At 58.3% G+C, this 111,571-nt stretch carries 115 protein-coding genes, 2 tRNA genes and 2 pseudogenes (2 of these 119 only partly in view); 40 read left to right on the forward strand and 79 right to left on the reverse strand.

All coding sequences use genetic code 11. The features are described from left to right. The 11 genes and pseudogenes from NDJ10_RS00545 to ccoG (NDJ10_RS00595) form a co-directional block, all read right to left on the reverse strand. On the reverse strand, positions 1-473 hold the 5' portion of the coding sequence (locus tag NDJ10_RS00545) for a shikimate dehydrogenase (RefSeq protein ID WP_296159091.1). Its footprint begins 349 nt before the window's first position; 473 of the gene's 822 nt are visible here — the first part of the coding sequence; the start codon lies at positions 471-473; its stop codon lies off the left edge, out of view. A gap of 3 nt (positions 474-476) precedes the next feature. Then, the gene (locus NDJ10_RS00550; protein ID WP_296159405.1) at positions 477-1,910 is read right to left on the reverse strand and encodes an aldehyde dehydrogenase family protein; all 1,434 of its coding nucleotides are present in this window, start codon (positions 1,908-1,910) and stop codon (positions 477-479) included. 44 nt (positions 1,911-1,954) lie between these two features. Beyond that, positions 1,955-2,728: an SDR family NAD(P)-dependent oxidoreductase gene (locus tag NDJ10_RS00555; protein WP_296159406.1), complete on the reverse strand. Its 774-nt coding sequence runs from the start codon at positions 2,726-2,728 to the stop codon at positions 1,955-1,957. A gap of 25 nt (positions 2,729-2,753) precedes the next feature. Further along, positions 2,754-3,458, reverse strand: coding sequence for an ABC transporter ATP-binding protein (locus NDJ10_RS00560; protein WP_296159092.1), 705 nt, complete (start codon positions 3,456-3,458; stop codon positions 2,754-2,756). Continuing rightward, the gene (locus NDJ10_RS00565) at positions 3,442-5,226 is read right to left on the reverse strand and encodes a branched-chain amino acid ABC transporter ATP-binding protein/permease (protein ID WP_296159093.1); all 1,785 of its coding nucleotides are present in this window, start codon (positions 5,224-5,226) and stop codon (positions 3,442-3,444) included. Before NDJ10_RS00565 ends, NDJ10_RS00560 begins: the two co-directional genes overlap by 17 nt. An 11-nt stretch (positions 5,227-5,237) precedes the next feature. Further along, the gene (locus tag NDJ10_RS00570) at positions 5,238-6,110 is read right to left on the reverse strand and encodes a branched-chain amino acid ABC transporter permease (protein WP_296159407.1); all 873 of its coding nucleotides are present in this window, start codon (positions 6,108-6,110) and stop codon (positions 5,238-5,240) included. Positions 6,111-6,182: 72 nt separating this feature from the next. Then, entirely contained in the window at positions 6,183-7,391 is a 1,209-nt protein-coding gene (locus NDJ10_RS00575) for an ABC transporter substrate-binding protein (RefSeq protein WP_296159094.1), read from the reverse strand. A gap of 193 nt (positions 7,392-7,584) precedes the next feature. Continuing rightward, a pseudogene (locus NDJ10_RS00580) lies at positions 7,585-8,445 on the reverse strand (IS5 family transposase). 59 nt (positions 8,446-8,504) lie between these two features. Next, positions 8,505-9,698 (reverse strand): NnrS family protein, encoded by a 1,194-nt coding sequence (locus tag NDJ10_RS00585; RefSeq protein WP_296159095.1) that lies wholly within the window; start codon positions 9,696-9,698, stop codon positions 8,505-8,507. Between the two features lie 2 nt (positions 9,699-9,700). Further along, the gene (locus NDJ10_RS00590; RefSeq protein WP_296159097.1) at positions 9,701-9,922 is read right to left on the reverse strand and encodes a DUF3079 domain-containing protein; all 222 of its coding nucleotides are present in this window, start codon (positions 9,920-9,922) and stop codon (positions 9,701-9,703) included. A 20-nt stretch (positions 9,923-9,942) separates the two neighbouring features. Continuing rightward, the gene (ccoG, locus tag NDJ10_RS00595) at positions 9,943-11,397 is read right to left on the reverse strand and encodes a cytochrome c oxidase accessory protein CcoG (protein WP_296159098.1); all 1,455 of its coding nucleotides are present in this window, start codon (positions 11,395-11,397) and stop codon (positions 9,943-9,945) included. A 132-nt stretch (positions 11,398-11,529) separates the two neighbouring features. Between ccoG (NDJ10_RS00595) and NDJ10_RS00600 the strand changes: the two genes are divergently transcribed. Beyond that, positions 11,530-12,009, forward strand: coding sequence for an Rrf2 family transcriptional regulator (locus NDJ10_RS00600; RefSeq protein ID WP_296159099.1), 480 nt, complete (start codon positions 11,530-11,532; stop codon positions 12,007-12,009). 18 nt (positions 12,010-12,027) lie between these two features. Here the strand turns inward: NDJ10_RS00600 and NDJ10_RS00605 are convergent, their stop codons facing one another. From NDJ10_RS00605 to NDJ10_RS00625, 5 genes are all read right to left on the reverse strand, one after another. Beyond that, on the reverse strand, positions 12,028-12,747 hold the full coding sequence (locus tag NDJ10_RS00605) for a response regulator (protein ID WP_296159100.1): 720 nt from the start codon (positions 12,745-12,747) through the stop codon (positions 12,028-12,030). A 2-nt stretch (positions 12,748-12,749) separates the two neighbouring features. Continuing rightward, the gene (locus NDJ10_RS00610) at positions 12,750-14,684 is read right to left on the reverse strand and encodes a type IV pili methyl-accepting chemotaxis transducer N-terminal domain-containing protein (RefSeq protein ID WP_296159101.1); all 1,935 of its coding nucleotides are present in this window, start codon (positions 14,682-14,684) and stop codon (positions 12,750-12,752) included. A gap of 4 nt (positions 14,685-14,688) precedes the next feature. Beyond that, complete coding sequence (locus NDJ10_RS00615) at positions 14,689-15,894, reverse strand: NnrS family protein (protein WP_296159102.1); 1,206 nt, start codon at positions 15,892-15,894, stop codon at positions 14,689-14,691. A 112-nt stretch (positions 15,895-16,006) separates the two neighbouring features. Next, on the reverse strand, positions 16,007-17,194 hold the full coding sequence (bktB, locus tag NDJ10_RS00620) for a beta-ketothiolase BktB (protein WP_296159103.1): 1,188 nt from the start codon (positions 17,192-17,194) through the stop codon (positions 16,007-16,009). Between the two features lie 98 nt (positions 17,195-17,292). After that, entirely contained in the window at positions 17,293-18,054 is a 762-nt protein-coding gene (locus NDJ10_RS00625) for an SDR family NAD(P)-dependent oxidoreductase (RefSeq protein WP_296159104.1), read from the reverse strand. A 95-nt stretch (positions 18,055-18,149) separates the two neighbouring features. Here NDJ10_RS00625 and NDJ10_RS00630 point away from each other — a divergent pair, with 95 nt between their 5' ends. Then, positions 18,150-18,467 carry an HPF/RaiA family ribosome-associated protein gene (locus NDJ10_RS00630; protein WP_296159106.1) on the forward strand — a complete coding sequence of 106 codons (318 nt, stop codon included), beginning with the start codon at positions 18,150-18,152 and terminating at the stop codon, positions 18,465-18,467. Positions 18,468-18,471: 4 nt separating this feature from the next. Here the strand turns inward: NDJ10_RS00630 and NDJ10_RS00635 are convergent, their stop codons facing one another. After that, positions 18,472-19,110, reverse strand: a complete 639-nt coding sequence (locus NDJ10_RS00635; RefSeq protein ID WP_296159107.1) for an RluA family pseudouridine synthase — start codon at positions 19,108-19,110, stop codon at positions 18,472-18,474. Between the two features lie 20 nt (positions 19,111-19,130). After that, positions 19,131-19,280, reverse strand: coding sequence for a hypothetical protein (locus NDJ10_RS00640; protein ID WP_296159108.1), 150 nt, complete (start codon positions 19,278-19,280; stop codon positions 19,131-19,133). A gap of 635 nt (positions 19,281-19,915) precedes the next feature. On the opposite strand from NDJ10_RS00640, the gene ccoG (NDJ10_RS00645) reads away from it, so the two are divergent. Further along, positions 19,916-21,352 carry a cytochrome c oxidase accessory protein CcoG gene (gene ccoG / locus NDJ10_RS00645; protein WP_296159109.1) on the forward strand — a complete coding sequence of 479 codons (1,437 nt, stop codon included), beginning with the start codon at positions 19,916-19,918 and terminating at the stop codon, positions 21,350-21,352. Positions 21,353-21,425: 73 nt separating this feature from the next. On the opposite strand, the gene NDJ10_RS00650 is transcribed toward ccoG (NDJ10_RS00645), so the two are convergent. From NDJ10_RS00650 to NDJ10_RS00660, 3 genes are read right to left on the reverse strand one after another with little or no spacing between them, the layout of a single operon-like run. Continuing rightward, positions 21,426-21,671, reverse strand: coding sequence for a hypothetical protein (locus NDJ10_RS00650; RefSeq protein WP_296159111.1), 246 nt, complete (start codon positions 21,669-21,671; stop codon positions 21,426-21,428). Between the two features lie 52 nt (positions 21,672-21,723). Next, on the reverse strand, positions 21,724-22,632 hold the full coding sequence (locus tag NDJ10_RS00655) for a hypothetical protein (protein ID WP_296159112.1): 909 nt from the start codon (positions 22,630-22,632) through the stop codon (positions 21,724-21,726). Positions 22,633-22,636: 4 nt separating this feature from the next. Further along, entirely contained in the window at positions 22,637-23,203 is a 567-nt protein-coding gene (locus NDJ10_RS00660; RefSeq protein WP_296159113.1) for a LemA family protein, read from the reverse strand. A 115-nt stretch (positions 23,204-23,318) separates the two neighbouring features. On the opposite strand from NDJ10_RS00660, the gene surE reads away from it, so the two are divergent. The 4 genes from surE (at position 23,319) to rlmD (ending at position 27,243) form a co-directional block, all read left to right on the forward strand. Then, positions 23,319-24,086, forward strand: a complete 768-nt coding sequence (gene surE / locus NDJ10_RS00665; RefSeq protein WP_296159409.1) for a 5'/3'-nucleotidase SurE — start codon at positions 23,319-23,321, stop codon at positions 24,084-24,086. 95 nt (positions 24,087-24,181) lie between these two features. Next, a complete protein-coding gene (locus NDJ10_RS00670; RefSeq protein WP_296159410.1) occupies positions 24,182-24,895 on the forward strand; it encodes a protein-L-isoaspartate(D-aspartate) O-methyltransferase in 714 nt (237 codons plus the stop codon). Between the two features lie 11 nt (positions 24,896-24,906). Beyond that, positions 24,907-25,746, forward strand: coding sequence for a peptidoglycan DD-metalloendopeptidase family protein (locus NDJ10_RS00675; RefSeq protein WP_296159114.1), 840 nt, complete (start codon positions 24,907-24,909; stop codon positions 25,744-25,746). Between the two features lie 54 nt (positions 25,747-25,800). Then, complete coding sequence (gene rlmD / locus NDJ10_RS00680; protein WP_296159115.1) at positions 25,801-27,243, forward strand: 23S rRNA (uracil(1939)-C(5))-methyltransferase RlmD; 1,443 nt, start codon at positions 25,801-25,803, stop codon at positions 27,241-27,243. A gap of 68 nt (positions 27,244-27,311) precedes the next feature. Here rlmD and NDJ10_RS00685 read toward each other — a convergent pair whose 3' ends face one another. Continuing rightward, on the reverse strand, positions 27,312-28,007 hold the full coding sequence (locus NDJ10_RS00685) for a Bax inhibitor-1/YccA family protein (protein WP_296159116.1): 696 nt from the start codon (positions 28,005-28,007) through the stop codon (positions 27,312-27,314). A gap of 185 nt (positions 28,008-28,192) precedes the next feature. Between NDJ10_RS00685 and NDJ10_RS00690 the strand changes: the two genes are divergently transcribed. After that, positions 28,193-28,603, forward strand: coding sequence for a heme-binding protein (locus NDJ10_RS00690; RefSeq protein ID WP_296159117.1), 411 nt, complete (start codon positions 28,193-28,195; stop codon positions 28,601-28,603). Here the strand turns inward: NDJ10_RS00690 and NDJ10_RS00695 are convergent. Together NDJ10_RS00695 and NDJ10_RS00700 are read right to left on the reverse strand one after the other, a co-directional pair. Beyond that, positions 28,600-28,875 (reverse strand): annotated as a pseudogene (locus tag NDJ10_RS00695) (energy transducer TonB); the annotation flags it as partial. The gene NDJ10_RS00690 and the pseudogene NDJ10_RS00695 sit on opposite strands and share 4 nt — an antisense overlap. Positions 28,876-29,313: 438 nt before the next feature. After that, positions 29,314-30,135 (reverse strand): pyruvate, water dikinase regulatory protein, encoded by an 822-nt coding sequence (locus tag NDJ10_RS00700; protein WP_296159119.1) that lies wholly within the window; start codon positions 30,133-30,135, stop codon positions 29,314-29,316. A gap of 179 nt (positions 30,136-30,314) precedes the next feature. On the opposite strand from NDJ10_RS00700, the gene ppsA reads away from it, so the two are divergent. From ppsA to rplI, 6 genes are all read left to right on the forward strand, one after another. Further along, positions 30,315-32,711, forward strand: a complete 2,397-nt coding sequence (gene ppsA, locus NDJ10_RS00705) for a phosphoenolpyruvate synthase (protein ID WP_296159120.1) — start codon at positions 30,315-30,317, stop codon at positions 32,709-32,711. A gap of 43 nt (positions 32,712-32,754) precedes the next feature. Further along, positions 32,755-35,058, forward strand: a complete 2,304-nt coding sequence (locus NDJ10_RS00710; protein ID WP_296159121.1) for a VC_2705 family sodium/solute symporter — start codon at positions 32,755-32,757, stop codon at positions 35,056-35,058. A 109-nt stretch (positions 35,059-35,167) separates the two neighbouring features. After that, positions 35,168-35,533: a 30S ribosomal protein S6 gene (rpsF, locus tag NDJ10_RS00715; protein WP_296159122.1), complete on the forward strand. Its 366-nt coding sequence runs from the start codon at positions 35,168-35,170 to the stop codon at positions 35,531-35,533. 9 nt (positions 35,534-35,542) lie between these two features. Next, positions 35,543-35,857, forward strand: coding sequence for a primosomal replication protein N (gene priB, locus NDJ10_RS00720; RefSeq protein WP_296159123.1), 315 nt, complete (start codon positions 35,543-35,545; stop codon positions 35,855-35,857). A 27-nt stretch (positions 35,858-35,884) separates the two neighbouring features. Continuing rightward, the gene (gene rpsR / locus NDJ10_RS00725; RefSeq protein ID WP_011464487.1) at positions 35,885-36,169 is read left to right on the forward strand and encodes a 30S ribosomal protein S18; all 285 of its coding nucleotides are present in this window, start codon (positions 35,885-35,887) and stop codon (positions 36,167-36,169) included. An 11-nt stretch (positions 36,170-36,180) separates the two neighbouring features. Further along, positions 36,181-36,633, forward strand: coding sequence for a 50S ribosomal protein L9 (gene rplI, locus NDJ10_RS00730; protein WP_296159125.1), 453 nt, complete (start codon positions 36,181-36,183; stop codon positions 36,631-36,633). Positions 36,634-36,714: 81 nt separating this feature from the next. Here rplI and NDJ10_RS00735 read toward each other — a convergent pair whose 3' ends face one another. The 5 genes from NDJ10_RS00735 to NDJ10_RS00755 all read right to left on the reverse strand — a co-directional run bounded on the left by NDJ10_RS00735 (position 36,715) and on the right by NDJ10_RS00755 (position 41,943). After that, positions 36,715-37,536, reverse strand: a complete 822-nt coding sequence (locus NDJ10_RS00735; protein WP_296159127.1) for a sulfite exporter TauE/SafE family protein — start codon at positions 37,534-37,536, stop codon at positions 36,715-36,717. A 256-nt stretch (positions 37,537-37,792) separates the two neighbouring features. Further along, positions 37,793-38,071, reverse strand: a complete 279-nt coding sequence (locus NDJ10_RS00740) for a septum formation initiator family protein (protein ID WP_296159128.1) — start codon at positions 38,069-38,071, stop codon at positions 37,793-37,795. An 8-nt stretch (positions 38,072-38,079) separates the two neighbouring features. Then, on the reverse strand, positions 38,080-39,363 hold the full coding sequence (gene eno, locus NDJ10_RS00745; RefSeq protein WP_296159129.1) for a phosphopyruvate hydratase: 1,284 nt from the start codon (positions 39,361-39,363) through the stop codon (positions 38,080-38,082). A 55-nt stretch (positions 39,364-39,418) separates the two neighbouring features. After that, complete coding sequence (kdsA, locus tag NDJ10_RS00750) at positions 39,419-40,276, reverse strand: 3-deoxy-8-phosphooctulonate synthase (RefSeq protein ID WP_296159130.1); 858 nt, start codon at positions 40,274-40,276, stop codon at positions 39,419-39,421. Next, the gene (locus NDJ10_RS00755) at positions 40,276-41,943 is read right to left on the reverse strand and encodes a CTP synthase (protein ID WP_296159131.1); all 1,668 of its coding nucleotides are present in this window, start codon (positions 41,941-41,943) and stop codon (positions 40,276-40,278) included. The genes kdsA and NDJ10_RS00755 overlap by 1 nt, the downstream gene beginning before the upstream one ends. Positions 41,944-42,034: 91 nt before the next feature. Between NDJ10_RS00755 and coaBC the strand changes: the two genes are divergently transcribed. Further along, positions 42,035-43,261 carry a bifunctional phosphopantothenoylcysteine decarboxylase/phosphopantothenate--cysteine ligase CoaBC gene (coaBC, locus tag NDJ10_RS00760; RefSeq protein WP_296159132.1) on the forward strand — a complete coding sequence of 409 codons (1,227 nt, stop codon included), beginning with the start codon at positions 42,035-42,037 and terminating at the stop codon, positions 43,259-43,261. Next, the gene (gene dut, locus NDJ10_RS00765; RefSeq protein ID WP_296159411.1) at positions 43,261-43,707 is read left to right on the forward strand and encodes a dUTP diphosphatase; all 447 of its coding nucleotides are present in this window, start codon (positions 43,261-43,263) and stop codon (positions 43,705-43,707) included. Before coaBC ends, dut begins: the two co-directional genes overlap by 1 nt. 14 nt (positions 43,708-43,721) lie before the next feature. On the opposite strand, the gene NDJ10_RS00770 is transcribed toward dut, so the two are convergent. Then, a complete protein-coding gene (locus tag NDJ10_RS00770) occupies positions 43,722-44,255 on the reverse strand; it encodes an FKBP-type peptidyl-prolyl cis-trans isomerase (protein ID WP_296159134.1) in 534 nt (177 codons plus the stop codon). Positions 44,256-44,294: 39 nt separating this feature from the next. Between NDJ10_RS00770 and NDJ10_RS00775 the strand changes: the two genes are divergently transcribed. Next, positions 44,295-45,461 carry a cupin domain-containing protein gene (locus NDJ10_RS00775; protein WP_296159135.1) on the forward strand — a complete coding sequence of 389 codons (1,167 nt, stop codon included), beginning with the start codon at positions 44,295-44,297 and terminating at the stop codon, positions 45,459-45,461. A gap of 81 nt (positions 45,462-45,542) precedes the next feature. Beyond that, a complete protein-coding gene (locus NDJ10_RS00780; RefSeq protein WP_296159136.1) occupies positions 45,543-45,836 on the forward strand; it encodes a hypothetical protein in 294 nt (97 codons plus the stop codon). Positions 45,837-45,954: 118 nt separating this feature from the next. Here NDJ10_RS00780 and NDJ10_RS00785 read toward each other — a convergent pair whose 3' ends face one another. Genes NDJ10_RS00785 through NDJ10_RS00830 form a run of 10 tightly spaced genes read right to left on the reverse strand, consistent with a single transcriptional unit; the run spans position 45,955 to position 53,432 of the window. Continuing rightward, on the reverse strand, positions 45,955-47,640 hold the full coding sequence (locus tag NDJ10_RS00785) for a Na(+)/H(+) antiporter subunit D (protein WP_296159137.1): 1,686 nt from the start codon (positions 47,638-47,640) through the stop codon (positions 45,955-45,957). Next, positions 47,633-47,887: a hypothetical protein gene (locus NDJ10_RS00790; RefSeq protein WP_296159138.1), complete on the reverse strand. Its 255-nt coding sequence runs from the start codon at positions 47,885-47,887 to the stop codon at positions 47,633-47,635. Before NDJ10_RS00790 ends, NDJ10_RS00785 begins: the two co-directional genes overlap by 8 nt. 11 nt (positions 47,888-47,898) lie before the next feature. After that, on the reverse strand, positions 47,899-49,365 hold the full coding sequence (locus NDJ10_RS00795; RefSeq protein ID WP_296159139.1) for a monovalent cation/H+ antiporter subunit D family protein: 1,467 nt from the start codon (positions 49,363-49,365) through the stop codon (positions 47,899-47,901). Next, on the reverse strand, positions 49,365-50,849 hold the full coding sequence (locus tag NDJ10_RS00800; RefSeq protein WP_296159140.1) for a monovalent cation/H+ antiporter subunit D family protein: 1,485 nt from the start codon (positions 50,847-50,849) through the stop codon (positions 49,365-49,367). Before NDJ10_RS00800 ends, NDJ10_RS00795 begins: the two co-directional genes overlap by 1 nt. After that, positions 50,846-51,241: a cation:proton antiporter subunit C gene (locus NDJ10_RS00805; protein ID WP_296159141.1), complete on the reverse strand. Its 396-nt coding sequence runs from the start codon at positions 51,239-51,241 to the stop codon at positions 50,846-50,848. The genes NDJ10_RS00800 and NDJ10_RS00805 overlap by 4 nt, the downstream gene beginning before the upstream one ends. Next, on the reverse strand, positions 51,238-51,666 hold the full coding sequence (locus tag NDJ10_RS00810; protein ID WP_296159143.1) for a Na(+)/H(+) antiporter subunit B: 429 nt from the start codon (positions 51,664-51,666) through the stop codon (positions 51,238-51,240). The genes NDJ10_RS00805 and NDJ10_RS00810 overlap by 4 nt, the downstream gene beginning before the upstream one ends. Next, entirely contained in the window at positions 51,663-52,172 is a 510-nt protein-coding gene (locus NDJ10_RS00815) for a DUF4040 domain-containing protein (protein WP_296159412.1), read from the reverse strand. Before NDJ10_RS00815 ends, NDJ10_RS00810 begins: the two co-directional genes overlap by 4 nt. Before the next feature lie 14 nt (positions 52,173-52,186). Then, positions 52,187-52,516: a monovalent cation/H(+) antiporter subunit G gene (gene mnhG, locus NDJ10_RS00820; protein WP_296159144.1), complete on the reverse strand. Its 330-nt coding sequence runs from the start codon at positions 52,514-52,516 to the stop codon at positions 52,187-52,189. Next, on the reverse strand, positions 52,513-52,818 hold the full coding sequence (locus NDJ10_RS00825) for a monovalent cation/H+ antiporter complex subunit F (protein ID WP_296159145.1): 306 nt from the start codon (positions 52,816-52,818) through the stop codon (positions 52,513-52,515). The genes mnhG and NDJ10_RS00825 overlap by 4 nt, the downstream gene beginning before the upstream one ends. Then, positions 52,818-53,432: a Na+/H+ antiporter subunit E gene (locus NDJ10_RS00830; RefSeq protein WP_296159146.1), complete on the reverse strand. Its 615-nt coding sequence runs from the start codon at positions 53,430-53,432 to the stop codon at positions 52,818-52,820. Before NDJ10_RS00830 ends, NDJ10_RS00825 begins: the two co-directional genes overlap by 1 nt. Before the next feature lie 67 nt (positions 53,433-53,499). Here NDJ10_RS00830 and NDJ10_RS00835 point away from each other — a divergent pair, with 67 nt between their 5' ends. The 3 genes from NDJ10_RS00835 (at position 53,500) to NDJ10_RS00845 (ending at position 57,066) form a co-directional block, all read left to right on the forward strand. Beyond that, complete coding sequence (locus NDJ10_RS00835; RefSeq protein WP_296159147.1) at positions 53,500-54,480, forward strand: D-glycerate dehydrogenase; 981 nt, start codon at positions 53,500-53,502, stop codon at positions 54,478-54,480. 43 nt (positions 54,481-54,523) lie between these two features. Continuing rightward, on the forward strand, positions 54,524-55,894 hold the full coding sequence (gene rmuC / locus NDJ10_RS00840) for a DNA recombination protein RmuC (RefSeq protein WP_296159148.1): 1,371 nt from the start codon (positions 54,524-54,526) through the stop codon (positions 55,892-55,894). An 83-nt stretch (positions 55,895-55,977) separates the two neighbouring features. Next, positions 55,978-57,066, forward strand: coding sequence for an MFS transporter (locus NDJ10_RS00845; RefSeq protein WP_363318681.1), 1,089 nt, complete (start codon positions 55,978-55,980; stop codon positions 57,064-57,066). On the opposite strand, the gene NDJ10_RS00850 is transcribed toward NDJ10_RS00845, so the two are convergent. The 5 genes from NDJ10_RS00850 to earP form a co-directional block, all read right to left on the reverse strand. Continuing rightward, complete coding sequence (locus NDJ10_RS00850) at positions 57,054-57,929, reverse strand: TIGR00730 family Rossman fold protein (RefSeq protein WP_296159149.1); 876 nt, start codon at positions 57,927-57,929, stop codon at positions 57,054-57,056. The genes NDJ10_RS00845 and NDJ10_RS00850 overlap by 13 nt on opposite strands. A gap of 11 nt (positions 57,930-57,940) precedes the next feature. Further along, positions 57,941-58,858: a ribose-phosphate diphosphokinase gene (locus NDJ10_RS00855; RefSeq protein ID WP_296159151.1), complete on the reverse strand. Its 918-nt coding sequence runs from the start codon at positions 58,856-58,858 to the stop codon at positions 57,941-57,943. Continuing rightward, complete coding sequence (locus NDJ10_RS00860; protein ID WP_296159152.1) at positions 58,839-60,437, reverse strand: thymidine phosphorylase family protein; 1,599 nt, start codon at positions 60,435-60,437, stop codon at positions 58,839-58,841. The genes NDJ10_RS00855 and NDJ10_RS00860 overlap by 20 nt, the downstream gene beginning before the upstream one ends. A gap of 83 nt (positions 60,438-60,520) precedes the next feature. Beyond that, a complete protein-coding gene (gene efp / locus NDJ10_RS00865; protein ID WP_296159153.1) occupies positions 60,521-61,075 on the reverse strand; it encodes an elongation factor P in 555 nt (184 codons plus the stop codon). Positions 61,076-61,174: 99 nt separating this feature from the next. After that, the gene (gene earP / locus NDJ10_RS00870; RefSeq protein WP_296159154.1) at positions 61,175-62,296 is read right to left on the reverse strand and encodes an elongation factor P maturation arginine rhamnosyltransferase EarP; all 1,122 of its coding nucleotides are present in this window, start codon (positions 62,294-62,296) and stop codon (positions 61,175-61,177) included. A 26-nt stretch (positions 62,297-62,322) separates the two neighbouring features. Between earP and uvrC the strand changes: the two genes are divergently transcribed. From uvrC to NDJ10_RS00910, 8 genes are all read left to right on the forward strand, one after another. Further along, positions 62,323-64,305 (forward strand): excinuclease ABC subunit UvrC, encoded by a 1,983-nt coding sequence (uvrC, locus tag NDJ10_RS00875; RefSeq protein ID WP_296159155.1) that lies wholly within the window; start codon positions 62,323-62,325, stop codon positions 64,303-64,305. A 42-nt stretch (positions 64,306-64,347) separates the two neighbouring features. Then, positions 64,348-64,914 carry a CDP-diacylglycerol--glycerol-3-phosphate 3-phosphatidyltransferase gene (pgsA, locus tag NDJ10_RS00880; RefSeq protein ID WP_296159156.1) on the forward strand — a complete coding sequence of 189 codons (567 nt, stop codon included), beginning with the start codon at positions 64,348-64,350 and terminating at the stop codon, positions 64,912-64,914. Between the two features lie 32 nt (positions 64,915-64,946). Then, positions 64,947-65,795 carry a DMT family transporter gene (locus NDJ10_RS00885; protein WP_296159415.1) on the forward strand — a complete coding sequence of 283 codons (849 nt, stop codon included), beginning with the start codon at positions 64,947-64,949 and terminating at the stop codon, positions 65,793-65,795. Between the two features lie 231 nt (positions 65,796-66,026). Continuing rightward, positions 66,027-66,299 (forward strand): HU family DNA-binding protein, encoded by a 273-nt coding sequence (locus NDJ10_RS00890; protein ID WP_296159157.1) that lies wholly within the window; start codon positions 66,027-66,029, stop codon positions 66,297-66,299. Positions 66,300-66,312: 13 nt separating this feature from the next. Further along, positions 66,313-66,388: transfer RNA gene (locus tag NDJ10_RS00895), tRNA-Val, on the forward strand. A 64-nt stretch (positions 66,389-66,452) separates the two neighbouring features. Then, a complete protein-coding gene (locus tag NDJ10_RS00900) occupies positions 66,453-68,375 on the forward strand; it encodes a SurA N-terminal domain-containing protein (protein WP_296159158.1) in 1,923 nt (640 codons plus the stop codon). Positions 68,376-68,443: 68 nt separating this feature from the next. Continuing rightward, positions 68,444-68,519: transfer RNA gene (locus NDJ10_RS00905), tRNA-His, on the forward strand. A 105-nt stretch (positions 68,520-68,624) separates the two neighbouring features. Further along, positions 68,625-69,017 (forward strand): DoxX family protein, encoded by a 393-nt coding sequence (locus tag NDJ10_RS00910; RefSeq protein WP_296159160.1) that lies wholly within the window; start codon positions 68,625-68,627, stop codon positions 69,015-69,017. Positions 69,018-69,056: 39 nt separating this feature from the next. Here NDJ10_RS00910 and NDJ10_RS00915 read toward each other — a convergent pair whose 3' ends face one another. Genes NDJ10_RS00915 through NDJ10_RS00935 form a run of 5 tightly spaced genes read right to left on the reverse strand, consistent with a single transcriptional unit; the run spans position 69,057 to position 72,379 of the window. Further along, positions 69,057-70,064: an LLM class flavin-dependent oxidoreductase gene (locus NDJ10_RS00915; protein WP_296159161.1), complete on the reverse strand. Its 1,008-nt coding sequence runs from the start codon at positions 70,062-70,064 to the stop codon at positions 69,057-69,059. 20 nt (positions 70,065-70,084) lie between these two features. Next, positions 70,085-70,783, reverse strand: coding sequence for a dienelactone hydrolase family protein (locus NDJ10_RS00920; protein ID WP_296159162.1), 699 nt, complete (start codon positions 70,781-70,783; stop codon positions 70,085-70,087). Positions 70,784-70,809: 26 nt separating this feature from the next. After that, positions 70,810-71,355 carry an NUDIX hydrolase gene (locus NDJ10_RS00925; protein WP_296159164.1) on the reverse strand — a complete coding sequence of 182 codons (546 nt, stop codon included), beginning with the start codon at positions 71,353-71,355 and terminating at the stop codon, positions 70,810-70,812. A gap of 4 nt (positions 71,356-71,359) precedes the next feature. Further along, on the reverse strand, positions 71,360-72,055 hold the full coding sequence (locus NDJ10_RS00930; protein ID WP_296159165.1) for a fumarylacetoacetate hydrolase family protein: 696 nt from the start codon (positions 72,053-72,055) through the stop codon (positions 71,360-71,362). 21 nt (positions 72,056-72,076) lie between these two features. Continuing rightward, positions 72,077-72,379 (reverse strand): antibiotic biosynthesis monooxygenase, encoded by a 303-nt coding sequence (locus NDJ10_RS00935; protein WP_296159166.1) that lies wholly within the window; start codon positions 72,377-72,379, stop codon positions 72,077-72,079. Positions 72,380-72,482: 103 nt separating this feature from the next. On the opposite strand from NDJ10_RS00935, the gene ycaO reads away from it, so the two are divergent. Further along, complete coding sequence (gene ycaO, locus NDJ10_RS00940) at positions 72,483-74,210, forward strand: 30S ribosomal protein S12 methylthiotransferase accessory factor YcaO (RefSeq protein WP_296159167.1); 1,728 nt, start codon at positions 72,483-72,485, stop codon at positions 74,208-74,210. A gap of 93 nt (positions 74,211-74,303) precedes the next feature. Continuing rightward, positions 74,304-75,044, forward strand: coding sequence for a peptidoglycan editing factor PgeF (pgeF, locus tag NDJ10_RS00945; RefSeq protein ID WP_296159169.1), 741 nt, complete (start codon positions 74,304-74,306; stop codon positions 75,042-75,044). Here the strand turns inward: pgeF and NDJ10_RS00950 are convergent. Further along, positions 74,973-75,260: a hypothetical protein gene (locus NDJ10_RS00950; RefSeq protein ID WP_296159170.1), complete on the reverse strand. Its 288-nt coding sequence runs from the start codon at positions 75,258-75,260 to the stop codon at positions 74,973-74,975. The two genes, pgeF and NDJ10_RS00950, sit on opposite strands and share 72 nt — an antisense overlap. A 109-nt stretch (positions 75,261-75,369) precedes the next feature. Between NDJ10_RS00950 and phaC the strand changes: the two genes are divergently transcribed. From phaC to NDJ10_RS00970, 4 genes are all read left to right on the forward strand, one after another. Continuing rightward, the gene (gene phaC / locus NDJ10_RS00955; RefSeq protein WP_296159171.1) at positions 75,370-77,094 is read left to right on the forward strand and encodes a class I poly(R)-hydroxyalkanoic acid synthase; all 1,725 of its coding nucleotides are present in this window, start codon (positions 75,370-75,372) and stop codon (positions 77,092-77,094) included. Between the two features lie 38 nt (positions 77,095-77,132). Next, a complete protein-coding gene (locus NDJ10_RS00960; protein WP_296159172.1) occupies positions 77,133-78,311 on the forward strand; it encodes an acetyl-CoA C-acetyltransferase in 1,179 nt (392 codons plus the stop codon). Between the two features lie 99 nt (positions 78,312-78,410). Continuing rightward, positions 78,411-79,148, forward strand: coding sequence for an acetoacetyl-CoA reductase (phbB, locus tag NDJ10_RS00965; RefSeq protein ID WP_296159173.1), 738 nt, complete (start codon positions 78,411-78,413; stop codon positions 79,146-79,148). Between the two features lie 99 nt (positions 79,149-79,247). Next, complete coding sequence (locus NDJ10_RS00970; protein WP_296159175.1) at positions 79,248-79,883, forward strand: DUF6806 family protein; 636 nt, start codon at positions 79,248-79,250, stop codon at positions 79,881-79,883. Here the strand turns inward: NDJ10_RS00970 and NDJ10_RS00975 are convergent. The 3 genes from NDJ10_RS00975 to lexA all read right to left on the reverse strand — a co-directional run bounded on the left by NDJ10_RS00975 (position 79,880) and on the right by lexA (position 81,936). After that, the gene (locus tag NDJ10_RS00975; RefSeq protein WP_296159176.1) at positions 79,880-80,887 is read right to left on the reverse strand and encodes a D-2-hydroxyacid dehydrogenase family protein; all 1,008 of its coding nucleotides are present in this window, start codon (positions 80,885-80,887) and stop codon (positions 79,880-79,882) included. The two genes, NDJ10_RS00970 and NDJ10_RS00975, sit on opposite strands and share 4 nt — an antisense overlap. Before the next feature lie 62 nt (positions 80,888-80,949). Further along, a complete protein-coding gene (locus NDJ10_RS00980) occupies positions 80,950-81,207 on the reverse strand; it encodes a hypothetical protein (RefSeq protein WP_296159178.1) in 258 nt (85 codons plus the stop codon). Between the two features lie 51 nt (positions 81,208-81,258). Further along, entirely contained in the window at positions 81,259-81,936 is a 678-nt protein-coding gene (gene lexA / locus NDJ10_RS00985; RefSeq protein WP_296159179.1) for a transcriptional repressor LexA, read from the reverse strand. A 90-nt stretch (positions 81,937-82,026) separates the two neighbouring features. Here lexA and NDJ10_RS00990 point away from each other — a divergent pair, with 90 nt between their 5' ends. Continuing rightward, positions 82,027-83,007 carry an asparaginase gene (locus NDJ10_RS00990; RefSeq protein ID WP_296159180.1) on the forward strand — a complete coding sequence of 327 codons (981 nt, stop codon included), beginning with the start codon at positions 82,027-82,029 and terminating at the stop codon, positions 83,005-83,007. A 101-nt stretch (positions 83,008-83,108) separates the two neighbouring features. Here the strand turns inward: NDJ10_RS00990 and adk are convergent, their stop codons facing one another. The 11 genes from adk to NDJ10_RS01045 all read right to left on the reverse strand — a co-directional run bounded on the left by adk (position 83,109) and on the right by NDJ10_RS01045 (position 91,718). Next, positions 83,109-83,765 carry an adenylate kinase gene (gene adk / locus NDJ10_RS00995; protein ID WP_296159181.1) on the reverse strand — a complete coding sequence of 219 codons (657 nt, stop codon included), beginning with the start codon at positions 83,763-83,765 and terminating at the stop codon, positions 83,109-83,111. Between the two features lie 97 nt (positions 83,766-83,862). Continuing rightward, positions 83,863-84,606, reverse strand: a complete 744-nt coding sequence (gene kdsB, locus NDJ10_RS01000; RefSeq protein ID WP_296159182.1) for a 3-deoxy-manno-octulosonate cytidylyltransferase — start codon at positions 84,604-84,606, stop codon at positions 83,863-83,865. Then, positions 84,603-84,797, reverse strand: coding sequence for a Trm112 family protein (locus NDJ10_RS01005; protein WP_296159183.1), 195 nt, complete (start codon positions 84,795-84,797; stop codon positions 84,603-84,605). Before NDJ10_RS01005 ends, kdsB begins: the two co-directional genes overlap by 4 nt. A gap of 34 nt (positions 84,798-84,831) precedes the next feature. Beyond that, positions 84,832-85,833, reverse strand: a complete 1,002-nt coding sequence (lpxK, locus tag NDJ10_RS01010) for a tetraacyldisaccharide 4'-kinase (RefSeq protein ID WP_296159184.1) — start codon at positions 85,831-85,833, stop codon at positions 84,832-84,834. A 3-nt stretch (positions 85,834-85,836) separates the two neighbouring features. Next, positions 85,837-86,265 (reverse strand): biopolymer transporter ExbD, encoded by a 429-nt coding sequence (locus tag NDJ10_RS01015; RefSeq protein ID WP_296159185.1) that lies wholly within the window; start codon positions 86,263-86,265, stop codon positions 85,837-85,839. A gap of 11 nt (positions 86,266-86,276) precedes the next feature. Next, positions 86,277-86,897: a MotA/TolQ/ExbB proton channel family protein gene (locus tag NDJ10_RS01020; protein WP_296159187.1), complete on the reverse strand. Its 621-nt coding sequence runs from the start codon at positions 86,895-86,897 to the stop codon at positions 86,277-86,279. Between the two features lie 33 nt (positions 86,898-86,930). After that, positions 86,931-87,797 carry a pseudouridine synthase gene (locus tag NDJ10_RS01025; RefSeq protein ID WP_363318678.1) on the reverse strand — a complete coding sequence of 289 codons (867 nt, stop codon included), beginning with the start codon at positions 87,795-87,797 and terminating at the stop codon, positions 86,931-86,933. A 34-nt stretch (positions 87,798-87,831) separates the two neighbouring features. Beyond that, positions 87,832-88,578, reverse strand: a complete 747-nt coding sequence (trmB, locus tag NDJ10_RS01030) for a tRNA (guanosine(46)-N7)-methyltransferase TrmB (protein WP_296159417.1) — start codon at positions 88,576-88,578, stop codon at positions 87,832-87,834. Positions 88,579-88,631: 53 nt separating this feature from the next. Further along, entirely contained in the window at positions 88,632-89,615 is a 984-nt protein-coding gene (gluQRS, locus tag NDJ10_RS01035) for a tRNA glutamyl-Q(34) synthetase GluQRS (RefSeq protein WP_296159189.1), read from the reverse strand. Positions 89,616-89,658: 43 nt separating this feature from the next. Continuing rightward, positions 89,659-90,714 (reverse strand): FAD-dependent oxidoreductase, encoded by a 1,056-nt coding sequence (locus NDJ10_RS01040; RefSeq protein ID WP_296159190.1) that lies wholly within the window; start codon positions 90,712-90,714, stop codon positions 89,659-89,661. A gap of 68 nt (positions 90,715-90,782) precedes the next feature. Further along, entirely contained in the window at positions 90,783-91,718 is a 936-nt protein-coding gene (locus NDJ10_RS01045; protein WP_296159191.1) for a LysR family transcriptional regulator, read from the reverse strand. A 105-nt stretch (positions 91,719-91,823) separates the two neighbouring features. On the opposite strand from NDJ10_RS01045, the gene NDJ10_RS01050 reads away from it, so the two are divergent. The 3 genes from NDJ10_RS01050 (at position 91,824) to rlmB (ending at position 94,059) form a co-directional block, all read left to right on the forward strand. After that, positions 91,824-92,525: a pirin family protein gene (locus NDJ10_RS01050; protein WP_296159192.1), complete on the forward strand. Its 702-nt coding sequence runs from the start codon at positions 91,824-91,826 to the stop codon at positions 92,523-92,525. Positions 92,526-92,632: 107 nt separating this feature from the next. Beyond that, entirely contained in the window at positions 92,633-93,187 is a 555-nt protein-coding gene (locus NDJ10_RS01055) for a flavodoxin family protein (protein WP_296159193.1), read from the forward strand. 101 nt (positions 93,188-93,288) lie between these two features. Further along, positions 93,289-94,059, forward strand: a complete 771-nt coding sequence (gene rlmB / locus NDJ10_RS01060) for a 23S rRNA (guanosine(2251)-2'-O)-methyltransferase RlmB (protein WP_296159194.1) — start codon at positions 93,289-93,291, stop codon at positions 94,057-94,059. A 69-nt stretch (positions 94,060-94,128) separates the two neighbouring features. Here rlmB and rfbC read toward each other — a convergent pair whose 3' ends face one another. From rfbC to NDJ10_RS01130, 14 genes are all read right to left on the reverse strand, one after another. Beyond that, a complete protein-coding gene (gene rfbC / locus NDJ10_RS01065; protein WP_296159195.1) occupies positions 94,129-94,680 on the reverse strand; it encodes a dTDP-4-dehydrorhamnose 3,5-epimerase in 552 nt (183 codons plus the stop codon). 3 nt (positions 94,681-94,683) lie between these two features. Next, positions 94,684-95,556 (reverse strand): glucose-1-phosphate thymidylyltransferase RfbA, encoded by an 873-nt coding sequence (gene rfbA, locus NDJ10_RS01070; protein WP_296159197.1) that lies wholly within the window; start codon positions 95,554-95,556, stop codon positions 94,684-94,686. Positions 95,557-95,575: 19 nt separating this feature from the next. Further along, positions 95,576-96,484 carry a dTDP-4-dehydrorhamnose reductase gene (rfbD, locus tag NDJ10_RS01075; protein ID WP_296159198.1) on the reverse strand — a complete coding sequence of 303 codons (909 nt, stop codon included), beginning with the start codon at positions 96,482-96,484 and terminating at the stop codon, positions 95,576-95,578. Continuing rightward, complete coding sequence (gene rfbB, locus NDJ10_RS01080; protein WP_296159199.1) at positions 96,481-97,560, reverse strand: dTDP-glucose 4,6-dehydratase; 1,080 nt, start codon at positions 97,558-97,560, stop codon at positions 96,481-96,483. Before rfbB ends, rfbD begins: the two co-directional genes overlap by 4 nt. A gap of 187 nt (positions 97,561-97,747) precedes the next feature. Then, on the reverse strand, positions 97,748-99,703 hold the full coding sequence (locus NDJ10_RS01085; protein WP_296159200.1) for an ATP-binding cassette domain-containing protein: 1,956 nt from the start codon (positions 99,701-99,703) through the stop codon (positions 97,748-97,750). Positions 99,704-99,844: 141 nt separating this feature from the next. Further along, complete coding sequence (gene prmB / locus NDJ10_RS01090) at positions 99,845-100,780, reverse strand: 50S ribosomal protein L3 N(5)-glutamine methyltransferase (RefSeq protein WP_296159201.1); 936 nt, start codon at positions 100,778-100,780, stop codon at positions 99,845-99,847. Continuing rightward, entirely contained in the window at positions 100,777-101,952 is a 1,176-nt protein-coding gene (gene dapE / locus NDJ10_RS01095; protein WP_296159202.1) for a succinyl-diaminopimelate desuccinylase, read from the reverse strand. Before dapE ends, prmB begins: the two co-directional genes overlap by 4 nt. Before the next feature lie 8 nt (positions 101,953-101,960). Next, positions 101,961-103,106 carry a PilT/PilU family type 4a pilus ATPase gene (locus tag NDJ10_RS01100; RefSeq protein ID WP_296159418.1) on the reverse strand — a complete coding sequence of 382 codons (1,146 nt, stop codon included), beginning with the start codon at positions 103,104-103,106 and terminating at the stop codon, positions 101,961-101,963. A 49-nt stretch (positions 103,107-103,155) separates the two neighbouring features. Then, the gene (gene dapD, locus NDJ10_RS01105) at positions 103,156-103,980 is read right to left on the reverse strand and encodes a 2,3,4,5-tetrahydropyridine-2,6-dicarboxylate N-succinyltransferase (RefSeq protein WP_296159203.1); all 825 of its coding nucleotides are present in this window, start codon (positions 103,978-103,980) and stop codon (positions 103,156-103,158) included. A gap of 29 nt (positions 103,981-104,009) precedes the next feature. Next, positions 104,010-105,230, reverse strand: a complete 1,221-nt coding sequence (dapC, locus tag NDJ10_RS01110; RefSeq protein ID WP_296159204.1) for a succinyldiaminopimelate transaminase — start codon at positions 105,228-105,230, stop codon at positions 104,010-104,012. Positions 105,231-105,383: 153 nt separating this feature from the next. After that, positions 105,384-106,187 carry a glutamate racemase gene (murI, locus tag NDJ10_RS01115; RefSeq protein ID WP_296159419.1) on the reverse strand — a complete coding sequence of 268 codons (804 nt, stop codon included), beginning with the start codon at positions 106,185-106,187 and terminating at the stop codon, positions 105,384-105,386. 7 nt (positions 106,188-106,194) lie between these two features. Further along, complete coding sequence (locus NDJ10_RS01120) at positions 106,195-107,745, reverse strand: fumarate hydratase (protein ID WP_296159205.1); 1,551 nt, start codon at positions 107,743-107,745, stop codon at positions 106,195-106,197. A 58-nt stretch (positions 107,746-107,803) separates the two neighbouring features. After that, entirely contained in the window at positions 107,804-108,724 is a 921-nt protein-coding gene (locus tag NDJ10_RS01125; RefSeq protein WP_296159207.1) for a stomatin-like protein, read from the reverse strand. Positions 108,725-108,851: 127 nt separating this feature from the next. Beyond that, on the reverse strand, positions 108,852-109,277 hold the full coding sequence (locus NDJ10_RS01130; protein WP_296159208.1) for an NfeD family protein: 426 nt from the start codon (positions 109,275-109,277) through the stop codon (positions 108,852-108,854). A gap of 129 nt (positions 109,278-109,406) precedes the next feature. Here NDJ10_RS01130 and NDJ10_RS01135 point away from each other — a divergent pair, with 129 nt between their 5' ends. Beyond that, positions 109,407-111,571 carry the 5' portion of an arginine/lysine/ornithine decarboxylase gene (locus NDJ10_RS01135; protein ID WP_296159209.1) on the forward strand. Its footprint extends 124 nt past the window's final position, so the window shows 2,165 of its 2,289 coding nt (coding positions 1-2,165); it begins with the start codon at positions 109,407-109,409; its stop codon lies beyond the right edge, outside the window.

Consider the following 111,571-nt stretch of genomic DNA (forward strand, 5'->3'; position numbering starts at 1 on the left):
TTGGCGACCGTCAGGCGACTCACGCCTGCCCTAGCCAGGGCAAAGGCAATGGCGCTGGCGGCGCCACCGGCCCCTGCCAGATACGCGCTACGACCTGCCGGTTCAATGCCCGCTTGGCGCAGTCCTGCAACAAATCCCTCACCATCCAGTATGGTCCCGATCAACTTGCCTGTGGTCGTTCGGTGGACCACGTTGACAGCGCCGACGAGTCTTGCGTCTGCAGTCACTTCGTCGCACAAGGCGACCATGGCGGTCTTGTGCGGAACCGTGACCACGCACCCGGCCAGGTTGTGCATGGCACGAAGGCCGCTGACAGCAGCTTGCAGGCCATCTGCTTTGACGTGAATGGGGACCATCACGCCGTCGAATCCTTCTGCCTCGAAATAGCTGTTGATCCGCTGGGGTGTTTTAACGTGATGAATCGGATCCGCCAGGATCCCGAAGACTTGGGTGTTTCCAGTAATGACTTGCATGACTCAGGCCAGGGTGTAGGCAGTTTTGACCGCTGTGTAGAACTCGCGCGCATAAGTGCCTTGTTCGCGGGAACCATGACTTGAAGCTTTGCGGCCGCCAAACGGCGCGTGGTAATCGACCCCCGCGGTAGGCACATTGACCATCACCATGCCCGCAGCCGAGCGGCGTTTGAAATCTGTCGCATGCTTGAGGGACGTGGTGCAGATGCCTGAGGACAGACCAAAGTCGGTGTCATTGGCCATCGAGACGGCCTCCTCGTAATCTTTGGCACGAATCACAGAAGCTACCGGTCCAAACACCTCCTCCTGGTTAATACGCATGTGGTTTTGCGTCTCGGTGATTAGAGCGGGTGACAGGTAAAACCCAGGGGTTTCGCGCACCAGAAGTTCGCCGCCCGCGAACAAGCGTCCCCCCTCTTTAGTGCCCAACTCGATGTAATGCAGGTCCTGGTCCAGCTGGTCCTGTGAAGCGACCGGACCGATGTCGGTGCCAGCTTTGAGCGCGTGATCGACTTTGAGCGATGCCATGCGTTGGGCCATTGCCGCCACAAACGCATCATGAATACCGTCTTCAACAATGAGCCGACTGGAGCCCGTACACCGCTGCCCGGTGGAAAAAAACGATCCGTTGATGGCCACCAACACAGCCTGTTCCAGGTCTGCGTCATTCAAGATAACCAGCGGGTTCTTGCCACCCATTTCCAGCTGAACCTTGGCACCACGCTCCATACAAGTGATGCCAATGGCGCGACCCGTCTGTACGGAACCGGTGAAGGTGATGGCTCGCACTTTGCGCGAGGTCGCCAGCGTCTGTCCCACCTTGGAACCCGGACCCATCACCAGATTGAATGCACCTTCAGGTAACTGCCCGGCGCGGACAATGATTTCCGAGAGCGCCCAGGCGCTGCCCGGGACCAGATCGGCCGGCTTGAAGACCACAGCATTGCCGAACGCCAGCGCGGGTGCAATCTTCCAGGCCGGGATGGCAATAGGGAAGTTCCAGGGTGTGATGATGCCCACCACCCCTTCAGGCTCGCGGGTCACCTCCACATCCACGCCAGCGCGAATGGACGGTAGCTTTTCCCCGCCCAGGCGCAAGGCTTCACCCGCGAAGAACTTGAAAACCCTGCCTGCCCGAACCACCTCGCCCACACCCTCGGGTAGGGTCTTGCCTTCTTCGCGTGACAGCAGTAAACCCAGCTCGTCCCGGCGGTCGAGAATTTCCGTGCCGATCCTGTCCAGCGCGTCGGAGCGTTGCTCTGCGGTAGACTGGCCCCACCGCTTTTGCCCTTCAAACGCCGCGTTGATCGCCTGCTCAGCCTGTGCCGCGTCCGCGCGGGCGTATTCCCCAATCACGTCGTTGGTGTCCGAAGGGTTGAGGTTCAACCCGACGGTGACCCCTTCTACCCATGCGCCAGCAATAAAATTTTTGTGCAGCTTGGTACTCATGATGTGTATTTCTCTCAGTCAAATAATTGGATTCAGGTCATCAACCAGCCACCGGCGACATCGATGACCTGTCCGGTGATGAAGTTGGAATGTTCGGAGGTCAGGAACAGGCAGGCATCGGCCACCTCGACAGGTTTTCCGAGGCGCCGCAAGGGCGTCACGGCAATAACAGCTTCGTTTGCCTCCACGGGTGCGCCTGCGACCATGGGTGTGTCGATACGTCCAGGCGCCAAGGCATTCACCGTGATGCCATAGGGCCCCAGTTCTCCCGCCAGATGCCGGGTCATGCCGATCAGCGCCGCCTTGGTGGTGCTGTAGTGCGCAGCAACGATGTCCAGATAAGCCTTGCCTGCCACTGAGGACATGTTGACGATCCGGCCAAAGCGCCGCTCCACCATGCCCGGTGCCAGCAGCCGGGTAAAGTGGAAAACGCTGTTCAGATTGACATCCATCACCTGCTGCCACTCCGCCGAGTCCATTTGCCAGATGGGGGCTGGCAGGCCCTGGTGCTTGGGTGAGATCCCGGCGTTGTTGACAACGGTATCGATGGGCCCCAAAGCGGCCTCGATGCTGCGACAGGCGCGCTCGCAGTCATCAAACCGCCCCACATCCGCGGCGACAAAGTGAACCTTGTGTCCCATCCCGGCCAGGCGGGACGCCAGCGCACCCGCGTTGTCCGGCGAGCAGTCCACGATGCCGACGGCGGCTCCCTGCAGAACATATTGCTCCGTGATCGCTGTGCCGAGACCACCACCGCCACCCGTTACCAAGACCACCCGGTCCTTGTGTGTCTGTGTTTCGTCCATGTCAATCCCCTTGGCCGTGCCCTTGTTAATGCCCGAGGTACGCGCGGCGCACATGTGGGTTGTCCAACAATTCTTTGCCCGTACCGCTGAGCGTGATGCACCCGTTTTCAAGGACGTATCCCCGGTCGGCAATCTGCAAGGTGTGAAAAACGTTCTGCTCTACCAGCAAGACGGTTGTTCCCTTGTCTGCCACAGTCCGAATTACCTCAAACATCTGATCCACCAGGAGGGGCGAGAGTCCCAGGGAAGGCTCATCAAAGACGAGTAGTCGTGGGTCCGCCATCATTCCACGCGCGATGGCCACCATTTGCTGCTCGCCCCCCGACAGTGAGCCTGCCAATTGATTCAGGCGCTCTTTCAAACGGGGGAATATGGCCAGCACGCTCTCCAGGCGCTCCTTGTGGAGCTTGCGGGCTGAAGGCTTGTAGGCCCCCATCAACAGGTTTTCCTCAATCGTGAAGAAAGGGAACAGCTGCCTACCTTCGGGGATCATCGTGATGCCCAGTTCAACGATTTCGTGAGGCGCATGTGCGGTGAGCTCAATGCTGTCGAACACGATACTGCCGCTGCGCGCTTTCACAATGCCGCATAAGGTTTTAAGTGTGGTCGTCTTGCCGGCCCCGTTGGCGCCGACCAGGGTGACCACCTCACCGACGTGTACCTCAATCGACACACCTTGCAGGACTTCACTTTTGCCGTAGCCGGCCTTCACATCATTTAGTTTCAGCATGGGTGTACCCTTTTCCCAGATAGGCTTCGATAACGGCAGGATCGTTGACCACATCGGCCGGTTTGCCTTCGCGCAAGACCTGGCCAAGATTGATGACCACGATGCGATCGGAAAGCGCCATGGTGGCTTGCATCAGGTGTTCGATCATCAGGACCGATACGCCTGTATCCCGGATGCGCCGAATCATGGCGATGGCACGAACCACATCGGATGGATTCAAACCGGCCAACACTTCGTCGAGCAGCAGAATGCGCGGCCGGGTGGCCAAAGCCCGAGCCACTTCAAGGCGTTTCATGCCACCCACGGTGAGGCTGCGCGCTTCGATGTCCAGCAGTGCGGTGAGATCCGTCAGCTGCGCGACCTCTTGGGCAATCGCTTCGGCTGATTCGCGGTTGCGTGTGTGCATGAAGGCTCCCAGCATGATGTTTTCCATGACTGACAAACCTGCGAACGGCTGGACGATCTGGAACGTGCGACCTACACCGGCGTGAGCAAATGTCTCAGGTGAACGCGGCGAGACCCAGCCGTTCCCGGTCAGGACACTGATGCTGCCCTGGTCCGGCTTGATGAAGCCTGAAAGCTGGTTGAATACCGTGGTCTTGCCTGCCCCGTTGGGCCCGATAACACCGAGAATTTCTCCTTGGTGCAAGGTCAGCGAGACGTTGTCAGTGGCTTTGAGTCCACCAAATCGCTTGTGCAGACCCTCGGCACGCAAGATGGGTTGACCTTGACCGGCCACAGCCTGCTGAACAAAAGCGGTGGGAAGGACTGCGTCCCGTGTCTTGGCGCCATTAGGCAGGCGATCGATCAGACGAAGAACGCGCCCACTCAAATGCCCAACCAGGCCGCGTGGAAAAAACAGCACTACAAAGATCAGCAGCATGCCGTACACAAATCCGTGGGTGCCATTCCCAAAGGCGCTGAGCCACCCGCGGGCCAGTTCCGCAACCGGCAGGACCACCACGGTTCCGATCACCGGGCCTGCCACGGTCCCCAAGCCGCCAATCAGGGCAAACATGGCGATCTGGATCGACATCTCCAGCGAAAAGGCGGAAGACGGTTCCAGGAAGGTCAGGTACATGCCGTGAAAACTGCCGATCAGGCTGGTCAGCACCGCGGAGATCACCGCCGCCGCAATCTTGGCTCGCACGGCGTTCACGCCCACGGCTCTGGCCGCGTCTTCACGCTCCCGAACGGCAATCAGGTAGAAACCAAACCGCGATCGGCGGATCAACCAGCTGACGATGAGGGCGAGTGCAAAGAAGCCAAACGCCACCAGCAGATAAGCCCACTTTTCACGGAAGATCATCCAGGTCAGGCCCACCTGCAGCGGCACGTTCAAACCGGCAGAGCCACCGGTCCAAGCCTCTTGGTGCACGACCAGGAGGCGCACCACTTCAAGGAAGGCAATGGTGGCCAGCGAAAAGAAAGGACCACGCAGGCGCAGCGTTGGGTACGCAATGAGCAAGGCCACCAAAGATGAGACCGCCGCGCCGGCAAACATCCCGATCCACGGTGAGATCCCAAACTGCGCGACCAGCAGGCCTGCCGAATAGCTGCCTATGCCATAAAACACGGCATGTCCCAGAGACAGCTGCCCGGCGAAACCGCCAACGATGTTCCAGGCCGTTGCCAGACCCGCAAACACGCAGACCTGAATGGCCAAGTGATACACAAAGGGCGACTGTGAGGCAAACGGCACCCATAGGATGGCAGACAAGGCCAACAGGCCGATATAGACCCGGGGATTCAAGATAGGGGGCATCATGTTGATGTCCTTTATTCAGAGCCACGACCCAAACCGAACAAGCCGGTGGGGCGAACAATAAGGATGGCCAGGAAAACAAGGAAGTACACGACCTCCTTCAATCCAGGGCCGACGTAGTAACCAGCCAGGCTGTCAATCAAACCGATGAAGAGTGAGCCAATGACGGCGCCCGGCAAACTGCCCATGCCCCCCAGCACCACGATCACAAAAGCCGTCAGCACGAAATACTGCCCCACCGTCGGGAAGGCCGGGTATTGCACGGCCAGCAGACCGGACGCCAGTCCAACCAGGCCTGCTCCGATACCAAAAGCCAGCACGTAGGCCTTGTTGACGTCCACGCCCATGAGGGCGGCAGACATCCGGTTTTGGGCCAGCGCCCGGAAACCACGGCCGGTGTAGGTATGTTTGAGAAAGAGATGCGTGCCCGCAGCGACGACGACGGCAACGACAAAGGTGATGATCTGTCCACTGACGAAAGTGAAACCACCCAGCATCATGGGCTCGGTACCGAAGGAGACTTCAGCTTTTCTTATGTCCGCGCCGAACACCATCAACGCCAGGTTCAGCAAGGCCGTCGATACACCTACAGTCGCAAAGATCTGAATGTGTGGGTCGGCGGACAGGAGGGGTTGAATCACCAAGCGTTGCATCAGGGCACCCATCACAAACAGCATCACAGCCACCAGCATCGCTGATGTGTAGGGGTGGAGTCCGAAGTATTGGGCCAACAGCCATACCGCGTACATGCCAACCATTAGAAACTCGCCATGCGCAAAATTGACGACGCGCACAACACCAAAAATGAGTGTTAGTCCGATGCTGATGATTGCGTACGCACCACCTAGCAGCAGACCATTAACCAGAAGTTGTATGAAGATAGACACTGCAGCCCCTCGAGCCGAGCAAGGCATACGCTTGCACGACCTCAATGGATTTAAGAAACATCGCCTGACGGGTTATTTGAAGGCGATGGGCTTGGCCGTCGAAACAGCCTCGGGGTAGACTGTGACGAGCTTGCCGCCTTGCCACTGCATCAGGTTGGTCGATGCCAACTGGTTCTGCCCGTTGTCTGCAAACTGAAACCCCCAACCTGCAGCGCTTGTGCCCACTGGCTTGCGATAGGCCAGCACAGCATCACGTATTTTGTCCTTGTCGGTGGACTTGGCCTGAGCCAGAGCATCCAGAAATGCTTTGGCTCCCACGTAGTTCACCAGGCTATGACCCGAGCGGGGTGGTGTGCCAAATCGCTTTTGATAGGCGACTACGAATTCCTTGAGACCTGGCGCGCCAGAGTCCTTCATGGTGACCTGGGGGAAGTCAACGTTGAACACGCCTTCAATAGCTGTCCCCAATGCCTGTGATGTTTCCTGCAGCGAGTAGCCGCCACCGGCACCGATCACCGCTTTGGGCTTGTAGCCAGCACTTGCTGACTGACGGAAAAACAGCAGGGTATCGTTCTGGTAGGAGGTCTGAAGCACCACGTCTGCGTTGGCACCTTTGATCCGCAGCACCAGAGAGGACAGGTCAACACTTTTTGCGGAGTAAGGCAGACTTTCAACAACGTTCAGACCCAACCGCTTGGTTTCGTCTTTCTGGAAACCGCCCACCAAGGTGCCGTAAGGACCGTCTTCGTAAATGATCGCGATCTTCAGCGACTTCGGGTCCACCTTCATCATGGGTGCGATGACATTGATGACGGAATCGACACTGCGTTCAGCAAAGCTTTTGGCCGTAGCGTTACTGCGGAATACGTACTTGAAGCCGCGGCTGGTGATCGTGTCGGCCACTGCACCCAGTTCGAAGTAAGGCACACCGGCCAACTCTGTCACCTGCGTCGCTGCGGCGGAAATGCCCGATGCATAACTGCCAAAAATGGCGGAGACATTTTCGACCGAGGTCAGTCGGCGCGCCTCACCCACCGCTTGGTTTGCATCGACCGCGTCGGCTTTGAACAGTGTGATTTTATTGCCGTTGATGCCACCAGTCGCATTTCGTTCGTCGATGGCCATCTGGGTTCCGCGAAAACTTTCATCCCCCAAGAGGGCGAGTCCACCGCTGAACGGATAAAGAGCGCCCAGTTTGAGGTCCTGGGCATGCGCAGGCGCTGAGGCCATGACCGTCAGGCAACCCAGCGTCGTTGCCAGTCGTTTTAGATGTTTGATCATTCAAGGTCTCCTTAGAGGTCGCTCAATAATATGAAGCGTTTCATTTATTATTTGAAATAAAAATAAATACGCATAAAGTGAGGCCATATCTTAATATGAAGCGCTTCATTTGTGGAATCTTTTATGACGAGTTTTATGGGTGTTTACCCTAATCGTTAATGAATACGGGGCTATAAGCAATCATCCTAATAATCTATCCGTAAATAATGTTCACGTCCAATTTGATTTTTCGAAGCGCCATGATTGACGCTGCCAGATGGTTCAGGGCGATGAAGCTCGATCAAGTTATTCGTATCGCACCAGCAGCTTGCGAAATTGGTTGAACCAGCTGTGGGCGACTTCAACCACCCAGCGTCTGGCCTTCTTCTTGGGATTGCGCTTGAGTTCGTCAGCCTCTTGTCCTCGCACTTTGACATGAGGGATGTAACCGTGCTTCTCAATGAGCCTCAATGCAGGTGCTCCGGTGTAGCCAGCGTCGGCGCAAAGGTGTTTGTTTCTTCGCCGCGGTGGATTTGGTCTGTCGACCATTACGCCATCCAGCACAGCGCCCAGTTGCGAGGCATCATGACGATTGGCCCCGGTCACGACGAGCGACAACGGGACGCCACGACCGTCCACCAGGAAATGACGCTTGCTCCCATTTTTTCTCCCGATCTGTTGGATTGAGGCCAACGCTGTGCCGTGCCATGGGCGCTTTCATCATGGCACCATCAATGCTTTGCCATCGCCAAGCGATACCTTCCATGTCATCGTATTCGGCAAGGCCCAGTCGCCATAGGTTTTCAAAGACACCTGCCTTTTCCCATTCAAGAAACCGGGCGTGGATTGCGCTGGCGCTGCCAAAGGGCTCAGCAGGCAACGCCTTCCACTGGCATCCCGTGCGTAATACGTAAATGATTGCCTCGAAGACGAGCCGAGGATCTTTGGGCTTGCGACCACCGCCAGCCTTTCGGGTGTAGTTCTGATTTTCCAAACGCTGGCGCTGCGGGATCAATGTCTGCACCCGCTGCCAGAATTCATCTGTCACTTCACAGGATTTGGCCTTTGTCATCATCACTCCAAACGCAGTTCTCGCGCTTGGATGGTGATTATCCTTTATTTACGGATGGGTTATTAGCCGTCTTTGTTATCGGGTCGTGCGCTCACCAGCCAGGGCGTGTACTGCCACAGATAGATCAGGAAGGCCGCACTCCAGGCACTTGCTGATGCCAGCAGGGCGTAGCTGTAGAGGGAGGGTGCCAACATCGGCAACAACACGCGCAGCAGCGCGGCGATCATGATCAGCACATAGGCCGCAAGCTCGGGTGCATCTGCCGTCAGCGGTCGGCCGGTATGACCCCGCGCCGTGCGCGTCATCATGCCAATGATCAAGCCACCGGTGGCGCCCACGCCCAGCGCATGGACCCCGAGTGATGCTGGCATCAGGCCCAGCTGCGCCAGTGCCAGCAAGCCCAGGCCCAGCGTAAGCCAAAGATGCGACGCGTGCAATATCCACAAAATGGGGCGGCCCAGGGTGGCCAGCGGATGCCAGCGCCATTGGCGCACCAGGTTGAGCGCAAAGGCCAGAGCCAGCGTGGCAGTGGCCAGACCAGTGTGCCATTCGGTCACCCACAACACCATGCCAAGGGCGGTGGCCGCCAGGGCAACGCGATCCAGCCAGGGCAGTGTGACAATTTTGAGGTTCGGCAACGCGCTGGTGGTGAAAAATGGCACGACGCGCCCGGCCATCACGCATTCAATGATGACGATGAACCCGAGGGCGGCATACAGGCTGCGCATTGGTGCCAGCTCGACCAGGCCATTGGCGGACAAATGGAAGGTCAGGTTGACCAGTGTCAGCAACAGCAAAATGAGCGCCAGCGGCACGTTGCGCCAATTGCGCGAGCGGATCAGTAAACGCAGAAAAATGAGCCCGACGATGGGTAGCAGCGCCAAATCCAACACTGCAAAAACCGCGTAGGGAGCGAGCAGCGAGGCCACGCGTGCGCTCAACCATAACAAGATCAAGAAACCCAAAGTGGGGCCGCGCGGGGTTGCCAGTCCGGTCCAGGTCTTGCCTGCGGTCATCAGAAAACCCACGATGACCGCGATGGCAAAGCCAAACAGCATCTCATGGGCGTGCCAGAGCACTGTGGGCGGCGTGGGTAGCCAGCTGACGGCACCGAGAAAAGCCGCGATCCAAAGTGGCACGATCAAGGCCGCCAGTAAAGCTGCACCGAGATAAAACGGGCGAAAAGCCAGTCGTAACCAGGGCATGCCATGGGGTAGGGGAGCGGCAGGTGTTTTGTTTGATGCAAGGTCTGTCATGCTTACTTTCTTGTGTTGTTTTCTGAGGCTATGGTTGGGTCTGTTGGTGCGCTGGCTGGTGCCAGTTGCTGCTCACCCCAGGCCAGCCAGTCTTCGCCAAACAATTCGGACGGATGCGGCGAACGCTCGTTGGCGCAGGCCATGGCATTGATGGCGCAAAACTGGTCGCAACCCCAGCAGATGCGCTCCGGGTTGGCCGGATGGATGGGAAATTTCTTGGCCATATCAGACTTTTGTGGGTTCGTTAGCGCGGAATGATGAAGGTGGATTTTTCCTCTATCGCCACAAGCTTGCCCTGGTTTTTGGCTTCAACCCTGAAGCTGATCGGGTTGGCTTTGCCTCGGTAAGCTTGGGCAGTGTCAGCAGCCAGGGTCAGGCGGATGGTGAGCGCCCCAATGCCCGTGGCCGGCACCTGCAGCACAGGGTCGGTCACCAACGTCAAGCCCGGCAGGCCCTGCACGCTGGCGCTATAGGTTTGCGCGCGTTCGGTGGTGTTCATGACCTTGAGGCGATAGATGTTCTCAATATCACCATTGCCAAGCTCGCGGGCCATGCTGCCGCGGTCCTTGATGATGTCCACGGCAAAGCCCTTGCGCGTGGACAAACCACCCACAAAGAGCGACACAACCAGCAGAAACAGCACGCCGTAAAGCCATACGCGTGGCCGCCAGACCCGTTTCACCATCTGCCGGGCGGTCAACTTGTCAGCGATACCCTTGCCCGATGAATAGCGGATCAAGCCGGTGGGGTAATTCATTTTGAGCATGACTTCGTCGCAAACATCAATACAGGCGGCGCAGGCAATACATTCGTTTTGCAGTCCGTTGCGAATGTCGATTCCAGTCGGACAGACCTGCACACACAGCGTGCAGTCAATGCAGTCACCCAGGCCCAGCGCCTTGGGGTCGGCAGCGCGTGCGCGTGAGCCCCTGGCCTCACCCCGCCCGGCATCGTAGGCGATGACCATCGAGTCCATGTCGGTCAGGGCGCTCTGAATGCGGGCATAGGGGCACATGTGTTTGCAGATTTGCTCGCGCAAATAACCCGCGTTGCCGTAAGTGGCCAAACCGTAAAACAAGACCCAGAACCATTCCCAGGGTGAAAACGACAGCGTTAGCAGTTGCTGCACCAGATCAAGAATGGGTGTGAAATAGCCCACAAAGCTAAAGCCGGTGAACAAACCCAGGCCGATCCACAGGACCTGCTTGGCGCTCTTTCGAACTATTTTTTCAGCGCGCCAGGGGCCTGCATCCAGACGCATGCGGGCCAGACGATCGCCTTCGGTGACACGTTCCAGCCACAGAAAAATCTCGGTATAGACCGTTTGTGGGCAGGCGTAGCCACACCAGAGCCGGCCCGCCACCGCAGTAAAGAAAAAAAGCGTCAGGGCTGCCAGCACCAGCAAAACAGCCAGGTAGATCAGATCTTGCGGATGCAGCACCAGGCCAAAAATAAAAAACCGGCTACCGGCCAGATCGAACAAAACAGCCTGTCGCCCGTTCCACTGCAGCCAGGGGAGGCCGTAAAAAACCAGTTGGGTAACCCAGACCATGACCCAGCGCAAGCGGGTAAAAAACCCGCTTACCGTGCGCGGATAAATCTTGCCCTGCTCGTCGTTTAACGAAAAAACGATGCCCGTACCTGCATCAAGCGGGACTGGCTGGATCGGGATGATTTTGGATGTGGCAGGTTTTTGCATTACTTCTGCGCAGTATGGGCTTGTTTGGGTACTGGCATGGGTGGAATTCTTTAAGAGGAGTATTGTATGAATGTTATTTTATCCTGATAATAGATACATTGAATGAATCTTTGTTTTACCCAGGTCTGACTTATGCGCCTCACCCAATGGACCGACTACACCTTACGTGTTTTGATGTATTGCGCTGCCTGCCTGGATCGCACCAAACCGATAACGATCACCGAGATTGCCGAGAATCATGGTATTTCGCGTAGCCACCTGACCAAAATTGTGCAGCAACTCGCCGCGCGCGGCTGGTTGGAAACAACCCGTGGACGAGGCGGTGGCATGCGCTTGGCTGTACCCGCCAAAGACCTTTGTCTGGGCACTGTCGTGCGCGCCACTGAAACTGACTTTGCTGTGGTCGAGTGCTTTGATCTGGCGTTGAACCAGTGCCGGATGAACCAGAACTGCCGACTCAAAGGGGCCCTGAATCAGGCGACGCAAAGCTTTCTGGCAGTGCTGGATAACATCACGCTGGCAGATTTGGTGGCACCGGTTGTCAGCGTTGGCAACATGCCAAAAACAAGGCGCCTGCAGCTGATTCCAGGTCTGCCGGGCACATCTGTTTGAGTTAAACCCGTTGCTGGCTTAAAGCAAGCCTTGTTCTGTGGCCATCACGGCAGCGTGCACCCGTGAACTCACCCCCAATTTGCGCAATACGTGTTGCACGTGAATTTTGACAGTGGTTTCCACAATGCCGTGCTCGCGCGCGATTTCCTTGTTGCTGGCGCCTCGGGCGATGCCGCGCAGGATGTCAAGCTCGCGTGGTGACAGGCTGGCCATGGCTTGCGCCGTGGGAGTGCTGCTTTTGACAGAGGGGGGTGCAGTCGAAGTCACTGCGGCCGCACCTGTTCTAGTGATGGTGTTTTTGTAGGCAGAGATCAGCTTGCCCATCATTTCTGGCGCGATGATGCTGTCCCCCTGGACGGCACGGTGCACTGCCGCTGTCAGGTCGTCGCCTTCCATGTTCTTGAGAAGGTAGCCGCTGGCACCACCATGCAGGGCCGCAGCCAGATCGTTTTCGTCTTCGCTCACAGTTAGCATCAAAATACAGGCGTTGGGTGCTGCTTCAAGGAGCGAAGGCAGGGCCTTGACACCGCTGACACCGGGCAGATGGTTGTCAAGCAGGATCACATCGGGCTGCAGTTCCCTGGCTTTTCGTAGCGCTTGCCCGGCATCTGCTGCATCGTCCACCACCTGCAGACCCGTGTCGCGTGTCAGCAGGGCGGTCAGTCCGCGGCGAAAAAGTGTGTGGTCGTCGACCACCAGAATCCGGATGGGCGTGCTTTTGATGGATGTGTTGGGCATGTTCAGGCGGTGGTTGCAGTCATGTCTGCTTTCAGGTTGTCCATGCGGGCAGCGTTGGTGGTGCTCGGGTGTGATGGCGGTGTGAGGGTCAATATGACCGAACTGCCACGCGTTGGTGTTGACATCACCTCGATTTGCGCGCCAATGCGCTGCGCCCGCTCGGTCATGATGCGTAAACCAACATGGGTCTCGTCGAATTGATCGGTATCCGGATTAAAGCCGATGCCGTCATCGCGTACTTCAAAGCGCCAGGTGGGTTGTTGCTGTACATCCAGCCAGGCTTGCGACGCATGGGCGTGTTTGCGTACGTTGGACAGCGCTTCCTGCACAATGTGCAGCACCTGAATTTGTACGTCGGGAGCCAGCGGCAGACCCTGCCCTTGCATCGTCAACGTGGTTTTGATACTGCTTTGATGTTCAAATTTCTGCAAGGTAGTGGCCAGCGCGGGCTCAATATCTTCGGTGTTGGTACGGGTTCTGAAGTGCAGCAGCAGTTCACGCACGTCACCATAACTTTCACGCACTCCCGCGTCGATTTCTTCCAGGATTTTGGCAATCTCGGTTTCGTTGCGGGTCTTGATGGCGTCGCGCATCAATTGCACCTGGATTTTCAGGAAAGCCAGCGATTGGGCGATCGAGTCATGCAACTCGCGCGCCAACAGGTGACGCTCCTGCGATACGGCCGCTTCTTTTTCCAGGGCATTGAGGCGCAGGTTTTCCATACCGCTGGCCAGGTGGCTGTTCAGCGCCTCCAGCAGCGAGCGCTCTGCAGGTGTTGGCGTGATACGGGCGTGGTAAAAAAGATCGACCTCGCCCATCAGGTGCTGGTGCAGGCGCACCGGCAGGGTGATGACGGTTTCGAACCCCGCCTTGTGGCAATGCTTTAACGGTGCGCTGGCGTCATCACGGATCGGAATGACGCGAAAGTCTGAATCCAAAGTGGCTGAGCCGCAGTGGCAATCGCCGGTATTGATACACTGCTCGTCGTCGATCATGCCTGCAGACAGACCGTGGGCAGCCAGCATCAGGTGGCGCTGACCGCCCTGATTGGACCAGCGCAACGCAACGCCGTCAGCATGAGAAATCTTGGCCAGACTCTTGGCGAAATCCTGCGCCAGTGCATCCAGCGAGGTGGCTTTGGACACCAATGCCGTGATCTCGTACAGGCTCTCCAGCCGATCCGATTTTTCTTTCAGCAAAACGGTTTTTTCAGCCACCTTGGCTTCCAGGTTTTTGTACATGGATTGCAAATGCTCGGCCATGCCATTGAAGCCATCGGCCAGGGTGCCAAATTCATCGCTGGAGACCCGCTCCACGCGTGCATCAAAATTTCCCTGCTGTATTTTTTCAATGACTTGTTTCAGTTGACCCACCGGCTCCAGCACAAACAGATAGCCGGTATAGAGCAATACCGTGGCCCCCACCACCACCGAAGCCAGCATGCTTATTTGCAGCAGGTGCAGCAGTGCGGTCCATTTTGCAATGTGCACCTCGATGCTGTTGACGAAGGCATCAATGTGGGATGCAAATGCGACGGTGTCAGCCCGCAGGTCGCCAAAGCTTGTCTGCTTGGCGTTGATCCAGCGTGCCTGGTAGGCTGTCCAGTTGTTCTCTACCACGGCAAAGTGCTGGTTGGTGTCAGTGTCCCATGGCACAAACAGCGGACGCTCAGGGTCGCCTTGCCTGAGCGTCATCAGGCTGCGGTTGAATTCGGCGATTTGTTCGGGGAGTTGGCTAGTTTCCCGGGTACCGATGGACAGCGACATGCGGTAAGACTGCATGCGCATCCGCCCTGCCTCGTTGACCGCCGCGGCACCACCATCCAATTGCCAGGAAACCCACAGCGTGGCCACAGTTGCCATGAAGATCAACAGCAAAAACGGTGCTCCCACCATCAGCAGTTTGGTGCCCAAATTCCAGTGTCGTTTGATCATCATGAACTCAGCCGTCCTTGCCGTCGAGTCGGGTTTGCAACAGCCAGGGGCTATAAATCCACAGGTAGATCAGAAACGCCGCGCACCAGGCGGCGGCAGCCAGTATGAGTGTTGCCATGTAGAGCCCGGGCCATAGCAGTGGCACCAGCACGCGCAATGCGGCCGCTGCCATGACCAGGGCATAAGCGGCCACTTCGAGGCGCGACAGCGCCAGTGGCCTGCCGGTATGGCCGCGCGCCGTGCGTGTCACCATGCCTATGATCAGGCCGCCCGTGGCCCCGACAGCCAACGCGTGTACGCCAGCAGACACCGGAATCCAGCCCATTTGGGCCAGCGCCAGCAGCAGCAAACCCAGTGCAATCCAGGCATAGGCGCCATGCAATATCCACAAAATGGGTTTGTGGCGTGTGCGCAAGGGGCGCCAGCTCCACAGCCGTATGGCGTGCAGGCCGGCCGCTGCCAGCAGGACCAGCAACCCCCAGACTCCTGCCGGAGCGAATACCCAGAGCAGCAAGCCCAGGGCGGTCAGGCCGAGCGTCAAACGTTCCTGGTTGGCTGATCTCTGGATGCGCAAACCGGGTGTGGCGCTCATGGTGAAGGCGGGCACCACACGTCCGGCAATCACACTCTCGATCATGATGATCAGGCCCAAGGCAGCATGCAGCGGGGTCATGGCCGGCACGTCGAGCACACCCAGGGTGGCCAGATGAAAAATCAGGTTGGCGGCGGCGAGTAAGGCCAGGATCAGCGCCAGTGGCAGGTTGCGGTAGTTTTTGGCACCCAGCAGCAGCCGAGCCAAAATGCCGGCCACCAGCGGCAGCAAGGCCATGTCCAGCAAAGCGTAAAGCACGCCAGGTCCGGTCAATGCGGCGATACGCGCGCCGAGCCAGAGTAATGCTAAAGCGGCCAGCGATGCGCCGCGTGGCGTGGACAGTCCGGTCCAGTTTTTGCCTGCCGTCATCAAAAAGCCAATGATGATGGCCACCGCAAAGCCAAACAGCATTTCATGGGCGTGCCAGAGCAGGGCGGGAACAACCGGGCTGTTTGAGATACCGCCCATGAACAGGGCCACCCAGAGCGGCACCGCCAGTGCCGCCACCAGCGTGCCGCCCAGATAAAAAGGCCGGAAACCCAGACGCAGAAAAGGCAAGCCCCTGGGTTTTTGCGCGGCGGCCTTGACTTCGTAAAAAATGGGGAGCGGGACAGATTCCATGTGTTCAGCTTGCAAAATAGACCCAGTTTGCCATTAGGCGGCGATCCTGGTCAATCAACCTTAACACACCGCAAAAAAAACTTGGAATCTCAAAGGTCTCCTTGTCAAACCCTCAGGCCTGGCGTTCAAAAATCGCAGCGATGCCCTGACCACCCCCAATGCACATGGTCACCAGCGCGTAGCGTCCGCCAATGCGCTCCAGTTCATACAAAGCCTTCACCGTGATGAGCGCGCCGGTGGCGCCAATCGGATGCCCCAGTGAAATGCCTGAGCCGTTGGGGTTGACCTTGGCGGGGTCCAGGCCCAGGTCGCGGCTGACAGCGCAAGCCTGGGCGGCAAAAGCCTCGTTGGCCTCGATCACGTCGAGATCATTGACGGTCAAGCCGGCTTTTTTCAGGGCCATTTGCGTGGCCGGTACCGGGCCGATACCCATGTACTTGGGGTCAACGCCAGCGTGCGCATAGGCCACCAACCGGGCCAGCGGTTTCAGGCCGCGGGCTTTAGCCGTGGCTGCTTCCATCAACACCACGGCCGCGGCAGCATCGTTGATGCCCGATGCATTGCCGGCAGTGACCGTGCCGTTTTCCTTGAGAAAGGCAGGCTTGAGCTTGGCCAGATCGGCCATTGTGCAGTTGGGGCGGTAGTGCTCGTCGGTGTCAAAAACCACGTCGCCCTTGCGGCTTTTCAGTGTCACCGGCATGATCTGGCTCTTGAAATAACCGGCTTCAACGGCGCGCTGGGCACGGTTGTGGCTCTCCATGGCCAACGCGTCCTGGTCGGCGCGTGTGATGCCCCATTTGGCGGCAATGTTCTCTGCGGTCACGCCCATGTGGATGGTTTGGAACGGGTCGTGCAAGGCACCCACCACCATGTCCACCATCTTGGTGTCGCCCATGCGTGCGCCCCAGCGCATGTTCAGGCTGGCATAGGGCGCACGGCTCATGGCTTCGGCACCGCCGCCAATGGCAATGTCGGCATCGCCGAGCAAGATGGACTGGGCTGCCGAGACAATGGCCTGCAGGCCCGAGCCGCACAGGCGGTTCACGTTGAAGGCGGGCACACCCTCGGCACAACCGCCGTTGATGGCCGCCACCCGCGACAAATACATATCCTTGGGTTCGGTATTGACCACATGGCCAAAGACCACGTGGCCGACTTCGTCACCCTTGACCTGGGCGCGGGTCAGGACATCGCGCACGAGCTGGCCCGCAAGTTCGGTCGGTGCCATGTCTTTCAGGCTGCCACCATAGGTACCAATGGCAGAACGGGCGCCACTCACGATCACTACTTCACGGGTCATCTCATATCTCCTCGGGTTAATAAATAATTACAAAGCCATCTTAGCGCCGATTACTGACAAAAAACCAACGAATTTAGAGACCACCTTGTTAATCTCGTTCAGGCGTTGTCGCGGACATCGGCCACCACTTGTTGGCCGAAATCGGGGCGCGCCAGCCATGCGAGCACGCGTCTGGCGGCTTCGCCAGGCGTGGTCAGTTGGCCAGTTGCCTTGAGTTGCACAAATCCGGCCTGATCCGGGAAGCTTGCGGCATCGGCGCTGCGCAGCTGCTCCTGCATGTCGGTATCGATGACACCGGGTGCCAGCGAGCAAACCAATGCCCCATTGGCCAGGCGGGCTTCTTCCAGCGCCAGACAGCGCGTGAAATGGTCCATGCCGGCCTTGGCTGCGCAGTAAGCTGCTTGTGATGCCATCGGCCGGCGGCCCAGACCCGATGACATATTGAGTACCTTGCGCGGCACGGACCAGCTTGCGGTGGCACCCAGGAATGACGCAGTCAACAGCATTGGAGCCTCCAGGCCGACCCGCAACGCACGGGTCAATTCGGCAGGCTCGGAGGCACTTAAGGGCGCAATGGCAGGGATCACACCCGCGTTGTTGATCAGGGTGGCACTTTTGAGCTGCAGTGGGTCCAGGCTGTTCAGCCAGACTTTGAGGCAAGCTGCTGCGTGTTCCGACTCCGACAGGTCCAGGGCCCATTGTTCCAGCAGGCAATTTTGCTGTACTGCCAGCGCGTCCAGGGCAGGGTCCGGACGGCGTGAAATGCACAGCAAACGATGTTCACCGGCCAACAACTGTTCAGCGATGGCCAGCCCCATGCCGCGGGAGGCGCCAGTCAAGATAAATAAGTGGGTTGTCATGTATTGCCGGCTCAATTGATAGAGGTCAAATTTTCCCAGATCAAGGTGGCTATCATGAATCTCAACCCATGTGGTTGCATGACAAGGAGAAAAAAATGCAGGTTCAAATTCACACCGATCACCATATTGAAGGTACGGACGCCATGAGCAAATGGGTCAGCAGTGCGGTACAGGAGGCACTGGCCAGATTCAGTGGCCAGATCTCCCGCGTTGAAGTCCACCTGAGTGATGAAAACGGCGGCAAAAAAACAAGTCCTGAAAACAAGCAGTGCATGCTGGAGGCCCGGCTTGATGGGCATCAGCCGCTGGCCGTCAAACACCACGCTGCCAATCTGAACCAGGCACTCGATGGCGCCGCCGACAAATTGCTGCGTCTGATTGAAAACACCTTGGGTCGCACGGCACGCGTCTGATTTCTTAAAACGGCGGATCGCTCACAAACACCATGGTTTGCAGACTGACGGGGTGCGTCAGTTCAAGCCGGGTGGCGTGCAGCAGCAATCGATTGACTTTGGATAAGCTTGCGGGCATGCCATACAAGGTGTCACCCAGGATCGGATGCTGCAGGGCTTGCAGGTGCACGCGCAACTGGTGCGATCTTCCGGTGACAGGTTCGAGTTCCAGCCGCGTTGTTTGTTCTTTTACGTTTTGACTGAGCACACGCCAGCGGGTGTGACTGGGCTTGCCTTGCGCGTCAATGATGCGCTTGGGCCGATTCGGCCAATCCAGCCAGATTGGCAAATCAATGACGCCCCAGTCTGTGGCGGGTGGCGTCAGCAAACCGTCCACGATGGCCACATAACGCTTGTGTACCTGCCGCTTGGCAAAGGCATCGTTCAAAACGCGCTGCGCCAATGCCCCGCGCGCCATGACCAGTAGGCCCGAGGTGGCCATGTCGAGCCGGTGCACCACCCGGGCATCGACAAAATGCTGCTGTACCCGACTGCTCAGACAGTCCTGTTTGTCTTCGCCCTTGCCGGGGACACATAACAGGCCGGCTGGTTTATCCAGCACCAACAAGGCTTCGTCGGCAAAGAGAATACTGAAGTCAGGCAAAGGTATGCGGCGTGGTCCGCTTAACGTGGTGCGTTTTTCAGTTTGCCGCGCACAGGCACCACGGTGGTGATGGTGGGACGTACCGCATCCGCCGACACGGGCTTGGGCGGCGAGGTGTCCTTCTTGGGTTTCTTGACCATTTTGTTGTTGCCCTGTTGACCTTTTGCCATGATGTGCTCCTGTTTTGCTCGCTTGTGCAGTTAATTAAAGTGTGGGTGGGCTCATTATCGGCTGGCTTGGTTAGACCTGGGTCATCAGCCCGGTTTGAGTGCGTTGAGCTTGCGGTACAAAGAGAAGAGCGCTCACTGATGCCCAGTCGGGAGGTCAGTTCAGCGCGACTGCCCGTGATGGTATCCATGCTTTTTGTCACTTCAACTCGAAAGTCTGGGCGCTTCCTTGGTTCAAGGCGACAGATGGGTGGCGTTATCACTGGCGGACGGTTCTATACTTCCTTTTGAAAAAGAACGGGTTCATGTGCTGAGCACGCCGGACATGCGCCAAACTGCCTGAGGTTTGGATGGCATGACCGCTTGTTCTGTGGTGGCTTGTTGGCCGTGACGGCCTGTTCGCACCAGCCCCTCCGGCTGAGCCTGAACTCTTGTGGGACGTTGTGACCCAACGTGTCTTTACTTTGCCTGATGAAACATTTTTGTTTGCCAGCCATACACAGCGCACGCAGTGAGCAGCGTACAGGAACAGCGCCACTGGCCCCTGTTTTTTGCAGGCCTGACGCGTGACGAATTCCTGGCGCAGAGGGCAGCGCTGCCTGAAAAAATGATCTGTCTTTATCTTCTGAGGAAACCTGATGAGCTTTCAAAACAAAGAACCTAAAAAGGTGATACCGATCGCCGTTGCGGAACCCGACGAGGAATTGGTGTCACTTTACGCAGCACACCAAAAAATTTACCCACGCAGCGTCTCCGGGGTGTTTACGCAATGGCGCTGGATCATGGTCTGGGTGACGCAAATTATTTTCTATGGTCTGCCCTGGCTCGAATGGGGCCAGCGCCAGGCGGTGCTGTTTGATTTGAGTGTGCGCCGCTTTTACATTTTCGGTCTGGTGCTGTACCCGCAGGATTTCATTTACCTGACCGGTTTAATGATTATTTCGGCTCTGTCGCTGTTTTTGTTCACCGCCGTGGCAGGCCGCTTGTGGTGCGGTTATGCCTGTCCGCAAACGGTTTACACCGAGATTTTCCTTTGGATCGAAAAATTGCTGGAAGGCGACCGTTCAGCACGGCTACGCCGTGACGAGGGCCCGATGACGGCCGAGAAGTTTGCTCGCAAGGCGGGCAAACAAGCTCTGTGGATTGCATTTGCCTTCTGGACCGGCTTCACCTTTGTGGGTTACTTTGTGCCCATGCGCGATATGGCGGGAGCATTTTTTAGCGGTCAGCTTGCCGCCTGGGAATTTTTCTGGGTCTTCTTTTATGGCTTTGCCACCTACGGCAACGCCGGTTTCATGCGCGAGCAGGTCTGCAAACACATGTGTCCCTACGCCCGCTTTCAAAGCGCCATGTTCGACAAGGACACGTTGATCGTGACCTATGACGCCGAGCGTGGTGAGCCGCGCGGTGCCCGCTCCAGAAAAGCCGACCTCACGACCTTGAACCTGGGCGCTTGCGTGAACTGCAGTTTGTGCGTGCAGGTGTGTCCGACCGGCATCGACATCCGCAATGGCTTGCAATATGAATGCATTGGCTGTGGCGTCTGTATTGATGTTTGCGACACCGTGATGGACAAGGTGGGCTACCCGCGTGGTCTGATCAAGTTCTCGACCGAAAACGCCATGAAAAATCACTGGACCAAAGAGCAGACGGTGCGCCGTGTGCTGAGGCCCAGGGTATTGGTTTACACCGTCATCTTGCTAGCGATGGTGCTGGCGATCTTTGTCAGCCTGGCGACGCGCACGCCTTTCAAAGCCGATGTGGTGCGCGACCGTGGCGTGATGGCGCGCGTGGTTGAGGCCGGCAAGGTGGAGAACGTGTACAGCATTCAGGTGATGAACGCAACGGAAGCATCGCAACGCTACAAAATTTCGGTGGAAGGCTTGCCTGGAATCAGGATCATGTCGGAAGACACCCACAGCATTGCGTCAACCGAAGCGCGCTGGGTGCCGGTGCGGGTACAGGTGCCGCCAGAAGCCGACAAGCCCGGCGCGCATGAAATTCACTTCATCATTGAATCCCTGGACAGCCCGGGCCGCTTGAAGGAAGAATCCAAGTTCATCATTCCGCAGTAAATGCCGGTGTGCTTAGGTCCGGGTCTGGCGCTGGCGGGGTGGTGAAGGGATGTTGGGTGTCCGTGCGTTATTGTTATTGCTCGCCCGATGCAGGCCGGGCCTGCTGGATCGAAGTTCCGAGCGATTGTCTGACCTGCTGCTGAATTTGCAGACTTTGCTGCTGCGCAGTTGCACCGGGCAGGGGTGTGGGTACGGTAATGTCACTGCCGTTCTGCGGACTGACGTTGATCGCAGAGCCCCCAGTGAGTTGTTTTTTGGCCAGGGTGCCCACCACAGCAGCAACAATGAGAAGACTCAAGACGCCAAAAATGATTCTCATGGAAAATCTTTCACAAGTTGATGAGTCACGCCAGAATTTAAAACCAAGTCATTCACGCAAGGTAAAACCAGCCCATGGTGGCTGCCATCCCCATCGCCAGGTGGAAAACGCTCCAGCGCAAAAAATGATTGCGCAGTGCCTTGGGCGACAGGGCAGAAATCAGAAACAGCCGCCCGTCTTCGGGTGCTCGCAGCAAGTGCACGCCCGGCTGCTGCCGAATTTCCCGGTGCTGGCGCTCAACCGTCCGGGTGGCCAACTGCCGGGCCAACTCCCATTCCTGCAGATCCAGGGTGCCATTGCGGTCCAGGTCAAAGCGCTGGTGCAAGCCGGCACGGTCCTGCTTCCAATGGGTCAGCAGCGCGCTCACGTCTTCCCTTGCACTCAAGGCAGAACTGGACCCGCCAAGAGTCAAAAAGTCGCCAAGTACATAGATGGTGCTGCCACCAAACAGACATTCTTCGACCAGCTTGTCATTGCCTGGATAGCTGGTGTGAACCTCCGCACCGACCACTTCGGCATGATCCGGATCGACGGTGCAGACGCCTGTCGCATCGCTGATGTCAAACGTGGTGCTGCTCGTTCCGCTGTCGATCTGACGCCACTCGTGCTTGGTGTTGTCTCTGGAATACAACTTGTAGCGGTACCAGATGCAGGCGATGCCGCCCAGTGGGGTGTAGATCAACTGGTTTTTGTCGCTACTGGCGCGGCCCAAGAGCTCGACATAACCTTGCGCGGCAGAGGCAATGCGCGAAGTGGCCAATTCGGCAATGGTGCGGGCGCGGTGCAGGCAACCCAGCCAGGCCAACCCAGCCAGCAGGGCGATACCCACCAGACACCAGCGCGTCTGTGGTCCGGGGCCAAACTTCATAGCCGCGGCAATCAAGACCGCATACAGGCCGCTGACAAGGCCAGTGAGGTTCAGCCCTAGGTGCTGCAAACCGTGCAAGCCGCGCACCAGCATGGCTTCATGCCTTGAAGCGTTGCGCGATATTGACGTCTTCCAGTTCCGGGGCAGCAAACTTCAGCAGCTCAAATGCCTTGAAGTTGAACAACCGCGCCAAAACGACCCCCGGAAACTGCTCAATGGCCACGTTGTTGATGTTGACGCTTTCATTGTAGAACTCGCGCCGGTCCGCAATCGCGTTTTCCAGCCCGCTGATGCGCGACTGCAGGTGCAGGAACTGCTCATTGGATTTGAGTTCGGGGTAGGACTCTGCCAGGGCGAACAGCTGCCCCAGTCCGCTGCGCAGTGCCCCCTCGGCAAGGCCCAGTGCCCCCATGTCATGCGATTGACGGGCCTCTGACACCCTGGAGCGGGCCTGGATCACTTTTTCCAGGGTGCTCTGTTCGTATTGCATGTACTGCTTGCAGGTGTCCACCAGCTTGGGCAATTCTTCATGGCGCTGCTTGAGCAGCACATCGATATTGGCCCATGCCTTGGCCACTGCGTTCTTGACGTTGACCAGGCTGTTGTAAAGCGTGATGGCGTACACCACAACCACCACCAGCACTATCCAGAAAATCGCACCCATGAATCGCTCCTTGTCGTTGTATCGGGATTGTCCTACAGGACGAGATTTGCCCCACGCAAGACGGCTGTTCAAAGCGCCTGGGCACCCTATACTTCAAGTCTAATAGGGCATCATGATGAAAATTCTTATTTGCAACGACGACGGTTTTCAGGCACCCGGCATTGTGGCGCTGTATGAGGCGCTCAAAGACGTTGCGACGGTCGAGGTTGTGGCTCCCGAGCACAACAACAGCGCCAAATCCAATGCGCTGACCCTGCATACGCCGCTGTATGTGCAGCGCGTCGCCAATGGTTTCAGGTATGTCAATGGCACGCCGGCCGATTGTGTCCACATCGCCCTCACAGGCTTGCTCGACTACCGGCCTGACCTGGTGCTGGCGGGCATCAACAACGGCGCCAACATGGGGGACGACACCATTTATTCCGGCACCGTGGGCGCAGCCATGGAAGGCTATCTGTTTGGTATCCCGGCCATTGCCTTTTCGCAGGTTGAGCGGGATTGGCACAACCTCGACGCGGCGGCGATCAAGGCACGCGATCTGGTGCTGCAAATGGGGCAGCAAAACCTGATCGGCAATATGCCCTGGCTGCTCAATGTCAACATTCCCAATCTGCCGCTGGCTGAGTTGGGTCATTTGAAGTTGTGCCGCCTGGGCCGGCGTCATTCCGCCGAAAAAGTGATTACCCAACAAAGCCCGCGCGGAGAGACCATGTACTGGATTGGTGCGGCAGGTCCGGCCAAGGATGAGGCCGATGGCACTGATTTTCATGCAACTTCGCAAGGTCATATTGCCATGACGCCGCTCAAAGTCGATCTGACAGACCACGACCATCTGGGTTACTGGGCTCAAACAGCGGCCAAGCTCACCAGCTTGGACAACTGATGACCCGGCCAAGTTCGAGCGGAGCCAGTCTTCGGCCCGGTTTTCCGGCCAAGCTAGACCTGCATAAAACGTCGGGCATGCCAGCCCGGCCTGCCATGACGCTCCGACCTTTACCAGGACCTGGACATAAAAACACACTGGTACAACATGGCGTCGGCCTGGATTCCAGTGCGGTGCGGCAGAACATGGTGACGAAACTGGCGCAGCAAGGGCTGACGGATGCAGCAGTATTGCAGGCGATGGGTAGCATTGAGCGCCACCGTTTTGTCGATACTGCCCTGGTGAATCAAGCCTACGAAGACACCAGCCTGCCCATCGGTTTGGGGCAAACGATTTCAAAACCCGGAGTCGTCTGCAGAATGCTGGAACTGTTGCGCCAGGGTCGTCCAGGCCATTTGGGGCGGGTACTGGAAATTGGCACCGGCTGCGGTTACCAGGCCGCGGTGCTGAGCCTGCTGTGTCAAGAGGTTTATTCAATGGAGCGCTTGCGTGGACTGCACGACAAGGCGCGTGAAAATCTACGCCATTTGCGGCTGGCCAATGTGCATCTGTTGTTTGGTGACGGCATGCCGGGATATGCCAAGGGCGCGCCATATGCCGGCATCATCGCGGCGGCTGGCGGCGAAGCTGTGCCCCAGGCCTGGATCGACCAGTTGGCGGTTGGCGGCAGGCTGGTGGCGCCAGTGTCTGCGGGTGTTACCAGTGCAGGAAAACAGGTATTGCTGGTGATTGACAAAACGCCACAAGGTATTCGTCAGTCGGTCATGGAAGGTGTTTATTTTGTCCCTTTAAAATCGGGTATTGCATGATGGGGGTTGATATGACGGTTTTGAAGCGACGGTTGGGTTTGTCTTTGGCTGCGGCCTGTGTGCTATTGACTTTGGTGGCGTGCGGTACCAGAAGTATCAATCGGGCACCGGTGGAGGAGCGGGTGACCCGTGTCGGCGATCCTGTAGGTGTTGCTGCCATTGTCAAACAGCCACAGGGCTTTGAGCATGCGGGCAAACCGGGTTACTACACGGTCAAGCCGGGCGATACCCTGATGCGTATTGCCCTCGAAAACGGGCAAAGCCCGCGTGACATTGCGGCTTGGAGCCAGGTTGAAAACCCCAACCGCATCGAAGTCGGTCAGGTCTTGCGGGTGGCCCCGCCAATAAGCCAGGAGGTACAGGTTCAGCCCGTGTCGCGGCCCTCGGTGAGCACAGGGAGCCTGGCGCAACCACCTTCTTCCGCGTCCTCAAGCGCCAATGTGGCGGCGGCAGCCGAGACCAAGTCCAATCAGGTAACTGACACGGAAATCAATTGGGTCTGGCCCAACAATGGGGTGGTGCTGGCCGGCTTTGACGATGTCAAGAACAAAGGTATTGACATTGGCGGTGTTGCCGGTGACCCGGTGCTGGCGGCTGCGGATGGTCGCGTGGTCTATGTCGGTGCCGGTTTGCGTGGTTATGGCAACCTCATCATTCTCAAGCACAACAATGTTTATTTGACGGCCTATGCCCACAACCAGACCCTGTTGGTCAAGGAAGACCAATCCGTGCTTAAAGGGCAAAAAATTGCCGAGATGGGCAATAGCGATGCGGATCGTGTCAAGTTGCACTTTGAGGTGCGCCGCCAGGGTAAACCGGTAGATCCTGCCAAGTACTTGCCTGCCCGCTAAAGCCTTTCTCCCACGCCCGGCATTCAGGCCGGGCGACATCAAGAGTTGAATTGAATGATTGAACCGACTGATCCCACGGCCGTCAAGTCTGCCGTGCCCGCCGACTGGCTGTATGTGGAGTCCCTGGACCTGGAGGCACAGGGGGTGGCCCACAAAGCTGACGGCAAAGTGGTGTTCATTGAAGGTGCGTTGCCTTTTGAGTACGTCAGCGCCAACATCAACCGCACCAAGAACAACTGGGAGCGGGGCACGCTCACAGCCATTCATCGGGAATCTTCCCAGCGGGTGGAACCCCATTGCCAGCACTTTGGTTTGCACACTGGCGCCTGCGGTGGTTGCAAGATGCAGCATTTGCATGTGGGCACGCAGGTCGCCGTCAAGCAACGCGCGCTGGAAGACAATTTATGGCATTTGGGCAAGCTCAGGCCCGAAACTATTTTCCGGCCTATCGAAGGACCGGCCTGGGGCTACCGTTACCGGGCCCGGTTGTCGGTACGTTACGTGCGGAAAAAAGGCACGGTGCTGGTGGGTTTTCACGAGCGCAAGAGCCGCTATGTGGCCGACATGCAAGTGTGCCCCGTGTTGCCACCGCATGTGGGCACCATGCTGATGCCCTTGCGTGCTTTGATTGCCTCGCTGGATGCGGTAGAGACCTGTCCGCAAATCGAATTGGCCTGCGGTGACAGCGTGACGGCTCTGGTGTTGCGCCATCTGGAGCCTTTGAGCGCCGCTGATTTGGCCCGGTTGCGCGGCTTTGCCCAGCAGCATGCGGGTGTGCAGTGGTGGTTGCAGTCCAAGGGGCCGGAAACCGTGTGCCTGCTGGACGAAGGCGGCGAAGTGTTGAGTTATGCCTTGCCCGAGTTTGGCATCACCATGCCCTTCAAGCCAACCGACTTCACCCAGGTCAATCCGCAGATCAACCGGGTGCTGGTGTCGCGTGCCTTGCGTCTGCTGGATGTGCAACCCGATGAGCGGGTGATCGACTGGTTTTGCGGCTTGGGGAATTTCACCCTGCCTTTGGCCACCCAGGCCTGTGAGGTTTTGGGGATCGAGGGTAGTGAAACGCTGGTGGCCAGGTCACGCGAAAATTACCAGAAGAACAAGGTGCTTGCCCACTCTGGCAAATCTCTGGCAAGGACTGAATTTGCCGCCAGGAATTTGTTCGAGATGAAACCTGAACAGCTTATTGCCGATGGCGTCGCAGATAAATGGCTGGTGGACCCGCCACGCGAAGGTGCTTTTGCCTTGGCGCTTGCGCTGGCCAGTTTGCATCAGCAAAAGTTGGGATTCTCGGAGGCGCCTGCCACGCCAGGGGCCAACACCTGGTCACCTCCCAAACGCATTGTCTATGTGAGTTGTAATCCTTCGACCTTGGCCCGTGACGCCGGTTTGCTGGTGAATCAGGCGGGTTACCGATGCAGTGGCGCTGGTGTCGTCAACATGTTTCCGCATACGGCCCACGTCGAAAGCATTGCCGTTTTCGACCTCATTGTCTAGTGCGCTGAGGTTGGGCACCCACCATGAAAAAAGGCTCACTAGGAGCCTTTTTTCTGGGGCAGAAAGCCTTAATCACGTTCGCCGCCAAATATGCCGAGCAGTGCCAGCAAACTCTGGAACACGTTGACGATGTCCAGATAGAGTGCCAGCGTGGCGCTGATGTAGTTGGTTTCACCGCCGTCCACAATGCGTTTCAGGTCATACAGCATGTAGGCGCTGAAGACACCAATGGCGGCCACCGAAATGGCCATCATGCCGGCGGTCGAGCCGACGAACACATTGATGATGCCGCCCACCACGATTGCCAGTGCGCCCACAAACAGCCATTTGCCCATGCCAGAGAGGTCGCGCTTGATGACGCTGGACAGACTGGCCATGACAAAAAAGACACCGGCAGTACCTCCAAAGGCAGTCATGATCAAATCCGGACCGTTCTTGAAGCCCAGCACCATGGCGATCATGCGCGACAGCATGAGGCCCATGAAGAAGGTGAAGCCCAGCAGCACCGGCACACCGGCAGCTGAGTTTTTGGTTTTTTCGATCGCATACATGAAGCCAAACGCGCCGCCTAAAAACACCACCAAGCCCATGCCGCCGGTGAGTGATTGGGTGATGCCAGTGGCAACGCCAAGCCAGGCACCCAGGACGGTCGGGATCAGGCTCAGCGCCAGCAGCCAATAGGTGTTGCGCAGGACTTTGTTGCGCTCTTGCGCCAGGGCACCAAAGCCATGGCTACGTTCGATGGAATGGACGTTATCAGTCATGGTCAAGTTCCTTACTTGGTTACTGTTAAAACAATAGTGGCGGATTTTAGGGGGCAAGCTTCTTTTCAAGAAACCTGTATCGAACGGGATGCCTACTTTTCGTGAGGATACTTTAACCTGTAACACAGGCAAATCAGTGGTCAAGCCGCGTTATGCTTGCTGAACTTTTATATAGGTAAAACGCCATGAAGACCAAACCTGCGCTTGAACTTTCAGATGTCAAACGTATTGCCGCTGCAGCCGAAGCCGAAGCACTCGATAACCATTGGGCAGTGACCATTGCCATAGTCGATGACGGTGGCCATTTGTTGTGGCTGCAACGTCTGGATGGCTCAGCAGCCTTGTCCGCGCACATTGCTCCAGCCAAGGCGCATACGGCTGCGCTGGGTCGCCGCGAAAGCAAAGGCTACGAAGATATGATCAATGGCGGCAGAAGTTCTTTTCTGAGCGTGCCAGCCATTTCAGGCATGCTCGAAGGCGGCGTGCCAATCATGAAAGATGGTGTTTGCCTTGGTGCTGTCGGGGTCAGTGGCGTCAAGTCCATCGAAGACGCCCAAATTGCCCGCGCCGGCATTGCCGCACTGGGACTGGATTAATTCAGCGTAAAGTTGATCGGCACGTTGAACCACATGTCCTGTGCCATGCCGTCTCGCCGGCCTGGCACATAGCGCCAGCCCATGACGGCACGCAGGGCCGCCTGGTCCAGCCGAGCGTAACCGCTGGATTGCTGAATGTCGCCTTGTTGCGCGATGCCATCCTTGCTGATGAGCACCCGGATCACTACCTTGCCCTGTTCGCCCAACCTGTGGCTGATGGCCGGATAGCTCGGTGCCGGGTTGTTTAAATAATCTGCATGGCTGGATGGCAAGACCGTTGCCGCTGATGTTGCCGCAGAAGTGGGTGTGGCCATGTCAGGTATCGCGCTTCCCGCATGCGTGACGGGCAGAGCGCCTGGGGCGCTGGTTTCGGCACTGAGTTCCATACCTGGCGTTGTCAAAGGGCTTGGGGTTGACGACGTTACTTCAGTTGCTCCAGTCATTGCGGACTTGGATCGTATTGGCGCTGCTATCCGGGTCGATGCCTGCATCTTGCTTGAATTCTGCTTTTGAGGGCTGGCTGGTAGCAGGCTGGATGTGACTGGCGGCCGGGCGGGCAAGGCATTGGATGCTAGATTGAAGCGTAAGGGTGGGGCGTTCGATGCATGGAGATCAGGTACTGTCTGGAGCCATCCAAGCAGCGCCAGATGGCCACCGAGTACGCTCAAGACCAGACAGACAATGCGCCACAAAACTGTATTCTCCAATTTTTAATAGGCCATGTTCTCGATGCGCAGCTCTTGCAGAATGGTGGTTGCAATTTCTTCGATCGATTTGGTCGTGGTGGACAACCACTTGATTCCGGAACGCCGCATCATGGCTTCGGCTTCCTTGACTTCATGGCGACAGTTGTCCAGAGACGCGTATTTGGAATGCGGTCGGCGTTCGTTGCGAATTTCACACAAACGTTCAGGTTGGATGGTCAGACCAAATAGTTTTTTGTGGTGGGGCTTGAGCGCGGGCGGCAAATCCTGGCGTTCAAAATCTTCCGGAATGAGCGGGTAATTCGAGGCTTTGAGCCCGTATTGCATGGCGAGGTAGAGCGATGTGGGCGTCTTCCCGCTGCGGCTGACTCCGACCAGAATCACGTCAGAGCTGGCCAGGTCGCGATGCGACTGGCCATCATCATGGTCCAGCGAAAAGTTGATGGCATCAATGCGTGACTGGTATTTTTTGCTTTTGCTGGCATCGCTGAAACGGCCAATGCGATGGTTGGACTTGATGCCCAGCTCCTGTTCAAGCGGGTGCACGAAGGTGCCAAACATGTCCATCAGCATGCCCTGGCACCCCTCGTTGATGACCGCCATGACGTCTTCGTTGGCCAAGGTGGTGAAAACCAGTGGTTTTTTGCCCTCAAGTGCACCTGCCTGGTTGATTTGCCGCACGGCCTGATGCGCCTTGTCTACCGTATCGGTAAAGGGCAGTCGGATCCGACGAAAGTCAACTTCAAACTGGTTCAGGATGGCATGGCCAAAGGTTTCGGCGGTAATGCCGGTGCCATCCGAGACAAAAAAAACGGTGCGATTGGGCATGATGGACGTGGTTGAGGATCAATTTTTGAGCGAGTCAAAGCCTACAATAATTATCCGACCAAATTCAGAGCGTTAAACACATCAACAAGTCAAGCAACAAACAGATGTGTTTGCCTCAGCATGAGATGCAGTTTGATTGCACCTCATCAAGCCCGGTTTTTTAACTTCTGGAGTTTTTCATGACAGCACGATTTGCAGCGACCGCCCTGGTCGTTCCATTTGAAGATTTAAGAATGACCGACGTTGATTCGGTCGGCGGCAAAAATGCCAGTTTGGGGGAAATGATCTCCAATTTGCCCACCGGAGTCAAAGTGCCCACGGGTTTTGCCACCACCGCACATGCGTTCCGCGAGTTTTTGGCTTTTGATGGCTTGACGGCCAAAATCAACGCGCGCTTGAGCACGCTTGATACCGAGGATGTGAATGCACTGGCCATTGCCGGTGCCGAAATTCGCGCGATGATCGAGTCGCAGCCATTTCCGGCCGATCTCGAACAGGAAATCCGCAAGGCTTTCATCACCCTGAATGGAGACAACGCCAAGGCCTCTTTTGCCGTGCGTTCGTCGGCTACGGCAGAAGATCTGCCCGATGCGTCTTTTGCCGGTCAGCAGGAGACCTTCCTGAATGTGACAGGCATTGAAGAAATCCTGCATAAGATCAAGGAAGTCTTTGCCTCGCTCTATAACGACCGCGCCATCAGCTACCGCGTGCACAAGGGCTTTGCCCACGAGCATGTGGCGTTGAGTGCGGGCATTCAACGCATGGTGCGTTCCGATCTGGGCGCTGCCGGTGTCATGTTCACCCTGGATACCGAGTCCGGCTTTGACCAGGTGGTGTTCATCACTTCGAGTTATGGCCTGGGTGAAACGGTGGTGCAGGGTGCCGTGAATCCGGACGAGTTCTATGTCCACAAGCCCATGCTCAAGGCCGGCAAACTGGCGTTGATCCGGCGTAATCTGGGCTCCAAATTGATCCAGATGCAATTTTCCACACCTGAAGAAAAAGCTGCAACCGGCCATCTGGTCAAAACGACTGATGTGCCCACCGAGTTGCGCAACCGGTATTCCTTGACCGATGCCGATGTGCAAAAGCTGGCGACCTATGCCGTGGTGATTGAAGCCCATTACGGGCGCCCGATGGATATTGAATGGGGCAAGGACGGCATTGACGGCGAGTTGTATATCCTGCAGGCGCGTCCTGAAACGGTCAAGAGCCAGGCGGCTGGCAAGGTCGAACATCGCTACAAGCTGAAAGGCAAGGGCACTGTACTGGTCGAGGGACGTGCCATTGGCCAAAAAATTGGCACCGGCCCAGTGCGGGTGGTACACAACCTCAGCGAGATGGACCGTGTGCAGCCAGGCGATATTTTGGTGACCGACATGACCGATCCCAACTGGGAGCCGGTGATGAAGCGTGCCTCTGCCATTGTCACCAACCGTGGCGGACGGACCTGCCACGCGGCCATTATTGCCCGTGAGCTTGGTATTCCTGCAGTGGTGGGCTGTGGTCATGCTGACCAGGTGCTCAAGGACGGCATGTTAGTCACAGTGAGCTGCGCAGAGGGTGATACCGGTTTCATTTACGATGGCTTGCTGGAAACCGAAGTGACCGAGGTGCAACGGGGGCAGATGCCCGAGATCGATGTCAAGATCATGATGAACGTGGGCAACCCTCAGCTCGCCTTTGATTTCTGCCAGCTGCCCAATGCCGGCGTCGGCCTGGCACGCCTGGAGTTCATCATCAACAACAATATTGGCGTGCATCCCAAGGCGATTCTGGATTACCCCAATATTGATTTGGACCTGAAAAAGGCGGTGGAATCAGTTGCCAGGGGGCATGCTTCACCGCGGGCTTTTTATGTCGATCGAGTGGCAGAAGGTGTGGCCACGATTGCTGCTGCTTTCTGGCCCAAGCCTGTGATTGTTCGCCTGTCAGACTTCAAGAGCAATGAGTATCGCAAGCTTATTGGTGGCAGCCGTTATGAGCCTGAAGAAGAAAATCCGATGCTGGGTTTCCGTGGTGCGGCACGCTACATCAGCGCTGAGTTTGGCGAGGCGTTTGCCATGGAGTGCGAAGCACTGAAGCGCGTGCGCAACGAGATGGGTTTGACTAATGTGCAGGTCATGGTGCCATTTGTGCGCACGCTGGGCCAGGCTCAGAAGGTGACAGAGTTGTTGGCTCAAAAAGGTCTAGAGCGCGGCGTGGATGGTCTCCAATTGATCATGATGTGCGAGATTCCCAGCAATGCGATTCTGGCCAAGGAGTTCTTGAAGTATTTCGACGGCTTTTCGATTGGCTCCAATGACTTGACGCAGTTGACACTGGGGCTGGACCGTGACTCCGGTCTGGAGTTGCTGGCAAAGGATTTCGACGAGCGCGACCCAGCTGTCACGAGTTTGATCAGTCAGGTGATCAAGGCCTGTCTGGCAGAAGGCAAATACATTGGCATTTGTGGGCAGGGGCCCAGCGATCATGCTGACTTTGCCAGCTGGTTGATGGCACAGGGTATCTCGTCGATTTCCTTGAATCCGGATACGGTGGTGGCAACTTGGCAAAATCTTGTGCAAGACAAGTAAGCCGCTCCTGGTGTCAAGTACCTGAGGATGACTGCATCATCTGATGGCTGACGCCAAGCATTCTTCGACTCAGAGCCAGCCTGTTGCAACGCTGACGCGTTTGCATGGCTGGCTGTTGTTGGTCTGGTTTGCTGCATCTTTTGGCATTGTTTTTTTTGCCCACGATTTGACGCTCATTGTGGCTGGCTGGCCAGTTTCCTACTGGTTTGCAGCGCAGGGGAGTGTGCTCGTTTTTATTGGCATTGTTGCTGTTTTTGCCTGGGTAGCCAATCGCCAGGAAGGGCCTGTTCCTGAGGTACCTTCGGCAATCAAGGCCTATAACTACCGTATACACCGCCGTTTTGGCATGTTTGTGGTGCTGCTCATCATGTTCATCCTGGCCCTGACCCTGGCTGAGCAGGGTGGGTTACGGAAAATCTGGGTGGGGGCCATATTTCTCTTCGCTACGGTATTCCTGTATGCGTTGATTGGCATTTACGGTCGTACTTCCAACGCTGCGGAATATTACGTGGCGGGGCGGCGTATCCCGGCCATATATAACGGCATGGCAGTGGCTGCTGACTGGATGAGTGCTGCCTCTTTCATCAGCATGGCGGGTGGGCTCTATCTTCAGGGCTTCTCTGGATCAGGTACCCATGCTGGGGGACTGGTTTATGTGCTGGGCTGGACCGGTGGATTTTGTTTGTTGGCGCTATTTGTTGCGCCTTACCTGAGGCAATTGAATCTCTACACCCTGCCAGAGTATTTTGATCATCGTTTTGGTGGTCGCTGGCCCCGCATCATTGCAGCTTGGTCTGCGGTCTTGTGTTCCTTTATTTATGTTGTAGCTCAAATTTATGGCGTCGGCCTAATTACCTCCCGCCTGACTGGTGTCCAGTTTGAGATTGGCATCCTGTTGGGTTTGGGGGGGGTATTGGTTTGTTCATTTTTGGGTGGCATGCGTGCGGTCACATGGACGCAGGTCACGCAGTACGTGGTGTTGATTCTGGCATTTTTGATCCCGGTTTCCTGGCTTGCCTACAAACAGTTGGGTAATCCGGTGGCTGCAGTTGTATATGGCCAGCAACTGCCAAAAATTACAGAACTTGAAATGCATTTGAAGAATGCACCGCAGGAGCAGCAGGTCATCGAGGAATATTTGCGGCGCGCACGCGACTATGAGCGCAAACTTGCACAATTGCCCGGCTCTCTGGAACAGGAAAAAAGAGTTCAAAAAGAGCGCGTTCAAAGTTTGTTGCTGGCACGCGCTGAAGAGTCGGAGATTGTGGCGGCCAGACGTCTTTTAGCCGCTCTGCCGCGTGATGAAGCTGCTGCCCGTGAGCGCTGGACCCGGGCCAGACAGGAAAATATGGCGCGTGCCCAGCCTTTGGCTGGTATGCCTGCACATACCCGGCCTTTCGCTGGTGACCCAGGTGGCACACCTGATGAGCAACAGATGTTTGATGTGTCACGCCGCAATTTTTTAGCCCTCATGTTTTGTCTCATGATTGGGACTGCCGGTTTACCGCATTTGTTGACGCGGTTTTACACCACGCGCACGGTGGCTGAAGCCAGGAATTCAGTCACCTGGTCACTGTTTTTTATTGCACTGTTGTACCTCTCTGCGCCGGCCTTGGCCGTCTTGGTGAAATATGAAGTCATGAGCCAGCTGGTGGGCATGCGCTTTGATGATTTGCCGGTCTGGATTGCGCAATGGATCAAGCTTGATCCCGCCCTGATTTCAGTAAGTGACATCAATGGTGATCGCATCCTCCAGTTTGCAGAGCTCAAACTGGGGCCTGATATCGTCATGTTGGCTACTCCTGAATTGGGCGGTCTGCCTTATGTGGTGTCGGGTTTGGTGGCTGCGGGTGGTTTGGCAGCAGCTTTGTCCACAGCGGATGGCCTGCTGCTGACTATTGGTAATGCGTTGGCCCATGATCTCTTTTATTGGAAAAATACTGACCGTGCCGGAACAGTCCGGCGTGTGATGCTGTCAAAATTTGCGCTCTTGCTGGTGGCCTTGATCGCTGCGTATGTTGCGGCTCAACGCCCGGCGGATATCTTGTTTCTGGTTTCAGCCTCTTTTTCACTGGCTGGTTCAGCCTTTGTTCCCGTCATGATTCTGGGTATTTTCTGGACTGGGGTGACGCGTTTTGCAGCTGTGGCCGGTATGTTGGCAGGTTTGTTGTTAACGCTTTATTACATGCTGATCAATATGATCCCGGTCAGAACGTTGCTGTCTTTAGAGGGCTCCGGCCTCTGGTTTGAGATAGATCCTGTCTCCGCCGGCGTCTTCGGTGTTGGTGCGGGATTGCTGGTGACAATTGTCCTGAGCTGGCTGACACGTGGCTCCGCTGCCAGATAAACCAGGGCTGACGATAATCAGCTATAATTTCATGTTACCTTACCGCACCTCAATTAGACGCTGAGGGCGGTTTTTTGCCTCCAAAGAGGTTTATCCAGAAGGAGTTTCAATGCGTCATTATGAAATTATCCTCATGATTCATCCGGATCAGAGCGAGCAAGTTCCAGCCATGCTGGAACGTTACAAGGGCATGATTGTTGCCGGCGGTGGCAAAGTGCACCGTGTCGAGGACTGGGGCCGTCGCCAGTTGGTCTATCTGATCAACAAATTGGCTAAAGCTCATTACCTGTGCGTCAATATTGAAGCCGACCAGGCGGTCATGGCTGAACTTGAGCATGCCTTCAAGTTCAATGATGCCGTGTTGCGTCATTTGACCGTTCTGAAGAAAAAGGCTGAAACCGGCCCGTCTTCCATGATGAAGACCGTTGAGCGGGAAGATGCCCGCAAAACGCAACAAGCCGAATACCAGGCTTGAATTTCCTGAGTGACAACACCTGCTGAGAACGCTGTCGTTAATCAATTTGTTTTGACGGCGAAAATTGTCGAATCCAGCACCATGCGTTATACGCCCTCTGGTGTGCCGGCTTTAAATTGTCTGTTGGAGCATGCCTCTGAAGCAGTTGAAGCCAGTCAGACAAGACAAGTCAAAGCATTGCTGAAGTCTGTGTCATTTGGTTCTGTGGCCGAACGTTTGGCTCAACAGGAAATTGGAAGCAGTTGGCTCTTCAAGGGTTTTTTGGCTTCCCCGCGTGGCACAAAGCAACTGGTGTTTCATGTTCAAGAATTTACTCAAAGTTAAAGTTTTTTAAAAATTAAGGAGTCCATCATGGCCGGACCAAAACGTTTCAATAACAAAGACAAGCGCCCCAAGCGCCCCGCACAAAATCTGCTTTTCAAACGCAAGCGCTTTTGCCGTTTCACGGTGACTGGTGTGGAAGAGATTGATTACAAGGACATCGATACCCTGCGTGATTTCATTGCTGAAAATGGCAAGATCATCCCCGCCCGTTTGACGGGTACACGCGCTATTTTCCAGCGCCAACTCAACACGGCTATCAAGCGCGCCCGCTTTTTGGCGATGTTGCCTTACAGCGACCAGCACAAGATCTAAGGACCACAACCATGCAAATCATTCTGCTCGACAAGGTGGTGAACCTTGGTAACCTGGGTGAAATTGTCCGTGTTAAAGACGGATATGCCCGCAACTTCCTGATCCCTTCTGGTCGCGCCCGTCGCGCCACCGAGTCTGCCAAGCAAGAGTTTGAAGCACGCCGTGCCGAACTCGAAAAAGCCGCTGCAGCCAAATTGACCGAGTGTCAGGCTATCGGTGAAAAGCTGGCCGGTTTTACCTGCAAGCTGACCCAAAAGGCAGGTGTGGATGGCCGCCTGTTTGGTTCTGTGACTAACGCTGATATTGCAGAAGAGCTGACAAAGTCAGGCTTTGCTGTCGCCAAGTCCCAAGTTCGCATGCCTAATGGGCCGATCAAGACGGTCAGTGACAGCACGGTCAGTGTGGCGCTGCACACGGACGTGGTGGTTGACATCACCGTTTCGGTTTACGGCGAAACTGCCTGATACCGGTGTATTCAAAAAAAACCGCCAGTGTTACCACTGGCGGTTTTTTTTTGCTTGATTTGCCGGAATGGATGCGGGCTGCTATGAAGTTGCTGTCAGGCCTTTGAACAGCATGTAGGTAGCCAGAAGATACAAAATGCTGGCAAAGATGCGTTTGAGGCGTTTCACCGGAAGCTTGTGGGCTGCCTTGGCCCCCAATGGCGCAGTCAATACACTGCAACAGGCAATCACAAGCAAACCCGGCAACCAGATATAACCCATCGAGTAAGCCGGTAAATGCGCGAGCTTCAATCCGCTCACAATGTAGCCTGCAGTGTTGGCCAGGGCGATGGGAAACCCCAGCGCGGCAGAAGTGGCAACGGCGTTGTGGATCGATACATTCACCCAAGTCATGAACGGCACGCTGATAAAGCCACCGCCGGCACCTACCAGTCCGGAGAAAAAACCGATCACTGAACCGGCACCGAGCAAGCCGGCCGTCCCAGGAACATCCCGACTTGGCGGTGGTTTTTTATCCAGAAACATCTGTGTCGCAGAAAATCCGACGAACAGTGCAAACAAGATGGCCAGTAAGGAGCCTTTGAGGAGGGCAAAAACCCCAACGCTGGCCAGCATGCCGCCCAGAACAATGCCGGGTACCAATTTCTGCACCAGATCCCAGCGCACCGCCCTCCGTTTGTGATGGGCGCGAACACTGGAGATGGACGTGAAGACTATGGTCGCCATTGAGGTGGCAATGGCCATCTTGATGGTCAGCTCAGGCGCTACGCCACGGTTGGTCAGGATGATGCTAACGAATGGCACCATGATCATGCCGCCACCAATGCCCAGGAGCCCAGCCAGAAAACCTGTACACAAGCCGAGTGTCGCTAATTCAGCAATTAAAAGGGGTTCAAGGAGCATGGGGGAACGCAGTGAGTAGGGTGCCTGCGCATGTCACCGGATCCGCATCCTGAACCGGGGTTCAGGTGGGCGAGGTCAGTCTGTGTCTTGGGTTCATCTGACGCGAGACGATCACGCTGACAAGACAATATTCCAAGCCCGAGCTCTAAGAGCATTGGTTCAAGGAAATATAAAACCCGGCATACACGGCAGGCCAATTGATTGTAGTGTTGTCAGGGCTTGTCGTGGCAAGAAACTCATGAAAATGATGGATCGATCAAGGTCGTGCAATCAGTACGTATATTTCATTGACCTTGATCATGCCGAGCTCCATGCGCGCCTTTTCCTCAACCATTTCAAGTCCTTCTTTCAAATCTCGGACTTCTGCAGCGAGTTGCTGGTTGGTCTGAGCCGCTTGTTGGTTAAGCTCGGCCTGCGCCTTGAGTTGCGTCTGCAATTGGGTCACGTTGGGAATGCTGCCGCGCCCCCACCACAACTGCCCGTGCAGTATCACGAGCAGCGCAATCAGGGAGAGCATCACCGAACGTGAGCCCATGGCAGGCTTTAGCGAAGGTTGTAAAAGGCGGAACGGCCGGGGTAGCTGGCAATCTCACCCAGGTCTTCTTCAATGCGCAGCAACTGGTTGTATTTGGCCATACGGTCGGAACGGCTGAGTGAGCCCGTTTTGATTTGCAGTGCATTGGTACCCACAGCGATGTCGGCAATGGTGGCGTCTTCGGTTTCACCTGAGCGGTGACTGATGACTGCCGTGTAACCTGCCTTTTTGGCCATTTCGATGGCAGCAAAGGTTTCGGTCAGGGTACCAATCTGATTGATCTTGATCAGGATCGAATTGGCGATGCCTTTGTCAATACCTTCCTTGAAGATTTTAGTGTTGGTGACAAACAGGTCGTCACCCACAATTTGCACCTGTTTGCCCAGTCGATCGGTCAAGATCTTCCAGCCGTCCCAATCACCCTCGGCCATGCCGTCTTCGATACTGATGATCGGGTATTTGTCAACCCAGGTGGCCAGCATGTCGGTCCAGGCTTGCGCGCTCAACACCAGACCTTCGCCCTTGAGGTGGTACTGGCCGTCTTTGTAAAACTCGCTGGCGGCGCAATCCAGGCCAATGGCAATCTGCTCACCTGCGGTGTAACCCGCCTTGTCGATCGCCTGCAAGATCAACTGGATGGCGGCTTCATGGTTTTCCACGCTGGGAGTAAAACCACCTTCGTCACCCACGGCTGTGCTCATGCCTTTTTCGTCAATGATTTTCTTCAGGGCATGGAACACTTCAGCACCGTAGCGCAGGGCTTCGCGAAAACTGGGCGCGCCCAGCGGAATGATCATGAATTCCTGCAGGTCGAGGCTGTTATTGGCGTGGGCACCACCGTTAATGACGTTCATCATGGGCACAGGCAATTGCATGCCACCCATGCCGCCGAAGTAGCGGTAAAGGGGCAAGCCGGATTCTTCGGCGGCAGCGCGTGCTACCGCCATGGACACGGCCAGCATGGCGTTGGCGCCCAGCCGGCTTTTGTTCTCTGTGCCATCCAGCTCAATGAGGGTTTTGTCCAGAAAGGCTTGTTCGGATGCATCCAGCCCGAGCACGGCCTCCGAAATTTCGGTGTTGATGTACTCGACAGCTTTGAGAACGCCTTTACCCAGGTAGCGGGTTTTGTCGCCATCACGTAGTTCGATGGCTTCGCGGCTGCCAGTGGAGGCACCAGACGGTACCGCAGCGCGGCCCATGGTACCGGACTCCAGCAACACATCGCACTCGACCGTGGGATTGCCGCGGGAGTCCAGAATTTCACGACCGACGATATCTACGATTGCACTCATGGGTTTCTTTCTTTAAAAAACAAGGTTCAAGTGGACAACAGCTTGCGCAATGTGCTCAGGCCGCAAAATGATTCTCAAGAAATCCGTGCCGCTTGGTCACTTGGTCCAGTGCCAACAGGGTTTCAAGCAAGGCTTTCATGTGTTTGAGCGGCACGGCGTTGGGGCCGTCGCTCAGCGCTTTGGATGGATCCGGGTGCGTCTCCATAAACAGACCCGCCACACCCACAGCAACGGCCGCGCGCGCCAGCACGGGAACCATCTCGCGCTGGCCGCCGCTGCTGGCGCCCTGGCCACCGGGCAATTGCACCGAGTGGGTGGCATCGAACACCACGGGCGCACCGGTGTCGCGCATGATCGCCAGCGAGCGCATGTCGCTCACCAGGTTGTTGTAGCCAAAGCTGACGCCGCGTTCGCAGGCCATGAAATTGTCTTCAGGCAGTCCTTTTTCACGCGCAGCCGCGCGGGCCTTGTCGATCACATTCTTCATGTCACCAGGCGCCAGAAACTGTCCTTTTTTGATGTTGACAGGCTTGCCGGACTGCGCCACAGCGCGGATAAAGTCAGTCTGGCGGCACAAAAAAGCCGGGGTTTGCAGCACATCGACCACGGCCGCTACCTGGGCAATCTGGTCTTCCGAGTGAATGTCGGTGAGCACAGGCAGCTTGAGTTCACGTTTGACTTTGGTCAGAATTTCAAGGCCCTTGTCGATGCCAGGGCCGCGAAACGTGCTGCCACTTGAGCGGTTGGCCTTGTCAAAGCTGCTTTTGAAAATAAAGGGAATGCCGAGACTTGTCGTGATTTCCTTCAGGGTGCCAGCAGTGTCCATCTGTAATTGCTCGGACTCGATGACACAGGGTCCGGCAATCAGAAAAAACGGCTGTTGCAAGCCAACGTCAAAACCACAGAGTTTCATCAGGCCACCGCCTTCAGCTTGCTGGAACTGTCCTGATGTTCCAGGGCCGCCCGTATAAAGGCATTGAAAAGGGGATGACCATCCCACGGGGTGGACTTGAACTCGGGGTGAAATTGCACCCCCATATACCAGGGATGGATGTCTTGCGGCAGTTCCACGATTTCGGTCAGGTGCTCGCGCTGTGTCAGGGCTGATATCACCAGGCCGGCCTGGCGCAAGGTGTCGAGGTAATTCACATTGGCTTCGTAGCGATGGCGATGGCGCTCGGTCACCACATCACCATAGATTTTGTGGGCCAGCGTGCCTTTGGCAACGTCAGAACTTTGCGCCCCCAGGCGCATGGTGCCACCCAGGTCGGAATCTTCGTTGCGCGTCTTGATGCTCCCGTCCGCATCTTTCCACTCGGTGATCAGGGCAATGACCGGCTCGGGGGTACCGGGGTTGAATTCGGTGCTGTTGGCCTCTTTGAGGCCGGCCACGTGGCGCGCAAACTCAATGGTGGCAACCTGCATACCCAAACAGATGCCCAGATAGGGCACCTTGTTTTCACGGGCAAAGCGGGCCGCACATATTTTGCCTTCAACGCCGCGAATGCCAAACCCGCCCGGCACCAGAATCGCATCGAATTTGGCCAGTTGTGCCAAGTTGCCTGGGGTGATGGTTTCCGAATCGAGATAGTCGATCTTGATGCGCACATGATTCTTCATGCCGGCATGTCGCAGCGCTTCGTTGAGCGATTTGTAGCTGTCGCTCAACTCCACATATTTGCCGACCATGACAATGTTGACATCGCCTTTCGGATGGGCGGTTTCATACACAAGATCGTCCCAGCGTTTGAGATTGGCCGGTGGCGTATTCAGGCGCAGCTTGTCACAGATCAGACCATCCAGACCTTGTTCATGCAACATGCGTGGCACCTTGTAGATGGTGTCCACGTCCCACATGGAGATCACACCCCACAACGGCACGTTGGAGAACAGTGAAATTTTCTGCCGTTCTTCTTCAGGAATGGGGCGGTCAGCACGGCATAGCAGGGCGTCGGCCTGGATGCCGATTTCACGCAATTGCTTGGCGGTGTGTTGTGTCGGTTTGGTTTTGAGTTCACCGGCTGCGGCAATCCAGGGTACATAACTCAAATGTACGAAAGCGCTGTTGTTGGGGCCGAGTTGCAGACTGAGCTGGCGTACCGCCTCCAGAAAGGGCAATGACTCAATGTCACCCACGGTACCGCCAATTTCGACAATGGCCACATCGACCGCTTCAGGGGTGCCAAAACCGGCACCACGCTTGATAAAGTCCTGAATTTCATTGGTCACGTGGGGGATGACCTGCACCGTTTTGCCCAGGTAGTCACCCCGGCGCTCTTTTTCGAGCACGCTTTTGTAGATTTGACCGGTGGTGAAATTGTTGGCTTTCTTCATGCGCGTTTCAATGAAACGCTCATAGTGCCCCAGATCAAGATCAGTTTCGGCGCCATCGTCCGTTACAAACACCTCGCCATGCTGGAATGGCGACATGGTACCGGGGTCCACATTCAGATAAGGGTCGAGTTTGATGAGGGTGACTTTGAGGCCGCGCGATTCGAGAATCGCAGCCAGGGAAGCGGAGGCAATCCCCTTGCCAAGGGATGACACTACACCGCCGGTGACGAAGACAAATTTGGTCATGTCAGAGTGAGCTATGAACTCTGGAAGCTGGTAAAAAGAGATTATAGGGGCCGCCTCCATACCTTCTTCATGGTCTGTTACATTGCGACGCATGAAAGATTTAGCTGGAAAACACATTGTTTTGGGCCTCTCGGGCGGCATTGCCTGCTACAAATCGGCCGAATTGTGCCGTTTGCTGATCAAAGCCGGTGCGACTGTGCAGGTGGTCATGACGCAGGCGGCCGAGCAGTTCATGACCCCGATCACCATGCAGGCCCTGAGCCAACGTCCGGTCTACGGCTCGCAATGGGACACCCGTGCCGCCAACAACATGGCACACATCAACCTGACAAGGGAAGCTGATGTCTGTTTGCTCGCACCTGCCAGTGCCGACCTCATTGCCAAGCTGGCACAGGGCCAGGCCGATGACTTGTTAAGTTTGATGTGTCTGGCACGTCCCGCAGACAGGGTGCCTCTGTTGATCGCGCCGGCCATGAACCGCGAAATGTGGGAACATCCCGCGACCCGGCGCAATGTGGCGCAGATCAGCGCTGATGGCGCTCTGGTGCTAGGGGTGGGCCACGGCGACCAGGCCTGCGGTGAGATGGGTGATGGCCGTATGCTGGAACCTATGGAACTGCAGGACGAGTTGATCGCTTTTTTTCAACCCAAAGTGCTCACCGGTCAGCATGTGCTGGTGACGGCGGGCCCCACTTTTGAGGCCATTGACCCGGTGCGTGGCATCACCAATTTATCGAGCGGCAAGATGGGCTTTGCCATTGCCCGCGCTGCACGCGAAGCCGGTGCCGAGGTGACCCTGGTGGCAGGGCCGGTGAGCCTGCCAACGCCGCGTGGTGTCAGCCGGATCAATGTGACTTCTGCGCTGGACATGTTGGCAGCCGTGACGGCACATGCGCCCCAGGCCACGGTCTTTGTTGCCACCTCGGCGGTGGCAGACTGGCGACCCGCCAGCGCCGCTACGTCCAAAATCAAGAAAGACGGCAGCGGTCAGCCGCCGGAATTGCAGTTTGTTGAAAACCCTGACATTCTGGCGACTCTGGCACAGTCCGAACGGGGCCGCAGCCGCGCGCTGTACTGTGTGGGGTTTGCTGCCGAAAGCCACGACCTGCTGGCCAATGCCCAGACCAAACGGCTGCGCAAGGGGGTGCCGCTACTGGTCGGCAACATTGGGCCGGATGCTTTTGGCCAGGATGACAACGCCTTGTTGCTGGTCGATGAATCCGGTACCCGCGAGCTGTCGCGCGACGCCAAACTTTCGCTGGCACGCAAACTCATTGCTGAAATTGCCCTGCATCTGGGTGCTGGAACCTCCTCATGATGAAAATTGATGTGAAAGTGATCGATCCGCGCATGGCAAACCTGCTGCCTGCCTATGCCACGCCCGGCAGTGCGGGCCTGGATTTGCGCGCCTGTCTGGAAGCCCCCTTGACGTTGGCGGCCAATGCCTGGCAACTGGTGCCCACAGGAATTGCAATTTATTTGCAGAACCCCGGTTTTGCCGCCATGATCCTGCCTCGCTCTGGCCTGGGTCACAAGCATGGCATCGTGCTGGGCAATCTGGTGGGTTTGATCGACAGCGATTACCAGGGGCAGTTGATGGTGAGCGCCTGGAACCGCAGCGATGTCGCGTTCACCATCGAACCCATGGAGCGCATTGCGCAGCTGGTGATCGTGCCGGTGGTGCAGGCGCAGTTCAATGTGGTGACCGAGTTTCCGGCCAGCGTGCGCGGTGAAGGCGGTTACGGTTCGACCGGCAAAGCCTGAGCCGTCAAAAAAACCTACTGCAGCAAATCGTTGCCTGGTGCCAGGTTGTGCATCGGTGTGATCTTGAAAAAACCCGTCCCCGCACTGCCGCAGCCAATTTCGGCTTCTGTGGCCTCACGTATCCCGCGCACCTGTATCGTTAAATGCAGCGCAATTCCGGCGAGCGGATGGTTGCCGTCCAGCACCACGTGCTCGGGATAAATGTCGGTCACGGTGTAGAGCACGTCTTGCGGCATTTCAGGGGTACAGCCCGCGGGCAGGGCGGTGCCCTCGAACGTCATGCCTTCTTCCAGTTCGGGCGGAAAAAGTTTGCGGGGTTCCATAAAAATCAGTTGGTCGTTGAATTCGCCAAAGCCCTGCTCGGGTTCGATATGCAGATTCAACGTGGCTCCGACTGTGTGGCCTTGCAGCGCGGTTTCGATGACTTCAAACAAATCATCGCCCCCCACCAAAAATTCAACCGGCTCATCGAGCACGTCCAGTTCCTCACCCAAAGAGTCCTTGAGTGTCCAAGTTAAAGCGACGACGCATTGTTGTGTGATTTCCATACGAGAATTGTCGCAGACAAAACCTCAACGGAGAACCCAATGGATGTAACCCAGGCGCTGCCATTATTAGGCGGTATCAGTCCTCAAGTGTTCATGAAACGCTACTGGCAAAAAAAGCCTTTGCTGGTCAGGCAGGCCGTTCCGGGCTTCAAACCCCTGCTGGACCGCGCACAACTCTTTGAACTGGCAGCCAATGAAGATGCCCAGACCCGCATGGTGATCCAGGAGCCCGGTTCGAAACCCGGGTGGCGCTTCAAGCATGGGCCGTTTCAGCGCCGTGCCTTGCCTCCCTTGAAACAGCCGGGTTGGACGATATTGGTGCAGGGTGTCGATTTACACCATGAGCGCGTGCATGATTTGATGAACCAGTTTCGTTTTGTGCCGGATGCCCGTCTGGACGACCTGATGATCAGCTATGCCAGCGATGGCGGTGGCGTGGGGCCGCACTTTGACAGTTATGACGTTTTTTTGCTACAGGCGCAGGGCAAAAGGCGCTGGCGCATTGGCCGTCAGAAAGACCTGAGTTTGCAGCCTGATGTCCCTTTGAAAATTCTGGCCCATTTTGAGCCTGAAGTGGAATACGTGCTGGAGCCGGGTGACCTGCTGTATTTGCCTCCGCGTTATGCCCATGATGGCATTGCTGAAGGTGAATGCATGACCTATTCCATTGGTTTCCGCATTCCGAACCGGGCCGAGCTGGCGCGTGAACTGCTGCAACGTCTGGCCGAAGAGGCGGAGGAGGCAGTGGGGGTACGTTTGTACCGCGATCCAGATCAGCTCGCCGTGGACCAACCCGCTGAAATTCCGGCCAGGATGCTGGAATTTGCCCAGGATGCGCTGCAAGCGGCCTTGCAGGATAGTCAAGCACTGGCACGCGGATTGGGTGAATACATGACTGAACCCAAGCCCAATGTCTGGTTTGAAGCGCGTGCCGAGTCGGCTGATGATACGAAGGCCTTGAAAGCACAGGGGATCCGTCTGGACCGACGTACCCGCATGATGTTTGATGCACACCATATTTTCATCAATGGCGAAAGCTTCAGTGCTTCGGGCGGTGATGCCACCTTGATGCGCGCTTTGGCAAATGCCCGCTATTTGACGGGGCGGGATGTGGCCAAGCTCAGTGCGCAAGCGCTTGTTTTGTTAACTTCATGGTGTTCTGCCGGTTGGCTGGAGGCGCAATCTGAAGCTACGTTACGAATGTAATAGATTGTTGCAAACATATATTGAGTTATCAGTCAAGCGTAAAAACCAGTAGTTCCAAACTATAATTTGCCTCCAAGCCGGTTGAAATTCAATTCACCGGCCTGGTTTTGTGGGGCACCACAAATCAATTTCCGGAAATTGTTTTTTTATCAGGTACTACATATGAATAAATCTCTCGTTTTGATCGCTGTGATCGCTGCTGCTGCTCTGGCTGCCTGTGGCAAAAAAGAAGAAGCGCCTGCACCTGCACCCGCTCCGGCTGTTGAAGCTGCTCCTGCAGCCCCTGCAGCTCCTGCCGTTGTAGCTGCTCCTGCAGCCTCTGAAGCTGCTGCTCCTGCAGCTGCTGCTCCTGCTTCTGAAGAAGTCAAGAAATAATTCACCGCAATTTTTCTTTAAAAGCCACCTTCGGGTGGCTTTTTTATTGAGGCTTGACAGCTGGATCAAGCGCGCTTATTCAACGACGAGCCTGAGTCGATGCCTTCTTCGTCCGGGCTCAGACGTAATAGAGGATCAGGAAACCCAACAGCAGGACCAGCACCCACAAGGCCATGCTCCTGGTGGACCAGGTTCGCGCAAAGCGCCCATCCTGGCGGTGTTGGTACAGCAGCAGTGCGGTGGATTCCGTGATCAGCACATAGGCAGCGTGAACCGCCATGTTCCACACTTTGATCAGTGGTATGCCGATCCTGTGCAACAGGGCAGGAAGCAAAATTCGCCAGAACCAATCCGCATCGAGGGTGATGGTCAGCGTGCGTTTCAGGTAGGGCAGCATGACAAAGAATGCCAAGCCCGAGAACAGCAGCAACTGCAGCTGTGTCACCACATGCGCCCCGGTATAGGGCACATAATTCACGCTGTAGGGCAGCAGCACGTACAGTGGTTCAGGCCAGGCCCCCAGGCCGATGCAAAGGAACGAGAAAACAACCATGGCCCAGCGCATGCTCACTGGCGGTTCGGCCGGACGCAGCCCCGAGTCTTTCTGGAAGAACACAAACCAGGGAAACTTGATGCCGGCATGCAGAAAAACGCCGGCCGAGGCGGCTGTCAACAGCAGCCACACCCACATCAGATGACCATCGAGTGCCGCCTGCGAGACCATGGATTTTGAGACAAAGCCGGAGGTGAGCGGGAACGCTGAAATCGCCAGCGCACCGATCATGCCGCAGGCCGCCGTCAGGGGCATGGTGCGCACCAGACCACCCAGTTCGGTGCACTTGCGTTTGCCCGTCATTCGCATGACCGAGCCCGCCGACATCAGCAACAGTGCAACGTAAATCACACCGGCAAAAGCCTGCGCGGACGCACCGTTGAGTGCCATCTCGGTGCCAATGCCGATGCCGACCATCATCAGACCGCCTTGGTTGACGATGGTGTAGGCCAAGATACGCCGTATGTCGTTTTCAAGCAGACCGTAAATAATGCCGTAGAAAGCCATGAACAGGCCAACCCAGATCAACAGCTCGGTGCCTGGAAAGCCACGAATCAGCACATACACCGCCGTTTTTGTGGTGAAAGCTGAGAGAAACACGGTACCGCTCCAGGATGCCTCAGGGTAGGCATCCGACAACCAGGCCGACAGTGGTGGTGCGCCGGCGTTGACCAGGAAACCAGCCAGAATAAGCCAGTGTGCAGGCGAGTCAAGCGCTATGCGCGTGAAAGTCACATCACCGGTGTTGACGATGTGACCGGTAACGCCGGCAAACAGCACCACGCCACCCAGCAGGTGGATCATCAGGTAGCGTTTTGCAGCGCTGTAGGCCGCTTCGCTGCCCTGACTCCACAACACCAGGGTTGAGCCTACAGCCATCAGTTCCCAAAACACGAAGACCGTGACCAAGTCGCCGGCCAGGCTCACGCCGATGGCCGACCCGGCATATACAAAGGCAGCAGGCACTTCAAGCCGACTTTTTTGCGACATGGCGAACAAACCACCGCCGGCTGCCATCAGCGAGAAGATGGTGGCAAAGAGGCGCGACAGCTTGTCGCCCTGCAACGGCGTGATGGTGTAATCCAGGAAACGCAGTTGCCAAGCGGGTCCGTCGGGCACCTGCCATACCAACGCCAGTACCACCAGTGGCAAGGCCACGATGGCTATCGAGCGCGGTACACCGCGCAACAAAGGCAGCAGCAGGGCGCCCACAATGAGCGCCAGCCCGGGATGAATCAGGACCTCAGTCATTGTCTTTGCCGTAATAGGTATCAGGTCGTTTCAGTACCAGCGCCAAACCCTTGGCAACCACGATCATCAAGGCACACAGCAGAAAGCCGTACCCGGCGTTAAAACCAAAGATCGACTCGATTGGAAAGTGCGGGTGCATGGAAACCACGAACTCAGCCAGTACCGTGAACACGAGCACAAGCAGAAAACCGCGCCACAAGCGTTTGATATTGCGGGGCTGATCCAGCCAATGGGGTTTTTCATCCATGGGTTTTGTCCTCACGGGTTGATCATCTGACGGGCCAGCGCCAACGGCACGTCAGGAAAGAAAAACAACAGCACCGTTGCTGCGGCGGTGGCCGTCAGGGCAATCACCATGGGCCAGGGGGCTTCTCCGTGTGGATGGCCATGCGGATCGGCAGGCGGTGCAACAAAGAAAGCACGGTAAACAATGGGCAGGAAGTAACCTGCATTGAGCAGTGTGCTCAGCACAATGACCGCGACTGCCAGCCAGTGCTGACTGGCCATGGCGCCCGACACCATGTACCACTTGGAAATAAAACCTGCTGCCGGGGGCAGGCCGATCATCGACAAGGCCGCAATCGCAAAGGCTGCCATGGTCCAGGGCATGCGCCGGCCGATACCATCGAGCTGGCTCACCTCGGTTTTGTGGGCTGCGGTGTAGATGGCGCCCGCGGCAAAGAAAAGCGTGATCTTGCCCACGGCATGCGCCGCAATATGCAGCACCGCGCCCACCAGCGACAACGGGGCCAGCAAGGCTGCGGCCATGGTCACATAAGACAACTGGCTGATCGTGGAGTAGGCCAGGCGGCGTTTCAGGTTGTCGGCCGCCAGCGCCACGACAGAGGCTGCGATGATGGTGAAGCCGGCCACGGCCACCAGCCAATTGGTGGCGCCAGCCGTGGCCAGGGTGTCAATACCAAACACATAGACCATCACCTTGACGATGCTGAAGACGCCGGCCTTGACCACGGCCACCGCATGCAGCAGTGCCGACACTGGTGTAGGTGCCACCATGGCGGCGGGAAGCCAGCGGTGAAACGGCATCAGCGCTGCCTTGCCGATGCCGAAGACGCACAATCCCAGCAACACAGCCAGTTCGCCGGGTTTGAGCTTGTCGGCCAGGAGGCCGCCCACCGTGAAGTCGGTGGACCCCGCGATGTACCAGATGAAGACCAGAGCCGGCAGCAGGAAAAGGGTGGACGTGCTCAACAGCAGACCGAGGTAAACACGTCCGCCGTCGCGCGCTTTTTCCGTGCCGGCGTGGGTGACCAGAGGGTAGGTGCTGAGTGTCAGCACTTCGTAGAAGATGAACAGGGTGAACAGGTTGCCCGAAAAAGCAATGCCCATGGTGGCGGCAATGGAAAGTGCAAAGCAGACGAAAAAGCGCGTCTGGTGGGCCTCCTTGTTGCCGCGCATGTAGCCGATCGAATACAGCGAGTTGACAATCCACAAGCCGGAGGCAATGAGTGCAAACAGCATGCCGAGCGGCTCGACCTGAAAGGCAATGTCCAAGCCTGGCAGCAGGCTGAACAGTACCAGGCTGGGCCGCGCGCCAGCCATCACCAGCGGCAGCAGCGTTGACACCACCGCCAGCAGCATGGCGGCGGTGAACAAGGTGATGGCCTCGCGCAAATTGGGCAGACGCCTTGCCAATGAGATCAATAAAGCGCCGATCAAAGGCAGCGCCATGGACGCCAAGAGGGCTTGTTCAGGTGTCAGCATCAGCGAGACTCTCCAATCAGTGCCGCAGCAGCCTCCGAGGCGGAGCCAATCGTGAACGAAGTGTCGAGTCCGAAATACACAATGGCCAGCACCAAAATGGCCGTGGGTACCGACATCAACCAGGGTGTCGGCGCGACATTGGCTGTGTCCTGGCGCGGCTCACGGAGATACGCCGCTTCGACAAAGCGCCAGACATAAACGGCGGCAAGCAGGGACGACAGGACAATCATGAAGACCAGCCACCACTGGCCTTTTTCCAAGGCCGCCAACAGCAAGTACCACTTGCTGATAAAACCGGCCGTGCCTGGAACACCCATCAGGGACAGTCCGCCGATCACAATGCCGAAGCTGGCCAGTGGCATGCGTTTGCCCAGACCCTGCACCCGTGCCAGGCTGGTGCCTCCCACGCCGAGTGCAACGCATCCCAGCAGCATGAAGATGGCGCCCTTGGTCACGCCATGGTTGAACAGGTGCACGATGCTGGCGGTCAGGCCGTTGACCGAGTTAAAAGACAGGCCGAGGATGATGTAGCCGATTTGCGCCACGCTGGAATAAGCAAACAGCCGTTTCAGGTCGGTCTGGAAAATGGCGATGGTGGAGGCCGCGAACATGCCGGCCAGCGCCAGCAGCAACATCATTTCTGCCATCGGCAGCTTGGTAAATACCGCAGATTCACCAAACACCGAAAAATAGAAGCGCAGCAGCACATACACCGCCACCTTGGTGGCCGTTGCTGATAAAAAGGCCGAAACTGCCGAGGGGGCATAGGTATAGGCATTGGGCAACCACTGATGCAGTGGGAACAAGGCCAGCTTGAGCGAGACACCTACGGTAATGAAGGCCAATGCGGCCAATACCGGCCGCGTGCCCTGTACCGAGGCAATACGCAGCCCCATGTCAGCCAGGTTCAGTGTGCCTGTCATCAGGTAAAGCAAACCGATGCCGATGACCAGAAAAGTGGCACCGATGGAACCCATGAGCAGGTACTGGTAAGCTGCAAACAGCGCACGGCGATCGCGTCCGAGTGCGATCAGTACATAGGCTGACAGCGAGGAGACTTCCAGGAAAACAAAAATATTGAAAGCATCTCCGGTGATCGCAATGCCGAGTAGTCCTGCCAGACACAGCACAAACATGGTGTAAAAAAGATAGTGCTGTGGTGGTGGTACTTCAGCTTCGATGCTGGCACGACTGAAAGGCAGCACCAGGGCGGCAATGCCAGACACCAGTACCAGCATGAAAGAGTTAAAACGGTCAATCCGGTATTCGATGCCCCAGGGTGCCGGCCAGTTACCGATGGCGTAGCTGATGGCGCCGCTGCTGGCTACCTGCAAGCACAATAAGACCGAAATCGCCAGGGCGATCCAGCTTGCCACCAGCGCCACGGCAAATGCCACACTGCGCCGGCGCAGCAAGACCGTGAGTGGTGCCGCAATCAGGGGAACTACAACTTGCAGTGCAGGCAGGTGCTGGGCCAAATTCATGTTGCGGTACCGTTGTCTTCTGATTGGGCTTCCTGGGTCAGGATGTCATCTTCTTCGATGGTGTCGTAGGCTTCGCGAATGCGCACCACCAGGGCCAGACCCAAGGCCAGGGTCGCCACCCCCACCACGATGGCCGTCAGAATCAGGACGTGGGGCAGGGGGTTGGAGTAAACCGTGAACGCGTCACTCAGGATGGGGGCCGTGCCGCCAATCAGTTTGGCCGGTGCAATGTAGAGCAGGTAAACCGACGTCTGAAAAATGCCGAGGCCGATCAGTTTCTTGATCAGATTCGTTCGCGAGGTGACAATGAACAAGCCCGCCACCATCAGAAAGATCGTGATGAAATAGGTGAAGTGGCTGCCCAGTGTCATGGATGTCGTGGCGCCGGTCATTCTTCGTCCACCTTGCCGCGATCCGCGAACATGTAAAAGATTTTCAGCATGACGCCCGACACCGTGGTGGCCACGCCCACCTCGACCCAGAAAATGCCGCGGTGCTGGCCGTGTACCGGGTTAGGGTCCAGCACAAAGTAATCAAGGTAATTGCCGCCCAGCAGCAGTCCCGCCACGCCGACCCCGGCATAAATCAGCACACCAATCGCCATCATGGACTCCACCAGGGGCTCGGGGACCACTTTGCGGGCATCGGCCAAACCATAAATCAGGGCATAAAAAATAACAGCCGCCGCCAGAATCACACCCGCCTGGAAACCACCACCCGGACCAAAATCGCCATGAAACTGCACATACAGGGCAAACAACAAAATGAACGGGATCAACAGCTTGGCAATCACCCGCAGGATCAGGTCGTTTTTCATAGCTTGCGCCCCTTGCGACGACGTCGCAACAGGGCGACAACACCGGCGCCTGCGGTGAAGACCACCGTGGTTTCACCCAAAGTGTCATAGCCACGGTAACTGGCCAATACGGCAGTGACCACATTGGGGACGTCAACCTCCTGCTTGAGCTCATTGAGATAACGTGGCACCACATGCATGTGAATCGGCGCCTTGGGGTCTGAAAATTCAGGTAGGCCAAGGGTGCCATAGATCAACATGCCGCCGACAGACATGGAGACCAACAGTGGCAGCAATGGTTTGTTGGGTGCGTGCGCCTCTTCGCTTTTACCCAGGTAAAGCGCACCCAGCAGAAGAACAGTCGAGATGCCCGCGCCCACTGCGGCCTCGGTCATGGCCACGTCCACCGCGTCCATCGCCACCAGCACGGTAGCCATCAGGAAGCTGTAGATGCCACTGAGCACAATCACGCCAAACAGGTTGCGGTTGCGGATGATGCCTACAACACTCACCGCCATCATCAGCATCAACACATTGATGATTAAGGTTTCGATGGTGTTTTCTCCTCAATGGCCAGCAGCGGTTTGAGCCCTCTCACCATGGCGGCACGTGCCAATGCATGCGTGGCTGTCGGGCTGACAAACAGGATCAATAGACCTAGCATGATGAGTTTGACGGTCACCAGGGTGAGACCTGCCTGCAACATCAGTCCCAACAGGATCAGGCCAGCGCCCAGTGTTTCGATCACGCTGGCAGCGTGCATGCGGGTGTAAAAATCGGGCATGCGCAGCAAGCCAATGGCGCCCACAATGCAAAAAACACCGCCAAGCGTCAAACTGAACCAGCTCACTGACGTGATGAGTAAATTCATGCACTGGGCTCCTCTTTGCTGGTGGATTCTTCTTTGTCATCCCCTGGGTCGCCCAAATCCCCGCGCCGGAAATACTTCAAGACAGCAATCGTGCCGATCACGTTGAGCAAACCATAGACGATGGCCAGATCCAGAAACTCGGGACGTCCGTTCAGGAAGCCCAGAACCGCCAGCAACAGCATGGCTACCGTACCAATGGTGTTGGCGGCCTGCGCACGGTCGAAAACAGTTGGCCCCAAAGTGGCACGCGCCAGGGCCAGGGCCAGTGTGACCAGCAGCGCAATGGCGGCGACCGAGAACATCAGGCCTTGCCCTCGCAGGCAGTGACGCGCCGATCCATTTCACTGTCGACCACCCCTTGCGCAGAGGCGCGGGTCAAACCGTGCACCAAAAATTCTTTGGCATGCGCTTCAATCGTGATGGTACCGGGTGTCAGTGTGATGGAGTTGGCGTGCAACACCAAGCCGACATCCGTTTTTTGGGAAGGCGTGAAGCGCACCAGCGTCGGACTGATGGGCAGTTTGGGATGCACGATGATTTTGCTGACATCCCAGGCCGATTTGATGATTTCCTTGAAGAGCCAGACCCAATAGATCAAGGCACGAGGCCCCAACTGGATCGGGTGCCCTTCATCGTCAACGACGTTCATGCGTCGTGCAAACCAGGTTACAGCCAACGCACAACCCACACCCGAGGCCAGCAGAAATGGCGTAAAAAAGCCTGACAGCAGAAGCCAGAAAAGGTATAAAAAAATCAACAGGCTGAATGAACGAATCACGGGGAATGGCAGTTGAGAAATTTTAAATTTGCGCGATTGTAGACAAGTATGAAATGGTATTGATACCGTCAAAATCGAATCAAGAGATTCAGAAAAATTGTTGCGCAGCGAAGGGCTGCATGGTGCCAAATAAGCCATTTGATCGCGGACAATGGTACTTTAAAAATCATGCTTCACGCCTATTAACCGTGTCAGGAGTCTTAAGATGAAACCGAATATTTTGGTTGCGCGCGCTGTTTTCCCGGAAATATTAACGCTGCTGGAGCAGCATTTTCAGGTCACATCCAATCAGGAAGATGCGCTTTGGACCCCGGCACAACTGATCGAGCAATTGCAAGGCAAACAAGGCGCCTTCACCACCGGCAGCCAGCGCATTGATGCCGACCTTCTGGCGGCTTGTCCCGAACTCAAAATTTGCGCCAATATGGCCGTGGGTTACAACAACTTTGATCTCGATGCCATGACCGCTGCCGGTGTGGTGGCCACGAACACCCCAGATGTCCTGACCGAAACCACCGCCGATTTTGGCTTTGCCTTGATCATGGCCACAGCCCGGCGCATGGCGGAAAGCGAGCGTTTTTTGCGTGCCGGTTTGTGGAACAGCTGGCGCTATGACATGTTTGCCGGCTCTGATGTGCACGGCAGCACGCTGGGCATCCTGGGCATGGGACGCATTGGTCAGGCTATCGCCCGGCGCGGCGCCCACGGCTTTGGCATGAAAGTCATCTATCACAATCGCTCACGGCTGGACGCGGCCACTGAACTGGCGTGCGGCGCGACACTGGTCAGCAAGCAGGAGCTTCTGGCACAGTCAGATCATTTGATACTGGTACTGCCATATTCACCCGAGGCCCACCACGCCATCGGTGCAGCGGAACTGGCGCAAATGAAACCCACCGCCACGCTGATCAACATTGCGCGCGGCGGCATCGTTGACGATGCCGCTCTGGCCGCCGCCTTGAAGCAAGGCACCATTGCCGCTGCGGGGCTCGACGTGTTCGAGGGTGAGCCCAGAGTGCATCCGGATTTGTTGACCGTGCCCAATGTGGTGCTGACCCCGCATATTGCCAGCGCCACCATGCCGACCCGCTTGGCCATGGCGCAACTCGCTGCTGACAACCTGATTGGCTACTTGGTGCATGGCAAAGCCCTGACGCCGCTGAACCTGCCGTCTGCCCGCGCGTGATGTGCCACCCGTTTCCCTGTCTACTGCGCCATAGGCTTGAAGTGTGAACACTTTTTTCGTTTGGCCCTTGCTCGTTCTGGGGCTGTTCAATCTGGCCTTGCTGATCAGCGTGTTTTTGCGGAGCTCGCGCACCGACACGCCCCAAGCAGAGCAACTGATGCAACAGGTCAGGGAGAGCGCTGATCGGCTGGAGCGTGAGCTGCGCCGCGACATCCTGGATGCCTCGCGCGAGAGCCGCCAGGAACTGGCGCTGTCCCTGTCCACCTTTCAACAAACCCTGGTGCAACAGGGCGCGGAAGCCACGCGCACGCAAAACACGCAAATCGATGCCTTTGGCCAGCAGCTTGCCGTGCTGCAAAAAACCTTGCACGACACGCTCGCCAGCCAGCTCTCGGGTTTGAGTGAGTCCAACGCCCGGCGCATGAACGAAATCCGTGAAACACTCGAAAAGCAGCTGGCGCAATTGCAGACCAGCAATGCGGGCAAGCTCGATGAAATGCGTGCCACGGTCGACGAAAAACTGCAAAGCACACTGCAGGCGCGTCTGGGTGAGAGCTTCAAGCAGGTGGCCGACCGCCTGGAGCAGGTCCATAAGGGCCTGGGTGAAATGCAGACCCTGGCCCAGGGCGTGGGTGACCTCAAGCATCTGCTCTCCAACGTCAAGACGCGGGGTATTTTTGGCGAGGCACAACTGGCTTCGCTGCTGGAACAGGTGTTTGTGCCCGACCAGTACACGGCGCAGGTGGCAACGCGCCCGGGCAGCAAGAACGTGGTCGACTTCGCCATCAAGCTGCCGGGCCGGTCTGAATCAGGTGCGCCCTTGTGGTTGCCGATCGACGCCAAGTTTCCCAACGAAGACTATGAACGTCTGCTCGACGCCCAGGGTCGCGCCGATGCATTGGCGGCAGAACTGGCGGCGCGCGCTCTGGAGCAGCGGATCCGCCTGGAAGCCAAATCAATCGCTGAGAAATACCTGGAGCCACCGTTCACCACCGACTTTGCCATCTTGTTCCTGCCCACTGAAGGACTGTACGCGGAAGTGCTGCGCCGCCCCGGTCTGATGGAATCCTTGCAGCGTGACAGCCGGGTCACGCTGGCGGGCCCCACCACCTTGCTGGCCATGCTGAGCTCGTTGCAAATGGGCTTCAGAACCCTGGCGCTGGAGAAGCGCTCCAGCGAAGTTTGGCAGGTGCTGGGCGCTGTCAAAACCGAATTCGGCAAGTTTGGCGACGTGCTGGCCAAGGTCAAGTCACAAACCGAAACCGTGCTCAAGACCATCGACGGTGCACAAAACCGCAGCCGCGCCATGGGGCGGGCACTCAAGAACGTGGAGGCGCTGTCCGACACCCAAAGCGCTGCCCTGATCGTGCACGACGCTGATCTCGACAGCCCGGACGGGCCAGCGGTGCCGTGACCACCGCCGTGGCTCCGTTGGGGTCGGTGGCACTAACCCGCCTGATTGGCGGGCACATCAGCTTGCACGCCTGCATGGCCGGCATGCGCATGGCTGCGCCGCTGATGGCGCTGCGCGAAGGGCACAGCGCGCTGGCGGTGGGTTTGTTGTTGTCGCTATTTGCCCTGACCCAGGTATTTCTGGCATTGCCTGCTGGACGTTATGCGGACCGCAACGGATTCAAACGGCCAGTGGGTTTATGTGTGCTGGCCGCCAGTGCGGGGGGCGGTCTGGCGGTGGCATTTCCAATCTTTCCTGTGCTGTGCCTGAGCGCCCTGATGACAGGCGGTGCTACCGGCGTGGCCTCCATCAGCCTGCAGCGCCATGTCGGGCGTTCGGCGCAAAACAACACCGAACTCAAGCGCATGTTCAGCTGGCTTTCAATTGGGCCGGCGCTATCGAACTTCATCGGTCCTCTGATGGCCGGCTTGCTGATTGACCTGGCGGGCTTCCGGATGGCATTTTTTGCGCTGGCCTGCCTGCCCTTGATGACCTGGTTGTGGGTACGTCACACCCTGGAGTTGCCGCCCGTGCCGGTCAGGACCGGTGCAGACAAAGGGGGCGCCTGGGATTTGCTGCGTGAGCCAATGATGCGCCGGCTGATGCTGGTGAACTGGTTGCTGTCGTCCTGCTGGGACGTGCACACCTTTGTGGTCCCGGTGCTGGGACACGAGCGGGGTTTGAGCGCCTCGGCCATTGGCGCGATTCTGGGCAGTTTTGCCCTGGCCGCCACGGCAGTCAGGGTTGCCTTGCCGCTGTTGGCGGCCCATGTGCATGAATGGGTGGTGGTGTCCACGGCGATGCTGAGCACCGGATTGTTGTTTGCGCTTTACCCGTTCATGCCTGATGCGCTGACGATGGGCCTGTGCTCCGTTTTACTGGGTCTGTCACTGGGCTCGGTTCAGCCCATGATCATGAGTACCTTGCACCAGATCACACCCGAGGCGCGCCATGGCGAAGCCTTGGGATTCCGTTTGATGGCCATCAACGCATCCAGCGTACTGATGCCCTTGTTGTTTGGCAGCGCCGGCGCCGTCATGGGCGTATCGCTGGTGTTCTGGACTGTGGGTGCCAGCGTGGCTGCCGGTGCGCGCTCGGCCTGGCACCTGCGCCCACCCGCTCACAAGCCGTAGAAGTTCTTGATGACCGCCCAGGCGGCTTCGGGTTCATCCGCATACTGGAAAAGCTTGAGGTCTTCTGCGGCGATCGCGCCTTCCTCGACCAGGATATCGATATTGAGCAGTCGTTTCCAGTATTCGGTGCCATAGAGCACGATGGGTACGGGTTTGGCTTTGCGAGTCTGTACCAGGGTGATGACCTCAAACAACTCGTCGAGCGTGCCAAAGCCGCCGGGAAAAGCCACCAGCGCCTTGGCCCGCATCATGAAGTGCATCTTGCGCAAGGCAAAGTAGTGAAACTTGAAGCTGAGGGTGGGCGTGACGTAAGGATTGTGTTTTTGTTCGTGAGGCAGGGCGATGTTCAGGCCCACGCTTGGCGCGCCCATTTCATGCGCGCCACGGTTGGCTGCTTCCATGATGCCGGGGCCTCCGCCAGTAGCAATAAACAGGCGCTCCTCGGGTCGGCGGTGCATGCTGTAACCAGCCACCAGCCGGGCAAACAGACGAGCCTGGTCGTAATAGTGCGCGTTACGCACCAACCGATGCGCCAAAGCCAGGGCACTGGCGTCACCGCTGAGTTGAGCCTCGTAGAGGCTGTTCTTGGCATCTTCCGGTGCTGGAAAGCGGGCGCTGCCAAACACCACCACCGTATTTTCAATGCCTTGTTCAGCCTGGTCCAGATCAGGTTTGAGCATTTCCAGTTGAAAGCGGATACCGCGGGTTTCCCGGCGCAGCAGGAACTCGGGGTCAGCAAAAGCCAGGCGGTAAGCATCAGCTTCCAGCGGGTTACCTTGGTCGGCGTAATTTTGCAGTTCGGCCCAGGCATCTGCCAAGCGACGTTCGGTCAGGTGCTGGGGGGTATTTTTGACGTGATTCATGACAGCCATTTTCACCGATGAATAGAGCACGTAGGTTCAAGCTGGGTCAGGGCCTTGGCAAGGGCACTGGCCATGCTGACTGCATTGCTGGAGTGCGCAACGCAGTCAGTGCTCCAGACCTCACCGATGCCCGCGTCCTGCATCATTTGCAGGGCCTGGTCCGAGAACAGGGCGTGGGTGACCGCCACATCGACTGACGTGGCACCCGCTGCCAGCAGGAGTTGGGCTGCGCGGCTGACGCTATACCCCGTGCTGGCCACATCATCAAGAAGAACGACCTGTCGCCCTGCCAGCGCCATGTCGGGCAGCGCGACCTCGACATCCCGGTCACCATGGCGTACTTTGCGGCATACCGCGTGATCGAAGGCGTGGCGTTCGGCCGCCCGCGCGACCCACTGCGCCGATTCTTCATCGGGTCCGATGAGCAAAGGCTGCTGCCGCTGCGCTGCAATCCAGTCGGAAAGCAAAGCGGCTCCGCTGAGAACCACTGCATGGGCCACGGGCACGGCTTGCTGCAGGGTCGCCACCCGGTGCAGGTGCGGGTCGACGGTGATCAGCGCGTCAAACAAGCTTGCCAGGAACTTTCCGACAATGCGTTGGCTGATGGCCTCGCCGGGGCGAAAGGCCATGTCCTGACGCATGTAGGCCAGATACGGAGCCACCAGCGTCAGGTGTTTTGCGCCGAGTGCGCGCGCGGTCTGCGCCAGCAGCAGCAATTCAATCAATTTGTCGTTTGGGTTGTTCAGCGTGCGAAAAATCAACACCTGTGCGGGCAATGCAGCGGGCAGGCGCAGTTTGATTTCACCATCGGGGAAACGGTGCCGCTCCACCATGCTGGCTGTCCTTTGGGCCGCCTGCGCCAGGCGTGTGGCGCTGTTCAACTCATCTTCGAAGTACAACAGCATGGCATCAGAACTCCACAAAGACATGCGGAACTTCGCTGGCCTTGCCCAGGGTGTAGCCGCTGAACTTCGTACTCGCCTGGCGCGCAAAGCCAAGATCGCTCTGAAAGTTGGCATGGACCCGGTACAAAAGGTCTCCCGCCACCACGGTATCCCCCAGTTTCTGAAACAGATCAATGCCCGCGCCGGCTACTTTGGGCGCACCGGCCAAGCGGGCTATACGGGCTACCTGAAAATTGTCAATATTGGTGACCACACCGTCTGTGGGCGCGCAAACCTCAAAGGTCAGCAGCGCAAGGGGTGGATTGTTGTAGTCAAAATCCTTGGCGCCCTGGGCCGCAATAATGGCGTTCATTTTTGCGAGCGCGCGGCCCGAATCCAGAATGTCGCGGGCAATGGCAAAACCATCGCCGCCTCGCACATCGGGATGGCATTCAATCAGCCGTCCGGCCAGACGCAAGGCTTTTTGCCGCAGGTCGTTGGGGGCTTGCGGGTCATTCTCCAGCACGCGCATTACGTCGCGAGCCTCCAGCATGGGGCCAATGCCACGTCCGATCGGTTGTCTCCCGTCGGTGATGACCACATCAAGCGACAGGTGCAGGCGACTGGCGACATATTCGAACAGCCTGCGCAGCCGCTGTGCCTCGGGCATGGAACGCACTTTGGCGGTTGGACCAATCGGGATGTCAAGCACCAGATGGGTCGAGCCGGCCGCGATTTTTTTCGACAGGATGGACGCCACCATTTGTCCGGGTGAGTCAATGGCCAGAGGTCGCTCAACCGCAATCAGCACATCATCGGCCGGCGACAGCTTGGCGGTACCGCCCCAGGCCAGGCAGGCGCGGTGGTCGCGCACGATATCTGCCAATTGCTCGAAAGGCAGTTCCACATTGGCCAGCACTTCCATGGTGTCGGCGGTACCGGCGGGCGATGTGATGGCGCGTGACGAGGTTTTGGGGCAGAGCAGGCCGTGAGCGGCAACGATCGGTACCACCAGCATCGAGGTGCGGTTGCCAGGGATGCCGCCAATGCAGTGTTTGTCCACCACCAGAGTGTCATGCCAGTCGAGTTTTCTGCCACTGGCGGCCATCGCTTCGGTCAAAAAATAGACTTCCTCGCGGTCCAGTTCATCGCGGTTGGTAGCTACTACAAAAGCGGTCAGTTCGATTTTTGAGTAGTGAAGCTCGGCGATGTCATTGACGATGGACTGAAAGTCTTCACGACCCAGGCGTTCGCCCGCAATTTTTCGGTAGAGCGCGCCGATCGAGGCGGGTGGCTCGGCCTGCGCCACCGACACCACATGGCCTTGCGGTACGGCAAGCTGTAAAAAGGCATCTTCAGACAGTCCCAGTTCATGGCAACCCACGATGGCGGCGTCATCGACCACGTTCAACGTGGCCACAATATGCTGGCCGTTGGCGCTGACATCGACTTTGGAAAGTGCCTGAAAACCCTCGGCCCGGTAGAACGCGCAGTCGCGGTGCAGGTAAGCCACGTTTTCACGGTAGGTATCGATGGCGACCCGGCGCAAGGCGAGCCTGGAACTTGCCTGCTCCTGGGGGAGCTGGCCAGCCGGTGAGGGCTGTTGCACATGGGTGTGTTTCATGGGCGTAGCCTACACCGAAAATTCCAATAAAAAAAGGCTTCCGAAGAAGCCTTTGGGTCCGGTTATCCCTATTGGGACGTGCTTTAGACGCGCTTGCGGTATTCGCCGGTACGGGTGTCGATTTCGACCTTGTCACCTTGCGCCACAAAAATTGGCACGCCGATTTCGAAGCCTGTGGCCAGTTTGGCGGGCTTGAGCACCTTGCCTGATGTGTCGCCCTTGACTGCTGGCTCGGTCCAGGTGATTTCACGCACCACGCTGGTGGGCAGCTCGACCGAAATGGCCTTGCCGTCGTAAAACACCACTTCAAGCGGCATGCCGTCTTCAAGGTAGCTGAGCGAGTCGCCCATGTTTTCGGCTTCGACTTCGTACTGGTTGTATTCCTCGTCCATGCAGATGTACATGGGATCGGCAAAGTACGAGTAGGTGCAATCCTTCTTGTCGAGGATCACGTTGTCGATTTTGTCGTCGGCCCGAAACACCACTTCGGTGCCGAAGTTGGCGATCAGACTTTTGAGTTTCATGCGCACAGTGGCAGCACCGCGGCCGCCACGGGCGTATTCGGTTTTCAGGACGACCATGGGGTCTTTGCCGTGCATGATGACATTGCCGGCGCGAATTTCTTGAGCGATTTTCATAAAAAAGCGTAACCAAAGAGTGAGAGTAGGCCGCGCATCAGGCGGCGAAGGCGGTCACGACTTTAGTGAACCCAAGCCGATGCCGCAAAACGTGCTATTTTAAATGATTTTTGCAATAAAACGGAGCAACTGGGTGATCAAGTCCTGTTGATCCAATAGCCGAGCCCTCGCCTGAGTCACGCAGTCCTGCCAGCGGTCGGGTTGGAAGGGCGCGACCGGCAAAGTCGGGTCTGACGCATCCAGGCCATTCCAGCGGCGGTGAAATGCGTGCAACGAAGCGGGAGCCCCCAACCAGTCCAGAAACGCATCGAGTTTGTGCGCATGGACGCCATCGTGTTGTGGGTAGATGTGCCACACCAGGGGTTTGCCGGCCCACAGGGCGCGCACCAACGAGTCTTCGCCGCGCACAAAATTCACGTCGCTGGCCCACAGCAAATGGTCGAAATCATGCTGGCTGAATTGGGGAAGGTAAAAGAATGAGAGCGCCGCACGCTGGTTCCATAAGGGATCAAGCCGGTGCATTTTGGCCACTTCGGCTCGCACGGCCATACTGGCACGCCCTGGGGTCACCAGCAAGCGGCTCGGTTGCACGTCTTTCGCCAAAGTGACCAGCAGTTCACCCAGACCGGCGGGTTCGTAGCAAAACAGCGACACCAGGCGCTCGTCCCGCCAGGGCACGCCCTGCTCGGCAAGCCATGCCTGACGGTCAAACCGCGCTTGTCGCGCCAGGAGATCAGGCTCGCGCAACAGCCCACCGGTACTGGCTGTGAAACCTGGGTAGAAAAAATACTTGGTCAAGCCACGCCCGGGGCCGCTCATGACCGGTGAGGGCAGGCCGTGGCAACGCGCTGAAAAGTCTTCGGCGCTGAGGTATTCCAGATTGATCCAGGCGCATTTCTGGCCGCTATTCCTTAAATTTTTTGCGTATTCAGCAATGAACTCCTCATCAATTTCGCAACCAAAGGCTTCCAGCATGACCTCGCCGGGCGTGATGCCGGTCATATTGATGGGCGCAGTCCAGGTCTTTACCTCAACCCCCGGCGCACCTTGCGGCGCCATCCAGGCCAGGGCGGACACATCATCGGCCCACAGGCGCACCGTTTGGCCGCGCCCGGCCAAATTGCAGGCCAGTCTCCAGCACACCCCGAGGTCGCCAAAGTTGTCGATGACCCGGCAAAAAATGTCCCAACGCAGTTTGGGGATGGGTGATTGGCATTGCATGGCGAGATTGTCCACAATACGCCCCTATGTCTGAAAACGTTTCCAACATTCCGACCGCTGTGGTCACTGAGATTGCCCCCTTACCGGCCCACCCCGAGCAATTGCTCAGCGATGTGGCCAGCTTGCCGGCCTTGCCAGGGGTTTATCGCTACTTCGACGCACAAGGCAACGTGCTCTATGTGGGCAAGGCCATCAACCTGAAAAAACGGGTGTCAAGCTATTTCCAGAAAAACCATGGCGGCACCCGCATTGGCCACATGGTCGGCAAGATTGCCCGGCTGGAAACCACCGTGGTGCGCTCCGAGGCCGAGGCGCTGCTGCTGGAAAACAACCTGATCAAGACGCTCAACCCCAAATACAACATTCTGTTTCGGGACGACAAAAGTTACCCATACCTCAAGATTACGGCGCTCGGCAAGACCGGCAGCGAGCAGTTTCCCCGGGTGGCGTATTACCGCGGTGCGGTTGAGAAAAAACACCATTATTTCGGTCCCTACCCAAGCGCCTGGGCGGTCAAGGAGGCTATTTTGCTGATGCAAAAGGTGTTCCGGCTGCGCACCTGCGAAGACCCGGTGTTCAACAACCGCACCCGGCCCTGCCTGCTGTACCAGATCAAGCGTTGCTCGGGGCCGTGTGTGGGACATATTTCGCCGCAGGCCTACGCGCAGGATCTGGCCGATGCCGAGCGCTTTTTGAATGGCGACGCGCGTGAAGTGATGCGCGAGCTCGAAGCCCGCATGATGATGCATGCCGAGAAGCTCGAATTTGAGCAGGCCGCCGAGCTGCGCAACCAGGTGGCGGCACTGTCCAACGTACTGCACCAGCAATCAGTGGACAACGTGTCAGATCGTGACGTGGACATTCTGGCGGTCAAGGTGCTGGGCGGTCGCGCCTGCGTCAACCTGGCGATGGTGCGTGGTGGGCGGCATCTGGGCGACCGGCCCTATTTCCCGGTCCATATCGAAGACGCAGCGACGCTGGAGGAGGGTGACGCCAGCGAGGCGATTGGCGCCGTGCGCAGCCTGGAAATGCAGGTGCTCGATGCCTTCATTGCCCAGCATTACCTGAACGTGCCCGCACCGCCCTCGCTGGTGGTGAGCGTGCCGGTGGACAAGGGCCTGTTGCAGGCGCTGTCTGAACAAACTGGCGTCAAGGTCAGTGCGGTGCACAATCCGCGGGAGCAACGCCGGGTCTGGCTGGAAATGGCCCAAACCAATGCCGGGCTGCAACTGGCCAGGCTGCTGGCCGAAGAGGGCTCGCAGCAAGCCCGTACCCGCGCGCTGGTCGAGGCGCTCGATCTGGCGCTCGACAATCTGGACGAACTGCGGGTGGAATGTTTTGATATTTCCCACACGGCAGGGGAGTCGACCCAGGCCTCATGCGTGGTATTTCATCACCACAAGATGCAGAGCGCCGAGTACCGTCGCTTCAAAATCAACGACATCACCCCGGGCGATGACTACGCCGCCATGCGTCAGGTGCTGTTGCGTCGCTACGGCAAGCTGGCCGAAACCATGCAAGAGGCCAAACAATCCGGCACCTTGCCCGCAGGCACGGGCCGCTTGCCCGACCTGGTGCTGGTCGATGGTGGCAAGGGCCAGGTGTCGATGGCGCGCGAGGTGTTCGAACAATTGGGGCTGGACCTGTCACTGATCGTGGGCGTGGAAAAAGGTGAGGGCCGGCGCATCGGTCTGGAAGAACTGGTGTTTGCCGATGGCCGTGACAAGGTCTATTTGGGCAAGGATTCCGCCGCGCTGATGCTGGTGGCACAGATCCGGGACGAGGCGCACCGCTTCGCCATCACCGGCATGCGTGCAGCGCGTGCCAAGGTGCGCATGGACGGCGGCAAGCTCGAAGAAATACCGGGTATTGGTCCGAAACGGCGCGCGCGCCTGCTGCAGCGCTTTGGCGGTGTGCGCGGCGTGGCGCTGGCGTCCGAAGCCGACATTGCCCAGGTCGAAGGCATTTCCACCGAGCTGGCGGCAGAAATTTACCGCGCCCTGCATTGACAAGCCCCCTTTTTGCGAGGTAACGCGTGCCACAATTGAGGCATGTTCTGGACCATCCCCACCCTCATGACCTGGGCTCGCATTGTGGCGATTCCCTTGATCCTGGGCGTGTTCTATTTGCCCATTGAGCCAGCCACCCGCAACCTGGTCGCCACCATCATGTTTGTGGTCTTTGCCGCCACTGACTGGCTTGACGGTTTCCTGGCGCGCAAGCTCAACCAGGTGTCTGCCTTTGGCGCCTTTCTGGACCCGGTGGCCGACAAGTTTCTCGTCTGCGCCTGTGTGCTGGTGCTGGTGCATTTAGGGCGTGCCGATGTCTTTGTGGCGCTGATCATCATCGGCCGGGAAATCGCCATCTCTGCTCTGCGCGAATGGATGGCGCAAATTGGCGCTGCCAAGAGTGTGGCCGTGCACATGATCGGCAAGCTCAAGACCACGGCACAAATGGTGGCAATTCCATTCCTGCTGTTTGACGGCCTGTTGTTCGGTGCCATCGACACGCATCTGTGGGGTGTCTGGCTGATCTGGATTGCCGCCATCATGACCGTCTGGTCGATGGTCTATTACCTGCAAAAAGCCTTGCCTGAAATCAGGTCGCGTGTGAAGTGACGGCAGCCATCGAGCGGCCCTTGATCCGGGCCATGCCAGCGGTGTTTGTGCTGATCTGGAGCACCGGTTTCATTGTGGCGCGTTACGGCATGCCCCATGCGCCCCCCTTTAAATTCCTGGTGATGCGTTATGCCCTGTCCATCGCGTGCTTCATGCTCTGGATTGTGTTGGCACGGGTCGAGTGGCCAAACGGGCGCAGGCAATGGCTGCATCTTGCAGTCACGGGCATGTTTATGCATGCGGGTTATCTGGGAGGCGTGTGGGCGGCGGTCAAGCTCGGCATGGGCTCCGGTCTGTCAGCCTTGATTGTGGGCTTGCAACCTGTGCTGACAGCACTCTGGCTGGCCGCTACCGGGAGCAAGATTCTGAGGCGTCAATGGCTTGGCCTGGTGCTGGGTTTTATCGGGCTGGTGATGGTGGTGTCACGCAAGTTTGGCACTGGCGGCGAGGCTAATTGGCTCAATATGTCGCTGATCGTGGGCGCCTTGTTCAGCATCACGATTGGCACCTTGTACCAAAAACGCTTCGTCACATCGTGCGATGTGCGCACCGCCAATACGGTTCAGTTGGGCGCCGCGCTGCTGGTCACGCTGCCGCTGGCGGCGCTGGAATCGGAAGCCATCCGATGGCACGCCGAGTTGCTGGGCGCCATTGCCTGGTCAGCGCTCGCGTTGACGCTGGGCGGTAGTTCCTTGCTATACCTGCTGATCCAGAAAGGCGCAGCCGCTTCGGTGACCAGCCTGATGTATCTGGTGCCACCCGTGACGGCCTTGATGGCCTGGATCCTGTTTGCCGAACCCATCACGCTCACCACGGTGGTGGGCACACTGTTAACGGCTTTGGGGGTGGCGCTGGTGGTACGCCAGCCCAAACTCACCTGATGCCGAGCATGCGCACCTGCTCTTGCATCTGTGATCGTCCGGTCAATCCAGTCATGAAAAATTTGCCATAGGGGAGCTGGCTTATGGGCCAAACCCGTCTAGAATCTATTTTGCTATCGTGTTAAAAATCATCTGAATATAGTTGTTTTATTTGGTGCTCTTCGAGCGGCCAGGTTCCCTCAAAAAAAGATTAAAGAGACATTCGACTACAACTCCCGTGAGAGGTTTATTGTGAACAAGACTGAATTAATTGATTTCATTGCCACAGATGCTGACATTCCCAAAGCGGTAGCGGCACGAGCGCTCGAGTCCACCATTGACGCTGTCAAATCAACCCTGAAAAAAGGTGACTCAGTCGCCCTGGTTGGTTTTGGTACTTTCGCTGTTGGTAAACGTGCAGCCCGGACCGGTCGTAACCCTCGTACTGGCGCTTCGATTAAAATCAAGGCTGCCAAGGTTCCCAAGTTCCGTCCAGGCAAGGCTTTGAAAGATGCCTTGAATTGACCCGTTATCGGTGGGGTGATTAGCTCAGTTGGTAGAGCGGCGCCTTTACACGGCGTAGGTCGGCGGTTCGAGCCCGTCATCACCCACCACTTACTCAAAGCAAAGGCGAACACCGTGTTCGCCTTTTTTGTTTCCACATAGGAGAGTTTGCGCATGTTCGATATTTTCCGGAAGCACACCAGAATCATGATGATGGTGATGTTCCTGCTCATCATTCCCTCTTTTGTACTGTTGGGTATTGATGGTTACAGCCGTATGAACGAGTCTGATGTGCCGGTTGCGCGTGTTGGTCGCACGGACATCACGCAAGCCCAGTGGGATGCGGCGCATCGCGCGGAAGCAGACCGTTTGCGTGCCTCCATGCCCAATATCGATGCCAAATTACTGGACTCCCCTGAAGCCCGTTATGCAACTCTGGAACGCCTGGTGCATGAACAAGTGATGGCACAGGCTGCAGAACAGGCCAGACTATCCACCAGCGATGCGCGTTTGGCACGGTTCTTACAGGAAGACCCCATGATCGCCTCGCTGCGCAAGGCAGACGGCAAGATCGATATGGAGCGTTATCGCCAGTTGGCTGCCAGCCAGGGTCTGACGCCTGAAGGATTTGAGAACAATGTGCGCATTAATCTGGCACGGCAACAAGTCGAAGCGGGTGTCAGCGCCACAGGCTTGGTCTCGCCGGTGCTTGCTGACGTGGCCTTGAAGTCCTTTTTTGAAAAACGCGAAGTCCAGGTGATCAATTTGTTGGCCAAAGACTATGCGACCGAGGTCAAGCCCACCGAGGCGGATCTGGATGCTTTCTACCAAAAGAATCAATCCCTGTTTCAGGCGCCTGAACAAGCCCAGGTTGAGTACGTGGTGCTGGACCTTGACGCCGTCAAGAAGTCCATTCAGATTCCAGAGGCTGAACTGAAGTCGTATTACGATCAAAATGCACAACGTTTGAGTGGTGTCGAAGAGCGCCGTGCCAGCCATATCCTGATCAATGCGCCCAAAGAGGCTGCCGAAGCTGAGCGCAACAAAGCCAGGTTGAAGGCAGATGAACTGTTAAAGACAGTACGCGCCAACCCTGCCACTTTTGCCGATATTGCCAGAAAGAATTCGCAGGACCCTGGCTCTGCCGCCAAAGGCGGTGACCTGGGTTTTTTTGCACGCGGAGCCATGGTCAAGCCGTTTGAAGATGCTGCTTTTGCAATGGCAAAAGGGGCCATCAGCGACGTGGTCGAGTCTGACTTCGGTTTTCACATCATTCAGCTCACCGACATCAAGTTGCCCCAAAAGCGCTCTTTTGATGAGCTTCGGGCCAGTATCGAGTCTGACCTGAAAGGCCAGCAGGCGCAGCGCAAATATGCAGAAACGGCCGAGGTTTTCACCAACATGGTGTACGAACAGTCTGACAGCCTGAAACCCGTTGCCGACAAGCTCAAACTCGAGATCAAAACGGTCGACAAACTCTTGCGTCAACCCTTGCCCGGTACGACCGGTGTCCTTGCCAACGAGAAATTTCTGAGTTCGCTGTTTGCTGCCGACACCATCAGCAGCAAGCGCAATACCGAAGCCATTGAAACAGCTGCCAATCATTTGGTGGCGGGCCGTGTGGTGCAGTATCAACCAGCCCGAACGCTGCCGCTGGCCGAGGTTCAATCTCAGGTTCGCGCACAGGTCGTTACCGCCCGAGCCGCGGAGTTGGCTAAAAACGATGGCGCAGCAAAATTGGCGCTCTGGCAAGCAGGTACGGCACCTGCCAGCCTGCCTGCCGTCCAGGTTGTGTCACGCGATCAGGCGCTCAATTTGTCGGCGCCAGTCTTGCTTGCAGCTTTGCGTGTTGACCCAACCAAATTGCCTGCTTGGGTAGGGGTTGATTTGGGACCGCAAGGCTACGCGCTGGTTCGTGTCAATCGTGTGGTGTCACTGGATGCAACGGCAGAGGCAACATTGCGTCAGAGCCGGAACCAATACGCACAGTGGTGGACTGGTGCCGAAACGCAAGCCTATTACGCCTTGCTGAAAGAGAAGCTCAAAGCCGAAATCCTGGTGCCCAATCCAGTAAAAAAACAGCAAGGAGCCGTGTGATTTTGAAGCTGAAATCCTGACGATTTCGAGGCCAGGATAAGGTTTCATCGGTTATAATTCGAGTTACGGTGGCTGTAGCTCAGTTGGTAGAGTCCAGGATTGTGATTCCTGTTGTCGTGGGTTCGAGCCCCATCAGCCACCCCAGGTAATTCAAGAAACCCCGCTATTTAATTGATAGTGGGGTTTTTCTTTTCAGTTCTCTGTCCCGTTGACATCATGTACGCCCCAACCCAACTCTTTGAGATAACCATGAAAAGTTTCTTCTCGGCGTTTCACCAGCCAGTAGCCGGTTTTTTTCTTCTTCGCTGCTCTGTTGCTGGACTGTTAATCTTGCACGGTATCGCAAAGTTGTTGAATGGCCTGGGCCCCATTGAAGGCATGCTGGTCAGCGTAGGGCTGCCCGCTTTCCTGGCATACGGGGTAATGCTTGGTGAAGTGGTCGCGCCGTTGCTGGTTCTGGCCAACGTCATGGTGGTTCCGGCAGCGCTCGTTATGGCTTTCAACATGGTCGTCGCAGTGGCATTGGTACACACCTCCCAGTTCTTCACGCTGGGCAAGAGCGGTGGCTGGGCGTTGGAATTGCAGGGCCTGTACTTCTTCGGGTCCCTGGCAATCGCCCTGATGGCGCCGCGCAAGACCTGAGCAATCTGTCAACAGGGCGAGGGAGCTGTTGTCTGACGGCTAGCCTGGTCTGGCGCAAACCCCAGCGGCGATGTCCAGGGATAGCAGGCGCAGCGCAGGGTCAAAAATGTCGCACACTAGCATGAATTCATCGGCCTGCGTCTGTTGTGCCAGGGTCGTCAGCCCGGCGCGGACCTTGTCAGGGCCACCGATGACAGCGGCACCCAGAAAGTCGGCGATGGCCGCGCGCTCCTGGGGATGCAGATGCTGCATGAAGTCTTTGACCGGTGGCTGCAGGGGTTTGCGCTCACCGGTCAGGATACCCAGCACACGCTGGTAGGTGCTGCTGGCCAAAAATTCCGCCTCGTCATCACTGGATGCTGCGATCAAGGGCACGCCGATCATGACAAATGGCTTGCTCAAACTCCTAGATGGTCTGAATAAACGGCGATACAGGTCAATGGCCGCCTGCATCATCCGTGGTGCAAAGTGCGAGGCAAAGGCGTAAGGCAGGCCGCGTTCTGCTGCCAGTTGGGCTGAAAACAGGCTGGAACCCAGCAGCCAGATCGGCACCTCGGTGCCGGCCCCAGGCATGGCGATGATGCGCTGGCCTGGTTGTACCGGCCCCAGCAGATATTGCAGCTCGGCGACGTCGCGCGGAAAATCCTGCTCGCTCTCGACCCGGTCGCGGCGCAGCGCCTGCATGGTGACCCGGTCTGTGCCCGGCGCGCGGCCCAGGCCCAGGTCAATCCGGTTGGGGTACAACTCGGCCAGTGTGCCAAAGGCTTCGGCCACCACCAGCGGCGCATGGTTGGGCAGCATGATGCCGCCCGAGCCAACCCGGATGTGTTGTGTGCCCCCGGCAATGTAGCCAACCAAAACGGCCGTGGCCGAACTGGCAATGCTGGCCATGTTGTGGTGCTCGGCCAGCCAGTACCGGGTGAAACCGAGCGCCTCCGCATGCTGCGCCGTACGCAAGGAATTGGCCAGTGCCTGCGCCACCGTGCCACCTGCGCGCAGGTTGACCAGATCCAGCATGGACAGCGCGGTGTTTTGCAGTGCGTTCATCGTGCTTGCCAACAGCAACTTCAGACCAGCTGCTCTGACAACCACGCCAGCGTGCGGCCACGCGCCAGCGCGGCGGCACGTTGCTGGTACATCGGGCGACCCCAGCAGTTGAAGCCGTGGTCAACGTCTTCGTACACATGGAATTGCGCGTTGCTACGGCCTTCAAAGGCCTTCTTGACGTTGGCTACCGCCGTTGCCGGGATGTACCCGTCCAACGCGGCGTAGTGAAATAAGATGGGCCCTTGCACAGCGGGCGCCTTGTCCAGATGGTTCTGGATGCCGCCGCCGTAGTAACACACGGCCGCATCAACCGCAGCGCTGGCCGCCAGCTGGTAACTCAGGCGCCCGCCCATGCAAAAGCCAATCGAGCCCACCTTGCTACTCACTTCAGGCCGGGCACGCAGGGCTTTGACCGTGCTCACCAGGTCGGCCACGGCCTTGGCCTCGTCCAGGTTGGTCATCAGCTGGAACGCCTTTTGGGTATCGGACTCGTCGTACTTCAAATTGACATTGGCCTCCTGCCGCCAAAACACATCAGGGGCCAGCACCACATAGCCGTCCATGGCGTATTGATCGGCCACCGCCTTGATATGATCGTTGACGCCCCAGATCTCCTGAATGATCACCAAGCCCGGTCCGTGACCTGTTGGCGGCAGTGAAAGATAGGCGTCAAACTGTCGACCATCGTGGCTGGGAATTGAAATGGTGGTGCTGTTCATATGCGTGTTCCTCTGTAAATTGAAGTTCAGATGATGTCAAAGACATGAATGGCATAACTGCCCTGGCGGCGGTCGGCAAAAAAACGCTTCAGGGTTTCACCCACGGTCCTGAAGGCGATCTCATCCCATGGGATTTCTTCCTCGGCAAACAAACGCGTCTCAAGGGTTTCAATGCCAGGATCAAACTGGTCACTCAGCAGGTGGGCACGGTAGAACAGGTGGACTTGCCCCACGCGTGGGATATTGACCAGCGAAAAAAACTCGCCCATCTCGAACTGGGCACCAGCTTCTTCCAGGGTCTCGCGTGCTGCGCCTTCGCTCACGGTTTCATTGAGTTCCATGAAGCCCGCAGGCAGCGTCCATTTGCCCCAGCGTGGCTCAATGTTGCGTTTGCACAGCAAGACCTTGTCGCCCCAGATCGGAATGGTGCCCACTACATTGAGCGGGTTTTCATAGTGAACGGTCTGGCAGACCGGACACACCGCACGATGTCTGGTGTCGCCATCGTCAGGCAACCGGTAAACTACGGCGGTGCCGCAGTTTTTGCAATGTTTGATCGGGGCCCGGTGCATGAATCTACACCACCTTCAATTCAATGCCTGTCAGGCCGCTGATGCTGCCCTTGAGCGTGTCGCCCGGTACCACGGCACCCACGCCGGCTGGCGTGCCGGTGTAGATCAGGTCACCGGGCTGCAACTCCCAGGCGGTTGAAAGTTGGGCAATGGTCTCGGCAATGTTCCAGATCAGCTGCTCCACTGTGCTGTTTTGGCGCACAACGTTGTTGACTTGCAGGCTGATGCTGGCGTGTGTGATGTCACCCGCGGCGTCTTTGGGGGTAATGGGACCAATCGGCGCCGAGTGGTCGAACCCTTTGCCGATGCACCACGGGCGGCCCTGCGCCTTCATCGCGTTTTGCAGGTCGCGCCGGGTCATGTCAAGGCCCACGGCGTAGCCAAAAATATGCTGCTCGGCCTGCGCCACGGCAATATTTTTGCCACCCTTGCCAATTGCCACCACCAGTTCCATTTCATGGTGCAGGTTTTGGGTCAGGCCGGGGTAGGGCAGTGGTGTGCTGGTGCCAGGCGATGCCACCAGCACCGCATCGGCCGGTTTCATGAAGAAAAAAGGAGGTTCACGTCCGGTATGACCCATTTCCTGGGCGTGCTCGACGTAATTACGGCCCACGCAGTAGATGCGGTGCACCGGGAACAAGGCGGCGGTGCCGACCACAGGCACGGTCACAGTGGGTGAGGGAGGAAAAACGGTGTTCATGGCGGGTTTTTAATAGAGGGTTCAGGCCGATTTGGCGACCAGCTCGAAGTGTTCAACCACCGGTGGGCTGGCAAAAAACGGCCCGACGATGGCGCGCCATTCTGTGAACGCCGGGGAGCCACGGAATCCTACCGTGTGGTCTTCCAGCGTGGTCCAGAAGATTTGCAAAATGTAACGTTGCGGGTTTTCAATGCAGCGGTTGACCTTGAAGCCTTCAAATCCTTTGGCCTGCGCAATGACGGTTTGCAGGCCGCGTTGAATGGCCTCCTCAAAGGCAGCGTTCTGGCCGGGCTGGATCGAGAAGTCGGCAAGTTCAAGAATCATGAAGGTCTCCGTTGGGGTTGGGTTAATTCTGTAACTTGCGAGTCTAGCGTTTTCAATCCAGCGCTTGGACCGCAGCCGCTGAACCATGAGGTATGCTGGGGATATGAACCATACAACCTTTATTCCCGGCAAAGATGCCGCCCTCGAATCCACCATCAGCACACTGCAAGGCAAGCTGCAAGCCCTGGGTTTCCACATCGAAGAGCGCAGCTGGCTCAACCCGGTTGACAGCATCTGGTCAGTGCATATCCGCGACCGCGACTGTCCGCTGCTGTTCGCCAACGGCAAGGGTGCCAGCCGCCTGGCCTGCCTGGCCAGCGCCTTGGGCGAGTTCTTTGAACGCCTGTCCACCCATTATTTCTGGACCCATTTTTACCTCGGACCCGATGTAACCGGACGTGCCCATGTGCATTTTCCGCAGGAGCGCTGGTTCGACGTGCCCGCAGACGAGCAGTGGCCTGCCGAATTGCTCACGCCCGAATTGCACTCGCTGTACAACCCGCAGGGCAACATCGATGCCAGTAGCTTGGTCGATTTCAACTCGGGTGCCACCGAGCGCGGCATCTGCGCCCTGCCTTATGTGCGCCAGAGCGATGGCAAAACGGTCTACTTCCCGGTCAACCTGATCGGCAACCTGTATGTCAGCAACGGCATGTCGGCGGGCAATACCCAGATGGAGGCGCGCACCCAGGCCTTGTCCGAGATTTTCGAGCGGGCCATCAAAGCCCGCATCATCAGCCAGGGCCTGTGCCTGCCCGACGTGCCCGAGGCCGTGATAGCCCGCTACCCACGCATTGCGCGTGGCATCGCCGCGCTGCGTGAAGCCGGTTTTGGCATCCTGGTCAAGGACGCATCGTTGGGCGGCCAGTACCCGGTGATGAATGTCACGCTGCTGAATCCGCTGGATCAGGGTTGTTTTGCCAGCTTTGGCGCCCACCCCCGTTTTGAAGTCGCGCTGGAGCGTGCGCTCACCGAATTGCTGCAGGGTCGGGCACTGGACGCGTTGTCAGGCTTCCCGGCACCCGGCTTTGACCTGGAAGAAACCGCGAGTTCGACCAACATTGAGATCCATTTTGTTGACTCCAGCGGCGTCATTCACTGGAAGTTCTTGGGGGATGTGCCTGATTTCGAATTTGTCGACTGGAACTTCAGCAATACCACGGCCGAAGACTACGCATGGAGTTTGGCGCGTTTGCAGCAAGACGGCCATGAGGTTTACATTGCAGACTTCACCCAGCTCGGGGTCTATGCCTGCCGTGTTCTGGTGCCCGGTTTGTCCGAGATCTATCCAATGGACGACCTGGAGTTTGAAAACAACAGCGTCGCCAATCAGTTCCGCGAAGCCGTCTTGAACCTCTCCGATCTGGATGACGAAGAATGTACCGATCTGCTCGAAACGCTTAACGAATCCAGTCTGGCGGACCACCGTCCGGTGGCTGGCTTGATTGGCTTGGCGGCCGATGCCGGATCTTTCTGGAGCGACTTGCGTCTGGGCGAACTCAAGACCCTGCTGGCTCTAGCGGTGGGCGACGAAGCCGCCACCCTTGAAGGTTGCGAATGGATTCTGAACTTCGACCAGGTCAACCCGCAACGCAAGCGCGTGTATGCCTGCATCCAGAACCTGATCAACCTGGCTGACATTGGCGACAGCGGCCCCTACCTTGACACCCTGGCGCTGCTCTACGGTGCCGGCCCGCTGGCGCAGGCGCATGCACTCATCATGCAGGAAGATCGTTTCATGGGCTTGGGCGCACCCGGCCTGGCGCTGGACGGGTGCGAGATGCACCACAAACTACTGGCCGCCTATGACAAGATCCATGCCGCAGTTTGATGATGCTGTTGTGGGAGCGGCGCCCTCGCCGCGAATGCCCCCAAACAGCCTTCGGCCCGAGGGCGGGCCTCCTACAACTGCAGGGCCTTTTAGATGCTGACGCCTGACTGGCCTGCGCCCGACGGCGTCCATGCGATTTGCACCACGCGCATGGGCGGTGTGTCGGATGCGCCCTATGACAGCCTGAACTTGGGCGACCACGTCGGTGACGACCCCGTCCATGTGGCCGCCAACCGGGTCATCTTGCAAGAGGCCATTGGCGCACGCCCGGTATTCCTGACCCAGGTCCACGGCCTTCAGGTGGTGTCACTGGATGCCTCCACACCGGACGGCACCGTGGCAGACGCCTGCGTGACCGACCAGTCTGGCGTGGCCTGCACCGTGATGGTGGCCGACTGCCTGCCGGTGTTGTTCAGCACCGCCGATGGTCACCGGGTGGCTGCGGCTCACGCCGGCTGGCGCGGCTTGGCCGGGCAGGGTGGGATTGGTATTCTGGAGGCGACGGTTAAACGGATGCAGGGCAATGAGCTTCTGGCCTGGCTTGGTCCGTGTATTGGCCCGCAGGCGTTCGAGGTGGGAGATGAAGTGCGCGCAGCCTTCAGCACCAACGAGCCACTGGCGGCCGACTGCTTTAAACCGCTGCTCCCTGGTAAATGGCTGGCGGACCTGGCCGCCCTGGCGCGATTGCGACTGCGTGCTCTGGGCGTCAGCCAGATTCACGGCAACGACAGCAGTCCGTCCTGGTGCACAGTTGGCAATGCGTCATGTTTCTTTTCCTACCGGCGCGACCGGGTCACCGGCCGCTTCTGCGCCAGCGTCTGGCGCGAGGGCTGAGGTGGCCTGTGCGGCACGGAGTTCTGCTTCTTCCCGCGCCTTGATGGCACGCCGGCGTGCCGGAGTTCCCATCACATACAACACCAATACCAGGGGCAGCACACCATACAAAACAAAGGTGAAGATGCCGCCGAGCAGTGTGCCTGCAGTATGGGTGGCTTCGGCCACAGCCATGAGAATGGCCACATAGAGCCAGGCAATTGCAACGATGTACATGGTGAAGAGGGTATTTATTGACGAAAATCGGGGTATGTCAGGATTTCGAAGGACTTGACCTAAGATACTATCGAAATTATTTTTTGACCACAACAAAATAGGGATACGCATGAACGAAAACGCTTCGGAAGTTTGGCTGCAATCGGCACAGAATCTACAGAAATCCATGGCCGAAAGCTTGAGCAAAGCATTTGAGTCGTTTCAGAACATGGACCTCGGCGAGGCCAGTACCAAACTCCTGGCTCCCACGGTCAAAGCGCCCAACATCAAATTTTCGGCCGAAAAATTGCAACAACTGCAACAGCAGTTTCTGGCCGACGCCGCTGAATTGTGGGCCAACAGCGCCCAGGGCAAGCACCAACTCGCTGACCGCCGCTTTGCCGACGAAGCTTGGGCTGCCAATCCCACAGCCGCCTTTTCGGCGGCTGCGTATTTGCTCAACGCCAAAACGCTCAGCCAAATGGCAGAAGCGGTAGAGACCGATGCCAAAACCCGTGCCCGAATCCGCTTCGCTGTGGAACAGATCACCGCGGCCTCGGCCCCCAGCAATTTCATGGCCCTCAACGCCGAAGCGCAGAAAAAAGCCATCGAGACCCAGGGCCAGAGCATTGCCAAGGGTATCCAGAACCTGTTGCACGACATGCAGCAAGGCCATGTGTCGATGACCGACGAGAGTCTTTTCGAAGTCGGTAAAAACGTCGCCACTACCGAAGGTGCGGTGGTCTTTGAGAACGAGCTGTTCCAACTCATTGAGTACAAACCGCTGACCGAAACCGTCTTTGAAAAGCCGTTCCTGTTGTTTCCCCCGTCGATCAACAAGTTTTACATCCTTGATCTGCAGCCAGAAAACTCACTGATCCGTTACGCCGTGGCCCAAGGTCACCGTACCTTTGTCGTGAGCTGGCGCAATCCCGATGCCTCGCTGGCCAAAGCCAGCTGGGACGACTACATCGAAAAAGCGGTCATCAAGGCCATCCAGGTCACGCAGGACATCACGGGCGCCAAAACCATCAATACGCTGGGTTTTTGCGTCGGCGGCACCATGATGGGCAGTGCCCTGGCGGTACTGGCAGCGCGCGGCGAAAAGCCGGTGGCCAGCGCCACCTTCCTCACCTCCATGCTCGACTTCGCCGACACTGGCGTGCTCGACGTCTTCATTGACGAAGGCTTTGTCAAATACCGTGAACAGGAAATGGGCAAGGGCGGCCTCATGAAGGGCAAGGACCTGGCCATGACCTTCAGCTTCCTGCGCCCCAATGACCTGGTCTGGAACTATGTGGTGGGCAACTACCTCAAGGGCGAAACGCCGCCACCGTTCGACCTGCTCTACTGGAACAGCGACTCCACCAACCTGCCAGGCCCGTTCTACGCATGGTACCTGCGCAACACCTACCTCGAAAACAACCTCACCAAACCCGGCGCGGCCACCGTCTGCGGTGAAAAGATTGACCTCAATCTGGTTGACATGCCGGTCTACATCTACGGCTCACGCGAAGATCACATCGTGCCCATCGGTGGTGCCTATGCTTCCACTCAATATCTGCCGGGAAAAAAACGCTTTGTCATGGGCGCCTCTGGCCACATTGCCGGTGTCATCAACCCACCGGCCAAGGGCAAGCGCAGTCACTGGATCCGCGAAGACGGCAAGTTGCCCAAATCGGTTGATCAGTGGATCGCCGGCGCAACCGAGCACAAGGGCAGTTGGTGGACCGACTGGTCCAACTGGCTGGCCGCCCAGGCGGGCAAAGAAATCGCTGCGCCCAAGACCTATGGCAAAGGCAAGTACAAGGCCATCGAGCCCGCGCCAGGCCGCTACGTCAAGGCCAAGGCTTAATTTTCATCCCATTTTTTAACTAGGACTCAGGAGACATCATGGAAGAGATCGTTATCGTTGCAGCAGCCCGTACGGCCGTTGGCAAATTTGGTGGTTCATTGGCCAAAGTTGCAGCCCCCGACCTGGGTGCCATCGTCATCAAGGCCCTGCTCGAGCGCACTGGCGTCAGCACCGACCAGATCGGTGAAGTCATCATGGGTCAGGTTCTAGCCGCAGGTGCCGGCCAGAACCCGGCCCGCCAAGCCATGCTCAAAGCCGGCATTGCCAAAGAAACGCCAGCCCTCACCATCAACGCCGTTTGCGGCTCTGGTTTGAAGGCCGTCATGCTGGCAGCCCAGTCCATCGCCTTTGGCGACAGTGAAATCGTCATTGCCGGTGGCCAGGAAAACATGAGCGCCTCGCCGCACGTTCTCATGGGCAGCCGCGACGGCCAGCGCATGGGCGACTGGAAAATGGTTGACACCATGATTAACGACGGCTTGTGGGACGTCTACAACAAATACCACATGGGCATCACCGCTGAAAACGTCGCCAAAGCCCAAGGCATCACCCGCGAAATGCAGGACACCCTGGCTTTGGCCAGCCAGCAAAAAGCGGCTGCCGCCCAGGCGGCTGGCAAATTCAAGGACGAAATCGTCCCTGTTGTCATCCCCCAGAAAAAAGGCGACCCGCTGGTGTTTGACGCCGACGAATTCATCAACAAGAAAACCAATGCCGAAGGCCTCGCCGGTCTGCGCCCCGCCTTTGACAAAGCCGGTAGCGTCACCGCTGGCAATGCCTCCGGCATCAATGACGGCGCTGCTGCCGTCATGGTCATGAAAGCCAGCAAGGCGGCTGCCCTGGGCCTCAAACCCATGGCCACCATCAAGAGCTTTGGTACCACCGGTCTGGACCCCGCCATCATGGGCATGGGCCCGGTCTCTGCCTCGCGCAAGGCGCTGGCCCGTGCTGGCTGGAACGTGGCTGACGTCGACCTGTTCGAATTGAACGAGGCCTTTGCCGCCCAAGCCTGCGCTGTCAATCAGGAGCTCGCTGTGGACACCGCCAAAGTCAACGTCAACGGTGGCGCTATTGCCTTGGGACACCCGATTGGTGCATCCGGTTGCCGCATTTTGGTCACCCTGCTGCACGAAATGCAGCGCCGTGATGCCCAAAAGGGTCTGGCCGCGCTGTGCATTGGCGGCGGCATGGGGGTTTCCCTCTGCCTGGAGCGTTGATTTAACCTTGATAATTCAAAAGCTTGTTGCTAGGCATTTTTTAAATTTGCCAACTACTCGTTTTAATCAGCATTTGTGTTCGCAAAGAGGAGTAATTTCATGAGTCAAAAAGTAGCTTACGTCACCGGCGGTATGGGTGGCATCGGTACCGCCATCTGCCAGCGCCTGAGTAAAGAAGGCTTCAAGGTGATTGCCGGATGCGGCCCCACTCGTGATTACGGCAAGTGGCTGGCCGAACAGGCAGCACTGGGCTTCACGTTCTACGCCTCGGCGGGTAACGTCGGCAACTGGAATTCCACTGTGGAGGCATTCACCAAAGCCAAGGCCGAGCACGGCAGTATCGACGTGTTGATCAACAACGCCGGCATTACCCGTGACCGCATGTTCGTCAAAATGACGCGCGAAGACTGGGATGCCGTGATCGAAACCAACCTCAACTCCATGTTCAATGTGACCAAGCAAGTGGTTGGCGACATGGTTGAAAATGGCTGGGGCCGTATCATCAACATCAGCAGCGTGAATGGCGTTAAAGGTCAGGCCGGTCAGACCAACTACTCGGCTGCCAAAGCCGGTATGCACGGTTTCTCCATGGCTTTGGCGCAAGAGTTGGCAACCAAGGGGGTCACTGTCAATACCGTGAGTCCCGGCTACATTGGCACTGATATGGTCAAGGCCATCCGCCAGGAAGTGCTTGACAAGATCATTGCCACAGTGCCGGTCAAACGTCTGGGCGAACCCTCCGAAATTGCTTCCATCATTGCCTGGCTGGCGTCTGATGAAGGTGGCTATGCCACCGGTGCCGAGTTCTCGGTCAACGGTGGCCTGCACATGGGTTAAAGCGGTCGTGTTGTAGCTGTCCGGCATCGGGGCATCATTCCTTATATAGTCTTGCTTGGGCTTTTAAGGGGTGAATATTGTCTCGTACACTTAAAGCCTATGGCACGCTACAACACCCCTTTTGAAATCCACGTGCATGGCCAGGTGAGCCTGCGTGGTGATGTGACTTTTGAGAATATCCAGGATGCGCTGAAGCCGCTCTGGAAATACGCCGGAGAGCGCTCGCTGGCCGACGCGGCGGGCAGTTTTTACGAAGATGAACCCGGCATTCGGTTTGACTCAGCCGAGCATTTGCTGCAAATGTGCTGGACCGTCGAAGGTGATGACGACTTTCGCCAGGCACTGGACGAGATGTGCATGAACCTGAATGAAGTTGCCTTGACCGGTGCCGCCATCGAGGTCACGTTTTACGACACCGAGTTCGAAGATGAGGACGAAGAGGCCGACCCCGAAGCCGAGTCGCGTGACGATTTTATCATGCTGTTTGTCGGTCCTGATCCAGCGGCCATCATGCAGGTGCAACGCGATTTGCTGGTGCAGGACGTGATCAGTCTGATGGAACGCCACTTTGATGGTGCCGAACTGGGCGGTGTCGTGGCGGCTGTTGATCAGTTGTTCAGTCAGCGTTTCAATGAATTGGTGAGTTCATTGCAACTGGGTAAACCACCCAGAGGATCAGGTGGCTCTGGTGGTATGGGCCACGGCGGTGGCCGCAAGCCCAGGCATTTGCATTAACGGCGAACCTGTAAGGCCCCTGGATTGACGATGTTGGTGGGGCGGCCCTTGATGAAATTGACCACATTGTCAAAGGCCGCGCTGAAATATATTTCGTAGCTGTCCTGCTCCACATACCCAATGTGCGGTGTGCAAATGCAGTTTTCCAGCCGCAACAGGGCATGCCCCTGCAAAATGGGTTCACTCTCATAGACATCCACAGCGCCCAGACCCGGGCGCCCGCGGTTGAGCGCGCTGATCAGCGCGTCCGGCTCGATCAGTTCGGCGCGTGAGGTATTGACCAGCAAGGCTGTGGGCTTCATGCGTGTCAGGTCTTCCAGTCGGACAATGCCCTGGGTTTCCTCGTTGAGGCGCAGATGCAGTGCAAGGACATCGGACTGTTCAAAAAACTCTTCACGGGTTGCTGCAGCCTCGTAACCCGACTGGATGGCCCGTTCCCGGCTAGGTGCGCGACCCCACACCAATACCCGCATGCCAAATGCCTTGCCGTATCCGGCAACCAATTGGCCAATGCGGCCAAATCCCCAAATACCCAGGGTGCGCCCCTTGAGCACTGTGCCGAGGCCAAAGTTGGGCGGCATGCCGCTGGACTTGAGTCCGGATTGTTGCCAGACGCCGTGCTTGAGGTTGCCGATGTACTGGGGCAGACGCCGCGTTGCGGCCATGATGAGTGCCCAGGTCAATTCGGCCGGTGCAATCGGTGAGCCGGTGCCTTCGGCCACGGCAATGCCGCGTTCGGTGCAGGCGTTGACGTCGATGTGGTTGCCGACGCGACCGGTTTGTGAAATCAGCTTGAGCCGGGGCAATTTGTCGATCAGTGCACGGGATATCTGAGTGCGTTCACGGTTGAGCACGATCACATCGGCATCCTTGAGACGCACCGAGAGTTGCCCCAAACCCTTCACAGTGTTGGTAAAGACCTTGGCTTGGTATGTTTCCAATTTGGCCGAGCAGGCCAACTTGCGCACTACGTCCTGATAGTCGTCGAGAATCACAATGTTCATGACACGGATTGTGCCTTGGCGAGCGGCACTCTCTGATAGAGATAACTTTAAAAATACGGACTTTAGTGTGGGCGCTCGAAGGCGGCGAGGCGGTCAAGTTCGGCACAGACGTCGGCCAGGCGCCCGGAAATCACCATGCGTCCGACCTGTGATGGTTTTTGTCCTGCCTCAAATACACGCAGGATGCGCAGTGGCCGCAGCGTATTGTCATTTGCGACGATTTTGACACTTGGATTGGCCCGGGTGCAGGCCCGTGGACTGCCTGCCTTGAAGGGCGCCAGACCGGGCAGCAAGGAGGGTGTCAGGTACGCAATGTTCATGGTGGGTGCTCTGGATGAGTTAAGACAGGGTGGCATAGGGAGTTGAATGTTTTACATCAGCATGGTGTTGCGGATCAGGCCGACCGCCAGGCCTTCAATCTCGAAGGCTTCACCGGGCTCGACCACAATGGTTTGGTAGTCGGGGTTTTCGGGGTGAAGCTCGATGAGGTTGTTGTGTCGCATGAACCGTTTCACGGTGACTTCATCGCCAAGTCGGGCCACCACAATCTGGCCATTTTTGGCTTCGTGGGTGCTTTGCACCGCCAACAGATCGCCATCCATGATGCCGGCATCGCGCATCGACATGCCGCGCACCTTGAGCAGGTAGTCTGGCTTGCGCTGGAACAGGCTGTCTTCCACGTAATAGGTTTTGTCGATGTGCTCTTGCGCCAAAATGGGGGAGCCAGCTGCCACCCGGCCGACCAGGGGCAGCGCCAGCTGACTCTCAAAATCAGCCACCGACTGCGCCAGCGTTTTGCTACGTGAAGCGTTGATGGCTTGCAAGGTGTCGCTTTTCAGACGAATGCCGCGCGAGGTGCCACTGACCAGCTCGATCGCGCCCTTGCGTGCCAGTGCCTGGAGATGCTCTTCGGCGGCGTTGGCAGATTTGAAGCCGAGCTCGGTGGCAATTTCTGCACGTGTGGGCGGAGACCCGGTGCTGGCAATGGCGCGCTGGATAAGATCGAGGATCTGTTGCTGGCGATCCGTCAGTTTGGGTCTGGTTAACATGATGGCTCCTGGCATGGCTGGGTGATGAAAGTACTGGTTTCTTATCCAGTAACTGTATTTTTAACCAGTTTAAAGAAAGCCGCAAGTGGTATGGATAAAAATTTGAAAAAAATTGTGGTACTGGGTACAGGTGGCACCATTGCCGGCACCGCTACCCATGCTGCTGACAATATTGGCTACAGCGCCGCCCAGCTAGGCGTGGCCGAATTGCTGGCGGACGTGCCGGGCATGGCGGATCTGCTCGAAGGCCATGCTCTGGTGGTGGAGCAGGTGGCTCAAATCGATAGCAAGGACATGAGTTTTGCTATCTGGACGGCGCTGGCGCTGCGCGTGCAACAGCATCTAGCCCAACACGAGGTGTCTGGTGTGGTTATCACACACGGCACCGACACGCTCGAAGAAACCGCATTTTTTCTGCATGCCGTGCTGCCGGCTGCGCTGCAATTGCACAAGCCTGTGGTGCTGACCTGTGCCATGCGGCCCGCTTCAGCTCTTAGCCCGGACGGCCCGCAGAATGTGCTTGATGCGGTCGCATTGGCGCGCACGCCAGGCGCCTGTGGCGTAGTGGCAATGTGTGCCGGTGTGGTGCATGACGCCTTGACGGTGCAGAAAGTGCATGTGTACCGCACAGATGCCTTTGGTTCGGGGGATGCCGGGCCGCTGGGATTCATGGAAGAAGGACGTTTGCGCCTGGTGAAATCCTGGCCGCTGACGCTGAGCCATCAAGCGGCCATATTGCTTGAAAAAATTGCCGCCATGACAAGCTGGCCACGGGTGGAGATCGTGATGAACTATGCAGGCGGCAGCGCGGCAGTGGTTGACGCGCTGCTGCTGCCCTTGCCCGGTGTGGCGCCGCTGCGCGGCCTGGTGGTGGCAGGCACTGGCAATGGCACACTGCATTTTGATCTTGCCGCTGCGCTGCAGCGTGCCGAGCAGATGGGAGTCAAGGTTGTCCGCGCCAGCCGATGCGGCGAGGGTCGTGTGCTGCCGGTGGCAGGAAGCGCGTTTGCTGACAGCGATGGACTCTCACCCGTCAAGGCTCGGGTGGCCCTGATGCTGGATTTGATGTAGGAGGCCCTGGAATTGTGAGGGGCCCACCTCGGGCCGATGGTTATTTGGATTCAATCGCGGCGAGGGCGCCGCTCCCACAGGGCCGATGGATGTCGGGGTGTTTAGTCCGCCAGCGCGGCAAACGCCCGGGCGGTGATTTCTTCGACGCTGCCGGTGCCGCTGATGGCGCGGTATTTGGGGGCACGGGCGGGATCTGCCTTGGCCCAGGCGGAGTAGTAGTCAACCAACGGTCGGGTTTGTGCGCTGTAGACATCGAGACGCTTTTTGACGGTTTCTTCCTGGTCGTCAGCGCGTTGCACCAGCGGCTCACCGGTCACGTCATCAAGCCCGGCCACTTTGGGCGGGTTGAAGGTGACGTGGTAGGTGCGGCCCGATGCCGGATGTGAGCGGCGGCCACTCATGCGGTCAATGATGGCTGCAAAAGGCACATCAATTTCCAGCACATAGTCCAGCTTGACCCCAGCGGCCTTCATGGCATCTGCCTGGGGAATGGTGCGCGGAAAGCCGTCGAACAAGAAGCCGTTGGCGCAATCGGACTGGGCAATGCGTTCTTTCACCAGGTTGATGATCAGGTCGTCACTGACCAGGCCACCGGCATCCATCACCTGTTTGGCTTGTACGCCCAGCGGGGTGCCGGCCTTGACGGCGGCGCGCAGCATGTCGCCGGTGGAAATTTGCGGAATGCCATATTTTTGACAAATGAATGTGGCTTGTGTGCCTTTACCTGCGCCAGGCGCGCCCAACAAAATCAGCTTCATACTTGTCCTCTGTATTTATTGAAAATCTTTTTAGCAATGGTTGAGAATAGCATGCGAGAGCTTTGATATGGCTTACATGTCTTCTTGCTAAAACACTTTAGTCACCCAGCAAACGCCGCACCCGCTCCAAGTCGTCGGGGGTGTCCACGCCGGGGCCGGGCGCGTGCTGTGTGATGTGCACCGCAATGCGATGGCCGTGCCACAAGGCGCGCAATTGTTCAAGCGATTCGGTGCGCTCCAGCGGTGCTTGTGCCAGTGTCGGGAACAGGCGCAAAAAACTGACCCGATAGGCGTAAATACCGATATGGCGCAAAGGTGCCGGGCTGGGCAACTGCTCTGGCGTGTCGCGCGGGTAGGGAATGGGCGCGCGGCTGAAATACAGCGCCATGTGCTGGGCATCGAGCACGACCTTGACCACATTGGGGTTGTGAAAATCGGCAACGCTGACCAGTATGTGGGCGGCCGTGCTCATGGCCGCTTGGGGGCGCCTGGCCAGCAGGTGGGCGACGTCTGTGACCAGTTGCGGTTCCATCAACGGCTCGTCGCCCTGTACGTTGACCACAATGCTGTCGTCTGGCAGGTTCAGCAGATCGCAGGCCTCGGCCAGCCGGTCGCTGCCCGATGGGTGGTCGGTGCGGGTGAGCACGGACTCGATGCCATGGGCCCGGCAGGCGGCCACAATTTCAAAACTGTCGCCAGCCACCACCACACGTTGTGCTCCGGAGCGCTGGGCCTGTTGCGCCACGCGTACCACCATGGGCACACCTGCAATGTCGGCCAGCGGCTTGTTGGGCAGGCGTACGGAGGCCAGCCGGGCTGGGATCAGGACGGTGAAAGTCAAGGTTGCCGTCCTTCTTCGAGCTCGATGTCGGTCAGCACCCTGGCCTCGTTCTCGAGTAAGACCGGTATGCCGTCACGCACCGGGTAGGCCAGCCGGGCGCTGCGCGACACCAGCTCCTGCGTTTCGTGCTTGTAAGTGAGGGGGCCCTTGGTGACGGGGCAAACCAATAATTCAAGTAGTCGTGTGTCCATAACGCAATGATAGCGTGCCGGGCAAGCTGTACCCCTACAACTCCAGGAGTTGTGTGACCCGCTGGTCAAGGGCGGCCCAAAAGGCAGGCTCGGGCTCGAAATTGAGTGGCACGGCCAGCGCATGAGGTTCTTTGGTCCATAACTTGACGGCGTCCTTTTCTGTGCAAAGCACGGTGTAGACACTGTCAGCGTTGCCAGCCCACTGGCTGAAATCGTGGTGATCCGGCAGCGCTATCGTGTCGGCCAACGGCAGCCCCTGGGCGCGCAACATGCTGAAGAAAGCTTCGGGTTGGGCAATGGCTGCCAGCGCCAACAAGGGCTTACCGGGTACCAGGTCGGCCAGGGCGACCTGGCTGCCATCGGCGCGCAGGGCATGACTGGCCAGGCTTCGGCTGGCTCTGAAACCGGCAAAAGCAGGCTGCTGGCCGGTGTGCAGCAGCAGGTCGAGCGGGCGCGGCCAGGGTTCGCGCAGGGGTCCGGCGGGCAACAAAAAACCATTGCCTACGCCCCGGTCGTCAAATACGCCGATTTCGAGGTCACGCTGCAGGCGCAGGTGCTGCAGGCCATCGTCACAGACCAGGACTTGTATGTGCGGATAGTTATCCAGCAACGCACGGGCAGCATCGACACGCCGGACCGCCACAAACACCGGTGCAGAGGTGCAGCGCTGGATGAGCGCGGGCTCGTCGCCGACGTCTGCCACCGGGCTGTCGGGCAGAACCTCCAGGCATTCCTGGCTGCGGCGTCCATAGCCGCGTGAGATCACACCCACCTGGATGCCGCGCGACTGCAAATGCCTGACGATGGCCATGACCACCGGAGTTTTGCCAGCACCGCCAGCCACCACGTTGCCCACCACCAGCACCGGCACTGGCAGACGTTCGGAAGCCAGCCAGCCCCGGCTGTAAAGCGTTTTGCGCAGGCGCACCAATAGACCGTAAAGCACAGACAGCGGCCACAGCAGCCAGGCCAGCCAGCCCCGCTGCAACCAGGCACGGGTCAACATGTGGCCTGGCAATCGTGTGGCCTGGGTCATGCGTCAGCGTGTGCTGCCCGGGGTGGGTGACACGGTGGCAAAGGTGATCTGGGTCAGTCCGGCCCGACGTGCGGCTTCCATCACATTGATCACAGCCTGGTGCCTGGCGCTGGCATCGGCGTGGATGATGAGTACCGACTCGGGGCCGGCTTTGGCACCAGCTTTCATGGCGTTGGCCAGTTCGGCCACGTTGCGCCCGTTCACCATCTGCTTGTTGATGCTGTACTGGCCATCGGCACTGACCGAGACCAGCACTTCTTTGGCGTGATCGCGCTGGGCGTCGACATCGGCCACCGGCAGTTTGAGTTGCATCTCGGTGAACTTGGCGTAGGTGGTGGAGAGCATCAAAAAGATCAGAATGACCAACAGCACGTCAATGAACGGGATCAGGTTGATCTCTGGCTCTTCCTTGGTGCGGACGCGGAAATTCATGACGCCTGGGCCTACTTGCGCAAGGTGTAGAGATGGCGCGCCAGTCGCTCGGCGGCCAGTTCCAGCGTAAGCAGGTATTCATCGACGCGGGCGCGAAAGTAGCGCCAGAAAATCAGCGATGGGATGGCCACAATCAACCCGAATGCGGTGTTGTAAAGCGCCACCGAGATGCCGTGCGCCAGTTGCCCCGGGTTACCGCCCGTGCCGCCGGGTTGCGAACCAAAGATTTCGATCATGCCCACCACCGTGCCAAACAGGCCCATCAGCGGCGCCACCGAGGCAATGGTGGCCAGCGCGCTCAGGTAACGCTCCAGCCGGTGTGCAACCAGGCGGCCGCTGGCCTCCATGCCGGCGCGCAATTCGTCCTGATTGCACAAGGGGTTGGTGTTGAGCGCGCGCAGCCCGGCCGCCAGCACCTCGCCCAGTGCCGAGTTTTTTTCCAGCTTTGAAACCACATCGGGGCCCGGCACAGACAGGCGAGTGACGGTGAGGACTTCGTCAAGCAGCCTGGGCGGGGCCACTTTAAGCGTTTGCAGGCTGATGAAGCGCTCGATGATCAGCGCCATGGCCAGCACCGAGCAGGCCACCAAGGGCCAGATCGGCCAGCCTGCGGCTTGTAGGATGGAAAACAAATCGAAACTCCACTGAAGAAAAAAACTGGGTGATTATGGCGCAGGGAGGCTCAACATCCGCCCGCTCTCGAATTGCCTCGGTTCGCCACTGACCGGGTCGGTGAACGCAAGCCGTTTGGCCAGCAGTTGCAGCGGCCTGGCGTAATCCTGCTGGCCTTCGGGCGTGAGGGTGGGGTAGAGACCGTCATTCAAAATCGGCAGGCCCAGCGTCAGCATGTGGACCCGTAATTGGTGACGCTGGCCGGTGACCGGCTGAAGCTGGTAGCGTGCCCATTCGCCATGTACCTCCAGCACGTCGATGTGTGTGATGGCGTTGGGCGTGCCGGGTACTTCGTGCTGCAGCATGAAGTGCCCGGCCTCCTGAATCCGGCTGCTGTGGGTGATGGGCCAGTTCAGACCAGCCCGCCAGGGTGCAATCGCCTCATAGGTTTTGTGCACTAGGTGCTGGCTGAACAGCGCACAGTAGGCCGCACGAGTGGCGGGCTGCTTGGCAAACAGCACGAGCCCGGCGGTGTCGCGGTCGATGCGGTGAATCGGCACCAGGTCATCCAGACCCCGTTTCATCTTGAGCCGCACCAGCACCGTTTCCTGCAGGTAGCCGCCCGAAGGCACGACCGGCAAAAAATGCGGCTTGTCGATCACCAGCAGGTGCGCGTCTTCAAACAGTACCACTTCATCAAATGGAATGTGCCGTTCGTCTGGCACCTCGCGGTAATAGTAGAGGCGCTGATGTGCTGTGTAGGGGCGCCGGCTGGCGTGTTCCGGCAACACGGGCTGGCCAAGCTCGTCGATGACGTCGCCGCGGGCCATGCGCGCCAGCCAGGTTTGTGACGTGATGTTGGGGAAACGTTCGCCCAGAAAGTCCAGCAGGGTCGGCCACGGTCCGGCGGGTAATCCCACGCAACTGGGGCCAACGCCCTGGCGCGTCGGTGGTTTAAACGCGTTCAAACACCAGATCCCACACGCCATGGCCCAGCTTGAGGCCACGGTTTTCGAACTTGGTCAGCGGCCGGTAATGCGGCTTGGGGGCGTAGCCCAATAATTCAGGGTGTTTTTCGGAGGCGGTGTTTTTCAGCAGCGGCTCGGCATTCAATACGTCCAGTATCTGTTCGGCGTAAGGCTGCCAGTCGGTGGCGCAGTGCAGGTAAGCGCCCACCTTGAGGCGCGCCGCCAGTTTGGCAATCAAAGGGGCCTGGATCAGGCGGCGCTTGTTGTGTTTCTTCTTGTGCCAGGGGTCGGGGAAAAAAATGTGCGCGCCAGCCAGGCTTTGCTGCGGCAGCATGTGGTCAATCACCTCGACCGCGTCGTGTGCGCAGATGCGGATGTTGCGCAGGCGCTGCGCGCCAATGCGCTTGAGCAACGCCCCTACACCGGGTTCGTGCACCTCGCAGCACAAAAAATTGGTGCCCGGCAGCAGCTCGGCAATGTGGGCCGTGGCCTCGCCCATGCCAAAACCGATCTCCAGCACCGTCGGCCGGCTGCTGTTTGCTGGGTCACCCGCGGCTACAGCATCGGCAAAGGCCGCCGCAAAATCAAGCGGGGCTGGCTGGTAGGGCAGCAGGAATGTCGGCCCCAGCTCGTCAAACGCCTTGGTCTGGCCGCTGGTGGTGCGGCCGGCGCGGCGGACGAAGCTCTTGATGGTCTTGGGGAATGCCACATCGGCCAGCGACTGCGGGCGGATGCGCGGCGTGCGAGCCTGCTCGGGCGGTTTTTTGGGGGTATTTGGGGTATCGTTCACGGGGGCAGATTGTAGAGATTGCGCCACTGTGCCACCCAGTTGGGCAATGCATCGGCAAGTGCGTGCTGCCCGGTCAGTCCCAGCACAGCCGCGGCGTGATTCAGCGCAGTTAGCGGGTGTGCGGTGTCAAGCGCCTGGGCACCGTTTTGTTTACTGAGCTTTTCGCCGTTGGGCCCCAGCACCAGCGGGGTGTGCAGGTAGCGCGGGGTAGGCCGGTGCAGGGCGCGTTGCAGCAAAATCTGGCGCGCCGTGTTGTCGGCCAGGTCCTGGCCCCGCACGACATCGGTGATGCCTTGCCCAGCGTCGTCGACCACCACCGCCAACTGGTAGGAAAAACAGCCGTCGGCACGCTTCAGGATGAAATCACCCACTTCGGCAGCCACATCCTGCGACTGCTCTCCCAGGCGACGATCTTGCCAATGCAGTGATGGCTGGGTGTCTGTTCTGAAGCGCCAGGCACGCGCTGGCTTGCCATGCAGCCCATGGCGGCAGGTGCCGGGATAAACCAGCTCGCCATGGCGCGGTTTGACCTGGCCGCTGTGCTGTAGCGCTAGTTGAATATCACGGCGACTGCAGCCGCAGGGGTAGGCGTAGCCGCTGGCAATCAGTTGCGCCAGCACCAGCTGGTAGCGCTGCGAGCGTCGGGATTGGTAGCATGGCGGCTGGTCGCTGTGCAGACCGCAGGCGGCCAGTTGTTGCAAGATGGTCTGATCCATGCCGGGCAGGCAGCGCGTACTGTCCACGTCTTCGATGCGCACCAGCCATTGACCGCCATGGGCACGCGCATCAAGCCAACTGGCCAGCGCCGCGACCAGTGAACCCGCGTGCAGCGGTCCGGTGGGCGAGGGCGCAAAACGGCCAATGTAGGTTGTTGAATCAGGGTCCGTCGCGGCGGGGGCGCCGCTCCCACAGGGGGCTGCTCCCACCGGGGTAAGGGGCTGCATTTGTGGGAGGCCCGCCTCGGGCCGATGGTTGTTCATGGGGTCAATCGCGGCGAAGGCGCCGCTCCCACAGGGTGCTGTTTTAAGCCACCGCTAAGGCCAGTTCCAGCCCCGACAAAAACGCATCTTCAACCCGGTGCCCCAGGCACCAGTCGCCGCACACGCCAAGGCCTTTTTTGGCATCCCAAAGGTGACTTTTGCCGAGCGGCTTGACGGTCTTGGCATAGAGCCAGCGCTGGCTGTCAATATGGGCCGGCTCGGCCCGGATGCCAGTGACCTCGGAAAAGGCCTTCAGCAGCTTGGCTTCGATGCGCGGCGCGTCGTCGTGGATGTGTTCCTGCGACCAGGCGGGGCTGGCCTGGATGGTCCAGCGTTCAATCGGTTCACGCTTGGGTTTGCTGGATTCACGTGCCAGCCAGGCAATGCGGTGGTGTGTGCTGCGCGCTGCATTCCATTGCGGCCCCAACGCCGACAAACCAGGCTGCATGGCCTGCGGAAAAGCCAGCATCAGGGTCCAGCAGGGTGCCACCTTGACCTGTTCCAGTTGCCTGACCCAGGGTTTGGCCAGTTCAGACGTTTGCATCAGGCTGTGTGCCTGGGCGCTGGGTATGGCCAATAACACGCCATCAAAGCCGGAAAATACATGTTGTGATCCGTCAAGTCCTTCGGTGCGCAGTTGCCATTTCTTGGCGTTGACCGCATCAGCTTCAATGCGGTTGACACGGGTTTGCAGCTCAATGTGGCCACCTGCCGCCAGTGGTTCAGCCCAGCCGTTGACCAATGATTTCATGCCCGGCACCGCCACCCAGTGGGCATCGTGGCTGGGCAAACCGGGCCCCACCAGATGACCAAGCTCGTCAAGCACCTGCACGCTGTTGGCGCTCCAGCGCTTGCACAGATTGGGCGTGGTCTCCAGTGCTTTCAGGAAACGTGGATCGCGCGCGGTGAAGTACTGGGCGCCGTGGTCAAACGAGCCGAAAGCGCTGCTGCGTGTGGCCATGCGCCCGCTGGTGCTTTGGCTTTTCTCAAAAACAGTGACCTGATGGCCGGCCTGAACCAGCGTGCGAGCGCAGGTGATGCCAGCCATGCCGGCGCCTATGACAGCAAAGTGTTGGGGTGCGCGCTGTGCAGATCTCATATTTTTCTCCAGTTGATGACTATTTGCTTATCTCTACGAATGTGACCGACTTTACCAGTACACCTGCCCTACATGCCCCGGTGCCGCTCCAGCAGGGCAGTGCGGGTGGTGGGGCTCTCCAACTGGGTGAGCCACCATTGCAAAGCACGTCCCGGCGCGTTGCTGGCGGCGCGCCAGGCGTAATTGACCTGTATGGATCTGGGCGCACGTTCGGTCTTCTTGACCACCAGGCGGCCGGTGTCAATGAACGGTCCGGCCATGCATTCAGGCAGAGACCCGCAGCCCAGGCCGCGCAACTGGGCGTCCAGTTTGTCCTGCATGGTGGCCACGGTAAAAACGTCCTGCCCGCCCAGCAGGCCAAAGGTCACACCGCGACCGCGGCTGATGGTGTCGGCCACGGCCACGGCGCGGTGCGCGCGCATGGCTTCATCGCTGAGCGGTTCGGCTGCCTGGGCCAGCGGGTGGTGCGGCGCTACGGCATAGACAAAGCCCACATTGCCTAGCGGCTTGGCATGGATGGCGGTGTTTTGCACCAGGTCCGCCACGCCCAGGGCCAGATCTGCTTCACCGCTGGTCAGGGCTTCCAGCGTGCCTGACAGGGTTTCGTCGCGCAGGCGAATGCGGGTGGGCGGATTCAGGGTAAAAAAACTGTCAACCAGTTCCATCACCGTGGCCTTGGCGATGATGCTGTCCACGGCCAGCGTCAGTTGCGGCTCCCAGCCGGTGGCCACCCGCTTGACGCGGTTGGCCACCGCTTCCAGATCTTCCAGCAGGCGCTCACTCTCGCGTAACAGCTCCTGGCCCGCGACGGTGGGCAGGGCGCGACGCGAACTGCGGTCAAACAGGAGCACATCGAGGGCATCTTCAAGCTGGCGCACGCGGTAGGTGAGGGCGCTGGGGACCATCCCGAGTTCCCGGGCGGCAGCGGCAAAACTGCCGTTACCGGCAATGGTTTGCAGCATAGCGAGGGCATCCGGGGTCAGTGCATTGCGGGAAGTTTGCATGTTGTGGCTCATTAAGTTCAAACTGATTGAATGATGCCATCAAAAGGACTGCTTATTCAAGCGCTGCTGAACGCGTACAGTAGAGGCTATTCAAGGAGATGCGTGATGTTGGCCCTGAGACCTTCCCAAGAGCGCGGCTATGCAGACCATGGCTGGCTCAAGTCATTCCATAGCTTTTCATTTGCCGGATATTACGACCCCGCGCACATGGGCTGGGGTAACCTGCGTGTGATCAACGAAGACCGCGTGGCACCTGGCAAAGGTTTTGGCACCCATGGTCACCGCGACATGGAAATCGTGAGTTACGTGTTGCAGGGCGCACTGGCACACCAGGACAGCATGGGCAATGTCAAGTCGATCCCGCCGGGTGACGTGCAGCGCATGAGCGCGGGCACCGGCGTGCAGCACAGCGAATTCAATTTCGCACCCAATGAAACCACGCATTTTTTGCAAATATGGCTTCTGCCGAGTGTGTTGGGTGTGACGCCAAGCTACGAGCAGAAGACCTTTGCCAAGTCGGACAAGCAAGGTCGCCTGTGTCTGGTGGCATCCCCCGACGGCGCACAAGGCTCCGTCACGCTCAATGCCGATGCCCGTATGTATGCCGGGCTGTTTGACGCCGGGCAAACGGACTCGCTTGATCTGCACCCGGGGCGAAAGGCCTATGTGCATGTGGTACGCGGCACCCTGACCGTAAATGGTGTCCCCCTGCACATCGGCGATGCCGCCCTGCTCGCCGACGAGCCCCATGTGGTGCTGACCGACGCGCGGGATGCCGAGGTGCTCGTTTTTGATTTGTGCGCCTGAATCGCCTTTGCGAGCCAGCCGTATCCGGTCCGATACCACATACGGATCTTGAACCCGCGCCGTCATCGCGACGTTACTTATAATTTTTCCAAGGAGCTTTCATCATCATGGCAAAAGTTGCCGTCGTTTTTCATTCGGGTTACGGCCACACCCTGCGCATGGCGCAATCGGTGGCTGATGGCGCCAACGCCGAGCTGGTGACGATTGACGCTGATGGCAACCTGACCGAAGACGGCTGGGCAACACTCAATGAGGCCGATGCCATCATCATGGGCAGCCCCACCTACATGGGCAGCGTGAGTTGGCAGTTCAAGAAATTTGCCGACACGTCCAGTAAGGCCTGGTTCAGCCAAACCTGGAAAGACAAGATTTTTGGTGGCTTTACCGCCAGCGCCAACGTCAACGGCGACAAGCACTCCACGCTGCATTACTTCATGACCCTGGCCATGCAGCATGGCGGCATCTGGGTAGGCACGGGCCTGCACTACAACAACACCAAGGCGGCGCAACGCCATGACATCAACTACCTGGCCTCCAGTACCGGCCCCATGGCGCAAACCCCCGGCGATGCGGGCGGCGCTGAAATGAATCCCGGTGACCTGGAGACCGCCCGCCTGTTCGGCCAGCGCGTAGCGGAAGTGGCGGCCAGATTCAAGGGATAAGGACAGCCATCGGCCCGAGGACGGGCCTCCCACAAATTGCGAACCCCTGTGGGAGCGGCGCCCTCGCCGCGATTGACTCACAGCCGCGATAATTGTGCACTATGTCCAATCCCAAAGTTCTGTTCGGCTTTCATGCCGTGGGCGTGCGTCTCAAGACCGCGCCCAAATCCATCGTCGAAATCTACATCGACCCGACCCGTCGCGACGCGCGTATGCGCCAGTTTGTCGACAAGGTCAAGGAGGCTGGTGTGCGCCTGCTCGAAGCCGACGGCATGCGCCTGGCCAAGCTGTGCGGCAGTCACGGGCATCAGGGCGTGGCAGCGCGGGTGCATGAACTCACGCAAGTGACTTCGCTCGATGAGTTGCTCGAACAACTTGAAGCTACCCAGCTGGCGCTGCCCGTGAACGAGCGCGTGCAGCCGCTGATTCTGGTGCTTGACGGTGTGACCGATCCACACAACCTGGGCGCCTGCCTGCGCGTGGCCGACGGCGCCGGCGTGCATGCCGTGATTGCGCCCAAGGACCACGCTGCAGGCATCAACGCCACCGTGGCCAAGGTGGCCAGCGGTGCCGCCGAGACCGTGCCGTATTTCATGGTGACCAATCTGGCGCGCACCCTCAATGAGCTGAAGGAACGCAATATCTGGATCATTGGCACCAGCGATGCGGCCACCAGAACACTGTACCAGGCGGATCTGAAAGGCCCGGTGGCGCTGGTGCTGGGTGCCGAGGGCGACGGCATGCGCCAGCTCACTGCCAAGACCTGCGACGAGTTGATCAGCATCCCGATGCGCGGTGCGGTGGAGAGCCTGAATGTGTCAGTGGCCAGCGGGGTTTGCTTGTACGAGGCGCTGCGTCAGCGGTCTTTGTAGGGGACAAGGGGCATTCGCGGCGAGGGCGCCGCTCCCACAAGGGTGCTGCTCTCACAGGGCGCGCAGCACCTACGCAAACGTAGAGGCGCTGGCCAAAGGCAATCCGGCCAGGTCCTTGGCGGCCAGCAGTGGCGTGCCTTCCATAGGCCAGTTCACGCCCACGGCGGGGTCGTTCCACAACAGGCTGCGCTCAAACTCGGGGTACCAGTAGTCGGTGGTTTTGTACAGGAACTCGGCACTGTCGCTGGTCACCAGAAAGCCATGGGCAAAACCCGGCGGGATCCAGAGCTGGCGCTTGTTCTCGGCGGACAAGCACACGCCTTCCCATTGGCCAAAGTGCGGTGAGCTGCGGCGCATGTCCACCGCCACGTCAAAGACCTCGCCTTGGGTCACACGCACCAGCTTGCCCTGGGCGTGCTCGATCTGGTAATGCAGGCCGCGCAGCACACCTTGGGCCGACTTGCTGTGGTTGTCCTGCACAAAGGCCACGTCGAGCCCGGTGCATTGGGCAAAGTCGCGCGCGTTGAAGCTCTCAAAAAAGAAGCCACGGGCGTCGCCAAAGACCTTGGGTTCAAGAATCAGCACGCCGGGCAGGGCAGTCGGGGTGACGGTGTAGGGCATGATTTATTTCAGCAGGTTCAGCAAATACTGGCCATAGCCATTCTTGGCCAGGGGTGCGGCGAGTTTTTGAATCTGTGAAGCGTCAATCCAGTTTTGCGCAAAGGCAATTTCTTCGGGGCAGGCCACTTGCAGGCCCTGACGCTTTTGCAGCGTGGCAATAAAGCTGGTGGCCTCCAGCAGGCTGTCGTGGGTGCCGGTGTCGAGCCAGGCGTAACCGCGACCCATGATTTCGACATTGAGCTGACCCTGCTCCAGGTAGCGCCGGTTGACATCGGTGATTTCCAGCTCGCCGCGCGGCGACGGCTTGATGCTGGCGGCGATGTCGCAGACCTGGTGATCGTAAAAGTACAGGCCGGTGACGGCGTAATTGCTCTTGGGCTGCCTGGGCTTTTCCTCGATGCTGATGGCGCGTTTGTACGCATCGAACTCGACCACGCCATAACGTTCGGGGTCGGTCACATGGTAGGCAAACACGCTTGCGCCGCTGGTGTGGGCATTGGCGTTGGCCAGCAGTTTGACCAGGTCATGACCATAAAAAATGTTGTCGCCCAGCACCAGCGCGCTCGGCTGCCCGGCCACGAAGTCGCGGCCGATGATGAAAGCTTGCGCCAGACCGTCCGGGCTGGGTTGCACGGCGTAGCTGATGGTCATGCCCCACTGGCTGCCGTCACCCAGCAATTCCGCAAAGCGCGGCGTGTCGTGCGGGGTCGAGATCACCAGCACCTCGCGCATCCCGGCCAACATGAGAGTGCTCAAGGGGTAATAGATCATGGGCTTGTCATAGACCGGCATGAGCTGTTTGCTGACCGCCTGGGTGACCGGGTAAAGCCGGGTGCCGGAGCCGCCCGCGAGGATGATGCCTTTGCGCTGTGTCATTGTTTTGTTCCCTTGAAATTTATTTGCCCAGCACCTCTGCCAGCATGCGGTTTACCCCCATTTGCCATGGCGGCAGGGTCAAACCAAAGGTGGTTTGCAGCTTGCGGGTGTCCAGGCGTGAGTTCAGCGGCCGCTTGGCCGGTGTCGGAAAGGCGCTGGTGGGTACCGGTTTGACCTCGGTCGCCTTGATCTTCACATCAGGCAGGATGTCCTGGGCCTGTTCGATGACGTGTTTGGCATAGTCGAACCAGGTGGTACTGCCATCGGCACCGAGGTGGTAAATGCCGGCCAGGGCTTCGGACGATGCATCTTGACGGCAGACCTGGCGGATGGCGTGGGCAGTGATGTCGGCAATCAGCTCGGCACCCGTGGGCGCACCCCATTGGTCGTTGATGACCGTGAGCAACTCGCGCTCCTGCGCCAGGCGCAACATGGTCTTTGCAAAGTTGCCACCACGTGCGGCGTAAACCCAGCTGGTGCGGAAAATCAGATGGCGTGGATTGTTGCCAACAATCAATGCTTCGCCTTCCAGCTTGCTGCTGCCATAAACATTCAGCGGACCGGTGGCGTCGCCTTCGCTCCAGGGCAACATGCCGCTGCCGTCAAAGACGTAGTCGGTGCTGTAGTGCACCAGCCAGGCACCGAGCTTGGCTGCCTCTGCGGCCAGCACCCCGGGTGCCATCGCGTTGAGGGTTCGGGCCAGTTCGGGTTCACCCTCAGCCTTATCCACCGCGGTGTGGGCCGCCGCATTGACGATGACATCAGGCTGGATGGCCCGCACGGTGGTGGCAAGATCGTCCAGGCGACTGATGTCACCACAGAAATCGGTGTTGTGGCGATCGAGTGCAAAAAGTTCACCCAAAGGCGCCAGGCTGCGTTGCAACTCCCAGCCGACCTGGCCGTTTTTACCGAGGAGCAGGATTTTCATGCGTACTGCTTTTGCACCCACTCGCGGTAGGCGCCGCTTTGCACATGCGCCACCCAGTCCGGGTTGTCCAGGTACCACTGCACAGTTTTGCGGATGCCGGACTCAAACGTCTCGGCCGGTTTCCAGCCCAGTTCGGCTTCGAGTTTGCGCGCGTCGATGGCGTAGCGGCGGTCGTGGCCGGGGCGGTCGGTCACATAGGTGATCTGGTCTTTGTAAGGCTTGCCGTCGGCGCGCGGGCGCAGCTCGTCGAGCAGGGCGCAAACGGTGTGCACAATGTCGATGTTGGCCTTTTCGTTCCAGCCGCCGACGTTGTAGACCTCGCCCAGGCGGCCGGCTTCGAGCACACGGCGGATCGCGCTGCAGTGGTCCTTGACGTACAGCCAGTCGCGTATTTGCTGGCCGTCGCCATACACCGGCAGCGCCTTGCCAGCCAGCGCGTTGACAATCATCAGCGGGATCAACTTTTCGGGGAAATGGTAGGGGCCGTAGTTGTTGGAGCAGTTGGTGGTCAGCACCGGCAGGCCATAGGTGTGGTGCCAGGCACGCACCAGGTGGTCGGAAGCGGCTTTGCTGGCCGAATACGGGCTGTTGGGTTCTATGTGGCTGGTCTCGGTAAAGGCCGGATCGTCCTTTTTAAGCGACCCATAGACCTCGTCGGTGGAGACATGCAGAAACCGGAACCTGTTTTTTGTAGGAGCGACGCCCCCGTCGCGATTTTCCTGGGGCAGGTTCTGCCAATAGCCGCGCACCGACTCCAGCAGGTTGAAGGTGCCCACAATATTGGTCTGGATGAACTCACCGGGGCCGTGGATGGAGCGGTCAACATGGCTCTCGGCGGCAAAATTGACCACGGCACGCGGCTGGTACCGGGCCAGCAGCTGGCTGACCAGTGCCACATCGCCAATGTCGCCCTGTACCAGCGTGTGGCGGGTGTCGCCTTGCAGGCTTTGCAGGGTTTCGGGGTTGCCGGCGTAGGTGAGTTTGTCGAGATTGATGACCGGCTCGTCGCTCTGCGCTAGCCAATCGAGGACGAAATTGGCGCCAATAAAACCAGCGCCGCCTGTGACCAGGATCATGTTGTTCTTCCCTCATTAATTCAGTTTGAGAAGTGTAATGGGGACAAAGCAGGGAATGTGGTGGGATTGTCACAGACCAAACAGCGCCCTGTGGGAGCGGCGCCCTCGCCGCGATTGCCCCCAACAGCCATCGGCCAGAGGGCAGGCCGCCTAGAGGCTACCGTCGCCGCGATGGACTGATTGTGCATCAAGCCGCGGACTCCATTTCGCTCGACACGGCCAGCCACTGCTCTTCGAGGTTTTGCAATTCTTCGTTGACCGCTTTCAGGCGTTTGCCCTGGTTGGCAAAGTCGGCGGGCGGTGGCGATTGGCACAGGTGACCTTCCAGCTGGGTGCCCTCGGCCTGAAGTGTCGCCATGCGGGCTTCAAGGTCGGCCAGTTTGCGCTTGAGCGCGCTGCTGGGGGCGGGTTTGGCCTTGAGCTTGGCAGCGGCCGCCGCTTCGGCCTGTGCCTTGCGCTCGGCCTTGGCGGCGGCGCTGCTGGCTTCCTTGATGAGTTCGCGCTGGCGCTTGGCCTCGTCGAGCAGGTAACGCTGGTAGTCGTCCAGGTCGCCGTCAAAGGGTTCGACGCCGCCATGCGAGACCATCCAGAATTCGTCACAGACCGACCTGAGCAGGGCACGGTCGTGGCTGACCAGCATGACGGTGCCCTCGAATTCATTGAGTGCCATGGCCAGCGCCTCGCGGGTGGCCAGGTCGAGGTGGTTGGTCGGCTCGTCAAGCAGCAGCAGGTTGGGGCGCTGCCAGACGATCATGCACAGCACCAGCCGCGCTTTTTCGCCGCCGCTCATGCTGCCCACGGCCTGCTTGACCATGTCGCCACCAAAGTTGAAGGTACCCAGGAAACTGCGCAGGTCTTGCTCGCGCGTCTGCTGGCCAACGATCTTGCCGGCTGCCGTCATGTCCTTGACCAGGCGGATCATGTGCTCCAGCGGGGTATCTGCAGGTCGCAGCACGTCGAGCTCCTGCTGGGCAAAGTAGCCAATGTTGAGGCCCTTGCCTTCGGTGATCTCGCCGCCGATGGGCGCCAGATCACGCGCGATGGTTTTCACCACGGTCGATTTGCCCTGGCCGTTGGCGCCCAGAATACCGATGCGCTGACCGGCCAGCACCGACTTGCTGACGTTGCGCACGATCACCGTGGGCGGCGTGCCCTCGGGCGCATCCTCCGGCGGCGGATAACCAAAGCTGACACCGCTCATCGACAGCATCGGGTTGGGCAGGTTGGCGGGTTCCTTGAATTCAAAGGTGAAGTCGGCCTCGGACAGCAGGGGGGCGATTTTTTCCATGCGGTCCAGTGCCTTGACCCGGCTTTGCGCCTGCTTGGCCTTGCTGGCTTTGGCCTTGAAGCGGGCGATGAACTTTTGCAGGTGGGCAATCTTGTCCTGCTGCTTGGCAAAGGCGTTCTGTTGCAACTCCATCTGCTCGGCGCGCATGTCCTCGAACTTGCTGTAGTTGCCGCCGTAGCGCACCAGCTTGCCCGCGTCAATGTGCAGCGTGACATTGGTCACGGCATCGAGAAATTCGCGGTCGTGGCTGATGACGATCATGGTGCCTTCGTAACGCTTGAGCCAGGCCTCCAGCCAGACCAATGCGTCCAGGTCCAGGTGGTTGGTGGGTTCGTCCAGCAGCAGCAGGTCGCTGGGGCACATCAGCGCGCGGGCCAATTGCAGGCGCATGCGCCAGCCGCCCGAGAAGCTGTTGACCGGGTTGTCGAGCTCGGTGGTCTTGAAACCCAGGCCTTGAATGAGTGCTTGGGCGCGCGCCGGCGCGTCGTGGGCACCGGCATCCTGCAACGCCATGTAGGCGTGGGCCATGCGGTCGTAGTCGTCGGTGGCCTCAGAAGCCGTGACTTCCTGTTGTGCGGCCAGCAGGGTGGTGTCGCCGTCGACGACAAAGTCGGTGGCGCTCTGCTCGGTTTCGGGCATGTCCTGCGCCACCTGGCCCATGCGCCACTGGGTGGGGATGTAGTATTCGCCGCCGTCCTCGTGCAGATTGCCGTTGAAGAGGGCAAACAGCGACGACTTGCCGGCGCCGTTGCGCCCCACCAAGCCGACCTTTTCGCCGGGGTTGATGGTGACGCTGGCACCGTCAAGCAGCACTTTGGCGCCGCGACGCAAATTAACGTTTTTTAATGTAATCAATGGGTTGCTTTGTATTTTTAATGTTTTAGATGAATATTAGGAAGCGTCGACCCGAGGGCGGGCCTCCTACAAAGGCAAGGCGCCCTGTGGGAGCTCCACCCTGTAGGAGCGGCGCCCTCGCCGCGATTGCATTCCAATCGATCATGGCAACTTCAACATCGCCTCACGCGTCACCAGCAACACCTGGTCTTCGCCGGCGCTGGTGGCCAGCCAGATCACGCCGAGGGAGGGGAAAGCGGCTTCGAAGTGGGTATTCTCGTTGCCGATTTCAAGCACCAGGATGGCGTTTTCTGTCATGTGGGCAGGCGCTGCCTGCAACAGGCGGCGGACAAAATCCATGCCATCGACACCGCCTGCCGTGTTGCCGTCAAGCGCCAGCGCAGGCTCTGCCCTGAATTCTGGTGGCAGTGTGGCCATGCTGGCGGCATTGACATAGGGCGGGTTGCACAAAATCAGGTCATAGGGGCCGCCGTGATCCGGCAGGCCATCACCCAGATGCAGGGTGATGCGCTCATGCAGACCATGGTGCTCCACGTTGATGCGGGCCACTTCGAGCGCATCGGCACTGATGTCCGATGCCTGCACCATCACCTCGGGGTAAACCAGCGCGGCCAGCACGGCCAGGCTGCCGTTGCCGGTGCACAAATCGAGCACCCGGTGGGTCGATTCATTGAGCCAGTAGTCGAGACTGCCTTCGACCAGCACTTCGGCTATCAGCGAGCGTGGCACGATGGCGCGTTCGTCCACGTAAAACGAGACGCCTTGCAGCCAGGCCTCGCGGGTCAGGTAGGCAGCTGGTTTGCGTGTCTTAATGCGGGTTTTCAACAGAGCGGCTACCTGCGCCTGTTCGGCAGGCGTGACCAGCCGCGTCGACACCGGGGCATCCGCGTCGGGGGTGGGTTCAAGCGGTGTGTCCAGCGGCAGTTCGAGTTGCCACAACACCAGCCAGGCGGCTTCGTCGAAAGCATTCTGGGTGCCGTGGCCAAACACCACACCGGCTTCGGTCAATTGCTGCGCGGCACGGGTCACACAGTCCAGCAGTGTGATGTCTTCGCCGTGAGGAAGATGCCGCTTCATGCCAGCAACTGCGCATGCAGGTTTTCCAGCACCCGACGGTAAATGTTTTTGAGCGGCTCAATGTCGGTCAGGGCAATGTGCTCGTTGATCTTGTGGATGGTGGCGTTGGGTGGGCCGAACTCGATGACTTGTGGGCAGATCTTGGCAATGAAACGGCCGTCGCTGGTGCCACCGCTGGTGGAAAGCTCCGGGGTCAGGCCGGTTTCGGCACCAATAGCCGCCACCACGGTATCGACCAGGGTGCCAGGTGGCGTCAAAAAAGGCAGGCCGCTGAGCGTCCAGGCCAGGTCATAGGCAAAGTCATGGCGGTCCAACACCGCTTGCAGGCGGCTTTGCAGGGTTTCCGGTGTGGATTCCGTTGAAAACCGGAAGTTGAAGTCCACCACCACCGTGCCCGGAATGACATTGGTGGCACCGGTGCCGCCATGAATGTTGCTGACCTGCCAACTGGTGGGCGGGAAAAATGCGTTGCCGCGGTCCCATTCGATGCCGATCAGCTCGGCGAGCGCCGGTGCCAACAGGTGAATGGGATTGTTGGCCAGCTGCGGGTAGGCAATGTGGCCTTGGGTGCCCTTGACGGTCAGCTTGCCATTCAAGGAGCCGCGGCGGCCGTTTTTGATCATGTCGCCGGTGGACTTGACCGAAGTAGGCTCACCCACAATGCAGTAGTCCAGCACTTCGCCACGGGCTTGCAGCATGTCGCAGACCTTGACGGTACCGTCCAGGGCCGGGCCCTCTTCGTCACTGGTCAGCAGAAAACCGATGGCCAGCGGGGAGTCGGGCTGCGCTGTCACAAATTCTTCCGTGGCCACCATAAAGGCGGCCAGCGAAGTTTTCATGTCGGCAGCACCTCTGCCAAACAGTTTGCCGTCACGCAGCGTGGGCTTGAATGGGTCACTGTCCCAGAGTTTCACCGGACCGGTAGGCACGACATCAGTGTGGCCGGCAAACACCAGCAACCTGGTTGCGCCTGGCTGTCCCGGTATGGGCTTGGCCGGGCGTTTGGCCCACAGGTTGGTGACTTCAAAATCTGCCGGGCCACTGACGATGGTTTCCAGCTGGAAACCGATGGCTTGCAGACGCGCGCCCATGATCTGCTGGCAGTGGGCGTCGCTTGGGGTCTCGGAAGGGCAAGCGATCAGGTCACAGGCCAGGGCAAGGGTAGGGTTCATGGGCAGGTTCAGTGGTTCAAGTCGAGCGTGATTTCGGTAAAGCTGGGTTCGTCGTCAGGATCGTCAACAGGCACCTGGGCGTTGGCTTTTGAGCTAAAGTCGTTTTGCAGGCGCCACATCAGGTTGGTGGGCGAATCGGCAAAGGCCAGGCCTTCTTTGCGATCGACAACGTCGGTCGTGATCAGACGGGCGATGTCTTCCTCGAAAGTCTGACTGCCCTCGGCCATGGACTTCGCCATGGCCTCCTGAATGCCTGAAAAATCGCCTTTTTCAATCAACTCGGCCACCAATTTGGTGTTGAGCATGATTTCGACCGCGGCGCTGCGGGTACCGGCGATGTTCCGCAGCAAGCGTTGCGAAATGATGGCCTTCATGGCGGCGGCCAGGTCACCCAGCATGGTCATGCGTACCTCGGCCGGGTAAAAGCTCAGGATGCGGTTGAGTGCCTGGTAACTGTTGTTGGCATGCATGGTGGCCAGGCACAAATGCCCGGTTTGGGCATAGGCAATGGCGGCGGTCATGGTTTCACGGTCGCGCACTTCGCCAATCAGGATCACATCAGGGGCCTGGCGAAGGGCATTTTTGAGGGCGATGTCGGTGCTGTGGGTGTCGGGTCCGACCTCGCGCTGGTTGATGATGGAGCGCTTGTTTCTGAACAGGAACTCAATCGGGTCTTCGATTGTGAGGATATGCCCCGTCATGTTGACATTGCGGTGGTCGATCATGGCGGCCAGTGTGGTGCTTTTGCCTGCGCCAGTGGCACCCACCATCAGGATCAGGCCACGTTTCTGCAACATCAACTCGGCCAGCGCAGACGGCAAGCCAAGGGTGCCCAGTGGCGGGATGTCATTGTTGATGTGCCGGATCACCACCGCCACGCTGCTGCGCTGCACCATGGCACTGATGCGAAAACGTCCGATACCGGGCAGTGACAAGGCCATGTTGAGTTCATGGCTCTTTTGCAGTTCCTGGATGCGCTCGGGTGGCAATACTTCGGCAAGAAGGGTCAGCGGGGCATCGGGCGGCAGAATCTGGCTATTGATGGGAATGCACTCACCATTGATGCGTATCGTGGCAGGTGCATTGGCTGACAGATAAATGTCGGAAGCGCGCTTTTCAGGCATCAAGCGCAGGATGCGCACCATGGTGCCCATGGGCGCGCTGCTTTCATTGCTGGTCATTGCCATCGGATACCACTCAGGGTTAGTCGCGCAACAGGTCGTTCAAACTGGTTTTGGCACGGGTTTGTGCGTCCACATGTTTGACGATGATGGCGGCATACAGGCTGTATTTGCCACTCTCCTTGGGCAGGTTGCCGCTGATGACGACCGAGCCGGCCGGAATGCGGCCATAGCTCACGGTGTCCGTTGCCCGGTCGTAGATGGGTGTGCTCTGGCCGATGTAGACGCCCATGGAAATCACCGAGTTTTCCTCGACGATGACGCCTTCGACAATCTCGGAGCGGGCACCAATGAAGCAGTTGTCCTCGATGATGGTGGGGTTGGCCTGCATCGGCTCCAGCACGCCACCGATGCCGACACCGCCACTCAGGTGCACGTTTTTGCCAATCTGGGCGCACGAGCCCACGGCGGCCCAGGTGTCGACCATGGTGCCTTCATCCACATAGGCACCGATGTTGACAAAGGAGGGCATCAGGATCACGCCTTTGGCCAGATAGCTGCCGCGGCGCGCCACGGCGGGCGGCACGATGCGCACTCCGGTGGCTTGCAGACCGGTGGCGTCCATGTGGGAAAACTTGGTCGGCACCTTGTCGTAAAAAGCCAGGTCGCCGGACTTCATGAGAACGTTGTCGTTGAGACGAAAGCTCAGCAGCACGGCTTTTTTGATCCACTGGTGAGTGGTCCACTGGCCCACGCCATCGCGCGTGGCCACGCGCAGCGCACCGGTATTGAGTCCTTGAATCACGTGTTCGACCGCATCGGTCAGCTCTTTGGGGGCCGAGGCCACTGAAATGTTGGCACGGTCTTCCCAGGCGGCGTTGAGGATGTTTTGCAATTGTTGGGTCATGGCAGCAGATTGGTTGGATGAAACAGGAATTAAGAATGGTGGGCGCGGACAAACTCGACGATGCGTTGGGCCGCTTCCAGGCACTCGGCGGTGTCAGCCACCAGTGCCATGCGAATGCGCCCGGCACCGGGGTTATGGCCATGCGCTTCGCGCGCCAAAAATGAACCGGGCAACACGGTCACATTGTAAAGAGCGTACAGTTCGCGGGCGAAAGCCGTGTCATCCCCGGCCACATCCGCCCACAAATAGAAGCCCGCGTCAGGCAAGGCCACGTTCATGACCTGCGCCAGCAGGGGCGTCACCTGGGCAAACTTGGTCCGGTACAGGGCGCGGTTATCCACCACGTGTGCCTCGTCATGCCAGGCAGCGATGCTGGCGGCCTGCACCACCGGACTCATGGCACAGCCGTGGTAGGTGCGGTAAAGCAGATATTGCTTGATGAGGGCCGCGTCACCAGCAACAAAACCACTGCGCATGCCCGGCACGTTGCTGCGTTTGGACAGGCTGGTCAGGATGATGAGGTTTTTGAAGTCGCTGCGGCCCAGTTTGGCTGCTGCTTCCAGGCCCCCCAGGGGTGGCTCGTCGCGGAAATAAATTTCGCTGTAACACTCGTCTGAGGCAATCACAAAGCCAAAGCGGTCGCTCAAGACGAACAACTTCTTCCACTCCGACAAAGGCATCACTGCGCCGGTTGGGTTGCCGGGCGAGCAGACAAAAAGCTGCTGCGTGCGCGCCCAGACCGCCTCCGGGACGCTGTCCCAGTCAGGGGCAAAGTTGCGTGCCGGATCACTGGCCACATAGTAGGCATCAGCGCCGGCCAGCAAGGCTGCGCCTTCGTAAATCTGGTAGAACGGGTTGGGGCAGACCACCAGCGGTTTTTCACTCAGGCTGGTTGCCGTGCCCGGGTTGATGATGGTTTGTGTGAGTGAAAACAGCGCTTCGCGCGAGCCGTTCACTGGCAGTATCTGCAAGGCCGGGCTCAGACTCAGGCCGTAGCGTTTCTGGAGCCACGCCGCAAAAGCCTCCCGCAGTTTCGGTTCTCCTGCCGTGGCGGGATAACTGGCCAGACCACTGGGCGTACCGGTGATCGACGCCATCATGGCTTGCTGGATGAATGCTGGCGGGGCGTGTTTGGGTTCACCAATGCCCAGGCTGATGGGGCGATAGGCCGGGTTGGGTGTGACGCCGGCAAAAAGCTGGCGCAGGCGTTCAAACGGGTAAGGCTGTAAAAGGGAGAGCAATGGATTCATGGGGCGGGATTATCCCTTGTCGGGAACCTTTTTATAGGAGACCCGCCTTGGGCCGATGGGATTCATTCAATCGCGGCGAGGGCACCGCTCCCGCAGGGCGATATCTTCTGGGAGGACCGCCCCCGGGCCGATGGTTTTAGGATTTGGACGCAGTCAGATGAGCAAGCACTTCACCGGCACATCAAGACCCAGCCAGCGCCGGGCTGCGATGTGCAGCGTGGCTGGGTCGCCGGTTGAGAGCAGCAGGCATTGGCCCGGGGCGCAATGGCTGGACAAACTGGGCAGCATGCGGCGGGTCTGACGAGCCACGGGTTCGCCGTTGTCCACCAGACGCACGTTGGGCCCGACCAGGGCTTGTAAATAAGTGCTGGCAAAGGGGTAATGGGTGCAGCCCAGGACCAGTGTGTCAATGTCACCCGCCATGGCGCCAAACTGACCCATGGCTCTGGTGTATTGGCCGCACAGCCCGATGATTTTGCCCGTATCGTGGCGTTCGATCGCGTCGGCCAGACCATCGCAGGGCTGGCAGACGAATTGCGCCTGATCTGCCAGACTGGCCAGCAAGGTCTTGAACTTCTGGCTGTTCAAGGTGCCACGCGTGGCCATGACGCCGATGTGTCGGGTCTGGCTCAGGACGATGGCAGGCTTAAGAGCTGGCTCGACGCCGATGATGGATAAATCGGGGTGTTCCTGGCGCAGCAGGTGGATGGCCGCCGCAGTAGCGGTGTTGCAGGCAATGACCAGGGCTTTGATGGCCAGGTGTTGCTGCGTGAGCAAATGGCGGGTGATGACGCGGGACCGCTCAAGCACAAAACCTTCATCGCGCTCACCATAGGGCGCAAAGCCGCTGTCGGCCACATAGACGAAGTCTTCATGTGGCAACTCGGCACGCAGGGCCTTGAGGATACTCATCCCCCCAACGCCGCTGTCAAACACCCCGATGGGATGTTTGACCAGAGCCGCTTCAGGCCGCAGAAACCGAGATGCCTTTGAATTCACCGGTGGCGATGCGTTTTTGCCACTCTTGGGGGCCGGTAATGTGGGCGCTGGTGCCGCCCGCGTCCACCGCCACCGTCACGGGCATGTCGACCACGTCAAATTCGTAGATGGCTTCCATGCCGAGGTCGGCAAAGCCGACCACCTTGGCGGTCTTGATGGCCTTGGACACCAGGTAGGCCGCACCGCCCACCGCCATGAGGTAGGCGCTTTGATGTTTTTTGATAGCCTCAATGGCCACCGGACCGCGCTCGGCCTTGCCAATCATGGCGATCAGGCCGGTCTGCGCCAGCATCATCTCGGTGAAGCCGTCCATGCGGGTGGCCGTGGTGGGACCGGCCGGGCCCACGGCTTCGTCGCCAATGGGATCGACCGGACCGACGTAGTAAATCACGCGGTTGGTGAAGTCCACCGGCAGCGGTTCACCCTTGGCCAGCATGTCCTTGATGCGTTTGTGGGCGGCATCGCGGCCGGTGAGCATCTTGCCATTGAGCAGCAGGGTGTCACCGGGCTTCCAACTGGCGACTTCTTCCTTGCTCAAGGTGTTCAGGTCAACTTTTTTGCTTTTGACGTAGTCGGGAGCCCAGTCCACGTCGGGCCAGGTGTCCAACGACGGGGGTGTCAGGTAGACCGGGCCGCTGCCATCCATCACAAAATGGGCGTGCCGGGTGGCGGCGCAGTTGGGAATCATGGCGATGGGCTTGCTGGCGGCGTGGGTCGGGTACATCTTGATCTTGACATCCAGCACGGTGGTCAGGCCGCCCAGGCCTTGCGCCCCAATGCCCAGGGCGTTGACCTTGTCGAACAACTCTAGGCGAAGCTTTTCAACTTTGGAGAGCTCCGCGCCGCTGGCTGCCTTGGCCTGCAGTTCGTACATGTCAAGGTCGTCCATCAGGCTTTCCTTGGCCATCAGCACGGCTTTTTCGGCGGTGCCGCCAATCCCGATGCCCAGCATGCCGGGCGGGCACCAGCCCGCGCCCATCGTCGGCACGGTCTTGAGCACCCAGTCCACCACCGAGTCGCCGGGGTTGAGCATGTACATCTTGCTCTTGTTCTCGGAGCCGCCGCCCTTGGCCGCCACCGTGACCTCCAGTTGGTTGCCGGGAACGATCTCGGAGAAGATCACGGCGGGGGTGTTGTCTTTGGTGTTTTTGCGCAAAAACTCGGGGTCTGCCACGACGCTGGCACGCAAGGTGTTGGCGGGATCGTTGTAGGCGCGGCGCACGCCTTCGTTGATGGCGTCGTCCAGGCTGCCGGTGAAACCTTCCCAGCGCACATCCATGCCGACTTTGAGGAACACGTTGACGATGCCGGTGTCCTGGCAAATCGGGCGGTGACCGGTAGCGCTCATCTTGCTGTTGGTGAGAATCTGGGCAATCGCATCCTTGGCGGCCGGGCTTTGCTCGCGCTCGTAAGCGCGTGCCAGGTGGGCAATGTAGTCGGCCGGGTGGTAGTAGCTGATGTACTGCAGGGCGGCGGCAACGGATTCAATCAGGTCGTTCTGGCGGATGGTGCTCATGGTTGTGTCCTCAAAAAAGGCAAGTTTAACCATCCGGCCCCGACGCCAGACTGACGACTCAGCCGACGGACGATTTTTGCGCCTGCACCATCTTCATGGCCGATCCCACCAGGGCCGCGACTTCGGTCATGTTGCTGGGCACGATCAGCGTGGTGGTGGCGTCTGCGGCCACCTTGCTGTAGGCATCCACGGCTTTTTCGGCCACCTTGAGCTGCACCGCCTGCTCACCGCCGGGCTGGCGGATGGCGGCAGCCACGCGCTCGATGGCCTGGGCGTTGGCTTCGGCCACCGCCAGAATGGAGGCAGCTTGGCCCTGAGCGTTGTTGATGATGGCCTGTTTTTCACCCTCGGAGCGGGCAATGAAGGCTTCCCGCTCACCGGTGGCAATGTTGATCTGTTCCTGGCGACGGCCTTCAGAGGCGGCAATCAGGGCACGTTTTTCGCGCTCGGCAGTGATCTGCTGCTGCATGGCGTGCAGGATTTCCTTCGGTGGCGTCAGGTCCTTGATTTCGTAGCGCAACACTTTCACGCCCCAGTTCAGCGCGGCTTCGTCAATGGCCTGCACCACCTGGGCGTTGATGATGTCGCGCTCCTCGAAGGTCTTGTCGAGTTCAAGCTTGCCGATCACCGAACGCAATGAGGTTTGCGCCAATTGCGAAATCGCCATGATGTAGTTGCTGGAGCCGTAGCTGGCGCGCATGGCGTCGGTCACCTGGAAATACAGAATGCCATCAACCTGCAACTGGGTGTTGTCGCGCGTGATGCAGACTTGGCTCGGGATGTCCAGCGGGACCTCCTTGAGCAGGTGCTTGTAGGCCACCTTGTCAACGAACGGGATCAAGAAATTGAGGCCAGGCATCAGGGTGCCGGTGTATTTACCCAAGCGCTCAACGACCCAGGCGTGTTGCTGGGGAACAACCTTGATCGATTGCGTGACGAAGATGACCGCGATGACAAAAAAGATGACTGCGACTTCCATTGATGACTCCAAAAAACTAGCTAGACGATGATCCCGTCACGACGAACGAAGTGAAACAGTCCATGCAGCTGGAAGTCATGGACTGTTTCACTTCGTTCGCAACGACAGCCTTTTTTTCACTTTAAATTCACAATTTTTCGACCACCAGGCGACTGCCGATCACCTCGACAATGCGGTACGGACCGGGGCCTGATGCCGCACCGGGGCGCAGGGAAACGCTCCAGGTGGCGCCGCGGTACCTGGCGGAGCTGGTGCCATCCTCGTTCCAGGCATCGATATGCAGGGTTTCGCCGATGTCCAGATTGACATCGCGGTTGGCGCCAGCCGGCAGGGCGGGTGGTTGGTGCTTCTTGAAGCTGCGCCAGGCCACCACACAGCCACCACCAAGCACTGCAGCCACCACCAGTTGCACCGTCACCGACGCCCCCAGGTGGGCGGCGATGGCGGCACCCGCCACACCCAGCGACAGCATCAGCAGGTAAAAGGTGCCGGTCAGCAGTTCAAGCGCAATCAGTCCCCCTGCCAGTAGCCACCAGATGGTCGATTCAGTCATGCTTGCTTCCATTTGTGATTTGTCCTGCCGCATTCTGCGGTAAAAGTGCGTGTTCGCAACAGTGCTGTCTTGATAAGTCCTTACACTTCGCGCCAATTTACTTTTTTACGTGTGTCGCTGGAGCCTGCCATGAAATTCCGCTTTCCGATTGTCATCATTGACGAGGACTACCGTTCCGAGAACATCTCCGGGCTGGGCATTCGCGCGCTGGCGCAGGCCATTGAGACCGAAGGTTTTGAGGTGCTGGGTGTCACCAGTTATGGTGACCTGAGCCAGTTTGCCCAGCAACAAAGCCGGGCCAGCACCTTCATTTTGTCGATCGACGACGAGGAATTCACCCCCGGACCGGACCTGGACCCGGCGGTGGTGAACCTGCGCCACTTCATTGAAGAGGTGCGGCGGCGCAACCTCGATGTGCCGATCTACATCTACGGTGAAACCAAGACCAGTCGCCACCTGCCCAATGACATTTTGCGCGAGTTGCACGGCTTCATTCACATGTTCGAGGACACGCCCGAGTTTGTTGCACGCCACATCATCCGCGAAGCCAAAAGTTATCTGGAAGGCGTGCAACCGCCGTTTTTCAAGGCCTTGCTCGACTATGCCGAAGATGGCTCGTATTCGTGGCATTGCCCGGGTCACTCCGGCGGCGTGGCTTTTCTGAAAAGCCCGGTAGGCCAGATGTACCACCAGTTTTATGGTGAGAACATGCTGCGCGCCGATGTCTGCAATGCGGTCGAAGAGCTGGGCCAGTTGCTCGACCATGACGGCGCCATTGGCAAGAGCGAGCGCAATGCGGCGCGCATTTTCAATGCCGACCACTGCTTTTTTGTCACCAACGGCACCAGCACCAGCAACAAGATGGTCTGGCACCACACGGTGGCGCCGAACGATGTGGTGGTGGTGGACCGCAATTGCCACAAATCCATCCTGCACGCGATCATCATGACCGGCGCGATCCCGGTGTTTTTGAAGCCCACGCGCAACCACTTCGGCATCATCGGCCCGATCCCGAAAAGCGAGTTCGAGCCCGCCACCATCAAGGCCAAGATCAGGGCCAATCCACTGATCAAGGAGCATTTGCCCGCCATTGATGTGAACCAGATCAAGCCGCGCGTGCTGACGCTGACGCAATCGACCTACGACGGCGTGCTGTACAACACCGAAACAGTCAAGAACATGCTTGACGGATATGTGGAAAACATCCACTTTGACGAAGCCTGGTTGCCGCACGCGGCATTCCATCCGTTTTACGGTACCTACCACGCCATGGGCAAGGACCGGGCACGGCCCAAAAAGGCCATGGTTTATGCGACCCAGTCGATCCACAAACTGCTGGCCGGTATCAGCCAGGCCAGCCATGTGCTGGTGCAGGATTCGCAAACCGTCAAGCTCGACAAACACCTGTTCAACGAAGCCTACCTGATGCACACCAGCACCAGTCCGCAGTACAGCATCATTGCCAGTTGCGACGTGGCGGCGGCCATGATGGAACCGCCCGGCGGCACCGCGCTGGTGGAAGAAAGCATTGCCGAGGCACTGGACTTCCGCCGTGCCATGCGCCAAATTGACGACGACTATGGTTCGGACTGGTGGTTCAAGGTCTGGGGCCCGGACAAGCTGGTGGAGGAGGGCATTGGCCGCGCCGACGACTGGATCATCAAGGGTGAGTCGCGCACCATCAAGGCCGGCGTGAACTGGCACGGTTTTGGCAAGATGGCCACCGGCTTCAACATGCTCGACCCGATCAAATCCACCGTGGTGACGCCTGGCATGGACCTGAACGGAAAATTTGCGAAAAGAGGCATACCGGCCAGCATCGTCACCAAGTTCCTGGCCGAGCACGGCGTGGTGGTGGAAAAAACCGGGCTGTACAGCTTTTTCATCATGTTCACCATCGGTATCACCAAGGGCCGCTGGAACAGCATGTTGACCGCTTTGCAGCAGTTCAAGGATGATTACGCCAAGAACCAGGCGATGTGGCGCATCCTGCCCGAGTTTTGCCAGAAGTACCCCCAATATGAGGACATGGGCCTGGCCGACCTGTGCCAGCACATTCACCAGCTCTACGCCAAGTACGACATTGCGCGGCTCACCACCGAGATGTACCTGAGCGACCTGACGCCGGCCATGAAGCCCAGCGATGCCTATGCCCACATCGCCTTGCGCAAAACCGAGCGCGTGGAGATTGACCAGCTCGAAGGCCGCATTACCGTCGGCCTGGTGACGCCTTACCCACCGGGTATTCCGCTGCTGATTCCGGGCGAGGTGTTCAACCGGAAGATTGTGGATTA

Source organism: Rhodoferax sp., assembly GCF_023700745.1.
Taxonomy (GTDB): domain Bacteria; phylum Pseudomonadota; class Gammaproteobacteria; order Burkholderiales; family Burkholderiaceae_C; genus Rhodoferax.

Coding starts and splice junctions, on each gene's coding strand:
- NDJ10_RS00825 (WP_296159145.1), bottom strand. CDS start 52,818: ATGTTCTCGGTCGCCGCCATTGCGCTGCTGGTCACACTGGCCCTGGCC.
- NDJ10_RS00625 (WP_296159104.1), bottom strand. CDS start 18,054: ATGACAACCCACTTATTTATCTTGACTGGCGCCTCCCGCGGCATGGGG.
- NDJ10_RS00800 (WP_296159140.1), bottom strand. CDS start 50,849: ATGAATTTGGCCCAGCACCTGCCTGCACTGCAAGTTGTAGTTCCCCTG.
- ppsA (WP_296159120.1), top strand. CDS start 30,315: ATGACAGCACGATTTGCAGCGACCGCCCTGGTCGTTCCATTTGAAGAT.
- NDJ10_RS00910 (WP_296159160.1), top strand. CDS start 68,625: ATGAAAAGTTTCTTCTCGGCGTTTCACCAGCCAGTAGCCGGTTTTTTT.
- NDJ10_RS00740 (WP_296159128.1), bottom strand. CDS start 38,071: ATGGGCTCACGTTCGGTGATGCTCTCCCTGATTGCGCTGCTCGTGATA.
- NDJ10_RS00555 (WP_296159406.1), bottom strand. CDS start 2,728: ATGGACGAAACACAGACACACAAGGACCGGGTGGTCTTGGTAACGGGT.
- ccoG (WP_296159109.1), top strand. CDS start 19,916: ATGAGCTTTCAAAACAAAGAACCTAAAAAGGTGATACCGATCGCCGTT.
- NDJ10_RS00660 (WP_296159113.1), bottom strand. CDS start 23,203: ATGGGTGCGATTTTCTGGATAGTGCTGGTGGTGGTTGTGGTGTACGCC.
- earP (WP_296159154.1), bottom strand. CDS start 62,296: ATGCAATGCCAATCACCCATCCCCAAACTGCGTTGGGACATTTTTTGC.
- NDJ10_RS00615 (WP_296159102.1), bottom strand. CDS start 15,894: ATGGAATCTGTCCCGCTCCCCATTTTTTACGAAGTCAAGGCCGCCGCG.
- NDJ10_RS00935 (WP_296159166.1), bottom strand. CDS start 72,379: ATGATTCTTGAACTTGCCGACTTCTCGATCCAGCCCGGCCAGAACGCT.
- rpsR (WP_011464487.1), top strand. CDS start 35,885: ATGGCCGGACCAAAACGTTTCAATAACAAAGACAAGCGCCCCAAGCGC.
- NDJ10_RS00850 (WP_296159149.1), bottom strand. CDS start 57,929: ATGAATCACGTCAAAAATACCCCCCAGCACCTGACCGAACGTCGCTTG.
- kdsA (WP_296159130.1), bottom strand. CDS start 40,276: ATGAAACTCTGTGGTTTTGACGTTGGCTTGCAACAGCCGTTTTTTCTG.
- NDJ10_RS00670 (WP_296159410.1), top strand. CDS start 24,182: ATGACGCTCCGACCTTTACCAGGACCTGGACATAAAAACACACTGGTA.
- ccoG (WP_296159098.1), bottom strand. CDS start 11,397: ATGCAAAAACCTGCCACATCCAAAATCATCCCGATCCAGCCAGTCCCG.
- phaC (WP_296159171.1), top strand. CDS start 75,370: ATGAACGAAAACGCTTCGGAAGTTTGGCTGCAATCGGCACAGAATCTA.
- NDJ10_RS00805 (WP_296159141.1), bottom strand. CDS start 51,241: ATGACCGGCGCCACGACATCCATGACACTGGGCAGCCACTTCACCTAT.
- NDJ10_RS00600 (WP_296159099.1), top strand. CDS start 11,530: ATGCGCCTCACCCAATGGACCGACTACACCTTACGTGTTTTGATGTAT.
- NDJ10_RS01040 (WP_296159190.1), bottom strand. CDS start 90,714: ATGAGATCTGCACAGCGCGCACCCCAACACTTTGCTGTCATAGGCGCC.
- NDJ10_RS00860 (WP_296159152.1), bottom strand. CDS start 60,437: ATGAAACACACCCATGTGCAACAGCCCTCACCGGCTGGCCAGCTCCCC.
- NDJ10_RS00630 (WP_296159106.1), top strand. CDS start 18,150: ATGCAGGTTCAAATTCACACCGATCACCATATTGAAGGTACGGACGCC.
- rlmD (WP_296159115.1), top strand. CDS start 25,801: ATGATTGAACCGACTGATCCCACGGCCGTCAAGTCTGCCGTGCCCGCC.
- mnhG (WP_296159144.1), bottom strand. CDS start 52,516: ATGAATTTACTCATCACGTCAGTGAGCTGGTTCAGTTTGACGCTTGGC.
- NDJ10_RS00930 (WP_296159165.1), bottom strand. CDS start 72,055: ATGAACACCGTTTTTCCTCCCTCACCCACTGTGACCGTGCCTGTGGTC.
- NDJ10_RS00815 (WP_296159412.1), bottom strand. CDS start 52,172: ATGCTGATGATGGCGGTGAGTGTTGTAGGCATCATCCGCAACCGCAAC.
- NDJ10_RS01015 (WP_296159185.1), bottom strand. CDS start 86,265: ATGAATTTCCGCGTCCGCACCAAGGAAGAGCCAGAGATCAACCTGATC.
- NDJ10_RS01050 (WP_296159192.1), top strand. CDS start 91,824: ATGTTGGCCCTGAGACCTTCCCAAGAGCGCGGCTATGCAGACCATGGC.
- NDJ10_RS00770 (WP_296159134.1), bottom strand. CDS start 44,255: ATGGAAATCACACAACAATGCGTCGTCGCTTTAACTTGGACACTCAAG.
- bktB (WP_296159103.1), bottom strand. CDS start 17,194: ATGACCCGTGAAGTAGTGATCGTGAGTGGCGCCCGTTCTGCCATTGGT.
- NDJ10_RS01055 (WP_296159193.1), top strand. CDS start 92,633: ATGGCAAAAGTTGCCGTCGTTTTTCATTCGGGTTACGGCCACACCCTG.
- eno (WP_296159129.1), bottom strand. CDS start 39,363: ATGAGTGCAATCGTAGATATCGTCGGTCGTGAAATTCTGGACTCCCGC.
- dapC (WP_296159204.1), bottom strand. CDS start 105,230: ATGAATCCATTGCTCTCCCTTTTACAGCCTTACCCGTTTGAACGCCTG.
- NDJ10_RS00970 (WP_296159175.1), top strand. CDS start 79,248: ATGGCACGCTACAACACCCCTTTTGAAATCCACGTGCATGGCCAGGTG.
- NDJ10_RS00610 (WP_296159101.1), bottom strand. CDS start 14,684: ATGATGATCAAACGACACTGGAATTTGGGCACCAAACTGCTGATGGTG.
- NDJ10_RS01125 (WP_296159207.1), bottom strand. CDS start 108,724: ATGGAAGTCGCAGTCATCTTTTTTGTCATCGCGGTCATCTTCGTCACG.
- dut (WP_296159411.1), top strand. CDS start 43,261: ATGAAAATTGATGTGAAAGTGATCGATCCGCGCATGGCAAACCTGCTG.
- NDJ10_RS00900 (WP_296159158.1), top strand. CDS start 66,453: ATGTTCGATATTTTCCGGAAGCACACCAGAATCATGATGATGGTGATG.
- NDJ10_RS00690 (WP_296159117.1), top strand. CDS start 28,193: ATGAAGACCAAACCTGCGCTTGAACTTTCAGATGTCAAACGTATTGCC.
- dapE (WP_296159202.1), bottom strand. CDS start 101,952: ATGAACCCTACCCTTGCCCTGGCCTGTGACCTGATCGCTTGCCCTTCC.
- NDJ10_RS01005 (WP_296159183.1), bottom strand. CDS start 84,797: ATGGACACACGACTACTTGAATTATTGGTTTGCCCCGTCACCAAGGGC.
- efp (WP_296159153.1), bottom strand. CDS start 61,075: ATGAAAATCGCTCAAGAAATTCGCGCCGGCAATGTCATCATGCACGGC.
- NDJ10_RS00855 (WP_296159151.1), bottom strand. CDS start 58,858: ATGTCTTTGTGGAGTTCTGATGCCATGCTGTTGTACTTCGAAGATGAG.
- NDJ10_RS00960 (WP_296159172.1), top strand. CDS start 77,133: ATGGAAGAGATCGTTATCGTTGCAGCAGCCCGTACGGCCGTTGGCAAA.
- NDJ10_RS00795 (WP_296159139.1), bottom strand. CDS start 49,365: ATGCTGACACCTGAACAAGCCCTCTTGGCGTCCATGGCGCTGCCTTTG.
- pgsA (WP_296159156.1), top strand. CDS start 64,348: ATGTTCTGGACCATCCCCACCCTCATGACCTGGGCTCGCATTGTGGCG.
- NDJ10_RS00975 (WP_296159176.1), bottom strand. CDS start 80,887: ATGAACATTGTGATTCTCGACGACTATCAGGACGTAGTGCGCAAGTTG.
- NDJ10_RS00845 (WP_363318681.1), top strand. CDS start 55,978: ATGCGCATGGCTGCGCCGCTGATGGCGCTGCGCGAAGGGCACAGCGCG.
- NDJ10_RS00700 (WP_296159119.1), bottom strand. CDS start 30,135: ATGCCCAATCGCACCGTTTTTTTTGTCTCGGATGGCACCGGCATTACC.
- NDJ10_RS00575 (WP_296159094.1), bottom strand. CDS start 7,391: ATGATCAAACATCTAAAACGACTGGCAACGACGCTGGGTTGCCTGACG.
- NDJ10_RS00735 (WP_296159127.1), bottom strand. CDS start 37,536: ATGCTCCTTGAACCCCTTTTAATTGCTGAATTAGCGACACTCGGCTTG.
- NDJ10_RS00710 (WP_296159121.1), top strand. CDS start 32,755: ATGGCTGACGCCAAGCATTCTTCGACTCAGAGCCAGCCTGTTGCAACG.
- rpsF (WP_296159122.1), top strand. CDS start 35,168: ATGCGTCATTATGAAATTATCCTCATGATTCATCCGGATCAGAGCGAG.
- lexA (WP_296159179.1), bottom strand. CDS start 81,936: ATGTTAACCAGACCCAAACTGACGGATCGCCAGCAACAGATCCTCGAT.
- NDJ10_RS00885 (WP_296159415.1), top strand. CDS start 64,947: ATGCCAGCGGTGTTTGTGCTGATCTGGAGCACCGGTTTCATTGTGGCG.
- NDJ10_RS01120 (WP_296159205.1), bottom strand. CDS start 107,745: ATGAGCACCATCCGCCAGAACGACCTGATTGAATCCGTTGCCGCCGCC.
- NDJ10_RS00980 (WP_296159178.1), bottom strand. CDS start 81,207: ATGAACATTGCGTACCTGACACCCTCCTTGCTGCCCGGTCTGGCGCCC.
- phbB (WP_296159173.1), top strand. CDS start 78,411: ATGAGTCAAAAAGTAGCTTACGTCACCGGCGGTATGGGTGGCATCGGT.
- NDJ10_RS00565 (WP_296159093.1), bottom strand. CDS start 5,226: ATGATGCCCCCTATCTTGAATCCCCGGGTCTATATCGGCCTGTTGGCC.
- NDJ10_RS00830 (WP_296159146.1), bottom strand. CDS start 53,432: ATGGCTTATTTGGCACCATGCAGCCCTTCGCTGCGCAACAATTTTTCT.
- rplI (WP_296159125.1), top strand. CDS start 36,181: ATGCAAATCATTCTGCTCGACAAGGTGGTGAACCTTGGTAACCTGGGT.
- NDJ10_RS00560 (WP_296159092.1), bottom strand. CDS start 3,458: ATGCTGAAACTAAATGATGTGAAGGCCGGCTACGGCAAAAGTGAAGTC.
- NDJ10_RS00785 (WP_296159137.1), bottom strand. CDS start 47,640: ATGACTGAGGTCCTGATTCATCCCGGGCTGGCGCTCATTGTGGGCGCC.
- rfbC (WP_296159195.1), bottom strand. CDS start 94,680: ATGCCCTACACCGTCACCCCGACTGCCCTGCCCGGCGTGCTGATTCTT.
- uvrC (WP_296159155.1), top strand. CDS start 62,323: ATGTCTGAAAACGTTTCCAACATTCCGACCGCTGTGGTCACTGAGATT.
- NDJ10_RS00920 (WP_296159162.1), bottom strand. CDS start 70,783: ATGAACAGCACCACCATTTCAATTCCCAGCCACGATGGTCGACAGTTT.
- ycaO (WP_296159167.1), top strand. CDS start 72,483: ATGAACCATACAACCTTTATTCCCGGCAAAGATGCCGCCCTCGAATCC.
- NDJ10_RS00590 (WP_296159097.1), bottom strand. CDS start 9,922: ATGGCCAAGAAATTTCCCATCCATCCGGCCAACCCGGAGCGCATCTGC.
- NDJ10_RS00755 (WP_296159131.1), bottom strand. CDS start 41,943: ATGACCAAATTTGTCTTCGTCACCGGCGGTGTAGTGTCATCCCTTGGC.
- pgeF (WP_296159169.1), top strand. CDS start 74,304: ATGCTGACGCCTGACTGGCCTGCGCCCGACGGCGTCCATGCGATTTGC.
- NDJ10_RS00915 (WP_296159161.1), bottom strand. CDS start 70,064: ATGAACGCACTGCAAAACACCGCGCTGTCCATGCTGGATCTGGTCAAC.
- NDJ10_RS01045 (WP_296159191.1), bottom strand. CDS start 91,718: ATGCAAACTTCCCGCAATGCACTGACCCCGGATGCCCTCGCTATGCTG.
- NDJ10_RS01130 (WP_296159208.1), bottom strand. CDS start 109,277: ATGACTGAATCGACCATCTGGTGGCTACTGGCAGGGGGACTGATTGCG.
- NDJ10_RS00685 (WP_296159116.1), bottom strand. CDS start 28,007: ATGACTGATAACGTCCATTCCATCGAACGTAGCCATGGCTTTGGTGCC.
- NDJ10_RS00585 (WP_296159095.1), bottom strand. CDS start 9,698: ATGACAGACCTTGCATCAAACAAAACACCTGCCGCTCCCCTACCCCAT.
- rfbA (WP_296159197.1), bottom strand. CDS start 95,556: ATGACACAGCGCAAAGGCATCATCCTCGCGGGCGGCTCCGGCACCCGG.
- rfbD (WP_296159198.1), bottom strand. CDS start 96,484: ATGAAAATCCTGCTCCTCGGTAAAAACGGCCAGGTCGGCTGGGAGTTG.
- NDJ10_RS01100 (WP_296159418.1), bottom strand. CDS start 103,106: ATGGGCACCATGGTGCGCATCCTGCGCTTGATGCCTGAAAAGCGCGCT.
- lpxK (WP_296159184.1), bottom strand. CDS start 85,833: ATGACCCAGGCCACACGATTGCCAGGCCACATGTTGACCCGTGCCTGG.
- NDJ10_RS00790 (WP_296159138.1), bottom strand. CDS start 47,887: ATGGATGAAAAACCCCATTGGCTGGATCAGCCCCGCAATATCAAACGC.
- NDJ10_RS00675 (WP_296159114.1), top strand. CDS start 24,907: ATGACGGTTTTGAAGCGACGGTTGGGTTTGTCTTTGGCTGCGGCCTGT.
- NDJ10_RS00950 (WP_296159170.1), bottom strand. CDS start 75,260: ATGTACATCGTTGCAATTGCCTGGCTCTATGTGGCCATTCTCATGGCT.
- dapD (WP_296159203.1), bottom strand. CDS start 103,980: ATGACCCAACAATTGCAAAACATCCTCAACGCCGCCTGGGAAGACCGT.
- NDJ10_RS00650 (WP_296159111.1), bottom strand. CDS start 21,671: ATGAGAATCATTTTTGGCGTCTTGAGTCTTCTCATTGTTGCTGCTGTG.
- rlmB (WP_296159194.1), top strand. CDS start 93,289: ATGTCCAATCCCAAAGTTCTGTTCGGCTTTCATGCCGTGGGCGTGCGT.
- NDJ10_RS00640 (WP_296159108.1), bottom strand. CDS start 19,280: ATGGCAAAAGGTCAACAGGGCAACAACAAAATGGTCAAGAAACCCAAG.
- coaBC (WP_296159132.1), top strand. CDS start 42,035: ATGAAAGATTTAGCTGGAAAACACATTGTTTTGGGCCTCTCGGGCGGC.
- NDJ10_RS00990 (WP_296159180.1), top strand. CDS start 82,027: ATGGATAAAAATTTGAAAAAAATTGTGGTACTGGGTACAGGTGGCACC.
- NDJ10_RS00925 (WP_296159164.1), bottom strand. CDS start 71,355: ATGCACCGGGCCCCGATCAAACATTGCAAAAACTGCGGCACCGCCGTA.
- rfbB (WP_296159199.1), bottom strand. CDS start 97,560: ATGATCCTGGTCACAGGCGGCGCTGGTTTTATTGGCGCCAATTTCGTC.
- NDJ10_RS00655 (WP_296159112.1), bottom strand. CDS start 22,632: ATGCTGGTGCGCGGCTTGCACGGTTTGCAGCACCTAGGGCTGAACCTC.
- surE (WP_296159409.1), top strand. CDS start 23,319: ATGAAAATTCTTATTTGCAACGACGACGGTTTTCAGGCACCCGGCATT.
- adk (WP_296159181.1), bottom strand. CDS start 83,765: ATGAAGCTGATTTTGTTGGGCGCGCCTGGCGCAGGTAAAGGCACACAA.
- NDJ10_RS00835 (WP_296159147.1), top strand. CDS start 53,500: ATGAAACCGAATATTTTGGTTGCGCGCGCTGTTTTCCCGGAAATATTA.
- NDJ10_RS00775 (WP_296159135.1), top strand. CDS start 44,295: ATGGATGTAACCCAGGCGCTGCCATTATTAGGCGGTATCAGTCCTCAA.
- NDJ10_RS00810 (WP_296159143.1), bottom strand. CDS start 51,666: ATGAAAAACGACCTGATCCTGCGGGTGATTGCCAAGCTGTTGATCCCG.
- NDJ10_RS00605 (WP_296159100.1), bottom strand. CDS start 12,747: ATGCCCAACACATCCATCAAAAGCACGCCCATCCGGATTCTGGTGGTC.
- prmB (WP_296159201.1), bottom strand. CDS start 100,780: ATGAAGCGGCATCTTCCTCACGGCGAAGACATCACACTGCTGGACTGT.
- gluQRS (WP_296159189.1), bottom strand. CDS start 89,615: ATGAACAACCATCGGCCCGAGGCGGGCCTCCCACAAATGCAGCCCCTT.